The 115,343-nt window shown below is 65.9% G+C and carries 92 protein-coding genes, 2 tRNA genes and 2 pseudogenes (1 of these 96 running past the window's edge); 34 read left to right on the top strand and 62 right to left on the bottom strand.

All coding sequences use genetic code 11. The features are described 5' to 3' along the window. Together B9C43_RS47675 and B9C43_RS47670 are read right to left on the bottom strand one after the other, a co-directional pair. A pseudogene (locus B9C43_RS47675) lies at positions 1–7,250 on the bottom strand (non-ribosomal peptide synthetase); its annotated part reaches 286 nt to the left of the window's first position; the annotation flags it as partial. Between the two features lie 78 nt (positions 7,251–7,328). Next, on the bottom strand, positions 7,329–8,555 hold the full coding sequence (locus tag B9C43_RS47670; protein WP_235039266.1) for a serine hydrolase domain-containing protein: 1,227 nt from the start codon (positions 8,553–8,555) through the stop codon (positions 7,329–7,331). Positions 8,556–9,044: 489 nt separating this feature from the next. Between B9C43_RS47670 and B9C43_RS47665 the strand changes: the two genes are divergently transcribed. After that, positions 9,045–9,707 carry a TVP38/TMEM64 family protein gene (locus tag B9C43_RS47665; RefSeq protein WP_033382494.1) on the top strand — a complete coding sequence of 221 codons (663 nt, stop codon included), beginning with the start codon at positions 9,045–9,047 and terminating at the stop codon, positions 9,705–9,707. Here the strand turns inward: B9C43_RS47665 and B9C43_RS47660 are convergent. From B9C43_RS47660 to B9C43_RS47610, 11 genes are all read right to left on the bottom strand, one after another. Continuing rightward, positions 9,652–10,092 carry a hypothetical protein gene (locus B9C43_RS47660; protein ID WP_051895265.1) on the bottom strand — a complete coding sequence of 147 codons (441 nt, stop codon included), beginning with the start codon at positions 10,090–10,092 and terminating at the stop codon, positions 9,652–9,654. The two genes, B9C43_RS47665 and B9C43_RS47660, sit on opposite strands and share 56 nt — an antisense overlap. Before the next feature lie 11 nt (positions 10,093–10,103). Then, positions 10,104–10,535, bottom strand: a complete 432-nt coding sequence (locus B9C43_RS47655; RefSeq protein WP_033382493.1) for a type II toxin-antitoxin system Rv0910 family toxin — start codon at positions 10,533–10,535, stop codon at positions 10,104–10,106. A gap of 10 nt (positions 10,536–10,545) precedes the next feature. After that, a complete protein-coding gene (locus B9C43_RS47650; protein ID WP_084433938.1) occupies positions 10,546–11,301 on the bottom strand; it encodes a polysaccharide lyase family 7 protein in 756 nt (251 codons plus the stop codon). Positions 11,302–11,441: 140 nt separating this feature from the next. Continuing rightward, positions 11,442–12,401: an o-succinylbenzoate synthase gene (locus B9C43_RS47645; RefSeq protein ID WP_084433937.1), complete on the bottom strand. Its 960-nt coding sequence runs from the start codon at positions 12,399–12,401 to the stop codon at positions 11,442–11,444. Then, positions 12,398–12,871, bottom strand: coding sequence for a glutathione peroxidase (locus B9C43_RS47640; RefSeq protein ID WP_268811626.1), 474 nt, complete (start codon positions 12,869–12,871; stop codon positions 12,398–12,400). Before B9C43_RS47640 ends, B9C43_RS47645 begins: the two co-directional genes overlap by 4 nt. A 55-nt stretch (positions 12,872–12,926) precedes the next feature. Continuing rightward, the gene (locus B9C43_RS47635) at positions 12,927–13,778 is read right to left on the bottom strand and encodes a sugar phosphate isomerase/epimerase family protein (RefSeq protein ID WP_084433936.1); all 852 of its coding nucleotides are present in this window, start codon (positions 13,776–13,778) and stop codon (positions 12,927–12,929) included. 9 nt (positions 13,779–13,787) lie between these two features. Then, positions 13,788–17,234 carry a ThuA domain-containing protein gene (locus B9C43_RS47630; RefSeq protein ID WP_084433935.1) on the bottom strand — a complete coding sequence of 1,149 codons (3,447 nt, stop codon included), beginning with the start codon at positions 17,232–17,234 and terminating at the stop codon, positions 13,788–13,790. Positions 17,235–17,246: 12 nt separating this feature from the next. Further along, complete coding sequence (locus tag B9C43_RS47625; RefSeq protein ID WP_143447107.1) at positions 17,247–18,209, bottom strand: hypothetical protein; 963 nt, start codon at positions 18,207–18,209, stop codon at positions 17,247–17,249. Between the two features lie 49 nt (positions 18,210–18,258). Beyond that, complete coding sequence (locus B9C43_RS47620) at positions 18,259–19,071, bottom strand: ABC transporter ATP-binding protein (RefSeq protein WP_033382488.1); 813 nt, start codon at positions 19,069–19,071, stop codon at positions 18,259–18,261. 2 nt (positions 19,072–19,073) lie between these two features. Next, positions 19,074–20,096 (bottom strand): ABC transporter substrate-binding protein, encoded by a 1,023-nt coding sequence (locus tag B9C43_RS47615; RefSeq protein ID WP_084433932.1) that lies wholly within the window; start codon positions 20,094–20,096, stop codon positions 19,074–19,076. A 15-nt stretch (positions 20,097–20,111) separates the two neighbouring features. Further along, positions 20,112–20,966 carry an ABC transporter permease gene (locus B9C43_RS47610; protein ID WP_084433931.1) on the bottom strand — a complete coding sequence of 285 codons (855 nt, stop codon included), beginning with the start codon at positions 20,964–20,966 and terminating at the stop codon, positions 20,112–20,114. 155 nt (positions 20,967–21,121) lie between these two features. Between B9C43_RS47610 and B9C43_RS47605 the strand changes: the two genes are divergently transcribed. Continuing rightward, positions 21,122–22,156: a LacI family DNA-binding transcriptional regulator gene (locus tag B9C43_RS47605; RefSeq protein WP_033382485.1), complete on the top strand. Its 1,035-nt coding sequence runs from the start codon at positions 21,122–21,124 to the stop codon at positions 22,154–22,156. After that, complete coding sequence (locus B9C43_RS47600; RefSeq protein ID WP_084433930.1) at positions 22,153–23,283, top strand: mandelate racemase/muconate lactonizing enzyme family protein; 1,131 nt, start codon at positions 22,153–22,155, stop codon at positions 23,281–23,283. The genes B9C43_RS47605 and B9C43_RS47600 overlap by 4 nt, the downstream gene beginning before the upstream one ends. Here B9C43_RS47600 and B9C43_RS47595 read toward each other — a convergent pair. The 3 genes from B9C43_RS47595 to B9C43_RS47585 all read right to left on the bottom strand — a co-directional run bounded on the left by B9C43_RS47595 (position 23,264) and on the right by B9C43_RS47585 (position 25,233). After that, entirely contained in the window at positions 23,264–23,611 is a 348-nt protein-coding gene (locus B9C43_RS47595; protein ID WP_084433929.1) for a sunset domain-containing protein, read from the bottom strand. The genes B9C43_RS47600 and B9C43_RS47595 overlap by 20 nt on opposite strands. 6 nt (positions 23,612–23,617) lie before the next feature. After that, entirely contained in the window at positions 23,618–24,238 is a 621-nt protein-coding gene (locus B9C43_RS47590) for a BON domain-containing protein (protein ID WP_084433928.1), read from the bottom strand. A gap of 98 nt (positions 24,239–24,336) precedes the next feature. Next, the gene (locus B9C43_RS47585) at positions 24,337–25,233 is read right to left on the bottom strand and encodes a LysR family transcriptional regulator (RefSeq protein ID WP_084433927.1); all 897 of its coding nucleotides are present in this window, start codon (positions 25,231–25,233) and stop codon (positions 24,337–24,339) included. 121 nt (positions 25,234–25,354) lie between these two features. Here B9C43_RS47585 and B9C43_RS47580 point away from each other — a divergent pair, with 121 nt between their 5' ends. After that, positions 25,355–25,885 (top strand): nuclear transport factor 2 family protein, encoded by a 531-nt coding sequence (locus B9C43_RS47580; protein WP_084433926.1) that lies wholly within the window; start codon positions 25,355–25,357, stop codon positions 25,883–25,885. Between the two features lie 448 nt (positions 25,886–26,333). Here B9C43_RS47580 and B9C43_RS57180 read toward each other — a convergent pair whose 3' ends face one another. The 4 genes from B9C43_RS57180 to B9C43_RS47560 form a co-directional block, all read right to left on the bottom strand. Beyond that, the gene (locus tag B9C43_RS57180; protein ID WP_160097240.1) at positions 26,334–26,792 is read right to left on the bottom strand and encodes a hypothetical protein; all 459 of its coding nucleotides are present in this window, start codon (positions 26,790–26,792) and stop codon (positions 26,334–26,336) included. A gap of 78 nt (positions 26,793–26,870) precedes the next feature. Then, positions 26,871–27,896 (bottom strand): hypothetical protein, encoded by a 1,026-nt coding sequence (locus B9C43_RS47570; protein WP_051897594.1) that lies wholly within the window; start codon positions 27,894–27,896, stop codon positions 26,871–26,873. 91 nt (positions 27,897–27,987) lie between these two features. After that, on the bottom strand, positions 27,988–29,073 hold the full coding sequence (locus B9C43_RS47565) for an S-(hydroxymethyl)mycothiol dehydrogenase (protein WP_033392662.1): 1,086 nt from the start codon (positions 29,071–29,073) through the stop codon (positions 27,988–27,990). A gap of 71 nt (positions 29,074–29,144) precedes the next feature. Beyond that, positions 29,145–29,921, bottom strand: coding sequence for a helix-turn-helix domain-containing protein (locus B9C43_RS47560; protein ID WP_084433924.1), 777 nt, complete (start codon positions 29,919–29,921; stop codon positions 29,145–29,147). A 69-nt stretch (positions 29,922–29,990) separates the two neighbouring features. Here B9C43_RS47560 and B9C43_RS47555 point away from each other — a divergent pair, with 69 nt between their 5' ends. From B9C43_RS47555 to B9C43_RS47540, 4 genes are all read left to right on the top strand, one after another. Further along, positions 29,991–30,530: an NADAR family protein gene (locus B9C43_RS47555; RefSeq protein ID WP_235039265.1), complete on the top strand. Its 540-nt coding sequence runs from the start codon at positions 29,991–29,993 to the stop codon at positions 30,528–30,530. A gap of 22 nt (positions 30,531–30,552) precedes the next feature. Next, positions 30,553–31,935, top strand: a complete 1,383-nt coding sequence (locus tag B9C43_RS47550) for a glutamate decarboxylase (protein WP_084433923.1) — start codon at positions 30,553–30,555, stop codon at positions 31,933–31,935. A gap of 35 nt (positions 31,936–31,970) precedes the next feature. Then, complete coding sequence (locus B9C43_RS47545; RefSeq protein WP_084433922.1) at positions 31,971–32,528, top strand: copper resistance CopC family protein; 558 nt, start codon at positions 31,971–31,973, stop codon at positions 32,526–32,528. 80 nt (positions 32,529–32,608) lie between these two features. Beyond that, positions 32,609–33,163 carry a snapalysin family zinc-dependent metalloprotease gene (locus tag B9C43_RS47540; RefSeq protein WP_235039264.1) on the top strand — a complete coding sequence of 185 codons (555 nt, stop codon included), beginning with the start codon at positions 32,609–32,611 and terminating at the stop codon, positions 33,161–33,163. On the opposite strand, the gene B9C43_RS47535 is transcribed toward B9C43_RS47540, so the two are convergent. The 8 genes from B9C43_RS47535 to B9C43_RS57175 form a co-directional block, all read right to left on the bottom strand. Continuing rightward, entirely contained in the window at positions 33,160–34,227 is a 1,068-nt protein-coding gene (locus B9C43_RS47535) for an NAD(P)-binding domain-containing protein (RefSeq protein WP_033392655.1), read from the bottom strand. The genes B9C43_RS47540 and B9C43_RS47535 overlap by 4 nt on opposite strands. A gap of 146 nt (positions 34,228–34,373) precedes the next feature. Continuing rightward, a complete protein-coding gene (locus B9C43_RS47530; RefSeq protein ID WP_033392654.1) occupies positions 34,374–35,015 on the bottom strand; it encodes a DUF4360 domain-containing protein in 642 nt (213 codons plus the stop codon). Positions 35,016–35,206: 191 nt separating this feature from the next. Continuing rightward, on the bottom strand, positions 35,207–35,854 hold the full coding sequence (locus B9C43_RS47525; RefSeq protein WP_084433921.1) for a GGDEF domain-containing protein: 648 nt from the start codon (positions 35,852–35,854) through the stop codon (positions 35,207–35,209). Beyond that, positions 35,854–36,921 (bottom strand): DUF917 domain-containing protein, encoded by a 1,068-nt coding sequence (locus tag B9C43_RS47520; RefSeq protein WP_084433920.1) that lies wholly within the window; start codon positions 36,919–36,921, stop codon positions 35,854–35,856. Before B9C43_RS47520 ends, B9C43_RS47525 begins: the two co-directional genes overlap by 1 nt. Further along, positions 36,914–38,488, bottom strand: coding sequence for a hydantoinase/oxoprolinase N-terminal domain-containing protein (locus tag B9C43_RS47515; protein ID WP_084433919.1), 1,575 nt, complete (start codon positions 38,486–38,488; stop codon positions 36,914–36,916). Before B9C43_RS47515 ends, B9C43_RS47520 begins: the two co-directional genes overlap by 8 nt. Beyond that, positions 38,467–39,813: a purine-cytosine permease family protein gene (locus B9C43_RS47510; protein WP_084433918.1), complete on the bottom strand. Its 1,347-nt coding sequence runs from the start codon at positions 39,811–39,813 to the stop codon at positions 38,467–38,469. Before B9C43_RS47510 ends, B9C43_RS47515 begins: the two co-directional genes overlap by 22 nt. Then, entirely contained in the window at positions 39,810–41,216 is a 1,407-nt protein-coding gene (locus B9C43_RS47505; protein WP_143447105.1) for a hydantoinase/oxoprolinase N-terminal domain-containing protein, read from the bottom strand. Before B9C43_RS47505 ends, B9C43_RS47510 begins: the two co-directional genes overlap by 4 nt. After that, on the bottom strand, positions 41,213–42,304 hold the full coding sequence (locus tag B9C43_RS57175; RefSeq protein WP_160097238.1) for a DUF917 domain-containing protein: 1,092 nt from the start codon (positions 42,302–42,304) through the stop codon (positions 41,213–41,215). Before B9C43_RS57175 ends, B9C43_RS47505 begins: the two co-directional genes overlap by 4 nt. Before the next feature lie 103 nt (positions 42,305–42,407). Between B9C43_RS57175 and B9C43_RS47495 the strand changes: the two genes are divergently transcribed. Continuing rightward, the gene (locus B9C43_RS47495; protein ID WP_084433916.1) at positions 42,408–43,913 is read left to right on the top strand and encodes a PucR family transcriptional regulator; all 1,506 of its coding nucleotides are present in this window, start codon (positions 42,408–42,410) and stop codon (positions 43,911–43,913) included. Positions 43,914–44,012: 99 nt separating this feature from the next. On the opposite strand, the gene B9C43_RS47490 is transcribed toward B9C43_RS47495, so the two are convergent. Then, entirely contained in the window at positions 44,013–44,480 is a 468-nt protein-coding gene (locus B9C43_RS47490) for a hypothetical protein (RefSeq protein ID WP_084433915.1), read from the bottom strand. Between B9C43_RS47490 and B9C43_RS47485 the strand changes: the two genes are divergently transcribed. Further along, positions 44,441–45,595, top strand: coding sequence for a DUF6461 domain-containing protein (locus tag B9C43_RS47485; RefSeq protein WP_327225044.1), 1,155 nt, complete (start codon positions 44,441–44,443; stop codon positions 45,593–45,595). The genes B9C43_RS47490 and B9C43_RS47485 overlap by 40 nt on opposite strands. On the opposite strand, the gene B9C43_RS47480 is transcribed toward B9C43_RS47485, so the two are convergent. The 4 genes from B9C43_RS47480 to B9C43_RS47470 form a co-directional block, all read right to left on the bottom strand. Beyond that, positions 45,592–48,648 carry an AfsR/SARP family transcriptional regulator gene (locus B9C43_RS47480; RefSeq protein ID WP_143447104.1) on the bottom strand — a complete coding sequence of 1,019 codons (3,057 nt, stop codon included), beginning with the start codon at positions 48,646–48,648 and terminating at the stop codon, positions 45,592–45,594. The genes B9C43_RS47485 and B9C43_RS47480 overlap by 4 nt on opposite strands. Before the next feature lie 359 nt (positions 48,649–49,007). Next, positions 49,008–51,932, bottom strand: coding sequence for an ATP-binding protein (locus B9C43_RS47475; RefSeq protein WP_084433912.1), 2,925 nt, complete (start codon positions 51,930–51,932; stop codon positions 49,008–49,010). Positions 51,933–51,997: 65 nt separating this feature from the next. Continuing rightward, positions 51,998–52,192: a hypothetical protein gene (locus B9C43_RS56235; protein ID WP_143447103.1), complete on the bottom strand. Its 195-nt coding sequence runs from the start codon at positions 52,190–52,192 to the stop codon at positions 51,998–52,000. Positions 52,193–52,247: 55 nt separating this feature from the next. Next, positions 52,248–55,136 (bottom strand): type 2 lanthipeptide synthetase LanM family protein, encoded by a 2,889-nt coding sequence (locus B9C43_RS47470; protein WP_235039262.1) that lies wholly within the window; start codon positions 55,134–55,136, stop codon positions 52,248–52,250. 207 nt (positions 55,137–55,343) lie between these two features. Between B9C43_RS47470 and B9C43_RS47465 the strand changes: the two genes are divergently transcribed. Next, positions 55,344–56,453 carry a winged helix DNA-binding domain-containing protein gene (locus tag B9C43_RS47465; RefSeq protein WP_160097236.1) on the top strand — a complete coding sequence of 370 codons (1,110 nt, stop codon included), beginning with the start codon at positions 55,344–55,346 and terminating at the stop codon, positions 56,451–56,453. Positions 56,454–56,463: 10 nt separating this feature from the next. On the opposite strand, the gene B9C43_RS47460 is transcribed toward B9C43_RS47465, so the two are convergent. The 4 genes from B9C43_RS47460 to B9C43_RS47445 form a co-directional block, all read right to left on the bottom strand. Continuing rightward, positions 56,464–57,399, bottom strand: coding sequence for a tetratricopeptide repeat protein (locus B9C43_RS47460; protein ID WP_084433910.1), 936 nt, complete (start codon positions 57,397–57,399; stop codon positions 56,464–56,466). Positions 57,400–57,520: 121 nt separating this feature from the next. After that, positions 57,521–57,745 (bottom strand): tetratricopeptide repeat protein, encoded by a 225-nt coding sequence (locus tag B9C43_RS47455; RefSeq protein WP_033392634.1) that lies wholly within the window; start codon positions 57,743–57,745, stop codon positions 57,521–57,523. Between the two features lie 92 nt (positions 57,746–57,837). Further along, entirely contained in the window at positions 57,838–58,875 is a 1,038-nt protein-coding gene (locus B9C43_RS47450) for an acyl-CoA dehydrogenase family protein (protein WP_084433909.1), read from the bottom strand. A gap of 21 nt (positions 58,876–58,896) precedes the next feature. Further along, positions 58,897–60,069, bottom strand: coding sequence for an acyl-CoA dehydrogenase family protein (locus B9C43_RS47445; RefSeq protein ID WP_084433908.1), 1,173 nt, complete (start codon positions 60,067–60,069; stop codon positions 58,897–58,899). Between the two features lie 81 nt (positions 60,070–60,150). Between B9C43_RS47445 and B9C43_RS47440 the strand changes: the two genes are divergently transcribed. Next, positions 60,151–60,753, top strand: coding sequence for a QsdR family transcriptional regulator (locus tag B9C43_RS47440; protein WP_084433907.1), 603 nt, complete (start codon positions 60,151–60,153; stop codon positions 60,751–60,753). Here B9C43_RS47440 and B9C43_RS47435 read toward each other — a convergent pair. Next, positions 60,744–61,352 carry a histidine phosphatase family protein gene (locus B9C43_RS47435; protein WP_084433906.1) on the bottom strand — a complete coding sequence of 203 codons (609 nt, stop codon included), beginning with the start codon at positions 61,350–61,352 and terminating at the stop codon, positions 60,744–60,746. The two genes, B9C43_RS47440 and B9C43_RS47435, sit on opposite strands and share 10 nt — an antisense overlap. A 174-nt stretch (positions 61,353–61,526) precedes the next feature. Between B9C43_RS47435 and B9C43_RS47430 the strand changes: the two genes are divergently transcribed. After that, entirely contained in the window at positions 61,527–62,465 is a 939-nt protein-coding gene (locus B9C43_RS47430) for a hypothetical protein (protein ID WP_084433905.1), read from the top strand. Between the two features lie 34 nt (positions 62,466–62,499). On the opposite strand, the gene B9C43_RS47425 is transcribed toward B9C43_RS47430, so the two are convergent. Next, a complete protein-coding gene (locus B9C43_RS47425; protein ID WP_084433904.1) occupies positions 62,500–64,107 on the bottom strand; it encodes an acyl-CoA synthetase in 1,608 nt (535 codons plus the stop codon). A gap of 70 nt (positions 64,108–64,177) precedes the next feature. Between B9C43_RS47425 and B9C43_RS47420 the strand changes: the two genes are divergently transcribed. Then, positions 64,178–65,836 (top strand): bifunctional 3'-5' exonuclease/DNA polymerase, encoded by a 1,659-nt coding sequence (locus tag B9C43_RS47420; RefSeq protein WP_084433903.1) that lies wholly within the window; start codon positions 64,178–64,180, stop codon positions 65,834–65,836. On the opposite strand, the gene B9C43_RS47415 is transcribed toward B9C43_RS47420, so the two are convergent. Together B9C43_RS47415 and B9C43_RS47410 are read right to left on the bottom strand one after the other, a co-directional pair. Continuing rightward, positions 65,818–66,456: a phosphonatase-like hydrolase gene (locus tag B9C43_RS47415; protein WP_084433902.1), complete on the bottom strand. Its 639-nt coding sequence runs from the start codon at positions 66,454–66,456 to the stop codon at positions 65,818–65,820. The genes B9C43_RS47420 and B9C43_RS47415 overlap by 19 nt on opposite strands. Beyond that, positions 66,453–67,202, bottom strand: a complete 750-nt coding sequence (locus B9C43_RS47410) for a GntR family transcriptional regulator (protein WP_033392627.1) — start codon at positions 67,200–67,202, stop codon at positions 66,453–66,455. The genes B9C43_RS47415 and B9C43_RS47410 overlap by 4 nt, the downstream gene beginning before the upstream one ends. 107 nt (positions 67,203–67,309) lie before the next feature. On the opposite strand from B9C43_RS47410, the gene B9C43_RS47405 reads away from it, so the two are divergent. The 4 genes from B9C43_RS47405 to phnE are packed head-to-tail and all read left to right on the top strand — an operon-like array spanning position 67,310 to position 70,761. Then, positions 67,310–68,410 (top strand): TIGR03364 family FAD-dependent oxidoreductase, encoded by a 1,101-nt coding sequence (locus B9C43_RS47405; RefSeq protein ID WP_084433901.1) that lies wholly within the window; start codon positions 67,310–67,312, stop codon positions 68,408–68,410. A gap of 19 nt (positions 68,411–68,429) precedes the next feature. Next, on the top strand, positions 68,430–69,305 hold the full coding sequence (locus B9C43_RS47400) for a phosphate/phosphite/phosphonate ABC transporter substrate-binding protein (RefSeq protein ID WP_084433900.1): 876 nt from the start codon (positions 68,430–68,432) through the stop codon (positions 69,303–69,305). Next, a complete protein-coding gene (locus B9C43_RS47395) occupies positions 69,302–69,985 on the top strand; it encodes a phosphonate ABC transporter ATP-binding protein (RefSeq protein ID WP_084433899.1) in 684 nt (227 codons plus the stop codon). The genes B9C43_RS47400 and B9C43_RS47395 overlap by 4 nt, the downstream gene beginning before the upstream one ends. Continuing rightward, positions 69,982–70,761, top strand: a complete 780-nt coding sequence (gene phnE, locus B9C43_RS47390; protein WP_084433898.1) for a phosphonate ABC transporter, permease protein PhnE — start codon at positions 69,982–69,984, stop codon at positions 70,759–70,761. Before B9C43_RS47395 ends, phnE begins: the two co-directional genes overlap by 4 nt. Here phnE and B9C43_RS47385 read toward each other — a convergent pair. The 3 genes from B9C43_RS47385 to B9C43_RS47375 all read right to left on the bottom strand — a co-directional run bounded on the left by B9C43_RS47385 (position 70,753) and on the right by B9C43_RS47375 (position 75,755). After that, the gene (locus B9C43_RS47385) at positions 70,753–73,257 is read right to left on the bottom strand and encodes a CHAT domain-containing protein (RefSeq protein WP_143447101.1); all 2,505 of its coding nucleotides are present in this window, start codon (positions 73,255–73,257) and stop codon (positions 70,753–70,755) included. The two genes, phnE and B9C43_RS47385, sit on opposite strands and share 9 nt — an antisense overlap. Before the next feature lie 197 nt (positions 73,258–73,454). Next, complete coding sequence (locus B9C43_RS47380) at positions 73,455–73,652, bottom strand: hypothetical protein (protein WP_033392619.1); 198 nt, start codon at positions 73,650–73,652, stop codon at positions 73,455–73,457. Between the two features lie 297 nt (positions 73,653–73,949). Next, positions 73,950–75,755: a discoidin domain-containing protein gene (locus B9C43_RS47375; RefSeq protein WP_235039261.1), complete on the bottom strand. Its 1,806-nt coding sequence runs from the start codon at positions 75,753–75,755 to the stop codon at positions 73,950–73,952. Positions 75,756–76,036: 281 nt separating this feature from the next. Between B9C43_RS47375 and B9C43_RS47370 the strand changes: the two genes are divergently transcribed. From B9C43_RS47370 to B9C43_RS47360, 3 genes are read left to right on the top strand one after another with little or no spacing between them, the layout of a single operon-like run. Then, entirely contained in the window at positions 76,037–77,446 is a 1,410-nt protein-coding gene (locus B9C43_RS47370) for a glycoside hydrolase family 28 protein (RefSeq protein ID WP_200826032.1), read from the top strand. A gap of 31 nt (positions 77,447–77,477) precedes the next feature. Then, positions 77,478–78,620, top strand: a complete 1,143-nt coding sequence (locus B9C43_RS47365) for a glycoside hydrolase family 88/105 protein (RefSeq protein ID WP_084433895.1) — start codon at positions 77,478–77,480, stop codon at positions 78,618–78,620. A 4-nt stretch (positions 78,621–78,624) separates the two neighbouring features. Then, positions 78,625–81,018 carry a TIM-barrel domain-containing protein gene (locus B9C43_RS47360; RefSeq protein WP_084433894.1) on the top strand — a complete coding sequence of 798 codons (2,394 nt, stop codon included), beginning with the start codon at positions 78,625–78,627 and terminating at the stop codon, positions 81,016–81,018. A 488-nt stretch (positions 81,019–81,506) separates the two neighbouring features. Here the strand turns inward: B9C43_RS47360 and B9C43_RS47355 are convergent, their stop codons facing one another. From B9C43_RS47355 to B9C43_RS47325, 7 genes are all read right to left on the bottom strand, one after another. Further along, positions 81,507–81,698, bottom strand: a complete 192-nt coding sequence (locus tag B9C43_RS47355) for a hypothetical protein (protein ID WP_084433893.1) — start codon at positions 81,696–81,698, stop codon at positions 81,507–81,509. Between the two features lie 3 nt (positions 81,699–81,701). Further along, positions 81,702–83,435, bottom strand: coding sequence for a LamG-like jellyroll fold domain-containing protein (locus B9C43_RS47350; RefSeq protein ID WP_084433892.1), 1,734 nt, complete (start codon positions 83,433–83,435; stop codon positions 81,702–81,704). A gap of 52 nt (positions 83,436–83,487) precedes the next feature. Then, positions 83,488–83,841, bottom strand: a complete 354-nt coding sequence (locus tag B9C43_RS47345) for a hypothetical protein (protein ID WP_143447100.1) — start codon at positions 83,839–83,841, stop codon at positions 83,488–83,490. A gap of 137 nt (positions 83,842–83,978) precedes the next feature. Beyond that, positions 83,979–85,145 carry a lactate 2-monooxygenase gene (locus B9C43_RS47340; protein ID WP_084433891.1) on the bottom strand — a complete coding sequence of 389 codons (1,167 nt, stop codon included), beginning with the start codon at positions 85,143–85,145 and terminating at the stop codon, positions 83,979–83,981. Between the two features lie 15 nt (positions 85,146–85,160). Continuing rightward, positions 85,161–86,174: a tetratricopeptide repeat protein gene (locus B9C43_RS47335; protein WP_051896946.1), complete on the bottom strand. Its 1,014-nt coding sequence runs from the start codon at positions 86,172–86,174 to the stop codon at positions 85,161–85,163. 52 nt (positions 86,175–86,226) lie between these two features. Further along, the gene (locus tag B9C43_RS47330; protein WP_084433890.1) at positions 86,227–87,585 is read right to left on the bottom strand and encodes a Gfo/Idh/MocA family protein; all 1,359 of its coding nucleotides are present in this window, start codon (positions 87,583–87,585) and stop codon (positions 86,227–86,229) included. 151 nt (positions 87,586–87,736) lie between these two features. Further along, positions 87,737–88,375: an FMN-dependent NADH-azoreductase gene (locus B9C43_RS47325; RefSeq protein ID WP_084433889.1), complete on the bottom strand. Its 639-nt coding sequence runs from the start codon at positions 88,373–88,375 to the stop codon at positions 87,737–87,739. Positions 88,376–88,449: 74 nt separating this feature from the next. On the opposite strand from B9C43_RS47325, the gene B9C43_RS47320 reads away from it, so the two are divergent. Further along, a complete protein-coding gene (locus B9C43_RS47320; protein WP_051896945.1) occupies positions 88,450–88,935 on the top strand; it encodes a MarR family winged helix-turn-helix transcriptional regulator in 486 nt (161 codons plus the stop codon). Further along, positions 88,926–90,089, top strand: a pseudogene (locus tag B9C43_RS47315) (multidrug effflux MFS transporter); the annotation flags it as partial. The gene B9C43_RS47320 and the pseudogene B9C43_RS47315, both read left to right, overlap by 10 nt. Here the strand turns inward: B9C43_RS47315 and B9C43_RS59080 are convergent. Further along, positions 90,081–90,680, bottom strand: coding sequence for a LysE family transporter (locus tag B9C43_RS59080; protein WP_084433887.1), 600 nt, complete (start codon positions 90,678–90,680; stop codon positions 90,081–90,083). The pseudogene B9C43_RS47315 and the gene B9C43_RS59080 overlap by 9 nt on opposite strands. Before the next feature lie 261 nt (positions 90,681–90,941). Here B9C43_RS59080 and B9C43_RS47305 point away from each other — a divergent pair, with 261 nt between their 5' ends. After that, the gene (locus tag B9C43_RS47305) at positions 90,942–91,616 is read left to right on the top strand and encodes a glycoside hydrolase family 75 protein (RefSeq protein ID WP_084433886.1); all 675 of its coding nucleotides are present in this window, start codon (positions 90,942–90,944) and stop codon (positions 91,614–91,616) included. Between the two features lie 41 nt (positions 91,617–91,657). On the opposite strand, the gene B9C43_RS47300 is transcribed toward B9C43_RS47305, so the two are convergent. The 3 genes from B9C43_RS47300 to B9C43_RS47290 all read right to left on the bottom strand — a co-directional run bounded on the left by B9C43_RS47300 (position 91,658) and on the right by B9C43_RS47290 (position 95,862). Further along, positions 91,658–92,863 carry a cytochrome P450 family protein gene (locus tag B9C43_RS47300; RefSeq protein WP_084433885.1) on the bottom strand — a complete coding sequence of 402 codons (1,206 nt, stop codon included), beginning with the start codon at positions 92,861–92,863 and terminating at the stop codon, positions 91,658–91,660. 89 nt (positions 92,864–92,952) lie between these two features. Next, complete coding sequence (locus tag B9C43_RS47295) at positions 92,953–95,145, bottom strand: GNAT family N-acetyltransferase (protein ID WP_084433884.1); 2,193 nt, start codon at positions 95,143–95,145, stop codon at positions 92,953–92,955. A 15-nt stretch (positions 95,146–95,160) separates the two neighbouring features. Next, a complete protein-coding gene (locus B9C43_RS47290; RefSeq protein WP_160097234.1) occupies positions 95,161–95,862 on the bottom strand; it encodes a GOLPH3/VPS74 family protein in 702 nt (233 codons plus the stop codon). A 373-nt stretch (positions 95,863–96,235) separates the two neighbouring features. On the opposite strand from B9C43_RS47290, the gene B9C43_RS47285 reads away from it, so the two are divergent. The 6 genes from B9C43_RS47285 to B9C43_RS47260 all read left to right on the top strand — a co-directional run bounded on the left by B9C43_RS47285 (position 96,236) and on the right by B9C43_RS47260 (position 102,070). Then, positions 96,236–96,439 carry a hypothetical protein gene (locus B9C43_RS47285; RefSeq protein WP_033389357.1) on the top strand — a complete coding sequence of 68 codons (204 nt, stop codon included), beginning with the start codon at positions 96,236–96,238 and terminating at the stop codon, positions 96,437–96,439. Positions 96,440–96,476: 37 nt separating this feature from the next. Further along, the gene (locus tag B9C43_RS47280; protein ID WP_084433882.1) at positions 96,477–98,438 is read left to right on the top strand and encodes an SDR family oxidoreductase; all 1,962 of its coding nucleotides are present in this window, start codon (positions 96,477–96,479) and stop codon (positions 98,436–98,438) included. A gap of 255 nt (positions 98,439–98,693) precedes the next feature. Continuing rightward, positions 98,694–99,149, top strand: a complete 456-nt coding sequence (locus B9C43_RS47275) for a hypothetical protein (protein ID WP_084433881.1) — start codon at positions 98,694–98,696, stop codon at positions 99,147–99,149. A gap of 64 nt (positions 99,150–99,213) precedes the next feature. Further along, positions 99,214–100,134, top strand: coding sequence for an ATP-binding cassette domain-containing protein (locus B9C43_RS47270; protein WP_084433880.1), 921 nt, complete (start codon positions 99,214–99,216; stop codon positions 100,132–100,134). Continuing rightward, complete coding sequence (locus B9C43_RS47265) at positions 100,131–100,883, top strand: ABC transporter permease (RefSeq protein ID WP_084433879.1); 753 nt, start codon at positions 100,131–100,133, stop codon at positions 100,881–100,883. Before B9C43_RS47270 ends, B9C43_RS47265 begins: the two co-directional genes overlap by 4 nt. Further along, a complete protein-coding gene (locus tag B9C43_RS47260; protein ID WP_084433878.1) occupies positions 100,880–102,070 on the top strand; it encodes a cytochrome P450 in 1,191 nt (396 codons plus the stop codon). Before B9C43_RS47265 ends, B9C43_RS47260 begins: the two co-directional genes overlap by 4 nt. Here the strand turns inward: B9C43_RS47260 and B9C43_RS47255 are convergent. From B9C43_RS47255 to orn, 4 genes are all read right to left on the bottom strand, one after another. Continuing rightward, positions 102,035–104,995 carry an AfsR/SARP family transcriptional regulator gene (locus B9C43_RS47255; protein ID WP_084433877.1) on the bottom strand — a complete coding sequence of 987 codons (2,961 nt, stop codon included), beginning with the start codon at positions 104,993–104,995 and terminating at the stop codon, positions 102,035–102,037. The genes B9C43_RS47260 and B9C43_RS47255 overlap by 36 nt on opposite strands. A gap of 13 nt (positions 104,996–105,008) precedes the next feature. Further along, positions 105,009–105,920 (bottom strand): AraC family transcriptional regulator, encoded by a 912-nt coding sequence (locus B9C43_RS47250; RefSeq protein ID WP_084433876.1) that lies wholly within the window; start codon positions 105,918–105,920, stop codon positions 105,009–105,011. Between the two features lie 260 nt (positions 105,921–106,180). After that, positions 106,181–106,256: transfer RNA gene (locus B9C43_RS47245), tRNA-His, on the bottom strand. 60 nt (positions 106,257–106,316) lie between these two features. Beyond that, complete coding sequence (gene orn / locus B9C43_RS47240) at positions 106,317–106,922, bottom strand: oligoribonuclease (protein ID WP_033389349.1); 606 nt, start codon at positions 106,920–106,922, stop codon at positions 106,317–106,319. A 68-nt stretch (positions 106,923–106,990) separates the two neighbouring features. Here orn and B9C43_RS47235 point away from each other — a divergent pair, with 68 nt between their 5' ends. After that, positions 106,991–108,505: a helicase HerA-like domain-containing protein gene (locus tag B9C43_RS47235; protein WP_084433875.1), complete on the top strand. Its 1,515-nt coding sequence runs from the start codon at positions 106,991–106,993 to the stop codon at positions 108,503–108,505. Here the strand turns inward: B9C43_RS47235 and B9C43_RS47230 are convergent. The 3 genes from B9C43_RS47230 to B9C43_RS47220 form a co-directional block, all read right to left on the bottom strand. Next, positions 108,502–109,245, bottom strand: a complete 744-nt coding sequence (locus tag B9C43_RS47230) for an SDR family oxidoreductase (RefSeq protein ID WP_084433874.1) — start codon at positions 109,243–109,245, stop codon at positions 108,502–108,504. The two genes, B9C43_RS47235 and B9C43_RS47230, sit on opposite strands and share 4 nt — an antisense overlap. Before the next feature lies 1 nt (position 109,246). Beyond that, positions 109,247–109,600, bottom strand: coding sequence for a nuclear transport factor 2 family protein (locus tag B9C43_RS47225; protein WP_084433873.1), 354 nt, complete (start codon positions 109,598–109,600; stop codon positions 109,247–109,249). 185 nt (positions 109,601–109,785) lie between these two features. Beyond that, positions 109,786–110,991, bottom strand: a complete 1,206-nt coding sequence (locus B9C43_RS47220; protein ID WP_327225020.1) for a L,D-transpeptidase — start codon at positions 110,989–110,991, stop codon at positions 109,786–109,788. 186 nt (positions 110,992–111,177) lie between these two features. Between B9C43_RS47220 and B9C43_RS47215 the strand changes: the two genes are divergently transcribed. From B9C43_RS47215 to B9C43_RS47205, 3 genes are all read left to right on the top strand, one after another. Then, positions 111,178–111,250: transfer RNA gene (locus B9C43_RS47215), tRNA-Lys, on the top strand. 85 nt (positions 111,251–111,335) lie between these two features. Next, positions 111,336–112,703, top strand: coding sequence for a TIR domain-containing protein (locus B9C43_RS47210; RefSeq protein WP_084433872.1), 1,368 nt, complete (start codon positions 111,336–111,338; stop codon positions 112,701–112,703). 210 nt (positions 112,704–112,913) lie between these two features. Then, positions 112,914–115,343, top strand: a 2,430-nt coding sequence (locus B9C43_RS47205; protein WP_084433871.1) for an RNA polymerase sigma factor, incomplete at its 3' end; no start/stop codon positions are given.

The following is a 115,343-nucleotide window of genomic DNA, read 5'->3' as shown; positions in this document are numbered from 1 at the left end:
GTCAGGTTCCAGTCCGGGGCGGGCAATGCGTTGCGATCGAGCTTTCCGTTGCTGTTGAGCGGCAACTGGTCGAGGGTGACGAAGGCCGCTGGAACCATGTAGTCCGGCAACGACGTTGCCGTCAACGAGCGGAGTGCCTCGATGTCGACGTGACCGTTGGACGGGACCACGTAGGCGACAATGTGTTTGCGGCCCTGGTCGGACCGTGCCACCACAACGGCGGAAGCAACACTGGGATGTCCAGTGAGGACGGTCTCGATCTCGCCCGGTTCGATGCGGAAGCCCCGGACCTTGACCTGATGATCCGCCCGGCCAAGGTATTCGATGGTTCCGTCCAGTCGTTGCCGGACGACATCGCCGGTCTGGTACATCCGGGCCCCGTCCGAGGTGAACGGGTCCGGCAGGAACCGGTTCGCGGTCAGGCCCGGCTTTCCGAGGTATCCGCGTGCGACCCCGGCGCCGCCGATGAACAACTCGCCTGCCGCGCCGACGGGCATCGGGCGGAGGCTGCTGTCCAGGACGTAAGCCTTGGCATTCATGACCGGCCGGCCGATGGTCGGCATCTCGGCGCCGTCGGAGTACCAGGCGGTCGAGTACACAGTGGCCTCTGTGGGGCCGTAGGCGTTGACTACCTTCGCCTCCGGGACGGCCGCCTGGAGGGCTTTGAAGACATGAGGTGGCAAGGCTTCGCCCGCCAGGACGAGCACGTCGGCATCCACTCGCAGGCCGGGTCCGTCAAGGAGGTTCGCGAACACCGAAGGGACACCGCTGGCCAAACTGCCCTGCCACGGGCGTTCGGCGAGCACGAGCAAGTCCTGGACCAGTTCGATGCTGCCACCGGACAGCAGCGGGCCGAAGATCTCGAACACCGACACGTCGAAGTTCAGCGAGGTCGACGCGAGCACGTGCGAAAGGTTGCCGATTTCCTGTGCCGCCCAGTGCATCAGGTTGACTGCGTTGCGATGCGACACCATGACGCCTTTGGGACGTCCGGTCGATCCAGAGGTGTGGATCACGTACGCGAGGTGGTCAGGGCGGAGTGGCTCGATCCGCTCCTTGTCGGTCACATCGACGTCGTCGTCACATCGCAACGCACAATTTTCATTGACCTCCTTCAGCACACAGACGGGTTGGGCATCGGCAAGGATCATTTCCTGACGGCTAGGTGGGTACGCGGGGTCGACCGGCACGTACCCACCGCCTGCTTTGAGGACCGCCAGCGCCGCCACGATCAAGTCGGGTGTGCGTGGCAGGGACAACGCGACTGTCCGCTCTGGACCGACGCCTTGGGCGATCAGCTGACGTGCCAGTCTGTTGGCGCGCGCGTTCAGCTCGCCGTACGTGAGGTTTCCATCGGCATGTCGCACTGCGACCGCGTCAGGTGTCCGGGCTGCCTGCTGCTGGAACATCTCCGGGAGGGTGGTCTGCGGGACCGCACACGTCGTGTCGTTCCACGACTCGATCTGCGCACGTTCACTGGGTGTCAGGATCGACAGCTCGCCGAGTTGCCGATCCGGGTCGAGCTGGTCGATCAGGACGCCGAGGTGTTCGGCCAGTCGCTCGATCGTGCGTTCGTCGAACCGGTCCCGCTCGAACCCGAGCATGATCTTCAGCGTGCGCCCGGGGTAGATCGTCGCGCTGAGCGAGTAGTTCGTGGCCTCGATCGCGGTCATGTCCGTGATCCGCAGTCCGTGCAACGAATCCGCCGGGTAGTTCTCGAACACCAGGATGCTGTCGAACAGCTCCACACCGCCGGGCACACCGCTGCATGCCTGCAACCGGGACAACGGCAGGTGTTCGAACTGGCGATTCTCGGTCTGCGCTTCCTGCAACGCCCGCAACCATTCGGCAACCGTGACCGACGGGTCCACATCGGACCTGACTGGCAACGTGTTGATAAGAATTCCCGTGATGCCGTCAGGCAGGTCCGCGGGGCGGCCGGAGACAGTCGCGCCGAAGCACACGTCGCGCTGGCCGCTGTAGCGCGACAGCAGCACGGCCCAGACACCTTGGATGACAGTGTTGAGCGTCAGACGGTGCCGTTTGGCGAACTCGTAGAGCTTCGACGAGGCTGATTCGTCCAATTCGAACGGAACCTGAGCCGCCGAGCGGGGTGCGCGTGACGACACCCGGTCGTACGGAAGCGGTGTCGGGGCGGTGAAGTCGCCGAGCACTCGACGCCAATGCTCTACAGCCTGGCGTTCGTCGCGTCCCTGGAGCCACTCGACGTAGTCACGGAACGGCGGCCGGTCGGGAACCTCAGCGCCCGCGTACCGGGCGAAGACGTCGTTGAGGACCTGGAAGATGCTCCAGCCATCCAGCAGCACATGGTGGAACGTCCACAGCACACGGACTTCGTCACCGGGCAGACGTGCCATGGTGATCCGCATCAGCGGCGCTTTGGACAGGTCGATGCCCTCGGCGCGATCCCTCGCCAGCAGGCTCTGCAGCGCCCGTTGTCTGCGGGCCTCGGAGTACCTCGACCAGTCGAGTACGTTGACCGGCAGCGTCACGCCTTCCCGCACGACCTGGACCGGTTCCTCGACACCCTGCCACACAATGGAACTGCGCAGCACCGGGGTCTGGCTGACGATGTACTGCCACGCCTTGGCCAGGCGCATCACGTTGGTCACGCCGCCGAGCACGAATGTGGTCTGCTGGAAGTACGTTCCTTCGTCCGGCTCGGACAGGTCGTGGAAGACCATGCCTGCCTGCATCGGTGTCAGCGGGTAGATGTCCTGCGCGGTCGGGCCGATGTGGTCGATCTGCTCCTGGGTCAACCTGGTCAGCGGGAAGTCGGACGGGGTACGGCCGACACTGCCGGGGGTGCGGATGATCTGCCGGAGGGCCGCCGACAGATCGTCCGCGAGCTTCCGCATGGTCGAGCCGGTGTGCACGTTCGACGAGTAGAACCACGTCAGCTCAAGGCAGCCCCGCTCGACCTTGCCCACGAGGTCGATCAGGTGGAACCGGTGGTGCGCCGGGCTCGCGTCCAGGTCCAGGCCGCCGATCCCGCGGTACAGCTCGCCTTGCGGCCAGTCCATCCTGCCCAGGTAGTTGAAGCTGATCTCTGGCCGCAGCCTCGGCCCGAGCACGCCGTATGACAAACCGTTGTGCGGCACGGCTCGCAGCTGTTCCTTGACCGACTTCAGTGTGTCCGACCACATCCGGTCCGGGACGTGCAGCCCGACCGGGAACATCGTGGTGAACCAGCCGACCGTCCTGGACAGGTCGGCGCCGCCGAACTCCTCACGGCCATGGCCTTCCAAGTCGATCAGCACGTCATCGCGGCCAGTCCAGCTCGCCAGTACGCGGCCGACCGCGCTCAGCAGGACGTCGTTGGCCTGCGTGTGATACCGCTTGGGCAGTTCTCGCAACAGTGTTTCGGTTTCCTGCTCGGTCAGCCGGGTGGTGACCGAGCGGGTGCTGGCGACCGTGTTGGGTCCCGTGCTGTCCACCGGAACCGGCCCTGGATCGGCGATGGCGTTCCAGTACCCGGCATCGGCGCTGAAGTCATGGCTCGCCAGCAGGCGTGACCAGTCCAGGAAGGACGTCGTCTTGGGGCCGAGGTCGATCGGCTCGCCGCGGACAGCCTGCTGGTACGCGGTGTTCAGGTCCTCAAGGAGGACCCGCCAGGACACCCCGTCGACAACGAGGTGGTGCACGGCCAGCAACACCGTGGTCGTGTCGATCAGGACGGCCTTCACCATCGGACCGGACGCGAGGTCGATGCCGCGGCCGACGAGGATCTGCTCCTCGGCGGGAGCGTTGCGCTGGATCCGCTTTCCCTCAACGGTCTCGAACCGCATTCGCAGCGCGTCATGGTGTTCGACAATCGCGGCGGCGGCCTTCTCCAATGCCTCGCCGTCATAGTTCTCGACCAGCTCGACCACGAGCGATTGGTTGAAGTGCTCCGGGTCGACCGGATGGTTGTCGAAGAACCACCGCTGGATCGGGGTCAACGGCGCTTCACCACTGACTGGTCCCTGTTCGACGAGCGCGACGGTCCCAGTAGTCGTCCCAGTGACGGTCTCAGTGACCATTGTGGCCAGTGCCGCGACGGTCTGGCGCGTGAAGATGTCCTTGGCCGTGACCGTGATCCCGGCCTGCTTTGCCTGGGAGACAACCCGGATCGCCAGGATCGAGTCACCGCCGAGTTCGAAGAAGTTGTCGCGGACACCGACGCGCGGCACACCGAGAACCTTCGCGAAGATCTCAGTGAGTTTGGCCTCGGTCGGCGTGCGGGCCGGGACATACCCGTTCGACGTGTGCGCGACTTGCTGTGGGGCAACGACTTGGCGTGGGCCGAGTTCGCCGACGAGCCGGTCCGGATCGGTGACGACCGCGTCCAGCAGCTCGTGCAGCCACGTGGAGAACTGCTCGATGGTGGCCGGCTCGAACAGGTCCGTGTCGTATTCGAGGACCAGCAGCATCTCGTCGCCGCGCGGCCAGAACTCGACGACCAGGTCGAATCGGGCGTACGGGCGTGGCAGGTCGTATGGCCGGATGCGCAGGCCTGCCACCTCACGCGGCTGCACCATCGGGTTCTGCAAGACGACCATGGCCTGCAGTCGATCCGTGCCGAGTTGGTCGAACGGAACGTCCTCGTTGGCGAACGCGCCGAGCACGGTTTCCCGTACCTGGGCAAGGAAGTCCGCGAAGCGTGTCCCGGGATCCACATCGGACCTCAGGACCAGGGTGTTGACGAAGAAGCCTGCCACACCGTCCAGTTCGGACCTGGTGCGGCCGGAGCTCACGCTGCCGACCGCGACATCACGTTCGCCGGTCCAGCCGGAAAGAAGAACTTTGACCGCCGCCGCCAAGGTCGTGAACAGCGTCGCGCCATGCGCTTGGCCCACTTGGGTCAGCCGCTGCACGAGCTCGGCGTCAAACCGGCTGCGGTGCACCGCACCCGTCGGGCCGGGCCTTGCGGCGCGCGGGTGGTCGACTGGCAACTTCAGCGACCGCATTCCGGCCAGCTTCTGCTGCCAGTACGCACGTTGGCCGCTGACGTCACGATCGCGCTGCCACACCGCGAAGTCCGCGTACTGGATCGGCAGCGACGGCAGGTCCGTACCGCCTGAGTACAGCTTCCACAGTTCGTTGAGCAGGACTTCGACCGACCAGCCGTCGGTGATGATGTGGTGCTGGCACAGAACTAGCACTTGCTCGTCAGTGCCGAGCCGGACCAGCACCGCGCGGGACAGCGGCCCATGCCGCAGGTCGAACGGCCGCGCCAGCTCGGTATCGATGCACGACACAGAATCGCTGATGTACAAGGGGATCTCACTGTCGGCTGCGATCACTTGCACGGGCTCGCCGTGCGCGGTGCCGAATGTGGTCCGGAGAATCTCGTGCCGGTCGACCAACGCCGCCAGTGCGGAGCGCAGCTTCTCAACGTCGACGTGACCGGACAGCCGGACACCGATCGCGGTGTTGTTGCCCGCACCCACGAGCTCGTCCTGGATCCAGAGCCGGTGCTGGGCCGGAGAAAGCGGATACACATGTCCCCGCGCGACGCGCTCGATCGGCGCGGCGGTCGTAGCAGCCGGAATCAACGCCGCGAGTCCGGCAATGGTCCGTGCGTCGAACACCGCACGCGCAGGCAACTCGACACCGAGGTCCGTTCGCACGCGGGCCAGGACGCGACTGCTCAGAATCGAGTCGCCGCCCAGCAACCCGAAGTCGTCCTCGATGCCGACCTGGTCGATCCCGAGCACCTCGGCCCAGATCCGCGCCAAGGCGCTTTCGACGGGTGTGCGCGGCGGGGCGTAGGACGGTCCGGCCTCGACGACCGGCGCGGGCAACGCGGAGCGGTCCAGCTTTCCGTTGGGGCTCAACGGGAACTCGCGGAGCACGACAAAGGCCGACGGGACCATGTACTCCGGCAGCACCTCGGCGACCCAGTCGCGCAGATCCGGTTCGCCGGTCGATGTCACGTACGCGACCAGCCGTTTGAGGCCCTGGTCCGACCGCGCGACCACGACGGCGCCGTCGACCTCAGGGTGCTTACGCAGCACGGCCTCGATCTCACCCGGTTCGATCCGGAAGCCACGGATCTTGACCTGGTGGTCGGCGCGGCCGACGAACTCCAGCTCGCCGGACTCGTTCCAGCGCACGACGTCCCCGGTGCGGTACATCCGGCTGCCCGGCGGACCGTACGGATCGGCCACGAACCGGGACGCGGTCAGGCCCGGCCGGTCGAGGTAGCCACGCGCCAGGCCGATGCCGGAGACGTAGAGCTCACCGCAGTCGACCGGCTGAAGCGATTCGTCAAGTACATGTGCGGTGGTGTTCCAGATCGGGCCACCGATCGGTGGGGCCGACTCGCTCGGGGCGAGCGGCGAGCTCCAGGTGGCCACGACTGTGCATTCCGTCGGGCCGTACGCGTTGATCATCTGACGGCCGGGCGACCAGTGGCGCACCAGTTCGGCGTCACACGCGTCACCGCCGACGATCAGGCATCGGAAGTCCGGCAAGGCGCTGGCCAGGGATGACGGCACCGTCGCCAGCGCGACCGGCGGGATCAGCGCATGGGTCACGCGGGCACGGCCGAGCACTTCGGCGAGTTGTTCGCCGAGCAGCGGACCCGGCGGCGGCACGACGAGCGCGGCGCCCGCGGGCAGTGACATGCAGAGTTCGAGGACGGAAGCGTCGAAGCTCGGCGAGGAGAACTGCAGTACGCGGTCGCCCGGCTGAACCCCGAACCGGCTGATCTCGGCGGCGGAGAAACTCGCCAGCCCCCGGTGGGTGACGACGACGCCTTTCGGCCGGCCGGTGGAGCCGGACGTGTAGATCACGTACGCGGGGTGATCGACACTCAGCTCCACCCGCGGCGGCCAGGACGGCATCTCGTCGATCGCGGGATCGCGCAAGTCCGAACGGGTAAGCGTGAGCACGGGAGCGGCGTCGGCGAGCATCATCTCGATGCGCTCCGCTGGGTAGTCGGGGTCCACCGGCAGGAAGGCCGCACCGGCCTTCATAACCGCCAGTTGAGCGACCACGATGTCGACCGATCGGGGCAGCAGCAGCGCGACGATCCGCTCCGGGCCCGCGCCACGGGCGACGAGCAGGTGAGCAAGCCGGTTGGCGCGTTGCTCCAGCTCGGCGTATCTAACGGTGGCGTCGTCGTGCCGGATAGCCGGTAATCCCGGGGTGCGGGCAGCTTGCCGTTCGAACAGCCGCGGAAATGTCAGGGTTGGCACCTGGACTTTTTCGCCCGTGCCAAGGACAGCATTGTTCGCCAGCATGATCAGGGGCACCTTTCATGCGTGTGCTTTTACGCAGCCACAAGTTCGGGCAATGAACCAGCGCGGCAACGTGTTTGTTTACCGGCGGGCCAGGGCAAGCCTGCCGTTGACGTGAATCCGATCTATTTCCCCGGTTCTCGGGTTCTTCAAACATCGACCCGCGTACAATCGCTGACCGGTCTGGTCATCTTCGAGGCTAAAAGTAAGATCCCGATGAAAGGTGATCGTCGCCTGCGGATCGCCATCCACCGAAAAGACCAGGTCATCCGCGATCGAATATTCCGTATCGCCGTTCCAATAACTCCCCGCGCAGCCGGCAGGCGGTGACAGGACGACGTCGGGCACGGCCGTCAACGAGCCGCTCGGGATGGGCAAACCCCGGCGGCCCAGCTCGTCCACGACGTCGTCCCATAACCCCGCGCCCGCACTGGAATTGCAGGTCAAGGCGACCACCGTGCCGGTGGCCGGGTCGATCCTGAGCTGACACCACGTCCCGTCACCGGTGCCGTCGTGCCCGATCCATTTCTTTTCGGCCAAGCCGTCGAAAACGGCGAGGCCAAGGCCCCACGCGTCGGCCAGGCCGAAGGCGTCGGCCACCGGTTGACGCATCAGACGGGCGAGTTCGTAAGGCAGGACGTCGCCGCCGTCGAGCAGCATCCGGCCGAACGTGACCAGGTCAGCGGCACTGGCCGCGAGCGCTCCAGCCGGTGCTTCGGCGAGCGTGATGTTCTGGTCGACCGGCCTGGCCCGGCCGGCGTGCCCGGTCGCGATCGGCCTGCCGGTGGCCGGGCCGACGACGAACGCGGGCTCGATGCCCAGCGGCCGCAGCACGATCGACTCGACCGCGGTGAACCACGTCATCCCGGTCACTGCCTCGATCAGCGCGCCGACCAGCACAAACCCGGCGTTCGAATAGGAGAAGTCGCGGCCGGGCGGCTGGATCAGCCCGGCTCGCGCGACCAGCCTGCGCATCGACGGCCCGCCGTCCGGGCCGGATTCCAGGCCGCTGGTGTGGCTGAGCAGCTGCCGCGGCGTGATCGCCGCGGTGGCCTTGCCGTCGAGCTCGGGCAGGTGCTCGCCGACGGGTTCGTCCAGGTCAAGATCACCGTCGGCGACCAGAACCATGGCCGTCGCCGCGGTGAACGCCTTCCCGATGGAACCGATGGGGAAGGCCAAGTCCGGTGTGACTGGACGTCCTGTGCCGTGTTCGGCCACACCCGAGAACACAGAGACCAGCTGTCCCCGATGCCACAGGGCACACTGCGCTCCCGGCACGTGGTGCGCGCTGACCAACGCCGCTACCACTTCGGAAAGCCCGGCTAAATCACTTCGGCCGGCCAGCCCGATTAATCCCCCACCGCCATCCCCCGATGCCGATAACACCCCGATTTCCTCTCGTCCACTCCTCGGCCGAACGGTTTCCCCGCCGACTGGGACGCACCCTTTCCCCGTCGAACCCCGTTCATTGACTCCCAACGCATACCCACTCTGCACTCGCCGTCAACCCGGCCTATACCGCCATTCGTGGTGTCGTGGTTTGTGAAAGTAGTGATTGAAACCGCAAGCATCTATGGCCGGGAACGCTACGGAGTTGTAGCAACGTCGACTTTGGCTCGACTGGAGGCGTTTAGAGCGAGGCCGGACCGGGAAATGTGCCGATGATCGACACCACCGGTCACTGCATCGCGATGATCTACCTTTTGTTACCGATAAATTTCGGCTATACCCCAACAGAGCGTGACAACGCGCCGAACAGCCGCGAGCTCCCAATTAGTGGACGTCTAGACTGGGCGCATGCCGCGAGTTCGTACCGCGCTGGCCGTCGGTCTGCTCGCGGTGTTGGTAGCTGCCGCGTTCGTGTTGCCCGTCCCGGGCCCGAGCGACGTGCGAACGTGGGCGCTCGGCGCGGGCGCCGCCGCTCCCCTGTTGATGTTCGTGACGTACGTCGTCGCGACGATCGTGCCGATCCCTCGCACAGTGTTCTCACTGGCATCGGGGCTCTTGCTCGGCCCTGTGCTCGGCGTCCTCGTGGCGATGTCGGCGACCGCGCTCAGCGCAGTCCTGGGCTTCGCCCTCGCCCGCTGGGTCGGTCGCGGGTTGGTCGCTCGCCACTTGGACAAGGCGGCCGTACGGACTGTCGACGCGAAGCTCAGCGGCGGCGGTTGGCTCGCGGTGGCGTCACTGCGACTGATCCCGCTCATCCCGTTCACACCAATGAACTACTGCTGCGGCGTCTCTTCCGTACGCATGACGCCGTTCATCGCCGGCACGGTGATCGGCAGCCTTCCGGGTACGACGGCCGCCGTGCTGATCGGCGACACGCTCACCGGGTTCAGCAACCCGATCGGCCTCATCGTTTCCGGCGCTTGCGCGCTCGCCGGTGCGGCCGGGCTTTACCTGGTCATCCGCCGGAAGGCCCCGGCTGCGCTGCCGGATCCTGTTGAACAGCAGTCATGATCTGGTCCCGGTAGGCCTGGAACGCATGCCAGCCAGTGGGATCAGCGGTTCGCAGGACGTCACCCGTGGACAGGTCGATCGCGCCGCAGCCGAGCGCCCGCGCGATGGTCAAGACCACTGGCAGCACGTCGTCGCCACCTCCGCGGACGTGCAGCATGATCGAGCGAACCGGGTCCTCGGTGCCGATGTTGACTTCGATCACCCAGGTCGGGCCCATCACCTCGCCCCACGCGGGATCGCCGAGGCCGATGTCCGGCACAGCGGACCGCAGTGCGGCGTGCACCTCGCTGATCGTGCCGACGACCTCGGGATCGAAGTCAGCGGGCAGCTGATCCATCGACTCGAGGTCGTCGGGCACGGGTACCAGCAGGACGTCCCAACTCATGGGACATCAATCTAGTCGATCAGCTCGACCAGCCTCTCCAGTGACTTGTGCAGGTCGCCTTTGAGGGTCTTGCCGACGGCCGCCGAGATCGGGCCGAACATCCCAGGGCCGGTGAACTCCACGTCGAGCTCGCCGGTCGCGCCGTCGCCGTCCGGCTTCAACTTCAGCTCCAGCGACGCCTTCACACCTGCTTTGCCCTCGCCGGACAGCGTGATGCCGTTCGGCGGGTCATAGGAGGTGACCGACCAGGTGATGCGGTTGCGCAGGCCTTTCACCGACACCACCGATGTCAGCACTGTGCCTGTCTTGATCTCGCTGGGCACATCTCCTCGCCAGCCCTCATGCAACGCGAGCCACTCGCCGAAGCGGGACAGGTCCGACGCGGTCGCCCACGCCTTGTCCGGTCTGACTGGCATCGAGGTGGAAACGCTCACCTTGGTCACGGCTTCCTCCTTACGGTCGCAAGGACGGTACCGCCAATCGGCCGACTACGCCTGCCTCGATCAGGCGATCATGAACCGTTTCGCCCGGTCGAGCCAGTGGCGTCCACTTCTGGTAGAACTTCACGTTCCGCCACTGGGTCTGCGCGCTCGCCGTTTTGAGCGTGCCGTACACGCCGTACTTGAAGTAGTGGTCGCCCGGCGGACCGGAGCGGGTGATCTTCAGTGCCCCGTTGACGTAGATGGACACCTTGTTCGCCGTGCCGTCGTGGATGACGTTGATACGCACCCACTTGTTGTAGATCCCGCTGGTCAGCACCCGGCTGGAGCCGTCGCGCAACTCCCCGCCGTTAGCCGAGAAAGCCCTGATCATCAGGGTTGTGGCGCCGGCTCCGTCGTTGCCGAAGATCTGCATGCACGACTCGTCATTGGTCGGGGCGGTCACCCGCAGCTCGCCTTCGAACTGACGCAGCCCGGTGCGGTAGTCGTTCTGGACCCGGACTTCCACCCGGTTGGACTTGGTGCTGAGCAGCCTGAACGTCTCCACACCGCCCGACCGGTCGTAGGAGGCCCCGGGTTTCTCGGCGTGCGTGGTGGTGTTCCAGTTGTGCGGGTGGTTGACGCCACCGCTGACCACCTGGATCTTCTTTGCCGGGTTGACCTGAGTCCATCCGGAACCGATCGGCTCCGCCATGGCTGGCGCTGGCAGGGTGACCGTCATGGCCGCTGCTACGGCGACCGTCCATCTCGCCGCGCGGGAACGCTGCATGTGGTGCTCCTTCCCATCGTGAGTGCCCCGGGCGTGGGCACACCGACGGGACACCTGGCGCGGCGGTGGTCTATACCACACTAGGGCCGTTTCACCGGCCACACAAGCATTGGTCGCAGTATGTCCACAATAGACATAAGCTAAGCGCCAGGGACAAGAGCACTGACTCGGTCCAGCCGTGCGTGCCACCAGGCGACGCGTTCCGGGTCGGCCGCGTCGAACCGCCCCGGCACCGGCGGCCCGGGTGTGCGGACGTCGATGAAACCGTCCACTGGCACCAGCGAGTCATCCACGACATCGCCTGTCAGCAACGACAACGTGCCCAACCCGCACGCGAAGTCCAGCGAGGGCAATGCGGCCGCCAAGGCCACCTGAGCGGCCAAACCAATGCTTGTTTCCAACGCGGACGAGACGACACACGGCAACCCGGCGGCCTCGGCGACCTCAAGGGACCGTCGAACTCCACCCAATGGCGTGCACTTGATGACGGCGATGTCCGCCGCACCCGCGACCGCGACCTTCAGCGGATCCTCGGCCCGCCGGATCGACTCGTCCGCCGCTATCCGGACGTCAACCCTCCTGCGCACCAAGGCAAGTTCGTCGATCGTCGGGCACGGCTGCTCGACGTACTCCAGCCCACCCGCCGCCTTGTCCAACGCACGGATATGCGCCACCGCGGTGTCCACATCCCACACCGCGTTGGCGTCGACACGGATCTTTCCCGTCGGCCCCAAGGCATCCCGGACAGCCTCAACCCGCGCGATGTCCTCGGACAGCGAGTCCACATGGTCCGCGACCTTGATTTTGGCTGTCTGGCAACCGGAACGCGCCGCTATGTCGTGCGCCTTGGCAGCGGCTACGGCGGGAACCGTGCAGTTGACGGGTATCCGGTCACGCACCGGCGCGGGCCAGCCCACTGTGCACTGTTCCACCGCGGTGGCAAGCCAGGACGCCGCCTCGGCGTCGCCGTACTCGGCGAACGGGCAGAACTCACCCCAGCCCGCCGGGCCTTCGAGCAGCATGCCCTCGCGCACCGTGATGCCACGGAACTTGGTGCGCATGGGGATCGAATAGACCCGGGACTGGGCGAACAAGGTCACTTCAGCTGTGACTCGATGGCCGAGCGGACCTTCTCGTCGTCCGGCGTGACGGCCGGGCGGAACCGCGCGACGACCTCACCCTTGGCCGACAGCAGGAACTTCTCGAAGTTCCACTGGATGTCGCCCGCGTTGCCCTCCTCGTCGGCGAACTCGGTCAGCTCGGCGTACAGCGGGTGCTTGCCGGGCCCGTTGACCTCCAGTTTCTCGGTCATCGGGAAACTCACGCCGTACGTGGTCGAGCAGAACGTCTGGATGTCCTGCGCGCTGCCCGGCTCCTGGCCGCCGAACTGGTTGCACGGCACGCCGATCACGGTGAACCCACGCGGCCCGTACTCCTTCTGCAGCTGCTCCAGCGCGGTGTACTGCGGGGTCAGACCGCACTTGGAGGCCACGTTCACCACCAGCGCGACCTTCCCGCCGGTCATCTCGTCCAGCGTGGTGGCCGCGCCGTCCAGGGTCGTGATCTTCACGTGCGTCTCCTCTCGTGGGTGTCCCAACACTAGAACACCCACGAGCCAGAGCGATCTAGAACCTGACTTTCGCCAGGTACTCCTGCCCTCGCCGGGCGGTCAGCAGCGGGTCACGCGGAGTGTCGTGCTCCACCACGTACTCGCTGATGCCGGATTGGGCATACCGGGCGAAAATCCTCGGGAAGTCGATCGTGCCGTAGCCGAGGTCCTCGAAGGACCCGTTGGCCGCCATGTCCTTGACGTGGAACACCGGGAACCGGCGCGGGTAGCGTTCGAAGTACGCCACCGGGTCGTACCCGGGTTTCACGATCCAGTACAGGTCCAGCTCGAAGTTGACGAACCGGGGATCGGTTTGTTCCACGAGGATGTCGTAGAGCACCCTGCCGTCCACTTTGAGGAAGTCGACGTCATGGTTGTGGAACAAGAACTTCATACCGGCGCTGCGGCACTTGATGCCCCATTCCTGGAACTTGGCCGCCGCGTGGGTGTAGCCGGCCACTGTGCGCAGTGACCCGGGCAGGGACGGCACCACCACGTACCGGACGCCCAGAATCCTGGCGATCTGCAGTTCCCGCTCGACGTTCGCGTTCATCGCGTCCCAGCTGGTGTGCGTCAGGACCGCACGCACCCCGCCGATGTCCAGCATGTCCCGGAACTTCTCCGGTGTGTGGCCGTAGAGACCGCTGACGCCGACGGTCGCGTAACCCATACCGCCGAGCGCGCTGAGTGTCCCTTGTGGATCGGTCGTCATGATGTTGCGGACGGTGTACAGCTGGATCCCGATGTGGTCGAGCGGGACCGAGTGTTGCGGCTCGTCAGCGGCCGCAACACCCGGGACCTGCAGACCACCCGCGACCACGGTGGTTCCCAAAGCAGCCTTCAGGAACCGACGCCGTGAGGTAGTCATCGTTGACCCCTAGTTGACAGTGATCAGCACGGTGTTCGAGCTGTGCGCTCCTGTGTTGTCCGTTGTGGTCAGACGCGCCGTGTAGACGCCCTTGCGGGTGTACTGGTGCGACACCGATGCCCCTGAGCCCGCGGGCGTGTTGTCGCCGAAGTCCCACGAGTACCCCGTGACCGTCCGGCCTGCCGGCGGGTTCACCGCGGACGTGAAGTTCACCGTCAGCGGTGCCGGGCCGGTCCGGACCGACGGCGTGATCACGATTCCCGTCGCGGTACCGGGCTTCGCCATGCCTTCGCCGTTGAACTGCAACCAGTCCAGCGACATGAGGTCGGGCGAAGCCGGTGTCCACGCCGGATTCGTGAACACGGCGTACAACTTGACCGTACGGCCGGGGTTCGTCAGCGACACCGTCGGTGAGATGACGTTGCCCCAGTCACCCGTGTTCGGGATCGCGACCGAGCCGAGCAACTGCCCGGTTGGTGAATCGGCACGGAACTCGATCGTGCCGCCGAGACCGCCGGACGCGGCGCCGACCGTGACCGAGTTGATCTTGGTCAGGTTCACCGGGTCGTACGCGACCCAGTCACCGTGCTCGATCTCGCCAAGGCGCTTGCCCGCCGAGGCACCGGTGTTGTTCACCACGACCGGTCCGCCCTGCGCACCACCAAGTCCCTCGTGGTGCTCGGCTTCCTTGCGCTTGGGCTCAAGCACCAGGTGCGCCGAACCGGTCAACGCCGGCACGCCACGCGGCCCGCCACCGTCGGTGTACTGCGCGGCCACTGCCACGTACAGGTTCTGGCCCGGACCGTGGCTGGCTCCCTGGTCGGTCTTGATCTCGCCACGGCACCCGGTCACGTTGTCCATCGGGTGCAGGTGCGAGTCGTGTCCCAACTGGGACTGCACAACGACCTTGGCGCAGTCGATCCGGCCGTCCTCCCGGTCGGTGACCCGGACTTCGAACGGAATCGTGTCGCCCCAGTCGAACGCGCCACCGTTGACCGGCATGACGACCCTGACCTCAGGCCTGGTGTTGCCCGCCGTGATGGTCGTCGCCGCGGTGCCGTCGAGACCGTTCTTCCGGCTCTTCACCGTCAGAAGCACGTCGTACTGGCCCGGGTTGGCGTAGGTGTACGTCGGGTTGGGCTCAGTCGAGTCGACCGTGCCGTTTCCGTCGAAGTCCCAGGCATAGTCGATCGCTTCGCCGTCACCACCGGCCGACCCCGCGCTGGAGAACTTCACCGTAAGCGGATAACGGCCGGAGTCCACATCGGTCTGCAGCTTCGCGATCGGCCTGCGGCCGTTGGCCACGTAGTCGATCCGGTAGATACCCGATCCCTCGTTGCTGCCGCCACGACCGGTGCCGCTGCCGGAACCGAAGTCGATCACGTACATCGAGCCGTCCGGACCCATGTGCGCGGAGAACGCCTGGATCCAGCTCATGTTCGTGAACACCTTGTTGATCGACTGCAGATCGCCCTGCTTCACCGCGGGGAACCGCGGGTTGGCGAAGCTCTGGTCGGTGCGCTGGAACGAGAACGTCTTGAAGTACCCGCGAGTCAGCTCGTAGCCGAACCACTTGCCGTTGTAGTACTCGGGGAACTTCGTGACCAACGGGTTGTTCGGGTCGTACTGGTAGACCGGCCCGGACATCGGGCCACCGCCGCCGGTACCGAGTTCGGGGAACTCGGCCGACGCGGAGTACGCGTACCAGATCGTCGCCGGATCGGCGGGCGGCAGGTTACGCAGCCCCGTGTTGTTCGGCGAGTCGTTGACCAGGTTGGCGCAGTCGAACTTCGGGCCGGACGTGCCGGTCGCGAAGTCGTAGTCGTTGAACGGTGTGTTGTTGCCGATGCAGTACGGCCAGCCCTGGTTGCTCGCCTTGGTCAGCCGGGTGAACTCGACTGTCCCTTCCGGACCGCGGTTCGGGTTGGCCGCCCGGGCGTCGGGGCCGTAGTCCGCGATCATCAGCGCGTCGGTGATCGGGTCGATCGTGATCCGGAACGGGTTGCGCATGCCCATGACGTAGATCTCGGGCTTGGTCTTCTCGGTTCCCGGCGGGAACAGGTTGCCCTGCGGGATGGTGTACGTCCCGTCGGGCTGCGGCGTGATCCGCAGGATCTTGCCACGGAAATCGTTGGTGTTGCCGGAAGTTCCCTGCGCGTCCAGCGCGCGGCGGCCCGGCCGCTCGTCGATCGGCGTGAACCCGTCGGAGTTGAACGGGTCGGAGTTGTCGCCGGTCGCGATGTACAGGTTGCCGTGCTTGTCGAACTGGATCGACCCACCCATGTGCGAGTTCGCCCGGAACTCGTCACGGAAGGTCGGGATCTCCAGCAGCCGCTTCTCGCTCGCCACGTCGACCTTGTCGCCGACCACGGTGAACCGGGAGAGGTTCTGCCGTTTCTCGACCTTGTCGGAGTACAGCAAGTAGACCCAGTTGTTCTGCGCGAAGTTGTTGTCCAGCGCGATACCCAGCAGACCGTCGGACTGACTGGTCATCTGCGGGGTGTACGCGAAGTCCAGCGCGGTCGAGATCTTCAGCGTGCGCTGGTCGAGGATCTTGAGCGCACCGGTGCGCTGGACGTAGAACACGCGCCGGTCGGGCGCGACGGCCAGCTCGAACGGATCCGCGAGACCCTGCGTGACGAGCGGGATCTTCTGGAACATGTTGTCCTTTGTGGCCGAACAGTCGCCCTGTTTGGCGCCTGCCGCCCACTCCAGACCGCCGAGCAGGTGCTGCAGGTACACGGGGTCGGAGAACCTGGGGGCACCGTGACCCAGCATGCTGTACCACGAGCGGCCACCGTCGTAGTTCTGGCACCACGTGATCGGGTGGTCGATACCCTGGTCGAGACCGGTGATCCCGTCACGGACCTTGACCTGCGCGAGGGTGTGCACCTTGCCGGTCGGGTTGGCCTTCCAGTTGTACCACTCCTCGCCTTCCAGCTCCCACAGGTCCGGAAGGTGCTTTGTGGACGGGTGGACGTGGTCGAGCACCTTGGCCCGGCCCGGCTGGATCGGCGGGTGGTTGGTGAAGATCGCGCCGACGAGGCCCTCGTACCAGGCCCAGTCCCGCTCGCTGGCGGTGGCGGCGTGGATACCGGTGAACCCGCCGCCCGCGCGGATGTAGCGCTGGAACGCCGCGCGCTGATCGGCGTTGAGCAGATCACCGGACTGCGGCGTGGAGTTGGTGTTGTTGAAGATGACCGTGGCGAACCGGGCGAGGTTGGTGTCGGTGAAGGCGGCCGCGTCCTCGGTCGCCTCCACCGTGAAGTTGTTCTCCTCACCCAGTTTCTTGATCGCCGCGACCCCGGCGGGGATTGAGTCGTGCCGGAAGTTGGTCGTCTTGGAGAAGACCAGTACGGAGAACCGCGGCTCAGCCGCGGCCGCGGGCAACCCGAAGGCGCCCGCCAGCAGCAGGACAGCGCAGAACAACGCCCGCAGGCGTGCGGCGGGATTCATGGCTGTCAGTCCTTACAGGTCCGCGGGACCGTGTGCCTTGGCAGCGGCCACGGCAGCAGCCTTGCGGCTCTCCACATCCGCCGAACGCTCGTGCGTGTCGACAGCCGCGGAGCCACGGCCAGCAGCTTCCGGAGCCAGGTTTTCGAACTGGCCGGAGACCGTGCCACGGACGCGGTTGTTGGAACCAGTCGGAGCTGGGTCGTTGTCAACGCCCGCGAGGTTGCCACGCACGATGTTGTTGCTGACTGCGACGGCGGCCTTGTTGCCGGAGACGGTCAGGTCGCCACCCCAGTAGCTGGCCTGCTCGCACCCGACGACCGGGCCGTTCGCACCGATCTGCACGGCGGTGGAGTTGTTGGTGAAGCTGCCGTTGCCGTAGACCTCGCTGGCGCAGACGACGGATCCCTGCTTGGCGCCGGTCACCGTGACGTTCTTGTCCGCCACCGAGTCCATCAGGTCCACATAGGACACATTGGTGCCGCTGATGTTGCCGGTGACGTTCACGGCCTGCAGGAAGACCTCGCCGACACTCGCGGTCAGGTCACCGTTCACCTTGGCACCGTTGAAGTACGCGGCGGTGGCACGGTCGGGGACCTTGTCCGCGACCACGCGCACGGCGCCGACCTTCGTGCCACCGGACAGGAAGAAGCCCCAGCCGTCGGTCGACGTCAGGGAACCGTTCAGCGTGGTACCTTTGGCATCGAAGTAGCCGTCGTCCAAAACGGACACATTGCCGTTGAACGTGCCACCGTTGACGACCAGGCTCGCGCCCGCTTCCACCGTCACGGTTCCGCTCACGTTCACATCGGTTAAGACACAGGATTTCGTCGCGGCGACTCTCAGGTCGCCCGGGACGGTCACCGCTCCTGCTTCACCCTCGCAGTACGTGGTCAGTCCAGCGCTTGCCGGCAGTGCGACGGCGACGGACGCCGAAGCCACAACGGCCGCGACGGCTAACACGGAACGAGCCCTCATTGGATCCCTCCAGGTGCTTATGCTCAGTCGACGGGTTCAAAATCGGCAATCAATCAGCACTGGTGGCGGCGCCCAGCAAATCGCGGATTCGGCCAGTGGCCCGGGCGAACTCGGGTTCGGCCATCGTCTTGCCGTAGTCGCGTTCGGTCGGCAGGTCGACGGCGATCAGCTCGTCGATCGTGCCCGGACGCGCCGACATGACCACCACCCGGTCCGCGAGGTAGACGGCCTCGGGGATCGAGTGGGTGACAAGGAGCACGGTTGTGCCTGTCTCGCGCCAGATCCGGCGCAGTTCGATGTTCATCTGCTCACGGGTGAGCGCGTCCAGCGCGCCGAACGGCTCGTCCATCAGCAGCACAGGAGGACGATGCAACAGCGCGCGGCACAACGCCACGCGCTGTTGCATACCCCCGGAAAGCTCGTGCGGATAAGCATCCTCGAAGCCGGTCAGCCCGGTCATCGCGATCAGCTCGTCCGCACGTTCTCTTGCCTGCGCCGAGGGCATGCCTCGCATCTCGGCCTGCAGCAGGATGTTGCGACGCGCGGATCGCCACTCCAGCAGTGCGGCACGCTGGAAGACGTACCCGATGTCGCGCCTCGGTCCTTTGACGTCCTCGCCGAGCAGCCTGACCCGTCCCTTCGACGGTTTCAGCAATCCGGACACCAGTTTGAGCAAAGTGGACTTACCACAGCCGGACGGGCCGACGATCGCGACGAACTCGTTCGGCGCGACGCTCAACGAGACGTTGTGCAGGGCCGTGACGTCCTTCTTCTTGGTACGGAAGCGAACGGCCACGTCCTCGATCTCGACGCTGATGTCCATCTGTGCCGGTGCCTGTGCTGTCGAGCTGCTGGCGGGCATCCTCATCCCTTCGGCGCGAAGCTGACATCCCAGTACGCCGACGGCTCCTGGGCTTTCTGGATCACGCCTGCGTCGGCGAACACCTTGATCGTTTCGCGCCAGTCGGCCTCGTCGTTCACCCCGGGCGCCTTGCCCGTGGTCTTCGAAGTGTGCAGCAGCTTGATCGTGGCGTTGAACTGCTCGGTGAGCACCGTCTCGGACGGCAGCTGCTCCGAAGCACCCTTCATGGACTGCACCGCGGCGCTCGCGTTCGACTGCGCCGCCGTCCACGCCTCGCTTGTCGCGGCGACCATCCTGGTCACCAGGTCCTTCTTGTCGGACAGGTTCTTCTGCGAGGTGAGCAGGCCGTTGGAGAAGAAGCTCAGCCCGTGGTCGGCGAACTTCAGGTACGACACCGGCTTCTTGCCCTTCTCCTGGATCGTCGGGCCCTGGTCGGTGGCGAAGCCCAGCAGTGCGTCGGTCTGGCCGGACAGCACGGCGGCCATCTTGCCCGCGGCGTCCAGGTTCTGCAGCTTCACGTCCGAGTCGGCCAGCCCGTTGACCTTCAGGAACGCCGGGAACGTCTTGCTCAGCGCGTCACCGGCGGTGCTCGCGATGGTCTTGCCCTTGAGGTCCTCGGGCTTGGTGATGTTCTTCTCGCTGAAGAACTGCACCGCCGACGGCGTGGTCTGCAGGAACACACCGACGCTCTTGACCGCCATGCCCTGGCCGACACCGGCCAGCAACGCGGGCGTGTCCGCCCAGCCGAAGTCGGTCTGGCCGGCCGCGGTGGCCTGGATGGTCTTCTGCGAACCCTGGCCAGCCTGGATGGTCAGGTCGATGCCGTGCTTCTCGTAGATCTTCTGCGCCTTGCCGTAGTAGAACGGCGCGTGCTCACCGTACGGATACCAGTTCAGCATGAGGGTGGCTTTGTCGAGCTGCTTGCCCTCGGGGTTGGTGGTGGTCTGTTGCTGCGATCCGCCGCAGCCGGCGGCCAGTGCCAGCACCGCCACTGAAGCGGTGGCGAGGAGCGTGCGGAACCTCATGGTGGAACTCCCTTTTCACATGCTGGTCGTAGCGGCATCGATACGGCGGCTGGCGTGCCACGGGAGGACGAAGTATTCAAGCACCTCGACAAGAGCGAAGAGCAGGATGCCGAGGACGGACATGATGACGAGACCGGCGAACAGGGTGGGCGTGTCGAAGTTCCCGTTCGCCTGCTGGATGACGTAGCCGAGTCCCTCGTTGGCCCCGACGAACTCGCCGACCACCGCACCGGTGACCGCGAGCGTGGCGCCGATCTTCAAGCCGGAGAACAGATGCGGCAGCGAAGCAGGCAGCCTGATCTTGTAGAAGGTCTTCATCGGGCTGGCGCCCATCGTCGCGGAGAGCTGCAGCATCTCCGGGTCGATCGACTTCAACCCGGTGACCATCGAGATCACGATGGGGAAGAACGCCATCAGCAGCGCGACGAGGATCTTCGGCTCGGTGCCGAAACCCAGCCACACCACGAACAACGGGGCCACCGCGATCTTCGGGATCACCTGGGCGAAGAGCAGCAAGGGATACAGCGTGCGCTCGAGTGTCGTGGAGTACACCATGATCACGGCGGTCACCACGCCGACGACGATCGCGAGCAGGAAGCCCGCCACCGTCTCCCAGAGCGTGATGAACGTGTGTTCCCAGAAGTAGTCGGACTTCTCCGCGATGGTCGAGAACGTGTCCCCTGGCGAGGCGACGAGATAGGGCTGGACCAATCCGGTTGCGGTGATCACCCACCAGGCGACGAACAACAACGCCAGCAGCGCGACCGGACGCCACGCCTGATGGATGAATCCAAGAGCCCGCTCAGCAGTGCTTGCACGATCGCGCTCGGCCACCCCCGCCGGCGCGCCCTGCGTGCTCTCTACCGCCATGCCCCTCCGCCTTCCCGCCACGGGAATCCTCGTGCGTGAAAGCGCTTACCCGCAGCTAGCACCGCTTGTCACGCACTTCAGAAAGCGCTTTCAGAAAGCGCTTTCTGCGCTAGAGTAGACACGCCCGGCACGGCGGGTCAAGAAGTGGAGAGCCAATGGCAGAACGGACACACGTGACGTTGCAAGACGTCGCGCGTGCCGCCGCGGTGTCCCCCGCGACGGCGTCCCGAGTGCTCAACGGCACCGCGAAAGTCCGCGACGACCTGCGCGAACGCGTGCAGGACGCGGCGGGACGGCTGGCGTACGCGCCGAACGCGCACGCACAGGCCCTCGCAGGCGCGTCAAGACGGACGGTCGGGGTCATCTGCCACGACGTCAGCGACCCGTACTTCGCCGTGATCGCACGGGGAATCATGAAGGTGGCTGGGGACAACGGACTGCTTGTCATGCTGGCCAGCACTTTCCGGGACGCCGATCGCGAGGTCGCGTACGTCTCGATGCTACGGGCACAGCGCGCCCCGGCGATTCTGCTGATCGGCTCAGGCTTCGAGGACAAGGCGTGGGAACGTTCCCTGGCCGCCGAACTCGATCCATACTTGCGCGGCGGTGGCCGGGTTGCAGTTGTGTCACGGCACCGCAGCCTTCGGGTGGACAGTGTGCTGCCGGAAAACCGTTCGGGCGCAGCCGCTTTGGCGAACGCGTTGCTGGAAATGGGGCATCGCCGGTTCGCCATTCTGGCCGGGCCGCGCGCACTGACCACTGTGGCCGACCGGATCGCGGGCTTCCGGGACGCCTTGTCCGGCGCCGGTGTTCACATCTCTGAAGAGGACATTGTGGAGTGTGGCTTCACCCGTGACGGTGGGTATGCGGGCATGGCCTCGCTGATTTCCCGCGGGCTGCAGGCGACCTGCGTGTTCGCGGTGACCGACGTGATGGCGATCGGTGCGTTGACCGCGTTGCGTGACAACGGCTTGTCGGTGCCGGGTGATGTGTCGGTCGCCGGGTTCGACGACATTCCCATTGTCCGGGACCTGACGCCACCGTTGACCACGGTGGCGTTGCCGTTGGAGCAACTGGGCGAACGGGCGATGGAACTGGCGCTGCGGGAGAACTCCGGGCGGCGCAGCCGGATCCTCCGAGTGGAGGGCGAAGTGGTGATCCGCGAAAGCACGGGAAGGGTACGTTCATGACGCTGGCCGGGCTGACGATCGACCGGGTTGAGACGTTCGCCGTGCCACTGCCTACGTTGCGTCCGTTCGGCGTATCGGGTGGGGCCATCGCTGTGATGGGCAAGCCCAGCGTGCGAATCCTGGTCAAGGTGACCGCGGGCGACCACTTCGGCTGGGGCGAGGCGACACCGATCCCCGCGTGGACCTATGAGACGCAGGAGTCGATCGTCAGCACGATCAACGGCTACCTGGCGCCTGCGATCGTCGGACGACCGGCGTGGGATCTCGACGGCGTGACTTCGGCTTTCGACCGGGCGATCAACCGGGGCTTCAGCATCGGGGCCCCGCTGGCCAAGGCCGCGGTGGACGTGGCGCTGCACGACCTGCTGGGGCGTGCGCTCGGCGTCTCGGTCGGCGAGTTGTGGGGGCAACGGCGGGTTTCGTCGATCCAGCTCGGCTGGGTCGTCTCCGGTCAGGGCCCGGCGGAGGTCGCGGACGCCGTGGCCGAAGGGCAGTCCCTGGGCTACCAGGCGTTCAAGGTCAAGATCGGGCTGGGCCCGACGGATCTGCGGATCGTCGAGGCAGTGCGGAACGCGGCTGGCTCGGCACCGCTGTGGGTGGACGCGAACCAGGCTTACTCGGTGGCCGAGGCCGTGCAGATTTCCCGTGCGCTCGCAGACTTCGGCGTGACGGCCTTCGAACAGCCTCTGCCAGCCAACGACATCGCCGGGCTGCAGCGGTTGCGTGACCTGTCCGCGGTGCCGGTGGCGCTGGATGAGAGCTTGCGGCATCCGTCGGACATGTCGACCTTCGTCCGGCTGGGTGCCGTGGACATCGCGATCGCCAAGGTCCAGCGCAGCGGCGGGTTGACGTTGTCGCGGCGGCTGCTGCAACTCGCCGAGGACAGCGGGGTCCGGCTGATGGGATCCGGGCTGACTGATTCGGACATCGGGCTTGCCGCTTCGTTGCACCTCTTCGCGGCCTTCGGTATCACCACACCCGTCGACCTGAACGGGCGTCAGTTCGTCGACTCGGTCTACGTCGGCGGGGACACCGTGAAGGTCGCCGACGGGACTGCGTACGTGCCGACCGGGCCAGGGTTGGGCATCGAGGTGGACGAGGAGAAGGTCAGGCGGTTGGCGCTGTGACCTTCTCGGCGTTCCACGCCTTGTAGCCGGCGAGTTCGGCTTCCTCAGGGGAGATGAACGTCAGGCTGGCCGAGACGCGGTTGTAGTACGGCGAGTCCGGGGTGTGGTAGCGCATCGACTTCTTGGATGCCTTGATCACCACCGGCTCGGCCTGCTGCCCGGGTACTTCCTCCTCCTCCACGAGATCCTCAGTCACGACTTCGTCGGCCGTGTCGCCCGTGCCGGCGGGGATTTCGGGCCTCCGGCGCAACGCGAGGACCGTGATCCCCGCACCGGCGAGGAACGAGACCAGGCACAGCAAGAAGACCTGGGCGGCGAGCCACAGCAACGTATGTCACTCCTTGGTTTTCGTCTGGTCGATCACGGTCTTGTCGCCGAACAAGCGCTTGAACACCGCGACGATGGCCTTGCGGCGGTCCTCGTCGGCGATGACGCCAGCGACCGTGACCCGGCCAGGCTTCACGTCCACCGTCATCGTTTCGGGCTGCTGGGACAGCAACGCCACCACTGCTTCGGCGGCCTTCGTGGTGATCGGGAAGTCGGTGCCGCGCTGGGTTTTCGTCTCGTCGATCAGCGTGCGGCCGTGCGTTTGCTTGCTCATCGCCCGCACGAACTGGTCCCGCCAGGCCTGCTGCTCGGTGGACCCGGTGACCGTGATCTCGTTGGCGATGAAGGAGAATCTCATCGGAGCCAGCTCAGGATCCACAACAGACACATCGCGGACGCCGGTCGCGGCTTCGACTTCGTGTTCGACCCTGGCGGCTTGTTCGACCGGGATTCCGCTGATGGTCACGTCCCGGCCGTCGACGACAAGGTCGCCCTGGGTCGTGGCCTTCCTGGCCTCGGCTTCGACCGTGCGCTCGATCCCGGGCGTCTGCACGACGAGCCCGACCGCCGTGATCACGGCAGGGATCACAACGGCGGCCCAGAACCACCAGCGGGGAAACCTCGGCATGGCCGCTGTCCTACCCGGTCATTACTGCGGAGGCCAGCGAATCGCTGACCGAGACGTCGAAATTCACTCGTCAGAGTGGCGATCCGCGGTCCAACGGGCTAGGCGAGATCTACTTCGGACAGCTCACTGACCACGTCGGCGAACGCGGCGACCAGCGGATTGGTGCTGGCCGCCGGGCGGGCCAGGGCGATGCGCAGCGGCGGGATGTCGATGATCGGGCGCCACACCAGGTCGGGACGGGCGTAGTAGGCGGCCATCGACTCAGGGCTGATGCAGACCCCCGCACCGGCCGCGACATGCTCCAGCATCTCCTCGACGTTGTCGTTCTCCGGGCCCCACACCGGTTGCGACCCGTCCGGCCGGGGGTTCACCGCCCACCAGTCCACCCAGTGCTTCGGCGCTTTGCGCGTCCACATCAGTGGCTCGTCCTTCAGGTCCATGATGGACACGCTGTCCTTCGCGGCGAGCCGGTGCGCCGCGCAGAACCCGACCAGGCGCTGCTCTACCGCGACGATCTCGGTGTGCAGGCCTGTCGTGTCGGCCGGCAGCCACAGAAACGCCGTATCCACCAGGCCGTCCCTGAGCGCCGCCACCTCGCCGCCCCAGTCGAACCGCTTCGGCTCGATCGTCACGTCCGGGTGACGCGCGGCAAAGGTCGTGCGCGCCTTGGTGGCCAGTGGGCCCGCACCAGTCGCCTCGAACCCGATCCGCAGTACACGCGACTCCAGTGCGGCGATGCCACGTGCCGTGCGCTGCGCGGCCTGCCAGTCCGCGATGATGCCCTTCGCGATGGGCACCAGCGCCTCGCCCGCGGACGTCAGCCGGACCTCCCGGCTCGTCCGGGCAAAGAGGTTGATCTTCAAGTCCGACTCCAGCTGCCGGATCTGCCTGCTCAGTGCCGGCTGGGAGACGAACAGGCGCTCAGCCGCCCTGGTGAAGCTCAGCTCCTCGGCGACGGCGACGAAATAACGCAGGACGCGGGTGTCGACGTCCATCCTGAAGTCCCCCTTGGTGAGCGATCTATGCGGCCAGGTTATGAGCATGGGTCTTGGTCTTGGGTGCGGTTCCCGTGGTTTGTTGATGTTCCGGGTCGTTTCCGAGGACAGGAGTTGACTGATGACGACGTCTGAAGACCAGGCAGGCGTGTCGCGAGCGGGGCTGTTGCGTGGTGGCCTGGGACTGGTGGCAGCGGGCTCCTTGCTCACTGGCACCGCGGCCAGCGCTCAAGAGGGTGAGCACCCGAACGTACGGCTGATCAAGGACTATTACGAGGCGTACGGTTCGGGGGACCTCAACAGGCTGCGGAGGTTCTTCGCCAACGATATTCGGTGGACTATTCCCGGCCACCATCCCTTGTCCGGGACCAAGCTGGGCATCGATGAGGTGCTGGCGTTCTTTCGTGAACTGGGTAAGGCCGGTTTCCGGGCGGAGACGATCTTTTTGGGTGCGGACGGCGACTGGGTTGTTGACCTGCATCGCGGCTGGAGTACGAGGCCTGAGGGGTTGGATATCCTTTGGGCGCTGGGGTTCCGGATTCGCAACCGCAAGATCGTTGAGGCGGTTAACTTCGCTTCGGACCAGCATGCTGCGGACTTGTTCTTTTGGAAGGCTTACAAGTTGGCGCCGCTGCCGGGTCGGCTCGCCTGATTTGAGTGCGCTGGTTGGTTTCGGCGCGCTCTTGGGTCGCCGCGGCGCGCGCTGTGGTTGCTTTCGGCGCGCTGCTGTGAGGGGTCGGCGCGATTTGGTGTGGAGCACCCAGCCTGGCTCCTGCCGCTGTGGTCTCCATGGAGGCTGTGTCTTTTTCGGGGCAGCCGCAAAGGACAGGGAAAGCGGGCAGGACCTGCGGCCCTGCCCCGCCGACAAGCTTATTTGCGGCGCCACTCCACACAAAATCGCGCCGACTACCACTTTTGGCGCGCCTTTTGTGCTTGGGGCGCGCCTCCACTGTCCTTCGGGCGCGCCTTCGCTTTTGGTTTTGGTGCGCCTCCACTTGGGCTTCGGGCGCGCCTTCATTGCTGTTGGGGCGCGCCTTCACCGTTCTTCGGGCGTGCCTGCGGTTGGCGCCGTTCCGGGTGGCTGGGTGGGCCTTTGCTGATCAGTCCTCGGCTTCGTCGTCTTCCTCGGCCAGGGCGATGAGGTCGTCGGCGAAGTCGGGGTCCGCGACTGCCTGGCGGGCCACCAGGTCGACCAGTTGGTCGAATGTCAGGCTCGCGGCCAGTTCGGCGAACCGTTCCTCGTCGTCCTCGTCGTCCTGTTCGGTCACCGATGTGAACAGGATGCCGTCCTCGAGGGCGGCGAGGGTCACGGCTACGGCGTGCCCGCAGAGTGGGGCCTCGGTGTCTTCGCAGTCGCATTCGCCGGTCAGGGCGCCGTTGACTACGCCGACCCAGACGTCGTATTCCTTGCGCGCGGAGTCCAGCACGGTCGCCGCTACGCCGCCGTCATCCTCGCCGAGTTCGAAGACACGGCCTTGGTCGAGATGTTCTCGCCCGATCCGGGCGAGGTCCGGTCCTACCAACGAGGACACCGTGTCGGCATCAAGTCGTACAGCCACCGGGCCATCCAACACCACTACGCAACCCTCTGTGAGCACGTTTTGCTCACAGAGGGTTGAACTGCGGTTATTCGCTCGTCAGTACATTTCGGCGGGTTTTGGCGCCTTCATTACGAACTTGCCATACGCCTTGAGGTACTCGTCCCGTAGCTTGTCGTAGTCGATGTAGTAGTTCCACGGCAGGTCGTGGAGGTGGTCACGCATCGCGACGAGGTGCGCGCGGGCGCGGATCGGTTCGACGGCCAGGACGTACGCGGCGGCGAACGCGTTGTGTGCCTCCAGCGCACGCGGGTGCGGGCGTGGGATGGCGACCATCCACTTGTCCGCCGCTGTGTCGACCTCCGCGCGGACCTTCGAGAAGTACGTGTTCGGCAGCATCGCCGCTCTGATCGTGTGCTTGTTGTTGATCAGTTCGTTCTGGTCGGCGAGCAGGACCTCGAAGTGCGCGAGCGGGATCATCGCCGCGATCGGGTCGCCGTGCGGCGCCGCGTCCACGCTCAGCCGGGCGAACGCGAGCATCTCCTCGTGCGAGCCGCCCCACTTCTTGGCCAGGATCTGCAAACGCGTGTAGTACGCCGGATACAGCGTCTGGGTGCGGGAGGTGATCTCGCGCCAGACCGCGTCCAGTTCCTCGCGGTCCGCCTGGAGTCCCAGTGCGGCGCGTTGCATCTCCGCCCACGGCACCGCGTCCTGCGGAAGGCCTTCGGCTGCTTCGTGCAGCGGGGCGATGGCCTTGCGCAACGTCGCGAAGAACATCCGGAACCGGTCCTCGCCGACCGAACTGGCCCATCCGTGGCCGCGGATCGCCCACGCCTCTTCGATGAAGGTCGATCCCGCGAGCAGCCACGTGTCGGGGTCGCCGGTGGTCTGTGCGGTTTCCACCAAGGATTCCGCACGGCCGACCAGTTTCTCGGCGAGCACTCGAACTCGCAACGCGCGCACTTCCGGTTTCGTGCGGCACTCGGCAAGCGCCGACAGCGCGACCTTCAGTTCCCCCTGTGACGCCGATTCCACCGCGGTGTCCAGAACCGCGTCCTCGTAGGTGTGCCCTTGGATGACGTCCCGCTGCGGCAGCGCGGACTTCTTCCGGCTGAAAAACCCCATCTCGTTACTCTACGCGCACAACCGGTCTCCCAGTAGCTCTTTCGCCGGTGTACCAACGTGTTCCAGCGCCGCGTGCTCCACATGGCCTATTTCAGAACACGACCACCGATCGCAGCACGTCGCCGGTGTGCATCTTGTGGAAGGCGTCTTCGACGCCGTCGAGCGGGATCTCCTCGGTGACGAAGGCGTCCAGGTCCAGGCGGCCCTGCTGGTACAGATCGACGAGCATCGGGAAGTCGCGTGACGGCAGGCAGTCGCCGTACCAGCTGGATTTCAGCGAGCCGCCCCGGCTGAAGAAGTCGATCAGCGGCATCTCCAGCGTCATGTCCGGCGTCGGCACACCGACCAGGACCACGGTCCCGGCCAGGTCACGGGCGTAGAACGCCTGCTTCCAGGTCTCCGGGCGGCCGACCGCGTCGATCACCACGTCCGCGCCGAAGTCGTCGGTCACCGCTTTGATGGCCTCGACGACGTCGTCGACCTCGCGGGCGTTGATCGAGTGGGTCGCGCCAAAGCCCTGCGCCCACTGGAGTTTCCGGGGATCGACGTCCACCGCGATGATCTTGGCCGCACCGGCGAGCCGCGCTCCGGCGACGGCGCCGCTGCCCACGCCGCCGCAGCCGATGACCGCCACGGAGTCGCCACGGCCGACGTTGCCCGTGTTGATCGCGGCGCCAATACCCGCCATCACGCCGCAGCCGAGCAGGCCGACCGCCGCGGCACGGGCCGACGGGTCCACTTTGGTGCATTGACCGGAGTGCACGAGCGTCTTCTCCGCGAACGCACCGATGCCCAACGCGGGCGACAGCTCGGTGCCGTCAGCCAGGGTCATCTTCTGCTTGGCGTTGTGGGTGTTGAAGCAATACCAAGGCCTGCCGCGCTTGCAGGCCCGGCAGGCGCCGCACACCGCGCGCCAGTTGAGCACCACGAAGTCGCCCGGTTCGATGTCCGTCACGCCTTCGCCGACCGACTCGACCACGCCCGCGGCCTCGTGGCCGAGCAGGAACGGGAATTCGTCGTTGATCCCGCCTTCGCGGTAGTGCAGGTCTGTGTGGCACACCCCGCAGGTCTGCACCTTCACCACGGCCTCGCCCGGTCCGGGATCGGGCACGATGATCGTGGTCACCTCGACCGGTTCACCCTTGGCGCGTGCGACTACTGCACGGACTTCAGCCACTCTCGACCTCCCGCATCGTTGCGTGCGCAACCGAGTAGACATCGCGCATGGGTCCGCTGTCGAGAGGTGATCTACAGGATCCCCCGAAGGAACTCGGCTGTCGCGTCGTCGGCCGGGAAGAACGACTCGATCGCTAGCTCGGCGACAGTGATGTCGGCGGGCGTGCCGAACGTCGCGATCACGCTCAGGAAGGCCAATTCCTTGCCTTTGTGCGTCATACGCAACGACACCACCACGTCGTTGTCCAAATGCGGCTCCGGGTCGTCACACGGGTACGCCACAAGCTCCTTGTAGAGCTCCTGCAGCCCCGCGTCGGCGGTTACCGCGATCTCCCGGCGCAACCGCCCGAGCAGGTGCGCCCGCCACTCCCCCAGGTTGCGGATCCGCGGCGCCATCCCCTTCGGATGCAAGCTCAGCCGCAGCACGTTGACCGGTGGCTTCATCAGCTCAGGCGCGACGTCCGCGATGAACAGCGAGGTCGCGGCGTTGCTGTCGACCAGGTTCCACCGGCGGTCGACCACAACAGCCGGGTACGGGTTGTGCCCAGCGAGGATCCGGCGAACTGCCGATTTCACCGGCGCCATCTCCGGCGCGTCCAACGGGGTCTCGCCGTAGACCGGCGCGTACCCGGCCGCCAGCAGCAGCCGGTTGCGGTCGCGCAACGGCACGTCCAGTTCCTCGGCCAGGTGCAGCACCATGTCGCGGCTCGGCGCGGAGCGCCCGGTCTCCACGAAGCTCAGGTGCCTTGTCGAGATGTCGGCTTGGATCGACAGGTCGAGCTGGCTGAGCCTGCGCTGCTCCCGCCACTGTCTGAGCAGCTCACCCACGGGTCGTTGCGTCAACGTCACGCCATCCACGCTACGGCGGCCACGAGACCTCGGCGATTATGTCAGGGGTAATGGCTACGCTCCCGGCTCGTGGACAGGGCTCAGTTGATCAAGCGGATGGCGGACGGCGAGCGGCCGGAGTTCCTCTTCTTCTGGGGGCACACGCCCACGCCGGGGCACGAGGCTGGCCGGTGGGTGCTGAGTCAGTGGTGGATGGCCGATTTCAGCGTCGACGGCGTGACCTACCGCAGCGCCGAGCACTTCATGATGGCCGGCAAGGCCCGGCTGTTCGGCGACGACGAGGTCCTTGACCAGATCCTCGCCAGCAAGACACCGGCGGACGCCAAGAAGCTCGGCCGGGCGGTGCGCAACTTCGACCAGGACATCTGGGCCGAGAACAGGTACGACATCGTGGTGCGGGGCAGTATCGCCAAGTTCGGGTCCGACCCCGTGCTGACCAAGTTCCTGCTCGGCACCGGGGACAAGGTGCTCGTCGAGGCCGCGCCCCGCGACGTCATCTGGGGCATCGGGCTGGGCGCCCAGAACCCGAAGGCGCAGGATCCCACCCAGTGGCGTGGCCGGAACCTGCTGGGTTTCGCGCTGATGGACGCTCGGGCTGCGCTGCGCTGATCAACGTTCTAGCGTTGCCGTCATGGCGCTGGCGCACCCGTCCCGCGAGCCCGAACCGGGCAGCTCCGAAGTATCGGTGAACCCGTTGTACGCCAGGGTTCCGATGCACATCCCGAAGAACGAACTGCCCGCACGCGAGCTCGACCCCGAGCTCGCCTACCAGATCGTGCACGACGAGCTGATGCTCGACGGGAACGCGCGGCTGAACCTGGCGACGTTCGTGACCACGTGGATGGAGCCGACGGCCGACAAGCTGATGGCCGAGTGCTTCGACAAGAACATGATCGACAAGGACGAGTACCCGCGCACGGCCGAGCTCGAAGCGCGCTGTGTGCGGATGCTCGCCGGGCTGTGGAACGCGCCCGACACCCACGAAGCACCCGGGTGCTCCACCACAGGCTCCAGCGAGGCCTGCATGCTCGCGGGCCTCGCGCTGAAGCGGCGTTGGCAACACAATGCTTCCGCGGCAGGTACCGGCAAGCCGAACCTCGTGATGGGCGTCAACGTCCAGGTCTGCTGGGAGAAGTTCGCGAACTACTGGGACGTCGAGGCCCGCCTGGTCCCGATGGACGGCGACCGGTTCCACCTGTCCGCCGAAGAAGCCGTGAAACTCTGCGACGAGGACACGATCGGGGTCGTGGCCGTCCTCGGGTCCACTTTCGACGGCAGCTACGAGCCGGTTGAGCAGATCTGCCAGGCACTGGACGAGCTGCAGGCCAAGACCGGGCTGGACATCCCGGTGCACGTGGACGGCGCGTCCGGCGCGATGATCGCGCCCTTCTGCGATCCCGATCTGCGGTGGGACTTCCGGCTGCCCAGGGTCGCGTCGATCAACACATCCGGCCACAAGTACGGCCTGGTGTACCCGGGTGTCGGCTGGGTGGTCTGGCGGGACACGGCCGCACTGCCGGAGGACTTGGTCTTCCAGGTGAACTATCTCGGCGGCACGATGCCCACGTTCGCGCTGAACTTCTCCCGGCCGGGCTCCCAGGTCGTCACGCAGTACTACAACTTCCTGCGCCTCGGGTTCGACGGCTATCGCCGCGTGCAACAGGCCTGCCGGGACGTCGCCACGAACCTGTCGAAGCAGATCGAGGAGCTCGGCCCGTTCCGGCTGTTGACCAGGGGTGACCAACTGCCGGTCTTCGCGTTCACAGTCGCCGACGGCCAGCCGTTCTCGGTGTTCGACGTGTCCAGCGGGCTGCGTGCCCGCGGCTGGCAGGTACCCGCGTACACGTTCCCGGCGAACCGGACCGACCTCGCTGTGTTGCGGATCGTGGTGCGCAACGGGTTCAGTCCCGACCTCGCGGACGCGCTGATGACCGACCTGAAACAGATGCTGCCCGCACTGACGGCGCTCGAGCACCCGAGACAAGGGCCTTCGTCCTTCGCACACGGCACTTGACTTCATCCACTCTTCCTGGGCAAAGATATGCCTTTATGACCCTGCGGACCCTGCTGCTGGTCGTGGCGCTGCTGCTCGCCACGGCCGTCCCCGCGTCGGCGCACGTCCGGTTGCTGACCAGCAACCCGGAACCCGGGCAGGCGCTGGACAAACCGCCGTCCAGCGTCCAGCTGACGTTCGACGAGCCGCTCAAGGCGCCGCCGACGATCACGGTGACCGACCCGAACGGCACCCCGTGGCTGATGGGCCGCCCGACTCAGGACAACAAGGTCGTCACGGTCCCCGCCGACTCGCCGTACGGGCCCGCGGGCAAATACACCATCAACTACCGGGTGACCGGACAGGACGGACACCTCGTCGTCGGCGACATCACCTTCGACATCACCACATCGTTCGGCCAACCGCTTGCCGTACAACAAGAACAGCCACCGCCACCCCAACCGCAACCGGTCCACGACCACACGGCAGCGTCCACTCAGGACGACGACGGTGTCCCGATTGGACTGTGGATCTTCGGGATCGCCGTCCTGCTCGGTGTCGCACTGGCGTTGGTGATCCGGCAACGCCGGAAGGGGGATAAACCGGCCTTATGACGGTCGTGGATATGGCCAGGTGCGCATAGGTACTTATCCTCGAAAGATCCCTGCACCCTGCACCGCAAGGAGATCTTCGAGTGTCCCTGCGAAAGTTCAGCGCTGCGCTGGTCGCGGCGGCGTCCGCCTCGGCAATGCTCGTCTCCGGGGCCGCGGTGGCGACCGCCGCACCGGCTTCAGCTGAAGCCTCCGTCCTCGCCAGGACGGTGTACTACAGCGCGTCGGGGTACTCCAACGAGGCCGCGCAGGCCGCGCAGATCTGGAGTTCGCGGGCGCCAAACGTCCAGATGGTGCGTGGCGGCAACGCGACGATCCGGATCTACGGCACCACCGGCGGCGGGTCACGCGCGTACCCGTGTGGGCTCGGCTGCGCGACCATCTACATCGACTCCCGCGACATCGCCGCAGGCCACAACGCGCTGCGGATCGTCACCCACGAGATCGGGCACGGGCTTGGCCTGCCGGACAACTACAACGGCATCTGCTCGTACCTGATGTCCGGCGGCAGCGCCGGAACCTCGTGCCGCAACCCGTACCCCAACGCCCAGGAAGCAGCTCGGGTGAACCAGTTGTTCGCAGGCGGTGTCGCCACCACCGTCGGCAGGAGGGATGTCTACGACGTGGCAAACCGTTAAGAAGCAACCAGTTCCGAAGAGTTGAGCAGTGCGCGGATCTCGCGTGCTGCCTGCCGGCCAGCACGGTTCGCGCCGACCGTGCTGGCCGACGGGCCGTATCCGGCAAGGTGCAGCCGAGGTTCGGCGACCACGCGGGTGCCGTCCATCACGATCCCGCCGCCCGGTGCCCGCAACCCCAGTGGTGCCAAGTGATCCAGCGCGGCACGAAATCCGGTTGCCCACAGGATCGCGTCCACTTCCAACTCGGTACCATCACGCCACCGCACGCCCCGCGGTGTCAGCTCGTGGAAAATCGGGCGCCACGGCAGGCTTTCCAGCTTCGCGCGAACGTCCGGCGGTGCCCACAACCCGGTCGCACTGACCACGCTCAACGGCGGCAGACCGGCACGGACCCGTTCGTCCACTTTGGCCACTGCTTCGCGGCCGACGTTCTCGGACCACTCGTCGTCCCGCAGAACCGGCTTGCGGCGGGTGATCCAGGTGACGTCGGCGACATCGGACAGCTCGAGCAGCAGCCCGGTCGCCGACGACCCCGCACCCACCACGATCATCTTCTTGCCGCGGAACTCCTCGACATCACGGAAGTCCGCGGTGTGCAACTGACGGCCCTCGAACGACGCCATCCCCGGGTAGTACGGCCAGAACGGCCGTGTCCACGTACCCGTGGCATTGATGACCGCACGGGCGGCCCAACGATCGGGCCCTGCCGAGACCACCAGCCGTTCGCCAGCCCCAATGTCCTCGGGGCCATAGTCGACCGAGGTGACCTCGACAGGCCGGATCACGTGCAAGCCGTAGTGCCGCTCATAGGAGGCGTAGTACTCGCTCACAACTTCTGAGGCAGGTAGATCCGCGTCGGCGTCCACAGGAGGGAAGCCAGGCAACGGGTAGATGCCGTTCACCTTGCCCAATCGCAGGGACGGCCAGCGGTGCCGCCATGCCCCTCCGGCGCCATCGGCGGAGTCGAGCATGACGTAGTCGTCGATCCCGTAGTACTGCAGGTAGTAGGCGCTGGACAGGCCAGCCTGCCCGGCCCCGATGACCACCACGTCCGTCTCCCGCATATCCGGGCGAACACCGCGTGGCGGTCGCTTTCTTCCCGATCGCGCTGAGCGGTGCGTCACTGGACCGAACGTGGCTTTTGCGGACGAGGGCACCCCAAAAACCACGTTCGGCGCACCACGCCGCCGCGAGATCGGGTTAATTCATACTAACGAGGGCAGGTCTTCCAGTGGAAATGGTAGGTGGTCTTAATGCTTCCGTCTGTCGAGTCCATCGCGAGGAAGCTGGTGGTCTTCTTCGGATCGGAAGTCCCAGCGTTCACCCGCAACTCCGTATTGATATTGAAGTTGCGCAACTCGCCACACGGGTGGTAAACGAGTGCCGCGATATCGGTCTTGTCTGTGAACTGCCAGTTGTCGCTGTACGAACCGTTGAGCGGATGGTTCACGAACTGGGTCGGTGACATTCCCTGGAAATAGTAGTTCGCCCGCTCGAGGCCGGTCGCGCCTCGTTCCAAATGGGCGAAACCACGATAGTCCGCCTGGGCCACCGCGTACGTGAAACCAGACGGGACGTGCACCTTCAGGCTGATCTGGCAGTTCTTGCGCCAGTCCGTCGGCGCCGCACCGACGCCGACCTGGGCAAGGAACTCGCTGTACGTCACCGTGAACGCCTCGTTGTCTTCCGAGACGGCGACTGCCGCGGTGCCGGGTCTGCACCCGGAGCCGTTAACGGTGGCAACATCGATGATAATCTTGTCGGGTGGCGGGGTTGACGGCCACCCGGCGGTTTGAACGGGTTGTCCGACGAGCGATAAAGCGACGCCGGCTGCGGCCAACATATGAAGCATCAGATACCTCCAAATGCGTCACACGCGACTCGCGGCGGTGACCAACCGTAGCGCGGTTATCACAGCTCAAAACCCGCTGAACGGAGTAAGGCGTCCCCTTTCCCCGACTTAAACTGGGAAAGGATGATAGGACGGCCGGAGGTATTAAAAAAGCCGACGATTATCCGAAAGAACGTCCCGATGGCCGGGAATCAGCGGCGCCTTCCCATCCGCACGGTGTCCCGGCCTTCCCGCTTGGCCACAAGAAGTGCCGCATCCGCCTCGAGAACCAGATCGGTCAATACCGGTTCCATTCCGCGGGCCGGGACATAAAGCGCGACGCCGATCGACACGGTCAGTCCGGTGAGGGTGGTCCTGGTGCCCTTGTCCACGTCCGGCACGCCCACCTGAAGCGCCCGCACGCCGTCCAGCACCCGCAGCGCCACGGACATCGCCCGGTCCCGGTTGGTCATCGGCAGCAGCACCAGGAACTCGTCGCCGCCGTGACCGCCGTAGCGGCCGACGACGTCGTTCTCCCGGCAGGAGGCGCGCAGCACCTCGGCCACGGCATGCAGGACCATGTCGCCGGCCACGTGGCCGTAGCGGTCGTTGATCTCCTTGAAGTGGTCGAGATCCAGCAACAGCAGCGCCAACGGCTGGCGTTGCTCGTGGGCGCGCCGCAAGCTCTCCGGTGCGTACGTGTCCCATCCCCAGCGGTCCAGCAGCCCGGTGAGCCGGTCGACGGCCCAGTAGCCGATCGGCTGGCCACACGAGTCACACCGTTCGTGCTCGTGCTCGTGGCCTCGGCTCGGCAGTGGAATCAGCGGCGCGCGCTCCCAGGCACTCGACGCGGTGGTCATCAGTTACCCCCAACGGAAATCGGCATGTAGTCGTGGTCGTAGCCGAACGCGCGCGGCCCGGTCAGCCGCAGCCCTTCCGGCGTCGTCCATCGGCTGTCGCACGGGACGCCCAGGATGGCGACCCGGTTTCCGTAACGCATCCCCTCAGTGGTGATCGGATCCCCAGTTTCGTTGTCCAGCACGCAGATCAGGTCCGGTGTGCTGGTCACGATCTCGTCGTCGCGCTCGGCGACGAGGTGTTCGTTCTGGAACGACAAGGTCATCCGCATGCCCCGGTAGGCACCGATGCCCTCGATCTTGGCCTGGCCACGGGCGAATCCGCCGGTGGTGGCGCGGTGGACGTCGACGACCTTGCCGGTTATCAGCAGTTGCCCGTCGAGCAGTGCGGCCGCGGTGGCGACCGGCTCCGGTGACAAGCGCACGGCCCGGCCGAGTTTGTGCGCCAGCGTCAAGGTTCCGGCGACCAGGCCTTCCTTCAACTGCCTTCCAGTCAGGACAGTGTCGGCAGTGAACACCGAGCACCCAGCCTCGGTGCATGCGGCTCGGGCGAAGCGTTCGGCCCATTCGTTGCTGACGGTGTCGAGCACCATCGTGTTGCCCTTGTCGTCGACGATCACCATGGGCGTGCAGCTCACACCGATCAACGCAGGCAGAACCATGTGCGCCTCCGGGAAGGCGCGGCCCATCGCGTCGCCGTCGACCAGCGGCAGGCCCGTCTCGGCAGCGGCCGCGATCGGGATCACCGAGTTCACACCGCCGATCTCGATCGGCACGAGATGCGTGGCTTTCTTGCCCATCACCCGCTCGAGCGCTCGCAACGCGGTGATCGCCTCGTGGCCCGACGGCAGCTTCTCGGTGCCCACGGTCGGTGCGCCCATCGACGAGATCGGCACGACCACCGCGTCCGGCTCCACGTCGTCGATGTCCACAACGGACACCGGGCCGTGCTTCTCGATGGCGACTTCGGCCAGCAACTTGCCGACGTACGGATCCCCGCCGCCGCCCGCGCCGAGGATCGCCGCCCCACGCGCGATGTCGTCCATGTCGGACAGCCGGATCTCACGCATCGCCTGCCCCCAGCCTGGCGAGGTTGAGCTGCCCGATCGCCTTCACCCGGACCCGGACCGCCCCGCCGGGCACGTACGCCAACGGCACTTCCTCGACGTCGACGACCCGGATGCTGTCGGGCAACGCGCCCGCCGCCTCCGCTCGTTCGATCGCCTCGATCTTGACGTCTTCGAGCACCTTGTCCCGTTTTCCCTCGCCGATGTGCACGACCCGGTCGACCTCGCCGCCGACTTCGGCGATGGCCGCGCCGACCGCGTTGGCCACGGCGAAGTTCTCGGGCCGCCGGATGTCGTCCAGTCCAGGAAGGACGTCGGGGACGAGCACACTGCCGCCACCGACGACCAGGACCGGCAACGGATCAGGGGACGTACGCATCCGGTCCACCGCCTCGGCGATCCGCTCACCGACCGCTGCGAGGACGGCAGCGACCTGCGTCTTGTCCAAGTGGGACACCAGGTCGGCATCGCCGAGGTCGACCATGCCGGCGGCCACTGCGAGATCGGTCAGCGTCAAGTCGTTGCCGCCGAACACAAGCCCTCGTTCAGTCAGTTCATAGCCGACACTGTCCGGGCCGAACTCGTTGCCACGCACCAGGCTTCCGCCGCCGATACCGAGCGACAACAGGTCAGGCATCCGGAAGTTGGTCCGCACCCCTGCCAATTCAGTGACGGCACCCGCCTCCCGCGGGAAACCACCCGTGACGATACCGATGTCGGCAGTGGTCCCACCCACGTCGACCACCGCACAGTCACTGAGCCCGGCCAGGAACGTCGCACCCCGCATGGAGTTCGTCGGACCGGAGGCGAACGTCGCGACCGGGAACCGCCGGGCGTAGTCCACTTCCATCACGGTGCCGTCGTTCTGGCTCAACAGCAGCGGAGCCGTGATTCCGGCGCCGCGCAACGCCGCGGTCAGCGCGTCGGCGATCTGCCCGGCCAACTCGATCAGCGCCGCGTTCAGGACGGTCGCGTTCTCCCGTTCCAGCAAGCCGACCCGGCCGAATTCGTGTGAGCACGACACGTGCAGGTCGGGCACCTCGGCGCGGAGGATCTCCGCGGCCCTGAGCTCCATCTCGCTGTTCACCGGCGCGAACACCGACGAGATGGCCACCGACCGCAGGCCGCGCTCGGCCACGTCGGCGGCGACCCGCTTGAGCTCGTCAGGGTCCATTGTGGCCAGTTCGGTGCCGTCGTACTCGTAACCGCCGTGCACCAGGTAGTGCTTCCTGCCGATCGCGGCACGCAACACCGGCGGCCAGCCGGTCAAGGGCGGCAACGCACCTGTCGCGGGCAAAGCCAGCCGGACCACCGCGGTGGGTGTCAGCCCACGCTGCTGCACGATCGCGTTGGTGAAGTGCGTCGTCCCGATCATGACCGCGGAGAGGTCGTCGATCCGTTCGAGCGCACCGGATGCGGCCGCCGCGGCGAGCAGATCCGTGACCGCCCAGGCGACACCGTCGGTGACCTCGGGCGTTGTCGGTGTCTTGACCGAGGCCAGCAGGCGATTGTCTTGGGAAAGGAGTACCGCGTCGGTGTTCGTGCCGCCTACGTCGATACCGATTCGCACGTCTCCTCCTTCCCCGTTTTGTCTTCGCCCACCGGCACTTCACTGATGCCCTTGACCAGACCGATCTTCCCAGCGATCAGATACAGCAGTCCGGCAAGGAGTAACGAGTTCAGCGACCCGATTCCGAGCGCCTCGCGTTCACTCCACCAGCCGAACCAGGCCGCGACCGCCCAGATCACCAGGGTCACCGGCACCAGGGTCGGCTCGGTGGCGGGCAGCACACCGCGTTGCCGCGAGTCGTCGAGCGCCGGGCGCCAGCGTTTGACGAGGTAGTACTCGGCGACCACGATCCCGGCGATCGGCGGCAGCGTGACCCCCAGGATCATCAGGAAGTCCACGAACCGGTCGAGGATGCCGACGGCGGACAAGGCCGTCCCGGCGATGCCGATGACCAGCGTGACCCAGACCCGGTTGACCTTGATCCCGGTCAGTGTGTCGATCGCGTTGGTGATACCGAGCGACGAGCTGTAGAGATTCCAGTCGTTGATCTTCACGACCGCGGCGACCAGCGTGATCACGCCGATCACGCCGACCGTGGTGGTCAGGATCGCGACGGCGTCCTGTCCCTTGACCGCGTAGGCCAGCAGGACACCGATCAGGCCCATCACGTACTGCCCCAGCGTGATCGACAGAACGCTCTGCTTGACCACGTCGGAAGGCTTGCGGTTGAACCGGTTCATGTCCGGCATGATCGTCGCACCGGCCATGTAGGACCCGGCGACGAGTGTCGCGCCCGCGGCGATCGTCATCGTTTCGCCCAGCGGCCCGGAGGAGAACAGCGAGCCAACGTCCACTTTGGCGAATTCGGTGATCACGGAGTAGGCGATGACGATCTGGAACGCGGGCACCGCCGCGACCGCGATCCACCGCATCGCGCGGAATCCGTACATCACGAGGACCGTGATCACCAAGCCGGTGATCAACGACCACACCCACACGTCCAGCCACGGCGCGATGGCGTTCATGCCGAGCGCGAACACGCCGTTCTGGATCCCGAACCAGCCGATCAGGCTGACCGAGATGATCAACCCGAGCAGCGCCGAGCCGTACCGGCCGAAGCCGGTCCAGCGGGTGAGCACCGAAGTGGACAGTCCTTCGCGGCAGCCGGCGATCCCGACGAACACCGCGACCAGTTCCAGCACAACGGATCCGAGCGTCAGCGCCCAGAACGCGCCCCAGAAGGACAGCCCGGTGCCGAGGATGACACCGGTGGAGAACGTGATCAGGTCCGAGATCTGGCCGAACTGCTGGACAGCCACCCAGCCCCAGCCGTACCTGGCTTTCTCAGGCACCCGGCTGAGGGCATAGTCGTCTTGTGGCGTCACCTGGTTCCTCCGTCTCTCGGCGGGCCGCCCGCGCGCACGCGCATCACCACGGTCGGCTCGGACAAGTACGCCAATGGTTTCTCCTCGACCGACACGAGCGCGACCTTCGCGGGATCGGCGCCCGCGCGCATCGCCGACGCCCGTGCGGCTTCGCGCACAGCGGCTCGGATCTCCTCAAGGCGTGCGCTGTTCAACGGCACGATCCGGCGCGCCTCGCCGACCACGGGGGCGGAGGCGGCGCCGACAGCGGCGGCGGCTTCGGCGTTGTCCGGCGACTCGACCTTCACGGTCCCAGCCAGCGCGGTGCCGACGATCCTTGGCGACAAGGACTTCACGAACATCCGCGCGCCAGGACCGACCAGCAGCAGCGGCAAGTCGCCCGGCGCGTCCTTGGCCCGGTCGATCGCTTCCTCGACCGAAGCGTGGATCGGCACCAGTGCGGGGACGCTCAAACCCGTTGGCACGCCTGCGACTTTGGTGTGTCCCATGGTCATCCGCGGGCTGCCGTCGGTCAGTGCGCAGACCGCCCGGACCGTACCGTCCACATTGGTCATGCCGACCAGTGCGTCCTTCTCGTCCGCGAGCACGGCGGCGCCCACGACGGATGTCGCGTCGGTGCCGCCGAGAAGTGACAACGGATGGGTGACAGCGTTGTCGAGCGTGGCAATCGTCCCGTCGCTGCGGGCGAGGAACACTTCGGCGTGTGCCATGCCGCGCTGACTCACCGCGGCCAGCAGCTTGGCGGCCTCCTCGGCGACCGGTGCGGTCAACGCGGCCTGCAGGATCGTGGCGTTCTCGCGTTCGACCAGGCCAAGGCCGCCGTACTCATGGGACAACAGAATCGCCCCGCAGGCGCCCATTTCCTCACGGAGCACCTCGGCCGCCGCGAGTTCGTGCCGTGGCGTGACCGATGAGAACACGCCGGTGATCGCGACCGCGCCGACGATTCCGGAGATCTTCCGGGCGAACGCCAGAAGTCCTTCGAAGTCAAGGGGTTCGTAGTCGCTGCCGTCCAGCATCGCGCCGCCGGACAGGCACGTCGACGCGACCACGACGCGTTCGCACAGTTCCTTCGGCCACATCGTCAACGGTGGCACCGATGTTGTCGCCGCGCCCAGTCGCACGGCCGCGACCTTCGCCAACCGGCCTGGCCAACCGCGCCAGTAGCCGGTCTCGGTGGACAAACCGTTCAGCGCACGCAGATCCGTGACGGCGAACATGACGTGGTCGATGACGCTGGCCGTGACTCCGTGTGCCGCGGCTGCTTCGAGGGCCGCGTCTATGACGTCGCCAGGGGTGTCGGACTCCAGTTCGGCCGTCGCGACCACATGGCCGTCGGGCGCGAGGATGGCCGCGGACGTCCTTTTTCCAGGAAGCGCAACCCCAAGCCGATACGAGCTCATCTCACCACCAAGGGGTGGTAGTCGAGGTCCAGGCCGAATGCGCGAGGGCCGACAAGCTCCAGACCGGCGGGCTGCAGCCAGAGGTCGGGGCACGGCAGCGCCAGCACGACGACGCGTTGCCCGTAGCGCAACGAATCCGTGGCCACGACATCGCCGCTGTAGACGTCGAACAGCGTGATGATGTCCGGGGTCGTGGCGCGGACCTCGCCGTCCTCGAGGATCGCCAGGTATTCATGGCCGATCTCGACCCGCAGGCAGCGGCCGTTGTCGCCGTTGATCCCGTCGAGCAACGCCGTGGACCGCAGGCTCGCCGCGAAGGTCGACGACGCGCTGGTCTGGACCGCCGAGACCATGCTGACTTTGCCTTCCATCAGGCAGATCCCGCCGAACTCCGCCGCGAGCCGCCGTACCGCCGTGACCACGGGCATGCCCGCGCAGTTCGCGAGTACCTGGCCGATCTTCAGTGCGCGGCTGATGGAGCCGGTGACCACGCTCGTCCTGGCTTGTTCGACCGTCATCACGTATTCGGAGCTCACGCCCGTGTCCCCGAAGGCCGTGACCGCGCTGCGCGCCAGGCGCTCCAGCCAGTCCCCCGTGTCGGCTTGAACCAGGACAACGTGATCGTGGTCGTCTGCCAGGACTGACGGGCCTGGATGCACGCCCGCGACCTGCATCGCGACTTGCTCGACGCCCGGGAAGGCGCGGCCCATGCCGTCCGCGTCGGCCAACGGCAGCCGTGCGTTCGCTGCCAGTGCCACCGACGCAGGGCCGTTGCTACCGCCGATCTCGGTGCACATCATTGCCACGACTTCGGCACCGAAATGCTGTTCGACCTGACGGCGGATCGCGATGCTTTCGCGCCCAGTGCCGATCCGCTCCACCCAGACGGCCGGTGATCCCAGGTAAGCGCATGGCATGACAAGGCCGTCCGGCGGGAGGTCGTCCAGTCCGATGATCTCCACGGGACCCTGTGTGTCCAGTGCGACCTGCGCCATCGGTACGGTTCCCCCCGCGTAACCACCCCCGCCGGCGGCGAGCACGTCGCAGCCCCGGGCGAAGTCGACAAGGCAACCCCCGTTAAGTCGCACGAGTGAATGGTAGTAAGACAGCCACTCTGAGTGTTTGTCCTTGCCCAATAGAATCCAAGCCCCGGCTATCCCCACCGAACAATCAGTGCTCCGGAGGGCCACTGTGAGCCACGTTCCGCTCCACGACCTGCTCGCCGGGCCAGACCTGAACCAGCTCACCGTGCTGACCGCGTCACCCGAACGCCGCGTGAGTTCGGTCCGTGTCATCGACAAGCTCACTGACCTGCGATCCGCTCCCCGCGACAGCTTCGTGGTGGTCTTGCCAACAGCGTCCGCGCAGGCCCGGGGGCACCTGTTCGACATAGCGATGCGAGACGCGACTGCGAGCGGCGTCGGCGCGATTGTGCTCAACGGGATCGACGCGACGGCGGTTGAATCGACGGCCGTGCGGATCGCCAACCGCAATGCGGTGTCACTACTGCTGGCGCCGGTGAGCCTGGAACCAACTCGGCTGATTGTCGCCGTGTCCGAGGCCTTGGCAGGAGACGCTACTTCTGCATTGGCACGAATCGACGCCGCCCGCCGGCTGCTCGCCTCAGCCGAGACGCGTACGCACGACCGCCGCGCCGCCATCCTCTTGGCCGCCTCGGACGCTTTAGGTGCCCCAGTCGCGGCCCGCCAACCCGCGCACGGTGAACCAGCCGCCCCCGTTCTGGTGGACGGTTCCGTTGACACGTTCATCGCCGCCGAGGTGCCCGATGAGGCACGCGGATCTTGGGTCGTAGCCGCGCGCGCCGTCACAACCTTGACCGCTGATGCGTACGCCCGCGTCATCGCCGACGAACGCCGTACAGAACTGGCACCGCTCGCCGACCGCGGCCGTCTGCTCGGAGAACTGTTGCTGGCGCCCGACTCCGAACGCGTGCAGCTGGTCTCCCACGCAAGAACGGTCGGCTTGCCCGTTGACGGCTGGCACCAGGTATTACGCTTCGAACTATCGTCCTCATTGGACTCAGGAGCAACGGTCAGCGCGGACCAAGTGGACGCGATCAGCGTAGCCATGCTGCACGCCGTACGCGCGGAAATTGACGCCAAATGGCACAGCACCCGAATCGGCGGCGAACCACTGCTGGTGCACAGCGTAGACGCCGACCCCGGCCCATCGGCAGCACGAACAGCGTTGGCAGCAGCCACAACCGCGCTCACCGCAGCCCGCAAACGCTTCCCCGGCATAGTCGTCCGCTGTGGAATCGGAGCCGTGCACCGCCAAGCAGAGGGATTGCGGACATCGGCAACCGACGCGAAAGCGGCGCTGGCCGTGACCAGACAGGCCAGACCCCAGCGAGACGTCGTAGCGATCGACGCACTGGGCCTCAACCGGATGCTGGTCGAGTGGTACGCCTCGGACAACACCCGCGCGTCAGTCGACGACCTCCTCGCCCCCCTCGTAGACCTGGGCCCCGCAGCGGCAGAAGAGGCAATCCGGACATTGCAGGCATACCTGGACCACCAAAACTCCCCAGCGAGGGCCGCGGAAGTGCTCAGGGTGCACAGACAGACAGTGCACTACCGGCTGAACAAAATCACCCGCCAACTGGGCGTGGACCTCGCCGACCCGGAGCAGCGGCTCGCGCTGCAGCTGGCGTGCCGCGCGTGGCTGATGCGCTGAAGCCGAGGCAGGCCCGGGTGCCGATGCCGACCCCCACGTGCGACATCGGTCCCCTGCCCCACCTCTGGTGATACACAGGGACCGTAACGCTGGCCGCTTTCAGTTCTCTTTCACTCGGCTGACCACCGCCAACGCCTCCCGCTCGCCGGGAACGCACCCGAATTCCCGATGCATCCCCAACGCCTGCTCAGCGATGCGCAATGCCTCTACAGCGTGGCCACGTCTCAATTTGGTATCGGCCAAGGCGGTGAGTGCCTTGGCCTCAAGCAACCTCAGTCCTTGTGTGCGAGCAAGGTTCAGCGCCTTGACGGCGTAGTCGCTGTCATGGCCAGCCCACGCCATTCCGGTCAACGCTTCGATCTCCGCGGACGTCGCGGCCGCTTCCCGCGCCAACGTTTCGTGCATTGCCAGGTGGACAGTCGAGATCGGAAGGCCGTACTCGTCCAGCGCGGTGTGCCGCAGCATTGCCGAGTCCTCCATCGACCGCAGGTGCTTGAGCGCCTGTTCGTAGTCACCGAGTTCCACCAATGTCTTGCCGAGGTAGCCCCAGAGATCCGACGGCTTCAATGATCGGACACATCAATCGCGCAGCACATGCCACAATCCTCTGTCAGCCGATTGACAGGGGGATCGTGGCGCCGACGTTCCGGTGGATCAGCCAATACACCAATTACTGCGTGACCGTCGTCCGGACCGACGACGCAGCAGGCGTGCTTGCCGCGTTCGGTGGTGAGCAGGGCATTCGGGGCGGAATCGAAGAAGCGTTCGAGCTCTATCACAACTCAGCACGGCATTGGCCGGTTGTTCGCATCGTGGACGCCGACGGGTGGTGTCTGGCGATCGAGATGGACAGTTTCCAAGGCTTACGGCCGCCCGTACTGGCCAGGCTGTCAGTCGATACCCGGGCGGCGGTGCTCGGGCTCGACCATTTGCCAGAGCACCGAATGGCGTACGCCGAGAACGGTGAGGTGGCCGGGCCTGTTCGTGTGCTGGATCGACCATCACCGGAACGGGACCAGTTCGAGCGGGTTTCCGGGACACGCCTGGGCGATTCGAAGCCAATCGACTTCCTCCACCAGATCTGCGGCTTTCCGATCGAAGACGACCTCGTCACCTTTCCTGGACTGGTAGGCGCGATCCTGCCTTTGCTGCCGTCACCGTCGACGGTGAACAGTCGAGTTCATTCCGAGAGGGACGCGAAACTGGCCGCGCTCGTGGCCTCGGGCACTGACGAACAGTTGTGGCCAGTTGTGAGCCGACACGTCAAGGACATGCTGGAGGATGCGGGCGTGAGCACAGAGCGCATCCGCTTCGACGGTCATCTCAGTGACGATTCGCCGACGGGCAAGGCGCTACGGAAGGTCCTCGCCGAAGAGTGGATGATCACCGCGTCACCCACGTTCCACTTACAGCGGTCGGAGATCGAGGCGATTCGCGGCCGTGTTCACGCCGCGTCGGCCGCTGTCGCCCTACTCCGAGGCGGCCCACGACACGCAGTCGCAGAGATGTCACATCACCGGCCTGGCACGCTGTGGCAAGAGCAGCTCCTTGAAGAACTGGCGGGAATCGACGTCGCGCCGACAGCCGCGGCCACAGTCGCGGCCCAGCTGGCCAATTACCAAGCGGTGACCAACCGCGCCATCCGGATTCCGCCGAGTTTGCTGAAGCGCCGGGATGACTAATCCTTTTCGGACAGTCGAGCGAGTAGCGCGACAGCCTTCTCCTCACCCGGCCGTGCACCGAACTCCCGGTACATGACCAAAGCTTGGTCAGCCCCCGCGCGGGCTTCGACGATCTGACCGAGATCCAGCCGAACCTGAGCGGACGCGATCAAGGCCTTGGCCTCAAGCAAACGCATGCCCTGCTTGCGGGCAAGCGCGATCGCGTGGTCAGCGAACCCAGCGTCACCGCTCACCGATGCGATTCCGATCGCTGACTGGATTCCCATGGCCGGCGATTCGATCTTCACCGCAACGTCGTGTGCCAACCTGTATTCGGTCAGCGCAAGGTCCAGCCGGCCAGCCGAACGGTGCACCTCACCACGAATTATTCGTGCTTGCGCTTCGTACTTCCGAGGACCACTATCCGCTGACCGCTCGATGGCCACTTCGGCGTGGCGCAGCGCCGACGTGAAGTCTCCTTTGTCGAGGTACACCGATGCGATGGCCGTGTTGCATTCGTCGTACACGATGTGATGGGACATCTCGGAGTCCAGAACGGCAGACAGGTGGACTATCCCGTCGTCATAGTCCCCGGTCTCCCGGTAGCTCTCACCAAGAATCCAATGTGCGGCCAGGCTTGCCATAATCGGCCCGGAGTCTCGCACCAACTCCATCGCCTGGTGACAGACATCCCGTGAGCGATGGAGCTGCCCTAGCTGCAGGCAGGTGGAGCCGAGTTGGAGCAAAGCGGCGATCTTGCGTCCTCCGCCTTGTTCGGCACCGCGTTCGACCAGTGCCAATCCCTCCTCAGCAGCAAGCATCGCCTCGTGCGGACGACTCGATTCGGAGTACATTCCCGCCAAGCTGATCACCGCGGTCGCGTTGATCCCTGTCTCGCCAAGCTCTACTGCGATCCGACGGCATTCGGCGAAATCTTCGACAGATTCGTCGAACCTGGCGGTGATGGACTTCAAGGCGGCGAGTGCCAGCAACATCATCGCCTCGCCACGGCGAGCGCCCGCTTCTCTGGCGCAGGACAGTCCCAACGTTGCCGCATGCTCCAGCTCCGCTGTCCAGTACCTGTGGTGCAGATCCGGGCGGGCCGCGTCGGTGAGCTGCCAGGTGTATCGCTGTGGACCGTGCACTGCCGCGTAGTCGATGATCGCCAAGTAGTTCGTACGCTCCACTTCGAGCCAGCGCAGGGCCTCGTCGTCCGCAGCGAACACCAGGGGCGTGACATCGTTTGGCACCGGACCAAGGCTGGAGATGTAGAGCGAGGCAAGACAGCGGGTCACGGCGGCATGGATGCTGTGCAGGTACCAGTCAGCCAACCGCCTGAAGGCATCGACGTGGTCGTACTCACGCGATCGGTCAGCGGCGTACACGCGGATCAGGTCATGGAAACGGAACCGGTCAGCGTGGTGGCATTCCAGCAGGTTCGCGGCAACAAGCCGGTCCAACATTTCGACGGTCTCATCCATGGTGCAGCAAACCAACGCCGAAGCCGCCGACGCGCTGAAGTCGTTGCCGGGAATGACGCCGAGCAAGCTGAAAGCACGCCGGTCGGCCGGACTCAATGTCGCGAACGAGATGTCGAAGGCGGCTCGAACGGCGAGTCCACTTTCGCCGTGTGTCCGGAGTTTCGCCAGACGGTCACCGGTACGCAGATCTTCGGCGTACCGGCTGATCTGCATGCCGGGACGGCTGGCGAGATTCGCGGCGGCGATCCGCAGCGCCAAGGGCATTCGCCCGCACAGCGATGTCAGCTCAGTCGCAGCGGCTTCGTCTTGATCGCACCGCTTGGCTCCGGCGATCCGCGCGACGAGATCGCGGGCGTGATGTGGCGAAAGCGGTTGTAGTGAAAGGCGATTTCCTCCGTACAGAACGGAGAGGCCCGCGAGTTCCGACCGACTGGTGACCACCACCGCACTACCTGGACGGCCGGGCAGCAGAGGAGCGACTTGGTCGACGCTGCCCGCGTCATCCAGTACCAGCAAGACTTTCCGGTCAGCGAGACGCGAGCGGAGCAAAGCGGACCGCGCATCCACACCGTCTGGGATTGCCGCAGGCGCCACGCCGACTGTGCGGAGCAACTCGGCGAGCAGCTCGGCTGCCGAGCGTGGCGCCTCGCTGGCGCCGTTGAGGCGGAGGAACCATTGTCCGTCCGGGTAATGCGGGATCAGGCGATGCGCCGCACGGACCACCAATGCCGACTTGCCCATACCGGGCGGGCCACTGATCGTCAGGATCGGGACGGTCGCGCTGGGCCGCAATGACTCCAGGACTTGGTCGAGTTCGTCATCGCGGTTGGTGAAGTCGCCGATGTCGATGGGCAGCTGGCATTCCACCTGCCAGTCGCTCTGCTTGTCACCGGCAAGCACCGTCTGATGCGCCTGCCGCAACACCACACCCGGCTCGACCCCGAGCTCATCGACAAGTCGTTGGCGCACAGTCGCATAGGTCTCCAACGCATCCGCTTGCCTACCACTGCCGTATAAGGCCAGCACCAGAGAAGCCCATAGCCGCTCCCGCAACGGATACGCGGCCGTCAACTCCTGCAACTCCGGAAGTGCGATGTCATGGCGTCCGGCCCGCACATCGAGCTCAAGCTTGCGCTCGAGCACATGCAAACGCCTCTCCGCCAACGCCGGGACAACAGTTCGGTGCAAGTAATCCGACGGCACATCGACGAACGGTTCACCACGCCACAACGCGAGAGCCTCTTGGAGAACCTCGGCTTCCCGCTCATCGGCCGCACGCGCGGTGAGAACAGCGGCTTCGAATCGTTTGAGGTCAACATGCGCTTCGTTGACAGCGATTCGATATCCGTCGGCGCCCGCTTCGATTGTCGCGCCGGTGATCGTCCGCAGGCGCGTCACACAGGTGTAGACCGCCGGGCGCGGATTAGCCGGAACCGAATCACCCCAGATCGCCTCGACCAACTCGTCGAACCCCACGAACCTGTTGGCCCGTACCAGCAGCATCGCGAGCAAACAGCGCAACCGCGAGGAGCCGATGGGAACAACCCGGCCGTCAACCACGACTTCAAGCGGCCCGAGAACCCGAAATTCCACCCTGTTCCCCGGAAGGTCCGACGACACAACCAATCGGACACACTACCGCGTAAAAGGCCCGGCCACGCCAGGACCAAGACTGGGGGTTGGTCCTGACGCGGCCGAGGTTCGCGCCCGGGATCACGGTGCCGCCGGATGCCCCTCCTTTGGCACTTCCACCCCTATCCCGGGATGCGTGACAACCGTACCCACCAGACCTTTCATTTATCTTTCACAAGATTGACCGCACCGTTGACGCCGCCGCCACAGGGAACCATTACCGCAGGTCAAGGCTAAGTTTCAGGACCGAGGAACGACTTTGGCGGTGTCAACGCGACCGGCCGAATCCGACGGCTTCGCGCCCATCGGAACACGATGGCCTATCTGGTCTCGTCGTAAGCCGACGCTGCGAAGTCGCTGAGCTCCATCCGGTCAGCGACCTCCGCCTTCATGATCAGGCTCGCCACGTGCTTCTCCACGGTGCGCGGCGAGATGTGTAGCCGATTCGCGATGGCCTTGTTGGTCAACCGCTCACGCAACAACTGCAACACCTCGTGCTCGCGGACCGTCACGCCGATCGCACGGAGGTCATCCGGCACCTTGTCCATTCCTGTGCGCCGCTGTTTGACCGACGCACCCGCGTGGCGAAGCAGCGAGCGACAAGCACTGGAGACAGGGGCCACCGACAACTGGTGGAAGTACTCCTCGGCACGCCGCAACCAGGAAATCGGCTCTCCCCAGCCATCGGCGATACCCGCTTCAGCCGCCAGTCTCAGCACGAGGTGACTGACCATCTCATAAATGGCCGCATCCTCCTGAGCGACCAGAGCGGCGGCCGTGGCGTCCTCGGGACGACCATCCCTGCCGAGCAGGACCGCCTTGGCAAGCCCGACGAACTGCCTGTTCCACCGCATCGTGCTCTGGACTGTTGCGGCGCTCTCCTCGTACTCAGCCCATCCCGCGTCGCCGTCAAGTACCGACAGCAACAGGTACAACCCGTGGCGTCCGGCAAGCTGGAACATCGAAGGCACGTCCTGCGTCGCCTTCAACATCTTGACCAGCTCTTCCCTGGCAAGGGTACGGTTTTCTTCCAGCAACGCGCAGAACGTTCGAGCAAAGCCCAAGATCAACGGCAGCTCTTGTGGATACTCGTCCCGCCACTCGGCGAACTCCGCGAGTACGTCCTCCATCTCAGCACGCTTGCCCTGGTGCGCAGCGAGGGTCGCCTGGACCATGAGCAGATAGCGAACATGTGAGCTGAGTCGAAGGCGAATCAAGTCTTGCTTAGACTGTTCGACCAATTCCGCGGTCTTCGCGAAATCTCCGCGAAGCACTGCATCGGCAGCAAGGTTGCCCTGGATCGCGTATCCGATGGTCACCGCACCGACTCGTTGGGCCTCCTCGATCGCGCGCTCCAAGCCCGTGCGGTCGCCAGTCGCCAGCCAGTCGTTGCCAGCCAACGCGTTCAATGCGTAGACACGCCAAATTGGCAGTCGTTCGTCTTCCGCGTACTGCAGGGCACGTCTGAAGCAAGCACTGGATTCCTCAAGGCTTCGCTCGCGAGCCACACCGCCGACGACTTGCCATGCGTCACATAGGACTGTGGACAAGTTGGCTCGTTCGGCAGCCGCGATCGCCCGCCGTGCAAGCCACTCGGCTTTTTCCGATCGATTTCCGCCACCTCCCTGCCACATGAGGTTGGCGGCGACAGCATCTATCGGCGCCGTGTGTTCCTCGGCCGCTTGTGGACCAAGGACATCTCGGGCCGCTTGTACTTGTTCCATTCCTTCGGTCCACAAACCTGCGAGGTTGTACACCTGCGCGAGGCGTGTGTGGAGTGCTGCCCTGGGAATGGGACCGATGCCTGACCCACCGAGGTCATCGAGGGTCTCCACAAGCATCCGAGCTCGATCGATCTCGCCAGCTTCGGCCAATGCGTAGAGGAGAGTTTCAAGGATTTCCGCCTTGCTCTCGGCGGACGACTCACTTTGCAGCAGGGCGTTCGCCCGATCCAGCAACTTGACCGACGATTCGGAAGCCCCATCGGTGAGGGCTCTGCGTCCTGCCTCGGCGTACAGCTTCGCCGCACTCTGGACATCACCTGCGTCCGCCTGCAGAGTGGCAACGAGTTGGCACCATTCACCCGGCAGTTCGGGATGGAGCGCCTTCACTGCGTCCGCGGCTCGCCGTGAGTACTCGGCCCGGTCGGCGGGAGCCAGGCTCGCCCGCAAGGCATCGGCCGTAAGGGGGTGCCGGAACGCGTACCAGTCAGGCGAGGTTTCATCTGGGGCAACAAGTTGAGCCGCAACGGCGGCTCTCAGGTGTGACAGCATGCTGCGCTGGTCCAAGCGCGTAACCTCACCGACCACCGTCAGTGGGAATCGGTCACCGAGTACAGCTGCGACCGAGAGCAACATGTTGCCCTGTGGCCCGAGTTGCTCCACCCGATCGATGACACCGCTGAGAACGGCCTCGGGGACATCGGTGCGCATCGTTCCGACCACTTGCCAGCCCGCGGTGCTCTTGGCCAACACGCCGTCACTGACCAGCTGGTGCAGGACCTCCTCGATGATGAACGGGATGCCGGCGCTGTCCTCGATCAGCCTGGTAACGACTTCATCCGGTAGGCCTGCGGGATCCGAGTCGAGGCACGACGCCGCGAGCTGGGTCACATAGTCAGGCCCAAGCCGGTTGAGCATGACTATCGAAGCCGCGTGGCGCTGGGTAGCCGACCGTGCAAGATCACGCGCCGCGCAAGGTTCGTCCCGGATCGTCCCGATGAGCAAGACGGGCAGGTCGACGAGGTTGTCGGTGAGGTATTCGACGATTGCGAGAGTCTCCGCATCCGCGTGGTGGAGATCCTCGAGGACCAGTAGACAACCGTCGGGCCGTCCAGCAACCGTGAGAAGGCGTAGTACTGCCTCACCGAGAACAACAAGGGAATCCCCGCCGCCGCCCGTGTCAGGCTGCTGGAGATCGGGTATGAGCCTACCCAGGATCGGCCGGTAGGGGCCCAACGCCGGATCATCTGGGGGCTGCCCACTACGGAACAACCGGAGCAGTGCCTCGGTGAGCGGCCGGAACGGAACGATCGGCCCAATCGTGGTACCGCGTCCCCGTAGGACACGAACTCCAGCCGCGAAGGCGATGCCTGCGGCTTCCGAAGCCAGTCTGGATTTTCCGATCCCTGGCTCGCCGACGAGGAAGACCGCGCCGCCGCGCGAGACGCGGCAAGCATCGATCGCTCTCGTCAGCTCGGCCACCTCACGGTCTCGGCCGATCACGAGCGGGGAGCGGGACCACACGGTCGGACAGTACCCAGAAGTCCCTGTTCGGTTGAAGTCCGGGCACCAGGAGATTTCATATGTGACTAGTTCGTCGCGCCGTAGCCACCAAGGCCATCGGCATGTAGCGCTGTGATTTTGTTGGACAATGCGAACATGGTGCCCACACGGTATCCGGCCAGCGCATTAACCCTCGCGCCAACGTTGCGCCGAGTAGACAAAACCATCTGACCAGCGGGGTGATCGTCGACGTTGTGGTTCGGGGTGGTGTGGGTGCGCATGACGATCTTCTTCCTGTGAGCGGGGCATCTCAAGGGAGGGATGAGGGTGTCTTCCTCAGCGAGCGGGTTCGAGGAGGAGTACGGAGGGGACGCGGCTGGCGAAGCCGAGGCGGAGCAGGCCGTAGCCGATGCCGGCGAGGCCGTTGAGCAAGCCGGCGGAGACGACGCCGTGGGGTGTGCCGCAGCGGACGCCGCCGCGGTCGATGGCGCCGAGGAGGAGGCCTGCGTGGCGGGTCGCGGCGGCTGCGGCTTCGTAGTTCCCGCGTTCGCCCAGCACCATTAGGGCTTCTGTCACGCCCAGTTCACCGTGGCAGAGGCTCATGTCTCGCAGCGGCTGGTGTTCTGCCAGCGTGCGGGACCATTCTTCGGGGGCGTCGCGCCTGGCCATCGTGAAGCCGGACAGGCCTCCGCACCAGCTCAGGTCCGTGCCGTCGGGCACTTCGACGTCCAGGATCGCTTGACCGACCTCGTAGTAGTGGTCGCCTGCTCCTGTCGCCGCGAAACGCTGTAGTGCCCAGCCGATTCCGGTGTGGCCGTGGGCGAATCCCGCCGTTGGCACGTCCAGGCAGGTGCAGGGCACCGTGTGTGCTTGTTCGACCAGCCGGTCGGCGAAGTCCCATGCCAGGCGTCCTGCTGAGGGCAGGCCGGTTTCGGTATGCACCGCCAGCATTGCCGCCAGGCCTCCGGCGCTTCCGGCCGCGAAGCAGGCGAGCTCGTCGTCGGTCGCCGCGCGGGTCAGGTCCACGACCGCGGGCAGCCAGCTCCGGATTTCCGGGTCGTCCAGGAGGTTTCCGAGCCTGGCGATGGCGTAGCTGATTCCGCCTAGGCCGTGTGGGCCTCCGCAGCCGATTGTCACGCCGAGCTCTGGCTCGGTGATCAGCTGGTCGATGAGACGGGGCACTGGGCGGACTGCGTCCCGCGCCAGTTCCGCGTACCGCTGCACGCCGGTCAGGTCGGCGAGCTGCGCGAGGAACAGGGCCACTCCGCAATACCCGTGGGCGAGGCCGGCGCCCATCGGGAGAACCGCCCAGTGCTTGTCGATGATCGGCTCGAGTCCGAGCCAGTTCGCACGGCCGTCTCCGTGCATAGCGCGGGCACCGATCTCGTCCGCGATCCCGCACGCCGCCGACAGCAGCCGCTGCGGGTCCGGTATCGCCGACGAACCTGCCCTCGGCCGGGTCTCGCCAGTGCGGTGGTCCACCGGGCGCGCACGGGTCGCGAGCGCCGCGGAGATCAGCCACTCCTGGTCGTACCGGTCGACTTCGTCCATCGCGGCGATCTTCAGCACGACCGTGGCAAGGCCGGGGCCTTCCAGCAGGTCGGGCAGGCATTCGCCGTCCGCGGCCCACAGGTCGCGCGATCCCGGCTTGCTGGTGAACATCGGCAGGTCGCCTGCCCACAGGTCGTTCAGCTCGCTCGGGATCAGCCGCTGCCTGGCCAGGTCGCAGGCCGAATCGATGGTCAGCGCGTCGAACACGCGCTCACGCTGCACGGCGTCGCGCAGCACGTCTGGGTGCGTGGACTCGTCGAGCAGGGTCGCGTACACCTGGCTCGGCCGGGCCACGATCCGGATTTCGTCGTTGGTGCACGCGGTCAGCAGCCCGATCAGCTCGGACCGGTGGCGCACGATCGCGTCGTAGCCCTCACGGAACCCGCCGAGCATCGCGGCGCGGTACTCCGACGGTTCGACGTCGATGTCGCCGAGTCGCGGCCGGTTCGACGCGCCCTGGAACTCGCCACGCCGACGCACCAGGCGCATCACGTCAGTGCCGACGCCGTCCCACGCGACTGTCTCGTTCGGATACTGCACGCCCTTGTCGCCGCCCAGGCCGGACACGTCGACCGCGCCGTATTCGCCGAGCAGCATCTGCGGCAGCAAAGCCATGCGGTGCACGGAAGACGCGAGCACGCGCGCCGCCGGGTCCGGCCCGGTCGCGGTCGGCTGCTCGAGCATCGGGTGGAACAGCGTCTCGACGTCCACGAGCACCGGCTGGTCGCCGCACGCGACCAGGTTCTCGTAGTGGATGTCGGCACCGTCCACGGCGTACAGCAACGCCAGCAAAGCGCCTTGCCTGCGGTAGAAGCGGTCGACCTCGGCGACCTGCGCGCACGGCCGGTGCTCGACGAACTCGAGCCAGCCGTAGCCCTGGCGCGCCAGCGAGTCCACGCTGCGCAGCCCAAGGCCGAGGACCTTGGAGTTGAGCCAGCTGACCAGTCCGCTGAAGTGCCGGTGCAGGTCCAGCGACCGTGGCTTGTAGACGACCTTACGGCCGTTGGCGAAGTGCAGGATCGCCACGGAACGCCCGCGCTGGTGCGAATCCCCGGTGCCGACCTTGATCTCCACCAAGTCGCCCGGGTCGGCGCCGCCGAGCAACCGGGCCACGATCAGGTCGCGGTCGGCGATGAACCGCTCGATCAACTCGACCTGCGCGTCCGCGCCGAACTGGCATGCCTGGCCGAGCAGCCGCGCCAGCACCGGGTACTCGGCGAACAGCGCGGTCAGCCGCTCGGAGCTGGCCTGCGAACGGATGAAGTCGGCGAACCGCTGCTCCGCGGTGGCGCCGGTGAGCCTGCCGGACACGCGCTCGACGTTGAGTTCGAGTACGAGGGTGCGGGCGGCCAGGCCGGCAAGCCGCTTGCCCAGCTGCCGGTCGAACGCGGCAGCCACGGCGTGCGCGTCGATCTTGCCGGCCGAGGCCGCCTCGGTGACCCGCTCACGGGCAATCCGTGCCAGTGGCCGGAACACCCAGGCGAACGCGTCTGGCCAGTCGGACGGCACAGCCCCCTCGGCGCTGACCGGGCCGGTGGCCACCGCCTGGTCGATCAGTTCCGCCCAGCGCGGGCGGCCCTGGACCGTCCATCGGCGTTCGGCGGCGGTCAGCGCGCCGGTCCACCATGGTCCGGAGTTGATCCCGTTGTCGCGGTGCGAAATCGCTTGGCTCACAAGTAAACAGGCTGGCAGCGGCCTCGCGCGCGGACATGGGTATCAGTTCCCCACATTCCCGGTGGGGACCACCCGTATTAGGTAGTGGCGCTGATGGCCGGCCCCTGGAGTTACTCGAAGGTACCCAGGCTGACACGGGGTGCGCGACCGCTGTCACCCATCCGGAACCTGACAGCACGTGTCAGGCATCGGTGCCACGATGGGCCGGTGAGCACAACGGTTGATCGCGCGCAGGTACTGGCGTACCGGATCGCCAGGCAGGGCCTGCACCGGACGACGACACCCGTGGATGACCTGGAGATCGTTGATCTCGGCGTGCAGGACACCCCACCGGGTTCGTCCCGGCTGGCGTTGGGCGTACGGACCGAAGCCGACGTCGACGACCACAACCTGGTACGCGCTTGGACGCTACGCGCGTCGCCCTTCCTGCATCATGCGGATGACCTACCCAAATTCGCCGCCGCGCTGTGGCCGCACAGCGAACGTGACGCGCTGAGCAAAGTCGCATGGCAACGGTCGGTTATGGACAAGAGCGGGATCACGCCGACACAAGCGATCCGCTACACCGCCGAGGCCATGCGGGAATGCATCACCAAGCCGACCGTGAAGGGTGTCGCGAGCACGGCGGTGTCCAAGATCGTGCCGAAGGCCCTGGTCAGCTTCTGCCGTGGCTGCCAGGCGGAACACGTCTTCGAGTCGCTGTTCCGGCTGGCCGCGCTGCCCGGCGGGCTGCGCCTGGATCTGGACCAGTCGCCGCCGTTGCTCGTGCCGATCGAGAACTGGCCGGGCATCCCGGAAGAACAGCACGGCACGGACGACTTGATCAGGCTTTTCCTGACGTTCGTCGGACCGGCGAGCTACGGCGACGTGGCCATGTGGCTGAGCACGACGCAGACCGAGGTCAAGCAGGTCTGGCCACAGGACGGACTGGTCGAAGTGGACGTCGAAGGACGCACCACCTGGATTCCGGAGTCCGAAATAGACCTGCTGCTGGATCCCCCTGAGCCGCCCCGGGCTTTGCTGGTGCCCACATCGGACCCGTTCCTGCAGGAACGGAACAAGCTCTTCCTCCTGCCGGACAAGGCGCACCACAAGACGATGTGGCCGGTGATCGGTCAGCCGGGCGCGGTGCTTGTGGACGGTGACGTCGCCGGGATCTGGCGGACGAAGGCGTCCGGCAAGAAGAAACTCCAGGTCACGATCACCGAGTTCACGCCGATCGAGCCGGACGTCCGGGAAAGCCTCACAGCGGAGGCAGAGCGCATCGGTGCCTTGCGCGGCGTGCAGGAGACTGTCGTGAGTGTCTCGTCCGGTTAACACTCACCAACTAGTTGTAGCGGGCCAGGTCCTCGACGGCCTGCAGGGTTTCCGGGTGGTTGCGGCCAAGGATCTTGGTCTTGATGTCCAGTGCCCGCTGGGCCAGCCTGCCCGCGGCGGCCATGTTGCCCTTCGCGGCCATCAGCATGCCGAAGTCGGCGCACGCCACGGCCAAGTCGTAGTGGTTGGGCGGCAGCACGCGTTCGAACGTCGAGATCGCCTTGCGGTACAGCTTCTCGGCCAGGTCCAGGTTGCCCTGCCTGGCCAGGACCGCGGCCAGCATCGCACGCTCGTTCGCGGTCGCCGCGTGGTCTGGCCCCAGCGCACGTTCTCGCAGTACCAGCGCCCGTCGCGCGTAGGACTCGCCGGTGACGAACCGGCTGAGCATCAGGTCGAGCTCAGCCATGTGATGCCAGACCACGGCCGAGTTCGGTTTGTCCACACCCACCAGGTCCAACGCCTGCCGGTAGAGCGTCTCGGCCTCGTCGAACCGGCTGGAGAACAGGTACACCGCGCCGAGCCCGCACATCAGCTCGGCCAGCTCCTCCGGATGCGGCCACGTGCCGTTCTCGGACAGGTCCAGCGCGGATTTGTAGAGCACCTCGGCACTGCCGAAGCGGTTGCGGACCCGCTCGACCATCGCCAGGCAACCGAGCGCCTTGACCCGTAAGCGGACCAGCGTCTCGTCGTTACGGGAGTACTCCTCGGTGATCACGATCGCGCGCCGCGCGTACCGCTCGGCCTTGATGTACTGGGACAGGCGTTCGTGCAGCAGGCTCAGCTCGATGCAGGCGCCCGCGATGGCGGGGTGGTTGGGGCTGCCCGCGTGTTCGACGACGGCGAGCGCGGTCTCGGCGACCACGACCGCTTCCTCGGCCCTTCCCTCGTCGTAGAACCGGCGGGCCAAGCCGAGGCGTCTGCGCGCCTCAGCTATCGGATCGAGCATCGCCGGCGCTGCACATCTCGTTTTCTCCTGCCATGTCGGAAGACATCATGATGGCAGGACTTTACGAGGTAAATCACCCGCGCCGCGGTCCTCGGCGACCCCTAGACGCCGAGGACCGCCTTCAGCCAGCCGGCAGGATGGCAAGGTTGCGCCTGGTCAGCGCGGTTTCCCCGGTGTCTTGTGACGGGTCTTGGCTCAGTCTTTGACGGATCTCCAGCGAGCGGCGGTAGAACAGCTCGGCTTCCTCGGTGTGGCCGCGCACGGCCATCAGCACGCCGAGGTCGTTGAACATGGCAGCGACCTCGTGGCTCAGCAGCAGGGCCTCATCGGCTACTGGGTTCTTCACCCGGTCAGGATGGCTTCCCGGGCACCCCACGCAGTAGGTACTGAGCACCCAATCCGGCCGGGAAGCCATCCCGGGAAATCATCCCCAAAAAATCAGCGCAGGACGGTGTCCGCGATCCGGGACCGCAGGGCTCGTGCGCTCGCGCCGAACGCCTCAAGCCACTGGCCGCGTTTGTACAGCCGATGCAGGACGTGTTCCCAGGTCATGCCCACACCGCCGTGTACCTGGATCACGCGCTCGCACGCCGTGACCGCGGCCTCGGCGGCCGCCGACTTGGCCGCGGCGACGGCCACGCTGGCCTGCTCGTCACCCTCCGAAAGCGCCCACGTCGCCCAGTAGGTCAGCGACCTGGCCAGCTCCAGGTCCGCGTAGGCATCCACTAGCTGATGCGCGACGGCCTGGTAGGTGCCGATCACGCGGCCGAACTGTTCGCGTGTGGACGCGTGCGCGATGCCTTCGTCCAAGGCACGGCGCCCGACGCCGAGCGCCTCGGCAGCGGCGAGGACGAACGCCCGGTTCTCGATCTCGGCGAGCACGGACGCGTCACCCAACGCCTGTGAGGGTGCCGAGGCGAACTCCACTTCGTACAACCGGCGCGATTGGTCCGAAGTGGACACAGGGGTGACGGTCGCGTCGGCGGTGCGGACGAGCCGGAGTTCCGGCCCGGCGACCGTCACCACGAGTGCGTCGGCGAAAGCCGCGTCGGGCACGAGGACTTTACGGCCGGTGACGCGGCCGTCCGCGTCGACCGTGGTGGCCAGGTCGGTGTCGGTGATGCCCTGCGGACGGCCGGATTCCGCCCACGCCAACGACAACCGCAGATCACCGGACGCGACCGAAGCGACCAGGTCCTTGTCGTGCCGGATCGCAGGCAGCGCCAGCGCGATCGTGGTGAACAGCGGCCCGGGCAGCAGCGCGGCGCCGGTCTCCTCGAACAGCACGACTTGGTCGAGCAGAGTCAGCTCGTCGTCGGTCCAGCCGAGATCGGCGACCTGCTTCCAGCTGTCGGGCTGCCAGCCGAGCTCGCTGTCGATGATCGCGGGGACACCGGTCAACGGGTACTGCTCGGCCAGGAACTCCCGGGCAGCCGTGCGCAGCATGTCCTGTTCGGACGAAAAAGCGAAGTCCATTTTTATCCCACCGGCTCTGTATCAACGACTACGAGGAAGACCAAGCACCCGCTCGGCGACGATGTTGCGGAGGATCTCGGACGTTCCGGCCTCGATGGTGTTGCCACGGCTGCGCAGCTGGCGGTACTGCCAGTAGCCGTCCCCGACGCCGCCCTTGTCGTCCAGCATCCCGGACAGGCCCTGCAGGCTGCGCGCGAACTTGGTGAGCCGTTGGTTCGCCTCGCTCCACACGAGTTTCACCACCGAGCTCTCCGGACCCGGCTGCCCCTTGGTCAACAGCGTCGTCAAAGTCCGGTAGTTGGTGAACACCAACGACTGCAGCGCGATCCACTCGCGGGCGATCGTGTCACGCACGACCGGGTCATCGGCGGGAATGCTGCCGTCCGGTGCGGGCTGCTTGGCCAGTTCGACCAGTTTCGTGAAGTGCTGCCGGAACTGGCCGACCAGTGCGAACGCCAGGGTGCCGCGCTCGTGCAGCAACGTGGTCATCGCGACTTTCCAGCCGTCGCCGGGTTTGCCGAGGATCGAGTCCTTGGGCACGCGCACGTCGTCGAAGAAGATCTCGTTGAACTCCGGGTCACCGGTGATCTGCTTGAGCGGGCGGACTTCCACGCCCGGCGAGTGCATGTCGACCAGCAGGTACGACAGGCCCGCGTGCTTCCCGGCCGCCGGATCGGTGCGCACGACGAGGATGCACCAGTCGGCGATGTGCGCCCAGGACGACCACACTTTCTGGCCGTTGACCACCCAGTGGTCGCCGTCCAGCACCGCGGTCGTGCGCGCGCCCGCGAGGTCGGAGCCGCTGCCGGGTTCGGAGAAGCCCTGGCACCAGATCTCCTCACCGGACAACAGCTTCGGCAGGTACCGCTGCTTCTGCTCGGGCGTGCCCCACGCCATGATCGTCGGGCCTGCCATGTTCAGGCCGATGATCCCGATGTGCTCCGGCGCCTGCGCGCGAACCATCTCCTCGAAGTAGATGGCCTGGTAGCTGGGCGAAAGACCGGCACCGCCGTAGTCCTTCGGCCACGTCAGCCCGACGTAGCCCGCCTCGAAGAGTTTGTGGCTCCACGCGCGCATGTAGTCGACCTCCGGGCGGCCCGCGCCGGGAATCTCGGAGGGGTCGAAGTTCTCCGCGTACCACTCGCGTAGCTTCGCTCGGAACGCCGCCTCGGCGGCGGTGTCACGGAAGTCCATGAGACATGTTTGCACTTTGACTCAAAACTGGTCAACAGCTGAATGTGTCTCCACGATGCGACGCCAGGTATGGTGTCGCTTATGTCCGCGACACCGCTCACCCGCGCACTGCGCGGACCGTCACCGACGCCCCGCACGGCGCCCATCGACGCGTTCCGCCTGGCGAAGCAGTGGTTTCTGGACGGACGACGAGTGGACATGCAGCAGCTGGCCGCCGAACTCGGCGTCAGCCGGGCGACCCTGTACCGCTGGTGCGGCAGCCGTGAGCTGCTGATCGGCGAGGTGATCTGGGCGATCAACGAACGTTCTCTGCAGGAGACACGGTCGAAGTCGCGCGGGTCCGGCCGCGTCCTGATCACCCGCGTGCTCGAGCGTTCGCTCGCCCAGATACGCAGTTTCGAGGCGCTGCAACAGTTCGTGGCCGAGGACGCGGAGTACGCACTGCGGATCATCACCTCGAAGCAGAGTGTCGTGCAGGCCCGGCTGATCGAGTGGACCGCGGAGTTCCTGCGCGAGGAGGTCGAGCTGCGGCCGGACATCGACCTCGCCGACCTGGCGTACGTGATCGTGCGGGTATGCGAGTCGTTCGTGTGGAGCGACATGATCACGGGCGCCCCACCGGAGACCGACAAGGCCGTGAAGATCGTGGATCTGCTCATCGCAGCCGCCGAGGTTCAGCGGTAGGTCAACAGGTCTCGGTGCTCGCCTTCGAAGTGCGCGTGGTCGTTGTAGGTGACCAGGCTCGTGCCTGACCGGCCGTGCACCAGCTTGGTGATGCCGCAGTTGACCGACACCCGGTTGACCGCGACGAAACCGGCCGCGTCCAAGCCCCACAGCTTGGCGCAGACCGCCGCGATCACCCCGCCGGACGTGAACACGACTCCGGTTTGCCCGCTTGGCAACGCTTTGAGCAGATCGTCCAGTGCCGAGCCGACGGTTTCGGTGAAGTCGACCAGCCCGTCCCAGTTCCGCAATGCCGCGTCCAGTGACTCCTGAAAACCGCGCGGGGTCACCGAATCGCCCTGGATCTCCCGGACGAGCCCGATGTGGTCGAACTCGTTCCAGCGTGGATCCTGCTGGAGCTCCGCGTCCAGCTCGGCCGCGAGCGCGGTGTCCCGCTGACGTTTCAGGGTTCCGCTGTACACCTGGCCGGCACGGACGCCGCGGCGCCGCAGCTCGGCTCCGACGTGCTTGCCCTGCCGGTGCCCGACGGGTGAGAGGACGTCGTAGTCGTCGGCGCCGAACGATGCTTGGCCGTGCCGGATGAGGTACACCAGTGGCATCCGCGGATGTTATCCGTTCCCAGTTGCCAGTAGTACTCCGTTCAGCCTAGTCACATTACGCCGGACGGACTCGGATTATGGTCGTTGTGAACCTGCCGACACGCCGATGGGTGCTGATACTCTCTTTCGCATCTACTCAGGGGTCGGAAAGCTTCGCACTAGTCGGTGTCACACATGTCGGGGAACTCTGCTCGGGGTCAAATCGAAAACACGCACGGGGACAATCAGTTCGCCGAAGCGCTCCGCTCGGCCATTCGGTCCAGCGGGCTGAGTCTCGACCGAATACAAGCGCGGTTACGAGCCCGTGGCACTCCGGTCAGCATTGCCGCACTGAGTTATTGGCAATCCGGTAAGCGCCAACCCGAGCGCAACGACTCACTCACCGCACTCGGCGAACTGGAAAATATCCTGAAGCTGCCGCCCGGTTCACTGCTCGCGCTTCTGCCGCCGCCCCGGCCGCGCGGCAAACAGGCGGCGGCCGTGCAGCCGGTGAGCGAGACAGTCCAGTTCGAACGCGGCATCCTGCTCGGCCTGCTGACCGCGCTCGGCTGCCCGGAAGCACTCGACCACGAGCAGCAACTCACCCTGGTCGGCCTGCATGACCGCTGCCAGCTCGGCGACGACGGCGGCCAGCAGTCGATCACCACAAGAGCGGTCTTCGAAGCCCGCACCGACGGCCAGGACCGCTGGCTGCTGATCTACAAATCGGACGATCCTGGCGCAGGCACCCCGGCACTGACGGCAATCCGCAACTGTCATCTCGGCCGCCAGCAGGTGGACGACGAGAATGGGCTGATGGTCGCCGAGCTGTTGTTCGACCAGCCGATTAGGCGCGGCGAGACCTACTTGATCGAGTACGAACTGCGGAATGCCGGACCGCCGTATCCGAAGTGCAACAGGACGCACTGGCGCGAGTTCCGCAGGCCGATTCGCGAGTATCTCCTCGAGATCCACTTCAATTCGTCCAGCGCGCCGGGGCGCTGCCAGCAGTTCGCCCGGCCAGCCGGACAGAAACATGCCCGGATGCGAAATCTGACGCTGGACGCATGCCAGAGCGTGCATGCCGTCGCGATAGATTTCGGACCCGGTCTATTTGGGATCGAATGGGAATAATCGTCCACATGTGACAAAAGGTGACACGGCCGTGTCACCGCATGTCGGCCAGCTGGTTGCGCAGGAGCTTGCCGGTCGGGTTACGCGGCAACGACTCCAGGAACCTGACCTCGCGGGGCACCTTGTACCGGGCCAAGTTCGCCCGGACGTGGTCCTTCACGCCCGCCTCGTCCAACTCGACGCCGTCCCTGCGGACCACGAACGCCCGCAGGCGCTGGCCGAACTCCGGGTCGGGCACACCGATCACCGCGGCCTCGACCACCCCGGGATGCTCGGCCAGCAGGTTCTCGACCTCGACCGGGAACACGTTCTCCCCGCCGGACACGATCATCTCGTCGTCCCTGCCGTCGATGAACAGCCGGCCCTCCGCGTCGAAGTGCCCGACGTCCCCGCTGGACAGCAGGCCGTCGATGACCTCCTTGTTGCGACCGTCGGTGTATCCGGCGAACGCCAGGTCACTGCCGACGAACACGCGCCCGATCATGTCGGGCTCGGTGATCCGGTTGCCGTGGTCGTCGTACAGCTGGACCCGGCAGCCACACGGGACCTTGCCGACGGTCCCGGGCGCGGCACGCCAATCCTCCGGGGTCGCGACCGTGGCGACCGCGACTTCCGTTGAGCCGTAAAGGTTGTAGATCACGTCACCGAAAACCTTGGTGGCCCGGTTGCCGAGCTCGGGCGACAACGCCGACCCCGCGGAGAAGATGATCCGCAGCGAGGACGTGTCGTACGAGTTCAGCACCTCGTCACCGAGGTCAAGGATGCGTTGCAGCATGGTCGGAACGAGCACCAACTCGGTGGCGTTGTTGTCCTGGACCATCTTCAGCGTCGCCTCGGCGTCGAACTTCCGGCGGACCACGACCGTGCAGCCCAGTGCGAACGCCAAGATGAACTGGGACAACGCGGTTCCGTGGAACAAGGGCGCGGCAAGTACCGTGCATTCGTTGGTACGCAAGGGAATCCGGTCGAGGAACTGGGCCGCCGACAGGCCCGACTTGACCTGCCGCGGCGCGCCCTTCGGCGTTCCGGTGGTGCCGCTGGTCAGCAGGACGAACCCGCCAGGCCGGGGCGGGTTGGGCACTGGGCGGTCGTCGGTGTTGACGATCAGGTCCTCGAGCGTCGTGCCGTCGGCGACCCCGTCCGTCCACGCCAGATAGCGCGGCACCGCCGAGTCGATGTCCAGCAGCTCGGTGAATTCCTCGTCGTACACCAGCGCCGAGACGTTCTCGCGCTCGATCACGTCGACGAACTGCGGCTTGGCGAAGCCGGTGTTCAACAGCAGCAACCGGGCCCCGAGCTTGCCCGCGGCCAGCATCGAGTCGATCAGGCCCCGGTGGTCCCGGCACAGCACGCCGATCACCGAGTCCTCGGTCATCCCGCGCTCGGCCCACGCCCGCGCCAACGCGTTGGACCGTCGCTCCAGCTGCTGGAACGTCAACGGCCCGAGCTCGTCGACCAGCCCGAGTTTGCGGGGGTCGCGCCGGGCGGACATGCGCACCGGCCCGGCGATCGCGCCGATCTGTTTGACATAACGCAGTGCCCGCACGCCTTCGTCGAGTCTCGGCAGCGGCACCAGCCCGGCTCGGTGCAGGATCCTGATGCTCTGCAGCGTCTCAGGTATGCGTGTCACGAGGGTCGGCACTGGCTCCTCCAAAGCTACTGGCGAGTTAAGTTCGACGGTAACTGTCGTACCCCCGGTGCACAATCACCACATGTTGGTCTTCGTGTCGCCCGGGCGTGCAGGCGCAGGCAGCGCGCGCGTCGTGGACGCCACGACCGCCGAGACCCTGGCCGACCACAGGCCGGCCGACCTCGCGGCCTGGATGGCGAACTTCGAGGTCAGCGAGCATCCGCGGTGGATCCTGCCCGCCGTGGACGAGCTGTACCCGCAGCTGTTGCAGAAGGACATCCGGCTGTCCCGCTGCTACGACCTCACCCTCGCCGAGGGCCTGCTCCTCGCGCATGAAGGCCGCCACGGCACGCATCGCAACCCGGGCGCGGCGTGGGCGCGGTTGCACGGCCGGGTCGAACCGGAGGACAAGCCGCCGCCCGCCAAGGACGCACAGCCCGCGCTGTTCGATGTCGACGAGCGGTTCTATCCCCTCGACCAGCTGGCCGAGGTGTACACCGACCAGCAGCGCCGGGTCCTGAACACCGCGCACCCCGACCGGATCAGGCTGCTGCTGGCGTCCGAGTCGGCCGGTGCGCTCGCGGCCGCCGAGATGAGCCACCACGGGCTGCCGTGGAGCGAGAAAGTCCACCTCGAGCTGCTGGAGTCGATGCTCGGCCCGCGTCCGCTGCCGGGCGCGAGACCGGCGAAGGTGGCCGAGCTCGCCGAGAAGATCATCGAGGCGTTCGGCGGCCGGTCGCTCAACCCGGACAGCCCGCCGAGCGTGGTGAAGGCCTTCGCCAGGGAAGGCATCGACATCCCGAACACCCGGGCGTGGGTGCTGAGGGAAATCGATCACCCCGCTGTCGAGCCGCTGCTGGAATACAAGGAACTGGCGCGGATGTGGAGCGCGCACGGCTGGAGCTGGCTTGAGTCGTGGGTGCACGACGGCCGCTTCAAACCCGAGTACGTCGTCGGCGGCGTGGTCTCCGGGCGGTGGGCCACGCGCGGCGGCGCCGCCTTGCAGCTGCCGAAGGCTTTGCGTAAGGCCGTTCGCGCTCTGCCCGGGTGGTCGCTGGTTGTGGCCGACGCGGCGCAGTTGGAGCCGCGTGTGCTCGCGGCCTTGTCCGAAGACCAGAAGCTGGCCGAGTTCTCCCGGGACGTGGACTTGTACGCGGGCCTGGCCAAGGACTCCTTCGAAGGCGACCGCAGCAAGGCCAAGATCGCCATGTTGTCGGCCATGTACGGCGGCACTTCGGGCGGCGCCGGTCCCCTGCTCGCCGTGCTGCGCAAACGCTTTCCTCAGGCGGTCGGGCACGTCGAGCAGGCCGCACAGGCCGGTGAACTCGGCCGGATGGTTCGCTCGCGGCTCGGCCGGACGTCACCGGTGCCGTCCGAGCGCTGGCGCACGCTGATGGAGCGCTCCGAGGGCACCGAGGAGGAAATGCGCAAGTCCCGCCAAGCGGCACGGGACTGGGGCCGGTTCACGCGCAACTTCGTGGTCCAGGCCAGCGCCGCCGACTGGGCGCTGGTCCTGCTCGTGGTGCTCAGACGCAGGCTGACCGCGCTGGCGCCCAAGGCCGAGATCGTGTTCTACCAGCACGACGAGTTCATGGTGCACTGTCCGGCCGAGACCGCCGAACTGGTCAGCACCGAGCTGCTGGCCTCGGCCAAGGAAGCCAGCAAGCTCGTCTTCGGTGACACCCCGGTGCAGTTCCCCCTGGAGGTCGCCACCGTGGACAGTTACGCGGATGCCAAGTAGGGCAGGACATCCGCGACGCTCGGCAGCAGATGCGTGTGCCGGACCGCACCCAGCGTCGTGGCGTTCTGGCCGCCGGTGAGCACACCGACCACCATCCGTGCGCCCGCGTTCGTCCCCGCTTCCAGGTCACGAGTCGTGTCACCGGCGACGAGGACGCGGGATACGTCCACGACACCGGTCGCCTCCATCGCCCGGAAGATCATGTACGGCGCCGGGCGCCCTGTAGGCACGTCGTCGGTGCACACGACGGCGTCCACTTTGTCTTCCCAGCGCAGCGTGCTCAGGATGGACGTCGTGACGTCCCGGTCGAAGCCCGTCGTCAAGGCGACCTTCACACCGTTGACCCGCAAGCGATCGATGGTCTCGGGGACGCCGTGCAACGCGACCGGCGGCTTGAGCTCGTACGCCTCGGCGAGCCTGCGCCGGAAGTCTTCGAAGGTGTCCTGGACGATCCGGCCGGACTTGCCCAGTAAAGCCGCGATCGCTTCCTTCTTGTCCGCACCCATCCACGGCTCGACGTCGTCCTCGGACACCCCGGTGGCGTCGGCAAGTGCTTGGTAGACCGCGCCGTGCTCGTCCACAGTGGTGCCGGCGATGTCCAGTACAGCCAGTTCGATCATGATGCCCTCTCGGCTATCCGGGACAGCGCGGGGTGTGCCCGTTGGGAGTTCTCGATGGAGAAGCTGACGATGTCCGGACGGTACCGGTCGTCGGAGTATTCGAAGGGCTCGCCGGTCAGGCTGGTGGCCGTGCGGCGTTCCCGCAGCAAGGGCGAACCCACTGGCACGTCAAGCAGTTCGTGGTCGGTCTGGTCGGCGGCGACCGCGTCGATCAGGTGGCTGCCGTGCGTGGTGTCCACGCCTTGGCTCTCCAGGTGCGCGTAGATCGACCCGGAGTCGCAGTCGAAGTCGAACAGCAAGCGCCCCACCGGTTCGACAAAGGTCGTGCGTTCGATCATGGTCGGCTGCGAGTCGATCAGGCGCAGCCGCAACAGTTGCACGACCGGTGTGCCCTCGGCCAGGTGCAAGGCCGCGGCGATCTCCGGACTGGACGGCCGGCGTGCGATCTCCAATGTCCGCTGCCCTGGCGTACGGCCAAGTCCGGTGACCCACCGGGAAAACGACATGAAGGTCTCGAACGGCTGGCTCATCGACTGCCGCAACACCACTGGTGGTTTGCCACGGCCACCGCCGATGATCCCTTCCGCGCGCAACGTGCCCAGCGCCTGCCGGACCGGGCCGCGCGACGCGTCCCACTGCGCGCACAACTGCGACTCTGAGGGCACGGCGGCGCCGACGGGCAGTTCGCCGGAGAGCACCCGGCGGCGTATGTCGGCGGCGATGCGTTCGTGCAACGACTCGTCCACGAACTTGACTGTACAGGCTCTTGCGACGAAAAGCCCTTACGTGAACTGGAAATGAACAGTTTCGAGCTGCGTTGACTTTCCAACCGGAAGTTTCGGACGCTCTTGTAATGACAAGTCTGGACACGGCCGATGTGGTGATCGTCGGGGCGGGCATCGTCGGGCTGGCGCATGCCGTCGAGGCGGTCGAGCGGGGGATGTCGGTCGTCGTACTGGAACGGGACGAGTGGGCGACCGGAGCGTCGGTCCGCAACTTCGGGCACGGTTGTTTCACCGCCCAGGACGGCGTCGCGTACCAGTACGCCCAGACAGCCAGGGAAACGTGGCTGAAGCTGGCCAAACTCGCTGGCCTGTGGGTCAACGACGGCGGCAGCGTGGTCGTCGCCCGTGCCGAGGACGAACTGCAAGTGCTGGAAGAATTCACCGAGATCCGTACGGCGGTTGCTTTGACCGCGGCCGAGGTCAAGGACCGCGTGTCGACCGGGCCAGACGTCGTCGGTGGCGCCTGGCTCCCTTTGGACATCCGGGTCGACCAACGGACCAGCGTCGGCCTGATCGCCCGGTGGCTGGCTCGCAGCGGTGTGCGATTCCATTGGCGCACAACGGCTCACCTGATCGAACCCGGCGAGGTCGTGACGAGCCGGGGACGCGTCCGGGCACCACGGATCGTCGTCGCGGTCGGCCACAACGTGGACCGGTACTTCCCGGACCTGGCCGATGAGTTCGAGGTCCGCCGATGTGCTCTGCGGATGCTCCGCGTCGACAATCCGCAGGGGCAGGAGATCCACCCTGCCGTTCTGAGTGGACACTCGTTACTGCGTTACGAAGGCTTCGCTTTGTGTCCCACCTTGCCCGAAGTCCGGGCGAGGATCTCACGGGACAACGCTGGCCTAGTCCACATCGGACTCAACTTGATGTACACCCAACGACCGGACGGATCGCTGACCATCGGCGACACCCACACCTACCACAAGACTCTCGACCCGTTCGAGGACAACGAGCTCGACCGGACAGTGCTGTCCGAGACAGCGCGTTTCCTCGGCGTGCCAAATCTTACCGTTCGCGAACACTGGCGCGGCGTCTACGCGTCCGCGCCGCAGCCGTACCTCGTGGCCAGTCCGGCCGACGGGGTCCGGGTCGCCGCCGTGACCTCCGGGATCGGCATGACCACCGCGTTCGGGCTCGCCCCGGACGTTCTCGACACGTTGTGAAACAGGGAGCTGGAACCCCATGCGCGCACTGCTCGGTGTGATCGCGTTGCTGTGCCTGACTGTGACCGCCTGCGGCAGCTCGCCCGCCGCGGGCGGGACGTGCCCGGACGGCCGGATCCGGTTCGGCGTCGAGCCGTACGAGGACCCCGCCAAACTCAAGCCCGCCTACGAAGTACTCGCCAAAGCCTTGCAGAGCAAGCTGAACTGCCCGGTCGAACTGCAGGTCGTCGACGACTACTCGGCCGAAGTGCTCGCGATGCGCAACGGCAAGCTGGAGATCGCCCAGTTCGGCCCGCTCGGCTTCGTGTTCGCCAGCACCAAGGCCAACGCCCAAGCGCTCGCTTCATTCGCCGACGCCACCGGCAAGCTGACCACGTACACCGCCGGAATCTGGGTCCCGGCCACCTCCCCGGTGAAGTCCATCAACGACCTGTCCGGCAAGACGGTGGCACTGTCCAGTCCGGGATCGACGTCCGGCGACGCCTTGCCCCGCTTTGCTTTCAAGGACGTCAAAGACGTCAAGGTGGACTACGCGGGCGGCCATCCCGAGGCCATGCTGGCCTTGGCCAACGGCAAAGTGGACGCCGCGGAGATCAACAGCCAGCAGGCCGCGAGCGCGAAGGCCGCGGGTGCGTTCGACCCGTCGAAGTTCCGGCAGATCTGGACATCGGCGCCGATCCCCAACGACCCGATCACCGTCCGCGGCGACCTGGACCCGGCGTTGACCGACAAGATCCGCAAGGCACTGCTGGAACTGGGACCGTCCGATGTGGCCCAAGTCGGTGCCTTCCTCGACGTCACACCGCCGGGACCGCTGGTGGCCGTGACGAAGGAGACCTACCAGCCACTGTTCGACCTGGCCGCGGCACTGGGCCTGACCGAGAACGACGTATGAGCATCGAAATCCGGGGACTGCGGAAGTCCTTCACCGGCAAACAGGTGCTCACCGGTGTCGATCTGACCGTCGCGCCCGGCGAGTTCGTCGCGGTGCTGGGCGCGAACGGATCAGGGAAGTCGACCGTGCTGCGATGTGCGGTCGGCCTCCAACAACCGGACTCCGGCACAGTCGAGGTCAACGGCGGCGCGGCCATGGTGTTCCAGCAGATCCACCTCGTCAGCCGCCGGACCGTGCTGGACAACGTGTGTTCCGGCGCGCTCGGCCGGTTAAAGCTGAGGCAGTCGGTCTTCTTCCCGCGCCCGGTCCGGGAAGAAGCCATGGAGTGCCTGGCGCGCGTCGGGTTGGCCGATCGTGCTTCAGAACGCGCCGGGAAGTTGTCGGGTGGTCAGCAGCAACGGGTCGCGATAGCGAGGGCATTGTGCCAACGCGCCAAGGTGATCCTGGCCGACGAGCCGGTGTCTGCTTTGGACCCTAGTGCGGCTGAGCAGGTGGTGTCGTTGCTGGCGTCCCTGGCGGATGAAGGCCTCGCGGTGCTCGCCGTGTTGCATCAGCCCGAACTGGCGAAACGGTTCGCCCACAGGATCGTCGGTATGTCCAACGGCAAAGTCGCGTTCACCAGCACCGCGACAACAGTCGACCCGAACGCGGTCAATTCTCTGTACGAGGTTGTCCGATGATCAGTCCACCGGCCCGCAAGGCTCCTTCTCCCCTTGCTTTCATCGTCATCGCGGTCCTGATCGGCATCCACGTCCTCGCGTGGCAGGGCACCGGGTTCTCGCCTGGCGCGCTTGTCGAGGGCTGGCGGGGCATGGCGGACTTCCTCGACCAGTCCTTCCCACCCGATCCCGGTGTCCTCGGCGAAAGCCTCGAAGCCGCCGTCATCACCCTCTACATCGGACTCCTCGGAACCACGTTCTCCATTCCCTTCGCCCTCATCCTCGGCGTCCTGGCAGCACGCGTGACAACGCCGAACGCATGGACGTACCAGATCTCCCGCTCCATCCTGTCCGTTCTGCGGTCCATTCCGGACGTCGTGTTCGCGTTGATCTTCGTGACGGCGGTCGGGCTCGGGCCGTTCGCCGGTGTGCTCGCGTTGGTGTTCCACAACACCGGGGTGATGGGCAAGCTCTGGGCCGAGGCGATGGAGGAAACCGATCCTGGACCAAGGGAAGCGTTGCGTGTCGCCGGGGCGTCCGGGGCTCAGATCGCCGCGAACGCGGTACTGCCCGCCGTCCTTCCGCAAATGGTCGGGCTGCTGCTGTACCGGTTGGACGTGAACGTGCGCTCCTCGCTTGTCCTCGGGCTGGTCGGCGCGGGCGGGATCGGGTTTTTGATCAACCAGTCCATCAAGCTGTTCCGGTTCGACCAGATGGTGACGCACATCATCGTGGTCGTCCTGGTTGTGGTGATCGTCGATCAGCTCTCGGCGTACGTTCGGCGGCGCCTAGCGTGAACTGCCCAGGCACACGAACGGCCGCCGGAACGGGTCGACGGCGATCGCGTCGGCCAGTGCCACCGCAGGACTCGCGCCCGCGGCCAGGCGGCGGTGGTAGTCGTCCATCGCCGCCGCCGAGGCGTGGTCACCCACTTTGCTCAGCGGCGCGATGACCGTCTGTGACCCGCTTGCCAGCAACGCACTGGCGAACCCCAGAGGCTCGTCGCCGGGCCGGATCCGGTTCAACGCCAGCTCGCACGCGGCGAGGACGACGTGTTGCGGCGGTCGTTCCAACTCGGCGATCTCGTGAGCGAACAACGCCCCGTCGGCGAGTTCGAGCTTGGAGAACAACGCGTTCTCCGGTTCGTGTGCGCCGTGCGCCGCGATGTGCGCGAGGCGTGCACCGTCGAGTGCCTTGAGCACAGCGGAAACCTGGGCTGCTTCACCGGAGATCAGTTGTGCCGTCTGGTGGTGCGTGGCCAGCTTGTCGATCTCACCGACGGCAGCAGGCAACCCGAGCGTTCGCACCAATACCGTGTGCCCGTTTTGCCGCGTCGACGCGCGTTCGGCCGCCAACCACGCCGTTGCCGACGGTGCGACGACGGTCGGCCGCCCGTGCAACGACGGCAAAACACCCCACGGAACACCGTAAAGCGCGCCAGTTGGCACCATCACGAGGTCGCGGTCGTCGATCAGCTGCCCCAAAGGACGCGCGATCTGGCTGTCTATCTGCTCGGCCTGTTTGCGCGCCGAGACCGACACCACCTGCACCATGGGGGCGGGCAAATGATCCGGCGCCAACGCGTTGAGATCCACGTTGAGCATCCGCGCGTGTTTTCCGGCCAGCGTCGCCGACCCGAGATGCACCATGCGGACGTCACCGTCGACCAGCACCACGGCCACCAGTGAATCCTCGGAGGCGACAAAGCTGACCAGGGCGCGGTCCTTGAGCCGCTCGGCTACCTCGGTCAAGTCGGCGACCGGCCGGGACTTGCCCCACCGGCCGGAATGCCAGCCGAGCCGGTGCGCTTCGCGCAGCCGCTCGTTGCGCCGCGCCTTCAACGCCGCGGTGGGGTGACCGTCGTGCTGGGCCTGGTGAATCGACTGGGTCAGGTTCCGGACTTCGGCGATCCGCTCGATCAGTTCCGGGTCGCCGCCTGCCACCGGCTCGTACCTGTATGTCTGGGCACGGGTCCGCTCGAGCCACTCGAAGATCCGCTTCGGGTTCCCACCCGCCAACGCCAGCCGTACGGCCAGATCCCCCAGCTCCTGGCCGTGCGCCGCGGTGCCGGACACCAGCTCGAGCCCGCCCATCCGGTCACGGACTTTTTCCAGTTCCTGCTGGGCGACCTTGATCTCGTCGAGTGCCTTGGCCTGCGCACCCTGCGCGGCGGCGAGTTCGGCCCGGCACAAGCGGCGCAGCATGCGCTGGTCGATCGGAGTGAGCTGGCTCGGCCGGGGAATCCGCTGCACCAAGTCGGCCGCGCGCTTGAGTTTGCCGCGGCGGATCTCCAGCCGTGCGGCCAGCATTCGCGCCACGGCCGCCTGATCAGCCAATCGAGGCGCGGGCATGGTGCGCGCGATACGCAACGCACGCTCGGGCAACGCAGCTGGAACGTCACCAGATCGCAGCACATCCTGAACGTCGGCGCGCAGGCCGACGAGCGCGGCGTTCGCGACGCAGGTCTCGCAGCCGAATCGGCGCATTCGCCGTCGTGCCAGGCCTGCCAGCTCCCGCGCCATGTCCAGCTCGTCGTTCATCAGCGCCGCGGTAGCCCGGTACAACTCGACATCTGCCAGATCCCGCGAGCCGCTCTGCTGTTCACGCATCACAGGCAGCACCTCGTCAAGGTGCTTTCCCGCCTCGACTGCCAACCCCGCAGTCAGCAACGCCTGGGCTTGGTGCAGCCGAAGCAGCGCGGGCACGGTGGTGCCCAAGGCGCGGTAGATCCGTTCACTTTCCTGATAAGCGCGCAACGCGGCGGGCACATCCCCGGTCCGCAGCTCCAACGTTCCCAGCGGCCGACGGATGTCCGCGGCCGGTGTGGGCAGGTCATGGTGCTCGGCGAGCTCGACGGCCCTGGTCAGGTCCTCCCGCGCCCGTCGCACATCACCGAGGCGGGTATATGCCAATCCCCTTGTCGACAAGGTGTTGAGAAAAACCTCGACCAGCGAGCGTGGATCGTCCGCGCGGGCGATGCAGCCCTCCAGGTATCGGATGGACGCGTCGAAGTAGGCGATGCTCTCCTGGTTGCGCCCGGCCCCCATGAGCAGCAGGCCGTAGTTGTGGTCGAGCGGGTCGAGCAGCTCCTCGCGCATCGCCCGGTCGTCGATGGTCTGGATCATCAGCCGGACGTCGTCCAGCCGGGCCAGTCCCTCGGCGGCGCCACCCAGTTCGGACTCCACGAACGCCAGTGAGCAGGCCAGCCGGATCCGGATGCGCAACCACTCGACGTAGTGCTCCGCCGCGACGGGGTGGATCGAGTCCAGCAACGTCATCCCGCGCCGTAACATGCGTGAACCTTCGTGCTGGCGCGAGGAACACGCGGCGTCCAGGCCGGCTCGGTGCAGCTCACTCGCTTTGCGAAGGATCTCGGACGGACCGGACTTCGTCACAGGCACCCCTCTATGACAACACAGCCCGTAGTCGAATGGGGCCCGCCTACTGGGAGAAAACCCATTAGGCGGGCCATCACGCTAGGTATACGACCTTACCGGGGGCAGCCGCCTGAGCACTGGATACCCGGGTGGGTGGTGCCGTCCGGGTGCTGGTGGGTGTAGGTCGGGCAGTCAGGCTCGTCCGTCTGCGGTGCCGGCTCGGTCATGGGCTCCGCGGGCGCGGTGGCGGTAGCGGTGCCGACAGCCTCGTCGTCGCCCGGGTAATCGATTTCTTTGGCGGTGCTGGTCATGCTGATCTTCCTCCCCTAATTGATCTGCCTTTAGGCCAGACGTGGACTCGGCGTCACGCGGTGTCGCTTCTTCGTCCACTGTTCGTCGGCCCCTCACGCCGCGAACGGCCCAATACTGACACAACGGAGCAATGATCGGTGAGAGTATTTTTACTCGGTGTAGCTCGATCCGGTTACAGATGTTCCGACGGACCAGCGAACGCACTGGTTCCCATGCGCACCAAAAAGGGACCATCCAATTGGACGGTCCCTTGTCGGCCGGGGGCGGCTAGTCGATCTTCGGCGCGGTCTTGTTGATCACCAAGGCGACTGTCCACTCGACATGCCCACGGGTGCGGCGTAGGCCGAGCCGATCCATGCTTCGTCCACACGCAACCGCTTGTAGCGGGTGCTGTCGCTGGACGCCGCGTGGGTGTTGCGGATTTCCACCCGGACATGCCGGGCCGTCGTCGCCGGAATGTCGATGAACTGAACACCGCGATGGCTTGGCAGAGCGCCGGTTTTGACCGGGGAACCCCAGTTCGTCCCGTCATTGCTGACAAAAACCCGATAGTCCCGGATGCGTGCCGACTGTTCGGTTGCCGACCGGGCGTAGCTGACCGAATCCTCGCGCTGGTTGATGCCGACGTATTGGACGCGCTTGGCGCTGCCCAGATCGAAGTTCAACGACACCGGAGTTGTCTTGTTGCTGTCCCAATAGGTCAGGTAGTTGCCGTCGCCCGCGGCCGAAGCGGCACGCCCACTGGCCGAAGCCGTAGCGCTGAGCACCACACCGCTATGGATTCCCTCTCGGCCTGTGGTCTCCACTTTGAACACGGTGTCGTACTGGTCCCAGTTGGACACACCGGTGAGTGTCACCGTGCCGCCGCTCTGGGAGAACGACACCGCCGCACCGGTCCGCAAGTTGGTCACCCGGCTGACCTTGTAGCCGTTGTCCCGCACGCGAAGCGTGCTGCCGGATGGCCGGGTCAGGACGTGGATGTAGTGCAGGTTCGGGTTGTTCTTCTTGACCGTGGTCACGCCATGCGCGCCGTCGTTCCAGAAACCGGGCTTGAGGCCGCCGTACATGTAGCCGCCGCCTTCGGTGCCGTCGATGGACTCCCAGATCTGGTTGAGGTAACCGTTCAGGAAGTTGTTGTACGCCTCCTGGTTCGACGGGAACCGGCCGTTCACCATCGCGGTCTCGGCCATGTTGGACTTCACCGAGGAGCCGGAGTTGGTGATGTAGCGGCCGATGTTGAGCCGGTAGTCCACTTGCGAGTTCGAGCCGCTGTACCACCACGCGCCCGAGCTGGGCAGTTTGTAACAGGCCTCGATCAGCCGGGGCGCGGCGGTGTAGACCGCCTGCGGGTAGTCGTAGGCCGGGGACATGCCGGTCTTCTGCTCGTTGGAGATCGTGTCCATGATCGGCGTGTCTTCGTTGTTGTTGCTGAGCATCAGGTCCGGCCGGTCGCGCCGGATCCGTTCGTACAGGCCGTTGCGCTCCCAGTAGGCGTTGTCGTTGTCGATCCAGAAGCCGGCCATCGCCGGGTACTCGCTTTGCGGGTAGCGCTGTGTCACCTCCACGATCCGGTCGTAGCTGAACTCGCCGAAGCCGTCCCGGGTGGTGATGTTGACGTTCCGCCCTTTGTATGCGGAATACGCGCTGGAGTTCAGCCAGCTGCCGGACGACAGGCCCTCCTGGTGCCACTGCGGGTCATCGGTCATGTACACCAGCACTTTCACGCCCTGTGCGCCGGCGGCCTTGATCAGCTCGCCGAGGAAGTCACGCTTGGTCGAGCAACTGCCCGGAACTTTCGACGGCCACGCCGTCGCGTACCCGAGCCTGCTGTGGAAGGAAGCGAACACGAGATATTGGGCGTGCACCTTCTTCGCCTCGTTCACCCAGTACTGCGGGCTCCACCCGCCGTTGGTGACGGCCGACTCCCATGCGCTGCAGCTGGTGTAGCCGGGCGACGTGCGCATCCCCCAGTGCAGGAACAGCCCGGCCTGCGAGTCCCGGAGCCATTGCTGGCGTGGATGTTGCAGCTCCGCTGACGCCGCCGGCGCACTCACCAAACCGGCCAGCACGATGATCGCCGCCAAGATCCCTTTGCGCGACACGGCTTCCTCCCATGTGGGTATGGTCAAGCCCGGGCGCGGCGGCATCCCGGGATTGGTCTACTCCACTGGAGCCCGCCCAGTCAAGACTCCCCTCCGACCTCTATTCCCGCTCACAGGAACAAACGCCCCTTTATGGGTTCAGAAGACCCAAAACGTCGGAGCTCTCTTCTTGACGAGGGATCGGTCGATGGAGTAGACCCTACGTATGTAACCGTTTTCGCTCGGTTACATCGACAGGGTGCAACACCGACCTTCACCGCGTCAGTCAAGGGAGACCGACAGTGAGCAGCAGTCACACGAGACGCGATGTCCTTCGTGGCGTCGGCCTCGTTGCGGGCGGAATGCTTGCCGGAACCGGTTTCGCACTGTCGGCACTGCCTGCCGCCGCTGAGGTCAAGCCGCCAGACCAGTGGAGACTGGTACCGCAGATCCTGGCAAGGATCCGTCCGCCCACGTTCCCGCACCGGATTTTCGACATCACCGCGTACGGCGCCGTGGGCGATGGACGGACCAAGAACACCAACTCCATCAACAACGCCATCGAAGACTGCAGCCGGACTGGCGGCGGGCGCGTGCTCGTCCCGGAAGGCACGTTCCTCACCGGCGGCATCCGCATGCGCACCGGCGTCGACTTGCACGTCGCCGCAGGCGCAACCCTGAAGTTCAGCAATGACCCCAAAGATTTCCTTCCCCTCGTACTAGTGCGCTGGGAAGGCACGCTCTGCTATAACTACCAAGCGTTCATCTACGCCTATCAGCAACGCGATATGGCGATCACCGGATCCGGCACCATCGACGGCGACGCGCCCAACGGGCCGTGGCCGAGCTGGGGCGCGGGATCCACGCCGGAGCTGCGCAAGATGGGCGAGGATGGCGTGCCAGTGGAACAACGGATCATGGGCGAGGGCAAACGAATGCGCCCCAACATGATTCAGTTCATTGACTGCCAGAACTTGTTGTTCCAAGATGTGTTCCTGCGCAACCCTGCAATGTGGACACTGCACCCGGTCTTCTGCACGAACGTGACCGTTCGCAACGTCCACATCTACAGCACGAACTCGCAAGGCGATGGCGTCGATCTCGACTCGACGAGCTACGCGCACGTCATCAACTCGCGGTTCAACACCAATGACGACTGTGTCGTCCTCAAATCTGGTCGGGATGCCGACGGGCGGCGGATCGGCATCCCGACCTCCAACGTGGTGGTCGAACGCTGCAAGTTCTCCGGCCGATGGGGTGGGATCACCGTCGGTTCGGAGATGTCCGGCGGAGTGCGCAACGCGTTCTGTCGGGACTGCGAGATCAACGCGCCCGGCTTCCCCGGGCGCTACCCGATCAAGCATGCGCTGTACATCAAGACGAACAAGGATCGCGGCGGCGTCATCGACGGCATCCACTTGCGAAACATCAAGGGCCGCAACGTGGAGCGCGAGATCCTGTTCGTCAGCATGTACTACAGCGGCGGCGGATCGGGCACGCACTTCCCGCAGATCAACAATGTCACGGTCGACGGCATGACGATCGCCGGCGGCCGCAAGGCCATTCACTTCGACGGCTTCCCCGAGAGCCACATCCGCGACGTGACGATCGCCAACAGCGAGTTCACCGCAATCGTGGAGCCGAACACCATCCGCAACACCGACAACATCGTGCTGCGCAACGTGCGCATCAACGGCACACCGGTTGACTGACGCCCTTCACCCTGCATTCGAAGAGGTCGGAATGTCGCAACTCTCCCGTAGGTCTGTGCTGCTCGGCGGAACGGCCGCCGTGCTCGCAGCCGGATCACCCGCACTGGCAGCGCCCAATGTCGACTGGTCGGTCGAGGTCGTCCGGTCCACAATGGCACGACACACACCGTCCACATTAGGCGGCTGGGGCTACACACGCGGACTCTACCTCTACGGGCAGTACTTGGTGTACAAACGGACCGGCACCCAGTCGTACTTCACCTACATCAAGTCCTGGGTGGACAGGTTCGTCGACAGCAGTGGGAACATCAGCAACAGCTTCAACAACCTCGACTCGATGCGATCCGGTCAGTTGCTGCCCATCCTGCACCGGGAAACCGGACAGCAGCGGTACAAGACCGCGGCCGACAAGATCCGCAACCGGTTCAACAGCTATCCACGGACGTCCGACGGCGGCATGTTCCACGCCACCAGCAAGGTCGGGCAGCTGTGGGCCGACGGTGTCTACATGGCACAGCCGTTCATCGCCGACTACGCCAAGCAGTACAACCAGACCTATGGTTTCGACGAGGCCACTCGCAACATGGTCGCGTACTTCACACACCTGAAGGAAACCAACGGCCTGCTGTACCACGCTTATGACGCCGACGGATCCGAGTCGTGGGCCAAGAACCCCGGCCGCCACTCGGCGTACCACTGGGCCAGGGCGATCGGCTGGTTCGGCATGGCCGCCATCGACATCCTGGAAGTGCTGCCCGCCACTCACCCTCGCCGCCAGGCGCTGATCGACATGATCAAGCACCTGGCGGTTGGCTACCAGCGCTTCCAGGACCCGGCGAGCGGCCGGTGGTGGCAGGTGGTCGACCGCGGTACGACCTCAGGCAACTGGCTGGAGACCTCAGCTTCGGCGATGTATACCTTCATGGTGTCGCGCGGCGTGGAACGCGGCTATCTCGACCCGGGTTACAAAGCCGTTGCCAGCAAGGGGTATCAGGGCGTTCTGGCGAAGATCTCGCTCGGCTCGGACAACCGGACGAACCTGCGGGACATCTCCGAGGGCACGAACGTCGGCGACCTGAACTACTACTTCGGCCGCAAGCGCAACACCAACGACTTCCACGGCCTGGGTGCCTTCCTGATCATGAACGAGCAACTGATGAGAACCGGGGGCTGATCGGATGCGGCGGCTACTGGCGATTTCGGCGGCCGCGGCAGCGCTTGCCGTGTATTCGGGTGGTGCGTCACCCGCGTACACGGCTTCTGCCGCTCCAGGACTATCGTGGACAGTCGAACACTCCCCGTTCCGCCTCGTCTACACGAGTTCCGGCAAGCAGATCACCGCGCAGCTGCCCGGGATGGGCTACCGGCTCGCCGATGGAACCGCACACACCTTGACCGCGTTGCGCTCGTCCAATGGCGGCACGTACACGGTGGACACTTCCGAACCCGGCCGCAGTGCGACCGTTGACGTGGTGCGCACAGATCGCGGCTTGCGAGTGTCCATGTCGTTGCAACCGGCGACGGATGTCGTGCAGGTTTCCGAAACCTTGGTCGGCTCCACATCGGAGCATTTCCTCGGCGGCGGCGCGCACACGATGTTCATCGACCTGCGCGGCAAGACTCTGCTCAACAAAGCGGTGTTCGTCGGTGCCAGCAACTTCGGCAAGTGCAACAAGAACGGCGCCCCGACACCGTTCTTCGTCAGCTCAGCGGGTTACGGCATCTACCCGGACACGACAGCCATCGGGCGTTTGGCGTTTCCGGACGCTGCACCGGATACACACTGCAACGACGCCCCCGCGCCTTGCCCGGTCTCCTACAACCAGCCAGACCGGATCCAGCTTTGCTTCAAGACCAACCGCCTGGACTACGAAGTCTACGCCGGTGATCCCGCAGCGGTGACCACGTCGTACTTCAAGCGCGTCGGCATGCCGACTTTGCCGCCTCCACGCCAGTTCGCGATGACCAAGTGGCGAGACAAGATCTCCTCGCAGGCCGAGGTGATCGAGGACATGGTGGAACTGCAGAAGCGCGGCATCCCACTGGACACGATCTGGATCGACAACCCGTGGGAGCAAGGTCCGGTAGGCGGGCGCGTGACGTATGCCTGTATCGGTGCGTTGACGTTCGACAACCAGCAGTTCCCCGACCCGGCCGGGATGATCGCCCAGCTGCGGGCCGGTGGCGTGAGCCTGGGAACCTGGGTGGCCCCCTTCCTGAGCAAACAGTCCGACGGAAAGCCTTGTGTCAATGACTATCCGCCAGGTTCGTTCGTCCAGTCGGACCGGACGAACGTGTGGGACATCGACCTGACCAACCCGGTGGCGCGGGCGCACTTCGAGACCAAGCTGGAGAAGCTCTTCCGGATGGGCGTCAACATGGTCAAGGGCGACCGCGGCGAGGAGCACAACTTCGAGCAGTCGACCTTCGCAGGCGGCCCGGGGACGCTGGTGCACAACACCTATCCCCTGCTGTATGCCGAATCCGTCGCCCGAACGCTGCAGAAGGTCCACGGCGACGACTACGCGATGCTATTCCGCGCCGGTTATGACGGGATGCCCAAGGTTCTGCGTGGATCATGGATGGCCGATGCCGACATGAGCTTCGACGGGCTGCGGCTGACTCTTCGGCGTGGCGTCAACAACTCGTTCACCGGGCACCCGGTGTGGGGTTCGGACACCGGCGGATACCGCAGGGTCGCCGACGACTCGCCTTCGCCGTCGTTGTTCACCCGCTGGGCCCAGCTCTCGGCGATCTCGCCGGTGTTCCAGGTAGGAGGTCCCGGCCGCAACGCGACCCCATGGGTCTACGACCAGGCCACTGTGGACCGATTCCGGCGCGCGGCGGTCCTGCACTACGAACTGTTCCCGTACCTCTACCGGCTGGCGCAGCAGGCGTCGACGACCGGAGTTCCGATCACCCGGCCGATGGCGTTCGACTACCCGCACGAAGAGGCGGCATGGCGAGCCGACCAACAGCTGATGATCGGCGAAGACCTGCTCGCCGCGCCGGTGACAGCCGACCGCGCAGAAGCTGACGGCGCGGCGGGCAGGCCCACCCCGGTCGACGTCTGGCTGCCCACGGGCAAGTGGATCGACCTGCACAACGGCAACGTGGTCGAAGGCGGCCGGTGGGTGGTCCGTGAGTCCACCTTGGACGAGTTCCCGCTGTATCTACGAGCGGGTGGCGGAATCGCGTTCAACCAACGCGACCCGGACATCTGGCCGACACCGTGGGGCCTGAACGACATCAACCCCAAAGACCGCACCGGCTGGCTCATCTCACCGCACGGCGGCACATCGGTCACCAACCACACCGGCGGCAAGGTGGAGACCCGGCGAATGGGCAGACTTCTGGAAGTGCGAGTCTCCGGTTCGGCAAAGGAAACCCAGATCACCATCCCCGGCCCAGCGCCAATGCTGGCGTCGATCGATGGCAGCCACCCCATGCCACGCTCATCGCCAGAACAACTGCGCGGCAAAGCCACCGGCTGGACGACCAAGGACGGCCCCTTCGGCGGGACAATCCTGAAGGTCCCCGCAAACTCGAAGGTGCTGTTGGTGATGGCCTAGGTAGAGCAAGGCGCGCCCAACCAAAAGCCCTGCGAGAAGGCAGACCTGGCCCGATGAGGCTACGGCATGCCACCGACAGAAATCGGTGCGCGACCTGAGCACCCCCCGATGACCCAAAGTACAGAGGGGATATGACAGAAAGAGGGGCAAGGCGCGCCCAGAGCCAAAGCGGAGGCGCGCCAGAAGCACAGTGGAGGCGCGCCCTGGCCCAAGTGGAGGCGCGCCCGGAGCACGAAAGAGGCGCGCCAAAAGTGGTAGTCGGCGCGATTTTGTGTGGAGTGGCGCCGCAAATAAGCTTGTCGGCGGGGCAGGGCCGCAGGTCCTGCCCGCTTTCCCTGCCCTTTGCGGCGCAGAGGCTCCACACCAAATCGCGCCGACCAGTCACAGGAGCGCGCCGAAGGCGACCACAGCGCGCGCCGCAGTGAGCCAAAGCGCGCCGCAGTAGGCACAGAGCGCGCCGCGGCGACCAATAGAAGAAACCCCAACCGTCAGGTGCGCCGCCGCCGCACGGCCCAGACGATGAGCACGATGCCGCCGGCGACACAAACCAGGCCGATACTCGTCCACAGCCGCTCACCAGTCATAAAACTGCCGGTGATGTAGCCGAGGCCTTGGCCGGTCCACACGCCGCCCACCAAGACCAGCAGGACGCCAAGCACGATCGGGAGCCACTTACTCATACGTCATGATCTCACCATGAAGTCCCGTTCCGCGAGCGGACGGTCGACAACACGCACATCCCCGATCCAGCCGTAGAACGTCTTGTCGATCTTCCGGTCGTACGTGTACGCACCCATCAGCCACACATCGTTGGCCGTGGAGATCCCGACAGCCGGAGTCGACGGGTTGCGCAGCAACCGAGCGCCGTCGACGTACAAAGTCGTGCAGCGGCCATCGTTCACCACAGCAACGTGCCACCACTTGCCCAGCGGCAACTCATGGCCCCAGTTGGTGGAGATCCCGTTCTGGTTCAACGGGAACGTCGCCCACTGCAGAGCATGCCCGTCGGACAGGCTCAACGTCGCCACGGGCTCGCTGGGGTCATCACCCGTTTTGCCCGCGTCACGCCCAGTGCCGAGCCGGGACAGCAGAGCGCCCCACGCGTGAGAGCTGTTGAAGTCCGTTGGCAGCTTGAAGAACGCCTCGATCGTGTATCCACGCTGGAACGTGGCCCGGTTCAACGGCGCACCGGACACAGTTTTGAAGTACGCCCCATCAAGGAAGACACTCCCATGCCCGGGCTGTGACGCATGGTGCTCAGGCGACCAAGTCGGGGTACCCGAAGCGACAAGGTCGTTGCCGTTGCCGGACAAGTCACGAAGATCGCGGGAGTCGAACCGCCAGTACGCCACCGTCCCCGGAATCACCATCTCACGGGCCGGGCGCGACGCAACCGGGGGAACCGGCGCGAACCCGGAGAAACGCTTGGCGAAGTCCATCTCCACGCTGAAGTAGTCCAGCGGCCCGGACCGCTCGATCTCCTGCTGCGCCAGCACATTCAGCTTGCGCTGGGCCAGCAGCCACGGCGAGAACGTCTGCACGTCGATCACGCCGCGGGCAAGATCGAAGTGGTACAGCCGGATCATCGCGCTGCCGCCGTAGTACCGGTCCTGGTAGTTGGTGATGTGCGCGTGCACGTCGTTTCCCGCGCTGTTGCGCAAGACCGTGCGGCCGGGCGGCCAGAAGTGCCCGTTCAGCGTCAAGAAGATCTGGTCGTTGTCCTTGACCAGGTCGTTCCACAGGCGCTGGCCGAAATCGGACAACACCGCGTTTCCGTCACCGCTGTCGGCGTGCACGAACTCGTGGGTCGTCAGAATGACCGGGCTACGCGGATGCTTGCGCAACACATCCCGCGCCCACGCGATACTTCCGGCTGACGGGCGCCAATCCAACGCCAGGACTACCCATTCCCGGCCTGCGGCACGGAAAACGTGGTACGAGTTGTAGCCGTCACGAGTCGCGCCACGGAAACTCGGGCTGTTGCGAAACCGGGCCGGGCCGAAGTTGTCCAGGTACGGACTTGGGCCACGCTGGTCGTCCTTGGACGCGTCGATGTCGTGGTTTCCGGCGAGCACGCTGTACGGGAACCGGTCGAGGATCCGGAATGTCCGGCTGATCGAGGAGAACTCGGACGCGAGGCCGTTCTCGGTCATGTCACCGAGGTGGGCGACGAAGACCATGTTGTGCTCGCGTGCGCTGTCCACAATGTAGCGGAGGGACGCCTCGAGTGGCGCTGCGTCACCACGATCACGGTCGTAGAGGTACTGCGTGTCCGGGATGACCGCGAGGGTGAACCGTGGACTGTCCGTGTCCGGCCGCGCCCCGCCGGATGGCGAGGCCGCAGCCGGAACGGGCAGTGCGGCGGCAGCCGGGATCAGCCCGGCATTCAGGAGAAAAAGACGTCTGCTCGAAGACACGCCGGGAAACTACGTCCCGGAAAAGAACTCGGCCCCAACGGAATGTGAATGTCTACAGCTCATACGTGTCACCGGACAGCGAACCGTCCGGCAACCGCGGCGGCTTGATCCCGGCCTGGGTGAACAACTCGCCCAGTTCCAGGTTGAGCCTGCTGACCAGCATCCGGTAATCCGGCACCGGGCGCAACTTGTCATGCATGACGGTCCGCGTGAAGGTCTGGACCTCCGAGCCCCTTGTCGGCCGCAGCCGGTTGACGTCCAGCTGCAACTCCGCGTGATCGTTGCGACGCCAGATGGTCAGGCTCCACCACTCGCGCACGTCACCGGACATCCCGCCGTGCTGTGGCCCACGGGGTATGCGCCAAGACCATGACTCGACCCAGCTGCGCAGCTGATCGGAACTCACTTCCACGGCGCTCCCTGGGCGAGGGTGATCAATCAGGAGGAAGAGTACAACGGACTACACAGATCTTCCCGCTTCACCTACCCGCGACTGGAGTTGTGGTCATTGGATTCATGCACGCACCATTCGTGACTTCATCCTTATGAAACCCGGGTGAGCGCGTCCGGCGTCAGCTCGGCGGGCGAGCGGTAACCGGACAATCCGACTGTCAGGTCGAAGTCGGCGAGAATGCTCCGGAGCGCGTGCCGCACACCGGCTTCGCCCGCATGCGCCAGTCCCCACACGAACGGACGGCCGATGAGCACTGCTTTTGCACCCAGTGCAATGGCTTTGAACACATCGGCACCCGTCCGGACGCCGGAGTCGAACAGAACTTCGAGCCGATCGCCCACCGCGTTGGCGATCGGCGGCAACGCGTCCAGCGAAGCGATCGCACCGTCGACTTGCCGGCCACCGTGGTTGGACACGACAATCCCGTCCATTCCGGCATCGGCCGCGCGCCTGGCGTCGTCGACGTGCTGGATCCCTTTGAGCACAATCGGTCCGTCCCAGTGCTCACGCAGGAACGGCAACGCCTCCCAGTCGCGGTCGGCGCCGGTGAACATCTGGATCCACTTCAGCACCGCCATCGGCGTGTCGTCCTCCGGCGTGTCGGCCAGACCGGACCGGAACACCGGGTCGGAGAACGGGATCGCGGTACCGGTCCCGCGGATGAACGGCAGGTATGAGTGATCGAGATCGTTGGGCCGCCACGCCAACGTCCATGTGTCCAACGTGACCACAAGCGTGCTGAACCCGGCTTTGGCCGCCCGGTTGAGGATGCTGACGCACAAGTCCGGGTCGTTCGGCCAGTACAGCTGGAACCACCGCGGCCCGGTGCCGCTCGCCTCAGCGACGTCCTCGATCGTATTGGAGGACGCTGTCGACAAGACCATCGGCACGCCAAGCGCACTCGCGGCACGCGCGGTCGCCAATTCGCCGTCCGCATGCACGATCGACTGCACGCCGACCGGCGCCAGCAACACGGGCGCGGGCATCGGCGTTCCCAGCACTGTTGTCGACAAGTCGCGCGTGGCTGCATCGCGGAGCATTCGCGGCACGATCCGCCATTTGTCGAACGCCTCACGGTTGGCGCGCATCGTCGCACCCGATCCGGCTCCGCCCTCGACGTACCAGAACGGCCCAGGCTCCAGAATCTCGCGGGCCGACTCGGCCAGCCTGGTCGCGTCTGTGGTGAACGCAGGCCGCTCGCCCGCCAGGCCGTGCAGGTACAGCTCGTTCTGGTAGCCGCCGAAAGGTTGGGTCATACCCCAAGAACTTACTTACTTGGGATGGCTCCTGCGCCAGATGGCGAGCGCGGCCACGACCACACTGGCCACACTGGTCACAAGAACGATCGTGAGCGGGTTCAACGTCTGCGCGCCGAGCGCGACCAGCACCGTCCACACGATCAACAGCACCGACGAGAGCCCCAGCAGCCCCGCGGCCACGGCCAGCATCCGGTGGTCGAGCAAGGTCTTCTTCACCGGCACGCCCCGCGCGAACTTCACCCACGCGCTGCCCACCACGAACACCACGAACAGCAGCAACACCAACCCGAACCAGCCGAGGACGCTGTAGGTCTCGTCCATCCCGACCAACATCAGCACCAGGCTGCCGATGGCGAGGCCGATCGACGCGCGCCGCAGCGCCAGCCACAGCCCGAGCTCCTCGATCCGGCCGAGGTGCACCTGCACGAGGGGTTCGGCTTGGGCGGGTGTGGTGGTCGTGCCGAGTTGCGGACGGCCTAGCCGGACCAGGTTGGTGCGGGCGTGCTGGTTGGCTGGATCGATTTTGATGGCCTCGTAGTAGGCGCGTCGCGCGGTTTCCTTGTCGTGCACGCGCAACGCCGCGTCGCCGAGGACTTCGAACGGCCGGGCCTCGTTGTTCGCCAGCTGGATCCCGCGGCACGCCGCGGCGAACGACTCCTGTGGATCGTCCGTGCCCAGCGCCTCGGCCAAAGCCACGTGGCAACGCCAGTCCTGGGAGTCACGCCGTACAGCTTCGCGCGCGGACACCACAGCCTCGTCGCGCCTGCCCAGTTCCATCAAGGCAACACTGGCGAGCCGGTAGCCCCACGAGCGTTCGCCGTGCCGGATCGCCTGCTTCGCCGCGTCGAGCGAGGATTCCGCGTCGCCCGCGTCGAGGTACGCGGCGCCAAGATGACACCACGCTTCGGAGTGCGTGGGGTGCTCGTCCAGCACCCCACGCACTACGTGGATCGCCGCGTCGGAGTTACCGGCAGCGGTCAGATCGGCCGCGCGACGTAACGCGACCGCGATCGGCTCCTCGGCCATCCTGACTCCCTGGATCGGGGTTTCGGATGGCCACAGTCTTGCACTCTCCGCTCTATGCCGGTTTCACTGAGTCCACACCCGGACGGTTCTCGCGCCACCGTCCCCTGGTGAAGTCGGGAATCGGTTGCGGCGCGCCGCCTTGGTCGATGGATTTCGAACTCAGCGGCACGGGTGCGCTCCACACCGCGCCGTCGTACACATCCATGTCCGGGACCAGGCCGAGCCGCATCGTCTGGATGGTGCGGTACACCATGTAGTAGTCCATTCCGCCGTGGCCACCGGGTCCGGGCGGGACGTCTGTCCACAACCAATGGTCGTAGGACTTGTACTCGTCGAAATTCGCCCATTGGTGGTTGGTGTTGCGCGGTTCGAGGTAGATCCGGGGTGGATAGTCCTCGAAAACGCCCTTGGTACCGGCGATGTGGTTGAGCCTGCTGTAGGGGTGCGGAGTGGACACATCGTGTTCCAGCCGGATGACCCGGCCTTTGGCTGTCTGCAACAAGCTGATGGTCATGTCGGACTCGACGTACCGCTCGCGCCACGACGAATCGCCGGGCTCCTCATGCGCTTTGCGGTACTCCGCGAGACCGAGGGCGGGCGTACCCATCGACGAGATGCGCACGATCCGGTCCCCGCGGTTGATGTCCATGTACCCAGCGACCGGACCCAGGCCGTGCGTCGGGTAGAGATCCCCCTTGAGGCGTGACTTGGTGTGCCACGCGCGCCGCCATTCCCCTGCGTAGTACGTGTCAGAGAACAGCAACTCACGCAGGTCATGGTTGTACGCGCCAGCACCGTGCAGCAGTTCGCCGAACAATCCTGCGTGAACCATGCGCAGGATGCGCATCTCGTTCTGGCCGTAGCAGCAGTTCTCCAGCTGCATGCAGTGGCGTTGGTAGCGCTCCGAGGCGTCTACCAGCTGCCACAGCTCGTCCATTGACGTTGCAAACGGTGTTTCCACACCGACGTGCTTGCCTTCACGAACCGACGCAAGCGCCATCGGTACGTGCCATTCCCACGGCGTGGCGACGTAGACGAGGTCGATGTCGTCGCGCCGGAGCATGTTCTCGTAGTCGTGGTCGCCCTTGGTGTAGAGCGCCGGCGCGGGTTGCCCCGCGTCGGTGACAGCCTTCGCCGCGCGGGCCGCGGCCGTAGCGTTGACGTCGCACAACGCGGTGACTTTGACGCCGGGCACCGCCAGGAACGACCCGATCATGCCGCCGCCCCGGTTGCCGAGGCCGATGATCGCCAGGCGGACCGTGTCGTGCCGCTCGAACGGCACGCCGACCATGCTTCGCCCCCGCTGAGGTGGGGCTTCCTGCTCCTGCGAGGCCTCGGCCTGGGCCCCCGACCCCAGGCCGAGCGCTGCACCAGCCGCGAGCAACGACCGGCGGGAGACCTGATCGCTCATGACACCTCCTGCGCGAATCTGCACATTCGAGCTCGATTGCAAGCAGATTCACACAGTTAGCGGGAGGTGTCAGCCTACTTTCGGACCAAACATCCGGTTCATGTTCAACCGAAGTTCAGGCCGAAGTTCAGGCTGTGCTTCAGGCTGAGCTTCAGGCAATGGCGGCGAGCTCCTGCACGGACTTGAACGCGTTCTCCTTCGAAGCGTCCGCGATGTGCTGGAACTGCTTGAGGTGCTCGATCGAGTAGGCCAGCGTCATCTCGGTGTGGATGAACGTCACGTCGTCCAGCCCGAGACCCTCGAAGTAGTGCCGCAACAGCGGCTCCTGGTGGTCCCAGTCCTCTTTCGGGGTGCCCGGCGCGTAGGAGCCGCCACGCGCGGTGGCCACGAACACCTTCTTGCCGGTCAGCGGCCCCTTGCCCGACTCGGGGTCAGCACGCAACTCCGGCACGAGCACGTGGTCCATCCACGTCTTGATGGTCGACGGGATCGTGAAGTTGTACATCGGCACACCCAGCAGCACGACGTCCGCGGCGAGCAGTTCGTCACGCAACGGCTTGAACTTGTCGTACTCAGCCGCCTGTTCCGGGGAGCGCTGGCCGGCGGGCGTGTTGCCCGCCGCCATGTACAGACCGGTCACGTGCTCGACCGGCTCCACCGCGAAGTCACGGTACGTGTACCCGCCATCCGGATTGGCCGTCTTCCACGACTCGGCGAACGCGGCGGTCACCGGCCGGGAGTGCGAGTAGGCGCCCTGGATGCTCGAGTCGATGTGCAGCAAGTTGGTCATAACCGAGAAGATACGAACCGAGATGTTCTGAGTCAAGAATATCTTGAGTAGTGCGCATCACGTAAACTTGGAATGTGGACGAGACGGTCAAGTCAGCCGAGGCGATCACGCAGCAGTGCCTGCAGCACTTCGACGTGAACTGGTTGATCAACAGGGCGGCTCATGGCCTGCGCGAAGCCATGGACGCCGAGGCGAACGCGCATGGTACGAGCATCCGTGGCCACATCGTGCTGACTGCCCTTGTCCAGAACGACGGCCGCCCGTACAGCCAGCTGGCGCTGGGACACGCGCTGGGTGTGGACAAGACCACAATGACCGCTCTGCTGGACAAACTGGAGCGCTCCGGCCTCGTCGTGCGTACGCCTGACCCGAACGACCGGCGCGCCCGGATCCCGGTGATCACCGAAGCGGGCCGGGAACTGCAGGCCAAGCTCTACGACCTGCTCAAAGCGGTCGAAGCCCGCGTGCTGGACCCGTTGACGCCCGAGGAGCGCGAGACCCTCCGGTCGTTGCTGCGCAAGATCATCCCGATGGAGCACGTCGAGGGCTCGTGCATGTGAATGCGCCCGGCCGGGTCCGGATCACGCTGATCCTCGGCTCGTTGTCCGCGTTCGCGCCGGTGTCGATTGACATGTATCTGCCGGGTTTTCCGGTAATGACGGCCCAGCTCGGCTCTTCCGCGTCGGCGATCCAGCTGACGCTGACCGCGTTCGTGATCAGCCTCGCGCTCGGGCAGGCGATCGCCGGGCCACTGTCCGATGCCTACGGACGGCGACGACCGCTGATCTTCGGCCTCGTGCTGTACGCCATCGCGTCGGTCGCCTGCGCCTTCGCCCCGACGGCGTACACACTGGTGGCGTTCCGGGCTTTGCAGGGATTGGGCGCGGCGACAGGGATCGTCATCGCTCGCGCCGCGGTCCGGGATTTGTACTCCGGCACCGCGCTGGCCCGGTTCTTCGCCAGCTTGATGCTGGTCACCGGGCTCGCGCCGATCCTGGCGCCGGTGATCGGCGGCGAGTTGCTGCGGTTCACGTCATGGCGCGGGATTTTCGTTGTCCTGTCGGTGTTCGGCGCGCTCCTGCTGCTGTCCACTGTGCTCGGTCTGCCCGAGACACTGCCGGACGAGCGCAGGCGGCCCGCCCGGCTCGGCCCGGTGTTGCGGTCGTACGGCGGGCTGATCCGAAACCGGTTCTTCCTCGGGTACTGCTTGACTTCCGCGCTGCTGTTCGCCGCGTTGTTCGCGTACATCTCGGGATCGCCGTTCGTCCTGCAGAACATCTACGGCTTGACGCCACAGCAATTCAGCTGGGTGTTCGGCGCGAACTCGGTCGGGATCATCGTCGCCGGACAACTCGGCGGCTGGTTGACTGGCCGCTTCCCGCTGCGTGGTCTCGTCGCCGGCGGTCTCACCGTGGGTCTGGCCGGCGGTGCCGGACTAATGGCCGCGGTCACCGCCGGCGCGGGGTTGGTTCTGATCCTGATTCCGTTGTTCCTCATCGTGTCCAGCGTCGGCATCGTGATGCCGAACGCCGCCGCGCTCGCACTGGCCGATCAGGCGGACAACGCCGGTGCGGCGTCCGCGCTGATCGGGATCACCCAGTTCATCGTCGGCGGCAGCCTCGCCCCGCTGGCCGGGCACGGGGCGCTGGCCATGGCGGTGCTGATGGCCTCGTTCGCCGTCGGGTCGACGCTGGCTTTCGTCGTACTAACCCGCCACCAGGCGAACGGCCAGGACGATGATCACTCCGCTGGAGACCAGCGCGGTGACCAACCGGCCACGCGAGCCGGTGAGCACGCGTCCGACAAGACTGCCGCTGCCGGCGAGCAGCAGTTGCCAGCTTGCTGACGCCAGCAGCGCGCCGAGGACGAACACCATGCCGTGCACCAGATCCGGCACAACGTCGGCCTGCATCCCGAGCACCAATGCTCCAAAGTAGATGATCGTGGCCGGGTTGAGGACGGTCAGCCCGAGTAGTCCGAAGTAGGCACTCCGGGCGGTGACTTCCTTGCGCTGGCTTTGCTTGCGCGCATCGACGACCGTCTTGATCGCCAGCCCGGCAAGCACGATCGCGGCGGCCCACCGCATGGGATCCGCTACCGGCTCGATCACCTTGGCCAGCGCGGCGCCACCCAAAACCGCGGCGAGGGCGTACAGACCATCCGCTGTCGCCACACCAAGGGCCGCGGCCGCACCAACACGCAACGAGGTTCTCGCGGTCAGGCTGATCAACAAGGCACCGATCGCCCCGACGGGGATCGCGACGCCGTAACCAGCCACTACTCCCGCAACGAAAGCACTGATCATGATCAGCGCTCACTTCTTGGGAGCGTCGCACCTCCAGGACACACGCTGCTGTCGGCGCGTCCCCATCGCCGGCGCGACAGGCAACTTTCGTAGCAGCTCTCTCATGGGTTCGAGGGTAAGCACCGGCCTCAACCGATTTACCGAGGGTAACCGGACAATTACGGAAGTTTCGGGCGAGGTCTTGAGTTTGGCTTCCGGTCAACGAGATAGTGGGGGTCGCCGCCACGTATGTATGGAAAGTTTCCTAATAAAGGAGACCCGATGCGGAAGTTCCTTCTGCTCGCGGCGACCCTGCTGGCGGCCGGCACCGTCGTGCCGACCGCTACCGCGAGCGCGAGCGCCACTCCGATGGCGGGCCCGTCGGCCAGCCAGCTACTGGCGAAAACCCAATCCTGCCGCCAGATCTCGAACGGGAAGTACAAAACAGACAGTGAACTAGGCCGGACCATCTCGGTGTGCGACGCCAACGGTGCTGTCTGGTGGCGAGCGGACATGGACATCGACTGCGACGGTCAACGCACCGCCCGGTGCAACGAGCAAACCGACCCGTGGTTCCAGCCCGACACCGCCTTCCACCGCTCGGACGGCAAACCGCTGATCGCCGACCAGACGCACTTCATCGTCGTGCCGAGCCCCAGCAGCACTTGGCGCTACACGTCTTCCGGTCTGGCGGGCGCGGGAGCGTGTGCGGTGGTCTACAACAACAAGGTCCTGTACGCCTCCATCGGCGACACCGGCCCGGCCGACATCATCGGCGAGGCGTCCTACGCCACCGCGAAAAGCCTTGGCATCAACCCCGACCCGGCCGTCGGCGGCACCGACGGACCGGTGACGTACATCTGCTTCAAGAACTCCAAGGTCCGCCCGATCGAAAGCAACTCGGCCGCGACCAGCGCCGGCGAATCACGCGCCAACCAGTTCGTGGCCAACAACTAGCTCGCTGCGGCGGCCCCACGGCGTTCGCCTGGGGCCGCTTCCTATGCGTTGAGCACGACAGGGACGCGGAGTGGCCCATAGGTCAGGAACGAAGGGCTGTAAGCGATTTCGTCGACCGGGATGGTGGCCTTCATGTCGGGCAGGCGGTTGAACAACGCGGAGAGCGCCACCTCGCCTTCGATGCGGGCAAGCGGTGCGCCAAGGCAGTAGTGCGCGCCATGCCCGAACGCCAAGTGTCCTTTTTGGTCACGGGTGATGTCGAACTGGTCCGCGTCGGGTCCGTGCTGCGCCGGATCCGTGCCACCGCCGCCGATGCACAGCAGCAGTGCGTCACCCGCCGGGACGTGGACGCCCGCGACTTCGGTGTCAGCCAAGGCGTACCGGAACAGTGAGCCGTAGACCGGTGGTGTGCGGCGGAGTGCTTCCTCGACCACGTCGGCCCACCGGTTCTGGGTGATCGCGAGGGTGAGCTGGCTCGGGTTGGCCAGCAGGCCGACGATCGCGTGGCCGAGCATGTGCAGTGTGGTCTCGTGGCCCGCCACCAGGATCAGGAACAGACACTCGACGAGTTCCTGGTCGGACAACTCGTCCGCGGTGTGCTCACGCACCAACGCGCTGGTCAGGTCGTCGCCGGGGTCCTGGCGTTTCCACTCGACCAGGGCACTCATGAATGTGATCAACTGGTGCCCGGCGAGATGGGTCTGTTCGGCCGTTGCCTGATGGGAGAACAAGGTACGCGTCCACTCGCGCAACCGAGGGCGGTCGCCCGCCGGAATGCCGAACAGCTCGCAGGTGACCGCCATCGGCACCTGTTCGGCGAACGAGGACACCAGGTCGACGGCGTCGCCTTTGGCGATCACGTCCTTGATCAACGAGTCGACGATCTCGGTGACGCGCGGCCGGAGCGCCTCGATTCGGACCAGGGTGAACTCGCTGCCCAGCAGGTCCCGTAAGCGCGCGTGGTCAAGGCCGTCGCGCATCAACATGTGTTCGCCGTACACCAAGGGGAGAAACGGCCAGTCGTTGGGCACTCTGCCGTCCTTCAGAGCCGCCCAACGCGAGTAATGCTTGGCAAATCTCGTGTTGTCCCCCTCAAGGACCTCACGAACCGCGGCGTGCGTGGTGACCGCCCAGACCTGCACCCCGCCAGGGAGTTCGACCGGGATAACCGGACCAGCCGCACGGAACCGGGCATACGTCTGCGGAAGCTCCTCCCCCATCGCCGGAAGCCGGTAAACCGCGGTCACACCACCAGCTTGACCACCCAGGTCGCGGAACACCAAGGGATTGGCAAACTGTTGCCGGGCAATGAAGTTGGACGCCGGTCAGAGGCCGGTCAGAGGCCACGGTGGACCGACGCGGGCCGCCACATCGGGTACAGCCTCGGCCCGTTGTCCGGCAGCGGGATCGGGCTGCCGGTCGGCTGGAACCCGAGGTGGACGTACAGCGCGAGGTTCCGCCGGTTCGTCGCTTCGAGGTACGCGGGCATGGCCGCGACGTCCAGTTCCCGTAACCGGTGCTGGACCAGTGCCGTCCCGATTCCCCTGCCCTGCAATTCGGGCAGGACCGCCACGAACGCAAGGTAGTGGTGCGGCATCGCCGGATGCGCCTCTTCCATCGCACGGTGCAAAGCATGGAAACGCGGCGCGTACGGCCCGCACATCACGTCGATGCGCTGGTCCAGGTCACGCGGCATCCCGTTCGGCGGACCGAACACCGCCGGGTACCACACCGAAACGCCCGACAGCTCTCCCCCGGCGAAGACCTCGCCGGCACCCAGCGCGTGTTCGACGGCCATCGCCCAGTAAGCCGGGTAGATCCGGCGGCGGTGCTCCGGGTCGGGCACGAGCCATTCGGCGATCTCACCCTCCACAAAGGCCTCACTCAGCACCCGGCTGACCGGGCCGACCGGGTGGTCGGAGCCGACGCGGAACACCTCGTGCCGGATCGGCCCCATCGCCAGGCCTGGGCTGGTGACCGACGGGATCACGCCGGAGGAATCCGTGCGCTGCGGCAGATCCTGGCTGGCGCGGCCGATCACGCTGTTGGCGCCGAGGCCGATCGCCGCATAGGTGGCCGGCCGCCGTGACTTCAGGTAAGCCCCCCAGGCAATTCCGGCGATGCCGAACACCGCGAAGCTCGACGGCAGGATCCACACTGCCGGGTGCCCGCTCGGCAGGCCGAGCAAGTACGAGTACTGGTCCAACGTCAGCCACAGCACGACGAGCAACAGCACCGCCGCGATACCTGGGGACACGAACTTGTGCCAGGTGTTCTCGCCGGTGTCCGTGCGCCTGCTGAAGTACCCGATCACCGAGATCGACGTCAGCACCATCAGGATGATCACGCCGAGCCCGCCGAAGGTCGTGCCGATGTACATCAGGTCGATCAGCGGATCCAGCCCGGCCACGACCGACACGATGATCACCAGGAAGGCCAGCACAGTCTGGGCCAGCGATCCCACGTACGGCGATCCAGTGCGGCGGTTCGTGGAACCGAGCCCGGCGGGCAGGACCTGTTCGCGGCCCAGTGCGAACAGGTACCGCGCGACTGTGTTGTGGAAGCTCACCAGCGCGGCGAACAGGCTTGTCACGATCAGGACGCGGCCGATGTCCACGATCCACTGGCCGAGGAAGCCGCCGTTGAAGTTGAAGATCAGGTCGGCCTGCTGCTGGGTCGCCGCGTCGACGATCCTGTCCGGGCCGATGCCCACGGTCAGTGCCCACGCGGAAACGGCGTACAGCACACCGACGAACGCCACAGCGATGTAAGTCGCTTGCGCCACAGTGCGTTTCGGGTCACGGCTCTCTTCGGCGTACACCGCGCCGCCCTCGAAGCCCACGAAGCCGGTCACCGCGGTCACCAGCAGCGCACCCACACCGGCGGCCAGCAGGTTGGACGGCGCCAGCGAGTCGAAGGTGATCGTCCCGCCGGCCGGGTTGGTCAGCTCGACCACGTTGAACACCAACATGATCAGGCACTCGGCGGTCAGCAGCACGGCGAGCACCCGGCTGTTGAAGTCGATCCGCAGCACGCCGAGGACCGCGATCACCAGCCACGCCCCCAACGCCAGCGCCCACCACGGCACGTTCCAGCTGAACCACGTGGTGAGGTGGCTGGCAAGCACCGCGCCGAAGCCGCCGTACAGCCCGATCTGCATCGCGTTGTACGCCACGACAGCGACGAACGATGCCCCGACACCCGGGACTCGGCCAAGGCCTTGCGCCACATACGTGTAGAAGGCACCCGCATTGGTGATGTGGCGCGACATCGCGACGTAACCGACCGCGAACAGGGCGAGCACCACGGCAATCACCGCGTACGCGATCGGGATACCGATGGTCTTCGTATTGGCGAACGCGAGCACAGCACCGCTGCCGATGACGGTGAGCGGTGCGGCCGCGGACACGATGAAGAACACGATCGACGAGACACCGAGGCGGTTTCGCGCCAGCGCGGACGACACGCGACTGGGCCCCACGCGCACCAGCGCGGTGCTCTGCGTCGAGGAGATGGTTTTGTCTGCCAAAACAAGGCTCCTTAGTCAGCGGCGACGGCCAAGCACCGCGTCGCCAACCGCGGCCTCAGTCTGCTTGGCGAGTTCCAGCAGTGGCGCCGGGAGTGCACGGCGCATTTCGTCCAATTGGGACCGTGCCCGATGCGGTCCGTGGTACCAGAGCAGCGCCGACAGCAGGCCGGTCGAGTGCGCGAGCGCGGCCAGCGTGACGTCCTGCATCAGCTTGTGATCCATGCTGATCCTGGTGAACTCGAGTCCCGGGTGCGGCCGCGCGAGCAGGTCGTGCAGCCGGACTTCGGGAATCAGGGCTTGTTCGGCGTTGACCGCCCGGTACTGCACGGCCGGGCCGCCCCACCATTTGCGCTGCCGGACCTGGGCGAGGTGCCCGGCGACGTGCAGCCTGCTGCCCACCTTGTCGCGCGCGTCCTGGCTCAGGTACTCCAGCCAGACACGGATGCTGTGCGGTGGTTCGGTGACGATGTCCCGCAGCATGCTGGCGGCCAGCTGGTCGTTGGGCGGTGACGGGTCGAACACGATCACCCTGCCGTCGACGATCTCCAGCCTGCGTTCCAGCACCAGCTCGGCGAGCAGCGCCCCGGCGAGGCCGAGTTCGATTCCGGTGTCGTGCAGCCGCGGCACGATGGTGGCCGCGTCGTGGTTGTGGGCGACCAGAAAGAACTCGTCGGCAAGCCGGAGGTGGGACGAGGAACTGGGAGCTCGGCCGGTCACCGCTGCCGTTCCGAGGTACTCACCCGGCAAAACGGATATGCGATAGTTGCAACGTCAACTGTCGAGTCCGTCAGCCAGGGAGGGTCAAGCACCGCAACAGGATGCCACCGACGATCACCGGCTTACACGATCGAAGGTCTCTCGTCACCCGATTGGTCGAGTCGAAAATCGCGGATATACCAAACTGTGGCCGTTCTCCGGCCGTATCACCTAGTAGGCTCGGCTAGTTCAAGATCGACAACTACGGGACGGAACGGGTTCGGGAAACAATAGTGCGGAAAACCTTCGCGGACGCGTCACGGCGTCGCACGGCAGCCGTCTCAACGACGGGCAGGGAAGGCCTTGGCCAGACAACCGGGGAGGTAGGACAAAGGTGAACACCCGCAAGGAATGGTCGGTGAGCTGCCGCGACATCGCGGGTCGGCGACGCGACCTGACGGTGTTCGTCAGCGGTGGGCGTGTGGTGCTCGTCTCCCCGCCGGGCGAGACGGCCGTGCTGACCCCACTTGACGTGGGCAGACTGCGTGCGGCGCTGCGAGATGCGGTAGTGGACGCGTCGGTGATCCATGAGCAGTAGAGTTTGATTCCTACTCGTCAGTAGGTAAGGTTCCGTCATGACCGGATACTTCGTGACAGGCGGAACCGGCTTCCTGGGCAGCAGGCTGGTATCGCGGCTGCTCACCCTGCCTGACTGCACCGCGGTGTACGTGCTGGTACGCCCCGGTTCGCTGGCTCGGTTCGAGAAGCTCGCCCGGATCTGGGACTCCGGGCGAGTCGTCCCGGTCACCGGCGATCTGACCGAACCGCTGAGCGCCTCGCCGCCCGGCGTTGACCACGTGGTGCACCTGGGAGCGATCTACGATTTCACGGCGCCGGCCGAAGCGAACGAAATCACGAACGTGAACGGTACCGGTCATGTGATCGAATTCGCAGGCCGGATCGGCGCCAAATGGTTGCACCACGTTTCCTCGGTCGCGGTGGCCGGTGACTATCGCGGGCGTTTCACTGAACGGGATTTCGATCTCGGTCAAAACCTCCCTTCGCCCTATCACGCGACGAAGTTCGCCGCCGAGAAGCTGGTTCGTTCGCAAGACGCAGTACCTTGGCGCGTTTACCGGCCGTCCGCGGTGGTCGGTGACTCCCGTACCGGAGAGATGGACAAGGTCGACGGCCCCTATTACTTCCTGCCCGCGATAACCCGGTTGTCCCGCCTGCCTTCCCGATTGCCTCTCATCGCCCCGCACCTCGGTTCGACGAACATCGTTCCGGTCGACTACGTGGTCGAAGCGCTGGTGTACCTGATGCACCAGGACGCGCCGTCGGGGTCGACGTATCACCTTGGTGCTGAACGCAACCAGTCGTTGACCGAGGTCTACAACGCCTTCGCCGCCCCGGCAGGTGCGCCTCGGATCGTTGCCAGTCCGCGGGTTCCGGCGTTGGTCCGGGCCGGCCGCGCGGTCGGTTCGGCGGCTGGTCGCCTGGTTGACCGGCTTCCGGGCGGCCGCGAAGCCCGGGACGCGGTGCTGACCGAGCTTGGCATCCCGCCCCAGGTCATCCCGCATATGGTGATGGAGCCCAAGTTCTCGACTTCCTCGACGGTCGCGGCGTTGCAAGGCAGCGGAATCACGTTGCCATCCCTGTCTTCCTACGCACCCCGGCTGCTGCGGTACTGGTCGTCACACCTGGACCCGTACCGTGCCCGCCGTGCCGACCGCTCAGATCCGTTGGCAGGACGACGAATCCTGATCACCGGCGCCTCGTCCGGCATCGGCCGCGCGACCGCGTTGGCGGTTGCTCGCCGTGGAGCGCAGGTGTTTCTGGTGGCTCGGCGCGTCGACGAACTGGAGTCCGTCCGCGCGGAGATCGTCGCGGCAGGCGGATCCGCGTGGGCTTATCCGTGCGATCTGACGGATGGTGCCGCAGTCGACGCGCTGATCAAGCAGGTGCTGTCCGAGCACGAATCCGTTGACATGCTTGTGAACAACGCGGGCCGGTCGATCCGCCGCTCGGTGTACCTGTCGGTGGATCGGCTGCACGACTTCGAACGCACGATGGCGCTGAACTACTTCGCTCCCCTGCGGCTGACTCTGGGTTTGTTGCCACATATGCGGGAACGTCGTTTTGGACACGTGGTCACGGTGACGACCATGGGTTTGCAGAGCGACACGCCCAGGTTCGCGGCTTATCTGGCGTCGAAGGCGGCGATCGAGGAGTTCGGCCGGGTCGCCGGCCGGGAGACGCTGGCCGACGGCATCACTTTCACGTCGGTCCGGATGCCATTGGTCCGTACGCCGATGATCTCGAAGGCCGCGTACCGGGCGATGCCCGCGATGAGCCCGCGACGCGCGGCCGAGATGGTCATCAACGCGTTGGTGCACCGGCGTGAAGTCGAGAACCGGCCCGAGGGCGTGGCCATGGAGCTGGCCAGGATGGCCGCACCGCGGACGTCGCGCCGGGTCGCGAACACGCTGTACCGGATGATGCCGGAGACCGCGCCGGAGGCCCGATCCCGTCCGCAGCCGCCATTGGCCAGCGTGGCCGCGACCCTCACCAGATTGGTGTGGCGGAAGCTCTGAGTATCTTGTCGCAGTGGCAACGGTCGGCTGGGAAACATGTGACGAGGACGAGTGCATCGGAGTCCGGGCTCGGGGCACTTCAGCCTGCATCGCGCATCTCGAGCCACCCGTCCGGGACGATGTGTCGCGCATGCTCCTCGACTCGTCCTGCGACTTCCTGCGCGGGGTGACCGTTGACAGCAACCTGCTTGTCTGGCTTCTCACCCTTGCCCCGACGAGCGATGACGGTCACGTCCGGATGGCGAATCCGGGGAGGTGCCGAAGCCACAACAGCTGGCCCAGATCTACCGGCGGCTGCGCAAAAGTCGTGAGGACGCCAAAGACGAACCCGGCGCCATCGACTTCTACTACGGCGAAATGGAAATGCGACGTGCGTCCGCCCGGACTCGCGGCTTCTTCAACGTCGAACACCTCATCCTCAGCCTCCACTGGCTGACCTCCGGCTACGGCACCCGCGCCTGGCGCGCATTCACCGGTCTCCTCGCGATCATCCTGGTGGCAAGCGTCCTCTTCACGATCTGGGGAATGCCACCCGGCAACGGCTGGCCAACCGGCCTGCGCGTCTCACTCGAGTCCGCGACTTCACTTCTGCGCGCCCCGGCGGGAACATTCACAGCAGCGGGCGAATGGTTCGTACTTGTCCTGCGCCACCTCGGCCCTGTCCTGCTCGCTCTGGGCGCGTTAGCCCTGCGTAGCCGGGTCAAACGCTAGGGTTTCAAGCCACTGATACCTCGCTGAAACCCGGCTGATCCGGCCTGCGGTCACCCTCGCCGACATGAATTCACCGGCGATCGCGGCCAACGGGCTGCGGAAGTCATACGGCGACAAGCTCGTGCTGGACGGGATCGACTTGGCCGTCCCGTCCGGCACGGTCTTCTCGCTGCTGGGGCCCAACGGCGCGGGCAAGACCACCACTGTGGAGATCCTGTCCACTTTGATCACCGCGGACGACGGCGTCGCGCACGTCGCCGGGTTCGACGTGGCCAAGCAGACCGATGATGTCCGGCACTGCATCGGTGTCACGGGCCAGTTCGCAGCCATCGACGAACTGCTCACCGGCGAGGAGAACCTCCTGCTGATGGCGCAGTTGCGGCACCTGGGCAACGGCCGCGAGATCGCCAAGGACCTGCTCAGCCGGTTCGATCTCGTCGAGGCCGGGTCCAAGCTGCCTGCCACGTACTCCGGGGGTATGCGCAGGCGGCTGGACCTGGCGATGACGCTCGTCGGCGACCCGCGGATCATCTTCCTCGACGAGCCGACGACCGGGTTGGATCCGCGCAGCCGCCGCACCATGTGGGAGATCATCCGTGCCCTGGTCGCAGACGGGGTCACGATCTTCCTGACCACGCAGTACCTCGAAGAAGCCGATCAGCTCTCCGACCGGATCGCCGTGCTGGACCACGGGAAGATCGTCGCCGAGGGGACCGCGGCAGAGCTCAAGCGACTCGTCCCCGGTGGGCACATCCGCCTGCGGTTCGCGGACATCCACGGGCTGGACGCCGCAGCACGCCGGCTTCCCCACGCGATCAAGGACGACGAGGCGCTCACGCTCCAAGTGCCCAGCGATGGGAGTGCCAGGGAACTACGGGCCGCGCTCGACCGGTTGGGCGACATCGACATCGAGCAGCTCACGGTGCACACGCCGGACTTGGACGACGTCTTCTTCGCCCTCACCACTCACGGAGCAAGGACATGACCGACTCGCTCATCATGTTGCGGCGCAACCTGAAACACTCCATTCGGTATCCGTCGCTACCCATCAGCAGCATTGCCGTACCGGTCCTGATGCTGTTGCTGTTCGTGGGAGTGTTCGGCAGCACATTGACCGCGGGCCTCAACGGAACCGACTACATCGACTACGTCACACCAGGAATCATCGTTCTGACGGTCGCGTCCGGCAGTATCTCCACCGCTGTCAGCGTCAGCCTGGACATGACCCAGGGCATCATGAATCGCTTCCGCACCATGGCGATCTCGCGTGCCGCGGTGATGTCCGGACATGTCGTCGGCGGCGTGATCCAGACGATGCTCAGCATCGTTCTCGTGGTCGTCGTGGCTGTCCTGCTGGGCTTCCGGCCGAACGCCGGTCTGGTCGAATGGCTTTCCGCAGCGGGCATCCTCGTTCTGATGGCGTTCGCGCTGGCATGGCTGGCCGCCGGGATCGGTCTCACCGCCCGCGGTCCGGAGTCGGCCAGCAACCTGCCGCTGCCGTTCACGTTCCTGCCGATGCTCGGCAGTGGTTTCGTACCAACGGATTCGCTGCCTGGCTGGCTGCGGTGGTTCGCCGAGTACCAGCCGTTCACACCGATCAACGAAACACTCCGCGGCCTGCTGATGGGTACGCCGACCGACGACGCGCCGATCGCGGTCGTCTGGTGCGTCGGCCTCACCGCCGTCGGATACCTGTGGTCCCGCCGCGCCTTCACGAAGAGGACAACCCGATGACTGACTGGAACGCCCATCCCGCCCACTTCTGGATGCACGGTCACCGGCCTGCGAAGACCGTCGAATTCGCCGAGCAGACGGGGTTCTGGACCGTCTCAGGGTATTCGGAGACACACCAGATCCTGTCCGATCCGGTGACGTACGCCTCCGACATCGGGCGGTTCTTCCCGCAGGGCGACACCAACGACCCACTCGTCAAGCAGCTGACGGAAGGCAACATCCTGCAGATGGACGGCGCGGCCCACCGCGACCGTCGCAGGGTGGTCAGCCGTGCGTTCACGCCGAAGATCGTCGCCGCCATGGAGCCCCGGATCGCCAAGCTGGCGGGCGACCTCGTGGACGGTCTGGTCGGCCGGGACGAGTTCGACTTCGTGTCCGAAGTGGCCTATCCGCTGCCGATCTCCGTGATCGCCGAGCTGCTCGGCGTGCCGGTGAGCGATCGCGACCTGTTCGTCTACTGGGCGGACAAGCTGTTGGAAAGCAAGAACATCTATCACGAAGCGGAGCCCAGCCAAGACGTGCAGGCCGCTTCGATGGCCGCGTTGCGGGAATTCGTCCCGATGGTCGACTACCTCAACCAGCACACGGCCGAACGGCGTCGTCAGCCGCGTGAGGACCTGCTGACCATGTTGGTTCAGGCCGACATGCCCGACAACGAGATCACCCACTTCGGCATCCTGCTGCTGTTCGCCGGGCACGTGACCACGACTCTGTTGCTGGCCAGCACGATCATGTGCCTGGACCGGTATCCGGACGTCGCCAGGCAGGTGCGCGAGGACCGGTCCTTGATCCCCGGACTGATCGAGGAATCGCTTCGGTTCGTCAGCCCGGTTCCGGCCATCTTCCGGGCGACGGCCGTGGACACCGAGATCGGCGGCCACGCGGTGCCCGCGGATCAGCTGTTGATGCTCGCGCTCGGCGCGGTCAACCGGGACCCGCGGCAGTTCGCCGACCCCGAGGTGTTCGACATCACGCGGGATCCCAATCCGCACTTGGCATTCGGGCGTGGCGCGCACTTCTGCCTCGGCGCACCGCTCGCCCGTCTCGAAGGCCGGATCGCGATGAACATCCTGTTCGACCGGCTGGGTGACCTGCGCATCGAGACACCACCGGTGTTCCACCCGTCGCCGGAGATGTGCGGGCCCAGGCACCTACCGGTCAAGCAGGTCCAACGCGGCGATTCGTAGCCGATCGAGCGGCAGGGTGGCGTATTGCGGCACGGCTTCGGCATACGCCACCTTGTCCACCGCGGCACGCGCCCGCGCGGGCGACATGGTCGGCTGAAAGCTTCGCAGGTATTGGAAACGCTCAGCCAAAGCGATCATCCTCGCCGCTTTGCCCGGGCGCGGTTCGGTCATGCCGACCGCGAGCAGCAACGCTCCCCAGATCGGGAATTCCCGCAGGAAGGGCGACGGGTTGGCGGTCGGGTGTTCCAGCAACCAGGCCAGCCTTTCCGGTAGGTGCTTCGCCAGGTCCGCGACGAGATCGAGGCGACCGTGCTGGGCGTGCGCGACGACGGCGGCCGCTTGGACTTCACTCAGCAACGGGTCGATGCCGGTGGATCCGACGCGGTATTGCGTGCCCACGTGCGGGTTGATCCGGTCGAGCGCTCGTCGCCACATCGCAAGACCGGCATCGATCTCGCCCCGCGCCAGCAGGACCTCCGCCCGGACGCCGACTCCGAACGACCCTTCCGTGCCACTGTCGGCCCCGTGGTCCGCCACCGAGTCCAGCCACTGCTCGACGCCGTCGAGCTTTCCCGCGTGCAGATTGGTGAGGATCAGGGAGATACCGACGCCGGTCACATCCTTGTCGAAGATGTCAAGCGCGGCAAGGTAATGCGCTTCCGCTTCGGTGTGCTCGCCCAAGTGGAGGTACAGGTCGGCGACCCTGACATGCGTGGCCATTCGTAGCCACGGCGTGGCGTCCGCCACCAACGCATGCGCTTGGCGCGCTGCTGCGAGCGCCGCGCGCGGGTCGAGCTCGCTTTCCTTGACGTAGCTGTCCACGAAGCTCGCCGCTGCGGCGACCAGTGGCTCCTGACTGTCCCGATTGGCCAGAAAGGCCGCCAGCGCCTTGGGCAACGTGTCCGGTTTCGTAGGCGGCATACGCTTGAGAATGACCAGGCTGCGCACTGCCCGTGGCCCTTGGATCATCAACGTGGTGACGGCGCACATGACCGCCGCGGTTCGGGTCGCCTCCAGGTATTCCGGTTCAGGACGGTAGTGCGTGAGGATCCAGGCGATCTCGTTGGCGAAGGCCATTGTCCTGCTGTAGTTGGATCCCAGCAGCCATCCGCAGGTGAGCACTGCCGCGGTGGCGGCGACCGTCGGACCGTCGACGCGCTCGATGCCGTATCGCAGGGCCATGATCAGGTTGTCCTGCTCGGCGTCAACCTGGAACAACGGCCCGAGCGGATCGGGACCGAAGACCAGATCGTAGTGGGTCAGGCAGAAGTTACGGGCCCACGCCAGGAAAAGGCCGATGTCGTGGTCATCTTCCCGTTCCGCCGCAGCGAACTCACGGACCGTTTCGAGCATCTGGAACCGGACTCCGGCCGCGGTGTCGTGTGCTTTGAGCAACGACTGGTCCACGAGGTGTTCCAGTGCCTGTTCGACGCCCACGTGTTCGGCTGCCGCATAGGTGAAGCCAGCGGGGAACAGCGACAGCACGCGCATTGCCTGTTTACCGGCGTCATCGAGGAGGTTCCAGCTCCAGTCGACCACCGCGTGCAGCGTGCGGTGGCGGGTCGGCGCGTCACGGGAACCGCCCCGTAGCAACGTGAACCGGTCGTCGAGGCGGCTGGCGATCTCGGGAACCGACATGACTCGCACCTTCGCGGCCGCCAGTTCGATCGCCAACGGAAGTCCGTCAAGGTGATCACACAACTCCGTAACCGCGTCCGGCGGCAGGTCGGCACCAGGCCGCGCGGCCCTCGCGCGTTGGCTGAACAACTCGATCGCCGTGGGCAACGGCAGTTCACCGAGCAGATACACCGTTTCCGAGGACAAGCCGAGCGGTGCACGGCTCGTGGTCAGGATCCGCAGTTCTTTGCTCGCCGATACGAGTGCCTGCGCCAGTTGTGCGGCTCCATTGAGGACATGTTCGCAGTTGTCCAGTACCAGCAGGGCGGACTCGAGCGAGTTCAGGCGTTGCTCGCCGAGGACTGACGAGACCTCGTTCTCGACGTCCGCATCGGTCGCGGCACCGGCGAGAGACACGAAATACACGTGACACTCGGCTTCCCGGCTGACCGCGTGCGCCAGTCTGGTCTTGCCCATCCCACCGGGCCCGACGATCGAGGTGACTCGCGACTTCGTCAGCAGGTCCGTCACGGCCGCGATGTCTTCGTCCCGGCCAAGCAGCGCGTTCGGTTCGTGCGCCACACCTCTTTTGAGCGTGTCGCCTCGAAGCAAGCGCTGGTGCAGGGCCTGCAACGCAGGGCCCGGATCGGTGCCGAGTTCGTCTCTGATTCGGCGGCGGTACTCCTCGTACGTGGCCAGTGCGCCCGCTGGGCCCGCGATCGCGGCTTGGGTGCGCATCAATTCCAGGATCAGCTCTTCGTCCTGCGGGTGCTGCGCGACGAGGTGTTCCAGGGGTTCTTTGGCTTCCGCGTGCTTGCCTGACTTCGACAAAGCCAGCGCGTGAGTCCTGCACAGCGACCGGTGCGCCTGCGTTCTTTTCAAGCGCAGCAACGACAGTGGGTCCGTACCGTCGGCGCCTTCGCCGTTCCAGAGGGCAAGCCCGGCTTGCGCTTGAGTCAATGCGGTTTCGTAGTTCGCGGTGGTCAATGCCTTCGCACTGGCCGACGCGCTGATCAGGATGGCCTCGGTGTCGATTTCGGCTTCGGAGAGTGCGATCCGATAGCCAGTTGGCGTGCTCACCACGAAGTCCGGACCGAACTGGCCGCGTAGCCGGGAAACGAGGATGTGCACGGCCTTTGCCGGGTTCTCGGGCTGTCCGGCCGGCCAGAGCCCGTCGATCAGAGTGCCGAGGCTCGCGCCTCTGTGCAGGTCGTCTGCCAGCAACGCGAGCAGGGCACGTAACCGCGGGGCAGTCACTTCCTGCCCTTGGTACGCCACCTTGCTCAGCAGCGTCAGCTCGATCGGCACATCACGAGAATAGTCAGGCGTCGACCATCCGCGCTCCGGCCCGGCGTTGACGGCGGTAGTCGGTGGGCGACAACGAGAACTCCCGCTTGAACGCCTTGCTGAACGCGAACTCGGACTGGTAGCCGACCTGACGGGCGATCGCGGCCAGCGGTTGGTCTCCCCTGCTCAGCAACTGGCCCGCCTTGGTCATCCGCCACCAGGTGAGATAACTCAGCGGCGGCTCACCGACCAGCTCGGCGAAGCGACGCGCGAACGTCGCCCTGGACAACCCGACGTGCTCGGCGAGGCCGGCGACCGTCCACTGTGCCTGCGGCTCTTGTTGGATCCGGCCGATCGCCGCCGAGATCGCCGGATCGTCCAATGCGGACGCCCAACCGCCGCTCTTGCCGTGGTACCAAGTCCGCACGATGTACAGCAGCAACAAGTCGAGCAGCGCAGGCACGGCGGCGCTGGTACCCGGTTGCCGTTCGTCCATCTCGGCACCGAGAAGCTCCACAATGGACCGCACGCCCGGCTCGGGCGCCACCTTCGCGGGCAGGTGGATGACTTCGGGCAGAGCAGCGATCAACGGATGCGGCCGGATGTTGTTGAGGTAGTACGAACCGCACAACATCGAGGTCCGTGGGCCGTCACCGTCCGGGATGTCCTCCGCCGCGACACCGCCCATCGGGAATTGGGGCGATTTCGGGTCGTCAACCAAGGCATGACTGCGGCCGTGTGACACGAACACGACATCGCCCACGTTGAGCCGGATCGGATCGGCGTCGCCCGGCGGCAGCATCCAGGCCGCACCCTGCAGGATCACGTGAAATCCGGCGCCGCCCAGCGCCGGGAAGCGCATCCCCCATGGCGCACGCAGGCTGCAGCGCGCCGAGGTCGGCTCGCCGGCCCGCATCGACGCGATCGCCTCCCCGATGATGTCCACGGGACCAGTATGTCTGCCGATGCTGCGACGGCGTGGATGTGCTGGCAGCCGAGTGGGAAACGGCGCTGGACGCTCGCCTGGCGATCTGTCCGGCGTCACCGGTGGCTATGACGGGCCGGAACCCCATGGAGGGGCAATCTGACAACCGTTCGGATGCCCACCGCACGTCGCGCGGTAACCCCCGAACCAAGATCGTCTCCCAGTCTTCCCCGAACATGGCAGAGGCCCTTTCCCCCTGAGCGAGGAAAGGGCCTCTGACCTGGGGTGAGTGACGGGACTTGAACCCGCGACTTCCTGGACCACAACCAGGTGCTCTACCAACTGAGCTACACCCACCATGCTTGCTTGAAGCGACAGTATCGTAGCGCGCGCGTCCGGGCAGCTGAAATTCAGGGGTCAGGTGTCGGCTTTGAGCACGCGTTCTGCCGCAGCCCGGGCTTCTTCGCTGGAGGGTCCTGGCTGGGGGACGAAGGCTGTGCTGCGGTAGTACGCGAGTTCTTTGATCGATTCGCGGATGTCCGCGAGTGCCCGGTGGGCGAGGCCTTTGCCTGGCTGTGCGTAGTAGATGCGGGGGTACCAGCGCCGGCACAGTTCCTTGATCGAGGAGACGTCCACCATTCGGTAGTGCAGGTGGTTGTCCAGTTGTTTCATGTCACGGGCGATGAAGCCGCGGTCGGTCGCGATGGAGTTGCCTGCCAGGGGTGCGCTGCGGGCTTCGGGCACGTAGGTGCGCACGTAGTCGAGGACCATCTGCTCCGCGTCGGCGAGTGTCACCGTCGAGCGACGGACTTCTTCGGTGAGGCCGGATTTGGCGTGCATCTCGCGGACGACCTCGGGCATGGTCGCCAGTACGTCGTCGGATGCGTGGATGACGACGTCCACGCCTTCGCCGAGGATGTTCAGCTCGGCGTCGGTCACCAACGCGGCGATTTCGATCAGGGCGTCGTTCACCAGATCGAGCCCGGTCATCTCGCAGTCGATCCACACCAGATGGTCACTCACCTGGTCGAGCCTATCTTGCGGGGCGTGCGGCGGGCTTCGAGCTGCGATACGCGTGTCCCGGTTCTACCGTGCTGAACGTGGACAAAGCGCAGGAAATCGCCGCCGGTTACGTGACCGAGGGCCAGGCGGTGCGGCTGGGGTCGGTCGTGGTGGACGGGCAGGTGGACGCGTCCGCGGTGATCAAGCTCCCGTTGGCGACCCTCAACCGGCATGGTCTTGTGGCCGGGGCCACGGGCACTGGCAAGACCAAGACGTTGCAGCTGATCGCCGAGCAGTGCGCGGCGGCCGGTGTTCCTGTGCTGCTCGCCGACATCAAGGGGGATCTGTCCGGTCTGGCCAGGGCGGGGGAGGCAGGTGACAAGGTCGCCAAGCGGGCCAAGGAGACCGGTGACGACTGGCAGCCCACTGCTTTCCCGGTCCAGTCGATATCGCTGGGGACGGGCGGTCCGGGTGTTCCGGTGCGGGCCACGATCACGAGTTTCGGGCCGATCCTGCTGTCCAAGGTGCTCGGGCTGAACGACACCCAGGAGGCCACCCTCGGCCTGATCTTCCACTGGGCCGATCAGCGCGGACTGGCGCTGCTGGACCTCAAGGACCTACGTTCGGTCATTTCCCACCTGACCAGCGATGAGGGCAAGGCCGACCTGAAACAGCTCGGTGGCGTGTCGGCCAGCACGGCCGGTGTGATCCTGCGCTCGTTGTCCAATCTGGAGGCTCAGGGCGGCGACGAGTTCTTCGGCGAGCCGGAGCTGGCCGTGGCCGATCTGCTCAAGGCGGGCACGATCTCGTTGCTAGAGGTCGGTGAGCTGCACAACAAGCCCGCGCTGTTCTCCACGTTCCTCATGTGGCTGCTCGCCGAACTGTTCCAGGAGCTGCCCGAGGCCGGTGACCTGGACAAACCCAAGCTGGTGTTCGTGCTGGACGAGGCGCATCTGCTGTTCAGCGACGCCTCGAAGGCCTTCCTCGAACAGATCGAGCAGACCGTGAAGCTGATCCGCTCCAAGGGCGTCGGTGTGTTCTTCTGCACACAGCTGCCCACGGACATCCCGAACGCTGTGCTGTCCCAGCTCGGTGCCCGGATCCAGCACGCGTTGCGCGCGTTCACGCCTGACGACCAGAAGGCGTTGGCGCAGACGGTGAAGACGTATCCGACAACCAAGCACTACGAGTTGGACAAAGCGCTCACATCACTCGGCACAGGCGAGGCGATCGTCACAGTCCTCAGTGAACGCGGCGCGCCCACCCCGGTCGCGTGGACGAGGTTGCGCGCACCGCGTTCGCTCATGGGCACCATCGGCGTCGACGCGATCCGTGAGGCCGCCAAGGCGAGCGAGTTGCACGCGAAGTACGCCGAGACCATCGACCGCGAGTCGGCGTACGAGAAGCTCGCCGCCAAGGTGGCGCCGCCGCCCTCTGGCCAACCGCAGGAGGAACCACAGGGAGAACCACAGAAGGACGAGCCCGGCGCGTTGGAGAAAGTCCTGACGAGCGCCCCGGTGAAGTCGTTCCTGCGGTCGGCGGCCAGCGCGCTGGGCCGGGAGATCACCCGTGGCCTGTTCGGTACGGCGAAACGGCGTCGTTAGACCGACGGGACGTTGCCGCCGTCGATCCGGTACTCGGCACCAGTGATCCAGGACGCCTGGTCGGACACCAGGAAGGCGACCAGGTCCGCGACTTCCCGTGGTCTGCCGGGCCGGCCGAGCGGCACACCACCGAGTGCCTTCAACAGCTCGGCCCGCGCGATGTCCGGGTCGGCCGAGAACTTCTCCAGAACCCGTTGTGCGCCTTCAGTTTCGATGAACCCGGGGAGTACCGAGTTGACCCTGACACCTCGCGGGCCGAGCTCGGCCGCGAGGCCCTTGCTGTACGCGGTCAGCGCGGCCTTGGCGCTCGCGTAAGGCAATGGCCCGGTTGTCGGCATCAGCCGGGCGATCGACGTCACATGGACGATGGCGCTGCCCTCGGCCATGTGCGGGATGACCGCGCGATCGATCCGCATCGGCGCCAGCAGGTTCAGGTCCAGGACGTCCTGCCAGTCCTGATCTCGGTACGACTCGGCCGGGCCTGGCTCGAAGTGGAAGCCACCGGCGTTGTGCACCACGATCTCGATGCCGCCGAAGGCCTCCAGCACACCGTCGACCACTTGGTGGACCCCGGCGGCGGTGCTGATGTCGGCCTTGATGAACAAGGCGGCGGGTGAATCCACCGCCGAACGGGCGGTCGTCGCCACGCGGGCGCCGCCGGCCATGAGACGGGAGACGATCGCGGCGCCGATTCCCTTGGTGCCGCCGGTGACCAGTGCCCGCTTTCCGCTCAGGTCCATCTCAGTACCCCGGTTTGACCGCGATGATCATCAACGTGGTGATCCGCTGACGGGTGACGGTGAAGTAGTAGCTGAGCACGAGTGGGTCGGGCAGTCCGGTCTTGTCGTACGTGCCGTCCAGCTTGGCGTCGACGATCCAGGTGTCGTAGTGCTTCCGGGCACCGACAACGTCCATGGTCACCTTGTTGCCGATGATCTCTTTGTCGATGAATCGCTTGATGGCCTCGGCGCCCCAGAAGTTCCGCTGATCGTCGTTGACCAAGGCGTCGTCCGCGAAGGTCGCGAGCATTCCGTCGGCGTCGTGCGCGTTGCCTGCCTCGACGAATCGAGTCACCACGCTTGGCAGTTCTGTCATGCAATCCACGCTACGAGCGCCTGATGAGACGATCCATGTCCGTCTGTCTGCTATTCATGTCCGATCGTCTGAACGCGCCGAATCACCGTAGATCGCGGTTGCCATGGGGCAGGCCGAAAAGAAGGACAGAACCCCGGGTAGCAGAAAGCCCCGGACAGCAATGCCCGGGGCTTTGCGGAGGCTGGTTACTTCTTGCCGCCCTTTTGGTATTCCTCCCACGGCAGCTGCCAGTCGCTCAGGCCGTCCCAGGCTTGCAGGGCCTTGCCGCCGGAGTTCCGGACCTCGAAGATGTCGCCCTTCGCGCCGATCTCCTGCATCCAGCGGGCGTTCTCGGTCGACATGTTGATGCAGCCGTGGCTGACGTTGCTGTTGCCCTGCTGCTTGAGCGACCACGGCGCCGAGTGGTAGAAGATCCCGCTGTTGGACAGGCGGCTGGCCACTGCGACCTTCGTGCGATAGCCGCCGGGCGAGTCGGCTGGGACACCGTATGTGCCGGAGTCCATCGTGTAGTTCTGCTGCTCGGTCATCACGGTGTAGATGCCGTTCGGCGTCTCGTGCTTCGGCTTGCCCATCGAGATCGGGATGGTCTTCACGACCTCGTCGTTCACCGACACCGTCATCTGCTTCGTGGCGCCGTCGGCGACCGCGACGACCTTGTTGCCGATGGTGATCGCGGCTTTGCGGTCTTCCTTGCCGAACACGCCTGGGCCGAGCGACTTGCCGTAGATCGCGGCGTTCACCGTGATCTTGGTACCGGACTTCCAGTACTCCTTCGGCCGCCAGTGCACCTCGTTGTCGCGGAACCAGTGGAACGCGCCCTCGGTCGCGGGCTCGGTCGTGATCTTCAGCGCCTTCTCCGCCGCCGCTTTGTCCGCCACGTTGCTGGAGAAGTAGAACGCCAGCGGCTGGCCGACCCCGACCGTCTGGCCGTCCTGCGGGATCATCGAGACGCCGATCTGCCTGCCCGGCTTGACGGTCGTGAACGACGACGTCATGGTCGACGGCTTGCCGTCGGTGCCGGTGCCCGCCGCGTTGATCGTGTACGACTTGCTGTAGCCGAGCGGCTCGGTGGACTCCCACTTCATGCCGTCCGGGGTGAGCGCGCCGGAGACTGCCTTACCGTCCTGATTGGTCACAGTGACCTGAGTGAGCTTGCCGTCGGCGGCCGTCACCGAGATCGGGTCGCCGGGCGCGATGTTGGCGGCCTTGTCCGCGGGCGTGATCGACATGGCGATCGGCTTCGGCTGCGGCGCAGGCGAATTGCTCGACGTCGTACCGCCACCGGTTGTGGGCGTGCCGGATGGCTGTTGCGCGTTCGAGTCGCCCGACGAGCAACTCGCGACCGAGAGCACAGCCATGGCTGTGGCAAGCGCCACAATCGATCGTCGCATCAAGACCCCACCCATACGTCAGCCCCGCCGAATCCGGTGCCCGAGCCCTTCCTCCCCGTCCCCAGCAGGGCTCGAACATGCCAATTGTGCCCTCTAGCTGGGGGAGTGGATCAACCGGGGGTCCGATTTCGAGCGCCGGCGTAGCCCATGCTAAGGTTTTCCCCGTTCGCAAGGGAGACCTTGCGAGCGCCGCTAGCTCAACTGGCAGAGCAGCTGGCTCTTAACCAGCGGGTTCGGGGTTCGAGTCCCTGGCGGCGCACCCCCAAGGCCCAGGTCGGCAGTGTCGACCTGGGCCTTTTGGCGTCCGCGAAGCCCGTTCCGCGCGCAGCCGAAAGAATGGGGGCATGGCCGGGATTTTCGTCAGCTATCGACGACGAGGGCAGCATTCGGTGACGGTCGGCGCCCTCGTGGATCGGCTGAGCCGCTATTTCGGCGCGGACCAGGTTTTCGTCGACAACCAGATCGAGCCGGGTGTCCGGTATCCCGACCGCCTGCGCGCGAAACTGTCCGGCAGTGACGTGGTCGTCGCCGTGATCCATGACGGGTGGCTGGCCGAGTTCGCCGAGCAACGACCCGTCGACTGGGTGCTTTTCGAGATCGACACCGCGTTGCGGGAAGGCATCCCGGTGATTCCGGTGTTGCTGGAGGACGTCGATCCGCCGCAGCGGCACGAACTTCCCCAGCAGATCACCGAGGTGGCCGTCCTGCAGGCCGCGCGGGTCCGCGGCGCCACGTTTCCCTCGGACATCGACCACCTGGTGCGGATGCTGGAGCGGCACGTCGCGCCGGTCGCCGTCGCGCCGCCGAAGCCCGCGGAAACGCCGCGACCGAAACGGGTCGCCGGCCGGATGCTCGCCTGGGCGCTCGGCCTGTTCCTGATCAGCCCGGTCCTCATGCTTCCCGATTCGAACTGGCAGCTGTGGGAATGGTTCACGTTCGCCGCGTTCGGGTCCACAGTGATCCTGGCCGTCATGTCATTGCTGACGATGATCGCCATTCCGTTGGTCAAACGGCTGACCTACCGCTGGGACGTCGAGGCGGGCACCATGTCACTCAGCGAGGCGACGAAAAGAAGATGGCTGTTGCTCGCCCTCGCCCTGCTTCCCTTCGTGTACCTGCTGTCCAAATTCGGCACGAACCAGGACGGTGTGTGGCAGGAGTGGGAAGTCTGGTACCTGATCGTCATCAGCATTGTCGCGGCGTTCTTCGTGCACCGGTCATGGCGGCGCTCCGCCGCACGCGACTACGACTGGCCGCCACCCGTCACCACGGAACCCGCGGTGTTCCGGCGAGCTGCCAACCGGTTGTACGAGCGGCTGACCACCGATCCCGACTGGCGTGGCACCCGGTCGCGGGCGAACCAGTGGCAGGCGGTGTCGGTGTACCTGGACCTGGCCGAAGTCCGGCTGGCACTGCGCGACCGGGCCGCGAAGTCGTTGCCGCAGTGGATCAAAGCCGGTCATTCCGGCGAGATCACCGCCTACCTCGGCTGGCTGGCCAGCATTCTCGCGCTGGAGATCGTCGCGGTAATCCTTGCCCCGGCGGCGATCGGGCCGTACCGGCTCATCGGTGTGACAGTCGCCGCCGCGCTCGTGTTCACCGCGGCGAAGACAGTGACCGAGTTCTACACCGACCGGAAAGACGTGGCCCGGTGGATCGGTGAGCTGTCCGACTGGCAGGGAAAGATCGGGCCGTTGGTGTTCTGTTCCTGACGAACTCGCACAAATACGGGTTCTGCCTTCATTCCACACTTCTGGGCGATCGCATGGTCCGGCTGGACGAGGCATCCTGCGAATCTCGTGCCGAGGGAGCTAAATGAGGGGCACCGTCCAAAAAATCTTGTTCAACGGCGGGGAGAACTCGCCGTACGGATGCACGTACCTCCCGACACGACCCGACGACTGCCTTCCGGGAGGGCACAAGTGGCATCGACCGACAACGGCGATCTGGTCAGCAGACTGCGGTCGACCGAGTCCGACGTCCGGCACCACGCGCAGACCCAGCTCTACGAACTCTGCCGGGTTCAACTGGTCCCCTATTTCCGCCGGCGGCTGCGGTACGCGAGCGAAGTCGACGACTACGTGCACGAGGTCTTCACCGGCGCACTGGAAACCATCCGCCGGGGAAACGAGCCGCAGAACGTGGCGGCCTGGCTCACCGGTATCGCGCAGAAACTCCTCGCCAAACACTACGAGCAGCTGAAACACCGCGCGGACGGCGAAATACCGGAGCAGCCGTCCACGCCTGCCGAGGTGAGCCTCCAGCTCGACAAGCCGGAACTCGCCGAGGACGAACTGCCGGAGCTCACCGAGGACCTCGAGGAGTTCCTGGGCAAACGCGAACTGTGGCGCACGGTCCGGGTCGCCATCACGGCGATCACTCCGAACCTCAGCCGTGTCATGGACACGCACATCAAGCTGACTCTGCGCGAGCAACGCCGAACCACCACCGCGGAGCTCGCGAGTGAGCTGGACATGCCGCCTGACCGCGTTGAGCGTCAACTGCACCGGGCGCGCATGGCCACCGTGACCGCAGCGACCGCCCTGGTGCTCGCGCGGACGGGCCGAAACTCATGTTCGGTTCTCGACGGCATGTTGTCCGACGAGCAAAAGCGTGCGGGCGAGAAGCTCGTCCTGGACGTCAAGCAGTCCAAAGCAGTCGCCAAGCATGCCGAGGCCTGTGTCCACTGCGCACCTCGCGCCGATGCCGCGGGCAAGTACGTGCTGTGGGCGATAGGCCCGGGACTCATCGTCGTGAGTGACGACGATGAACGGCGCCGCGCGGTAGCAGCGCTGTTCAGCCGCGCAGACTCCGTGCCGGTCGGAAACGTGGTGGCCGTCGCCGAACCCACGGTCGTGGCGGTCGGGCGGCAGGTGGCGGGCACGCGTCCGCCATCGGGCGGGTCGTTCGGGACGTTGGTGCGGGTCAGCAGCTCGCGGGTGATGAACTCGGTCAGCCACATCACACAGGACCCCATGGTTTTCCGCGCCGTGGCCGGTGCCGCCGCAGCGGTTGTCCTTGGCGTGTGCGGGTTGCTGACGTCCTCAACACCGGTCACGCCGCCTCCTCCGTTCAGCGACGCGTCCCAGGCTCCGGTGGACCTGAAGCCCGATCCGGTCGTCAACCGGCCCGCTTCGCCGACCACCAGCACTCCAGGTCCGACCAGCGTTCCGCCGGTCCGGCCAGCCACACCCGTCAACACGCCAGCGCCCGCGAACACGCCTGCCCCCGGGAACACGCCTGCGCCGCAGCAACGGCAGGCGCCCGCCGAAACGCCCCAACCCGCGGCAACGACACCTGGAACCACGCCTGGGCCGACACCACCGGCGAGCCAAACACCCCGCGACGGAACACCCCCACCACCACCGCCTTCGTATGACGAAGTCGTCATCGACTTCACCGACGTCGCCTACTCGACCTTCACGGTGTCCGGTGCCGAGGGATGGCACGACTCCAAGCAGGTCCGCCGGATGCGGCTCGATCCCGGCGTGCACACCCTGTCCACGGCGCTGGGCCAGAAGTTCACGTTCACCGTGACCGACACGAGAACAGTCGATTACGACCGGAACCTCGAAGGGACGCTCACCGGCAGCGGCACGAACACGTTGTCCGTGCACGGAAAACCAGTCACCCTCAACACCGACGACGTCGACTACGTCTCCACCGGAGTCGGCGGAACCTACCAGACGACTGACCGCACTCACACCTACAAACTGTTGCCGGGCAACCACTACTTCGTCTTCAACAACCAGGCTTCGCTCCCCTTCGCGATCACCCAGCAAGGAAACGTCGGCTACGCACCGGAACTGCAAGGAATGCTGACCGGTGCGGACACGAAGACCTTGGCCGTGCACGGGAAGCTGATCACCCTGCACACGGCTGGCGTCGACTACGCCAACACGACGCTCGGCGGGATCAACTGGCGGACACCGCAACCCAGCCGCGTCTACCGGCTTCTGCCCGGCGGGCACTATGTGTTGACGTCCAACGGGATCACCGTTCCCTTCACCGTGACTCCCCAAGGACGCGTTGGCTACAAACCGGAACAGGACGGAACCTTCACCGGCGCGGGAACAACCGAACTGGCGGTGCACGGCAAGCCGATCACCGTCAACACGGCCGACCTGGACTACGCCGACACTTCACTCCTCGGTTTCACCTGGAAAACGCCCAGCACCAACCGCACTTACAAATTGCTGCCCGGCAACCACCACCTGACCACCTCCAACGGAGTCAACACTCTCTTCAGCGTGACTTCACAAGGACACGTCACCTACAAACCCGAACAACGCACCGTCTTCACCGGCGAAGGCACAACCACCCTGACCGCACACGGCAAGCCCATCACCATC

This window comes from Kibdelosporangium aridum (assembly GCF_900176515.1).
Lineage (GTDB): Bacteria > Actinomycetota > Actinomycetes > Mycobacteriales > Pseudonocardiaceae > Kibdelosporangium > Kibdelosporangium aridum.
Note: the sequence above shows the minus strand (reverse complement) of the source record. Positions and strands in the feature narration are given on the sequence as shown.

Coding starts and splice junctions, on each gene's coding strand:
- B9C43_RS47665 (WP_033382494.1), top strand. CDS start 9,045: ATGCCGCGAGTTCGTACCGCGCTGGCCGTCGGTCTGCTCGCGGTGTTG.
- B9C43_RS47660 (WP_051895265.1), bottom strand. CDS start 10,092: ATGAGTTGGGACGTCCTGCTGGTACCCGTGCCCGACGACCTCGAGTCG.
- B9C43_RS47650 (WP_084433938.1), bottom strand. CDS start 11,301: ATGCAGCGTTCCCGCGCGGCGAGATGGACGGTCGCCGTAGCAGCGGCC.
- B9C43_RS47635 (WP_084433936.1), bottom strand. CDS start 13,778: ATGACTACCTCACGGCGTCGGTTCCTGAAGGCTGCTTTGGGAACCACC.
- B9C43_RS47630 (WP_084433935.1), bottom strand. CDS start 17,234: ATGAATCCCGCCGCACGCCTGCGGGCGTTGTTCTGCGCTGTCCTGCTG.
- B9C43_RS47625 (WP_143447107.1), bottom strand. CDS start 18,209: ATGAGGGCTCGTTCCGTGTTAGCCGTCGCGGCCGTTGTGGCTTCGGCG.
- B9C43_RS47620 (WP_033382488.1), bottom strand. CDS start 19,071: ATGCCCGCCAGCAGCTCGACAGCACAGGCACCGGCACAGATGGACATC.
- B9C43_RS47615 (WP_084433932.1), bottom strand. CDS start 20,096: ATGAGGTTCCGCACGCTCCTCGCCACCGCTTCAGTGGCGGTGCTGGCA.
- B9C43_RS47610 (WP_084433931.1), bottom strand. CDS start 20,966: ATGGCGGTAGAGAGCACGCAGGGCGCGCCGGCGGGGGTGGCCGAGCGC.
- B9C43_RS47605 (WP_033382485.1), top strand. CDS start 21,122: ATGGCAGAACGGACACACGTGACGTTGCAAGACGTCGCGCGTGCCGCC.
- B9C43_RS47600 (WP_084433930.1), top strand. CDS start 22,153: ATGACGCTGGCCGGGCTGACGATCGACCGGGTTGAGACGTTCGCCGTG.
- B9C43_RS47590 (WP_084433928.1), bottom strand. CDS start 24,238: ATGCCGAGGTTTCCCCGCTGGTGGTTCTGGGCCGCCGTTGTGATCCCT.
- B9C43_RS47585 (WP_084433927.1), bottom strand. CDS start 25,233: ATGGACGTCGACACCCGCGTCCTGCGTTATTTCGTCGCCGTCGCCGAG.
- B9C43_RS47580 (WP_084433926.1), top strand. CDS start 25,355: ATGACGACGTCTGAAGACCAGGCAGGCGTGTCGCGAGCGGGGCTGTTG.
- B9C43_RS47570 (WP_051897594.1), bottom strand. CDS start 27,896: ATGGGGTTTTTCAGCCGGAAGAAGTCCGCGCTGCCGCAGCGGGACGTC.
- B9C43_RS47550 (WP_084433923.1), top strand. CDS start 30,553: ATGGCGCTGGCGCACCCGTCCCGCGAGCCCGAACCGGGCAGCTCCGAA.
- B9C43_RS47545 (WP_084433922.1), top strand. CDS start 31,971: ATGACCCTGCGGACCCTGCTGCTGGTCGTGGCGCTGCTGCTCGCCACG.
- B9C43_RS47535 (WP_033392655.1), bottom strand. CDS start 34,227: ATGCGGGAGACGGACGTGGTGGTCATCGGGGCCGGGCAGGCTGGCCTG.
- B9C43_RS47530 (WP_033392654.1), bottom strand. CDS start 35,015: ATGCTTCATATGTTGGCCGCAGCCGGCGTCGCTTTATCGCTCGTCGGA.
- B9C43_RS47525 (WP_084433921.1), bottom strand. CDS start 35,854: ATGACCACCGCGTCGAGTGCCTGGGAGCGCGCGCCGCTGATTCCACTG.
- B9C43_RS47520 (WP_084433920.1), bottom strand. CDS start 36,921: ATGCGTGAGATCCGGCTGTCCGACATGGACGACATCGCGCGTGGGGCG.
- B9C43_RS47505 (WP_143447105.1), bottom strand. CDS start 41,216: ATGAGCTCGTATCGGCTTGGGGTTGCGCTTCCTGGAAAAAGGACGTCC.
- B9C43_RS47485 (WP_327225044.1), top strand. CDS start 44,441: ATGTCTTGCCGAGGTAGCCCCAGAGATCCGACGGCTTCAATGATCGGA.
- B9C43_RS56235 (WP_143447103.1), bottom strand. CDS start 52,192: ATGCGCACCCACACCACCCCGAACCACAACGTCGACGATCACCCCGCT.
- B9C43_RS47460 (WP_084433910.1), bottom strand. CDS start 57,399: ATGCTCGATCCGATAGCTGAGGCGCGCAGACGCCTCGGCTTGGCCCGC.
- B9C43_RS47450 (WP_084433909.1), bottom strand. CDS start 58,875: ATGGACTTCGCTTTTTCGTCCGAACAGGACATGCTGCGCACGGCTGCC.
- B9C43_RS47445 (WP_084433908.1), bottom strand. CDS start 60,069: ATGGACTTCCGTGACACCGCCGCCGAGGCGGCGTTCCGAGCGAAGCTA.
- B9C43_RS47440 (WP_084433907.1), top strand. CDS start 60,151: ATGTCCGCGACACCGCTCACCCGCGCACTGCGCGGACCGTCACCGACG.
- B9C43_RS47435 (WP_084433906.1), bottom strand. CDS start 61,352: ATGCCACTGGTGTACCTCATCCGGCACGGCCAAGCATCGTTCGGCGCC.
- B9C43_RS47430 (WP_084433905.1), top strand. CDS start 61,527: ATGTCGGGGAACTCTGCTCGGGGTCAAATCGAAAACACGCACGGGGAC.
- B9C43_RS47420 (WP_084433903.1), top strand. CDS start 64,178: ATGTTGGTCTTCGTGTCGCCCGGGCGTGCAGGCGCAGGCAGCGCGCGC.
- B9C43_RS47415 (WP_084433902.1), bottom strand. CDS start 66,456: ATGATCGAACTGGCTGTACTGGACATCGCCGGCACCACTGTGGACGAG.
- B9C43_RS47405 (WP_084433901.1), top strand. CDS start 67,310: ATGACAAGTCTGGACACGGCCGATGTGGTGATCGTCGGGGCGGGCATC.
- B9C43_RS47400 (WP_084433900.1), top strand. CDS start 68,430: ATGCGCGCACTGCTCGGTGTGATCGCGTTGCTGTGCCTGACTGTGACC.
- B9C43_RS47395 (WP_084433899.1), top strand. CDS start 69,302: ATGAGCATCGAAATCCGGGGACTGCGGAAGTCCTTCACCGGCAAACAG.
- phnE (WP_084433898.1), top strand. CDS start 69,982: ATGATCAGTCCACCGGCCCGCAAGGCTCCTTCTCCCCTTGCTTTCATC.
- B9C43_RS47385 (WP_143447101.1), bottom strand. CDS start 73,257: ATGTTACGGCGCGGGATGACGTTGCTGGACTCGATCCACCCCGTCGCG.
- B9C43_RS47380 (WP_033392619.1), bottom strand. CDS start 73,652: ATGACCAGCACCGCCAAAGAAATCGATTACCCGGGCGACGACGAGGCT.
- B9C43_RS47365 (WP_084433895.1), top strand. CDS start 77,478: ATGTCGCAACTCTCCCGTAGGTCTGTGCTGCTCGGCGGAACGGCCGCC.
- B9C43_RS47360 (WP_084433894.1), top strand. CDS start 78,625: ATGCGGCGGCTACTGGCGATTTCGGCGGCCGCGGCAGCGCTTGCCGTG.
- B9C43_RS47355 (WP_084433893.1), bottom strand. CDS start 81,698: ATGAGTAAGTGGCTCCCGATCGTGCTTGGCGTCCTGCTGGTCTTGGTG.
- B9C43_RS47340 (WP_084433891.1), bottom strand. CDS start 85,145: ATGACCCAACCTTTCGGCGGCTACCAGAACGAGCTGTACCTGCACGGC.
- B9C43_RS47335 (WP_051896946.1), bottom strand. CDS start 86,174: ATGGCCGAGGAGCCGATCGCGGTCGCGTTACGTCGCGCGGCCGATCTG.
- B9C43_RS47330 (WP_084433890.1), bottom strand. CDS start 87,585: ATGAGCGATCAGGTCTCCCGCCGGTCGTTGCTCGCGGCTGGTGCAGCG.
- B9C43_RS47325 (WP_084433889.1), bottom strand. CDS start 88,375: ATGACCAACTTGCTGCACATCGACTCGAGCATCCAGGGCGCCTACTCG.
- B9C43_RS59080 (WP_084433887.1), bottom strand. CDS start 90,680: ATGATCAGTGCTTTCGTTGCGGGAGTAGTGGCTGGTTACGGCGTCGCG.
- B9C43_RS47305 (WP_084433886.1), top strand. CDS start 90,942: ATGCGGAAGTTCCTTCTGCTCGCGGCGACCCTGCTGGCGGCCGGCACC.
- B9C43_RS47280 (WP_084433882.1), top strand. CDS start 96,477: ATGACCGGATACTTCGTGACAGGCGGAACCGGCTTCCTGGGCAGCAGG.
- B9C43_RS47270 (WP_084433880.1), top strand. CDS start 99,214: ATGAATTCACCGGCGATCGCGGCCAACGGGCTGCGGAAGTCATACGGC.
- B9C43_RS47265 (WP_084433879.1), top strand. CDS start 100,131: ATGACCGACTCGCTCATCATGTTGCGGCGCAACCTGAAACACTCCATT.
- B9C43_RS47260 (WP_084433878.1), top strand. CDS start 100,880: ATGACTGACTGGAACGCCCATCCCGCCCACTTCTGGATGCACGGTCAC.
- B9C43_RS47230 (WP_084433874.1), bottom strand. CDS start 109,245: ATGGACCTGAGCGGAAAGCGGGCACTGGTCACCGGCGGCACCAAGGGA.
- B9C43_RS47225 (WP_084433873.1), bottom strand. CDS start 109,600: ATGACAGAACTGCCAAGCGTGGTGACTCGATTCGTCGAGGCAGGCAAC.
- B9C43_RS47220 (WP_327225020.1), bottom strand. CDS start 110,991: ATGCGACGATCGATTGTGGCGCTTGCCACAGCCATGGCTGTGCTCTCG.
- B9C43_RS47210 (WP_084433872.1), top strand. CDS start 111,336: ATGGCCGGGATTTTCGTCAGCTATCGACGACGAGGGCAGCATTCGGTG.